The sequence below is a fragment of the Candidatus Methylomirabilota bacterium genome (genome assembly GCA_035764725.1).
In the GTDB taxonomy this organism is placed as follows: domain Bacteria; phylum Methylomirabilota; class Methylomirabilia; order Rokubacteriales; family CSP1-6; genus DASRWT01.
On record DASTYT010000098.1, the window covers coordinates 1 to 92,364 of the forward strand.

General features: G+C 70.8%; 85 protein-coding genes. 51 read left to right on the top strand and 34 right to left on the bottom strand.

The features are described from left to right. The first annotated feature begins 227 nt into the window (after positions 1-227). The 7 genes from VFX14_15430 (at position 228) to VFX14_15460 (ending at position 7,374) form a co-directional block, all read left to right on the top strand. Positions 228-1,364: a type IV pilus twitching motility protein PilT gene (locus VFX14_15430; GenBank protein HEU5191075.1), complete on the top strand. Its 1,137-nt coding sequence runs from the start codon at positions 228-230 to the stop codon at positions 1,362-1,364. 27 nt (positions 1,365-1,391) lie between these two features. Further along, positions 1,392-2,591, top strand: a complete 1,200-nt coding sequence (locus VFX14_15435; GenBank protein ID HEU5191076.1) for a type II secretion system F family protein — start codon at positions 1,392-1,394, stop codon at positions 2,589-2,591. A 6-nt stretch (positions 2,592-2,597) separates the two neighbouring features. After that, entirely contained in the window at positions 2,598-4,235 is a 1,638-nt protein-coding gene (locus VFX14_15440; protein HEU5191077.1) for an ATP-binding protein, read from the top strand. Positions 4,236-4,289: 54 nt separating this feature from the next. After that, positions 4,290-5,684 carry a sigma-54 dependent transcriptional regulator gene (locus VFX14_15445; GenBank protein ID HEU5191078.1) on the top strand — a complete coding sequence of 465 codons (1,395 nt, stop codon included), beginning with the start codon at positions 4,290-4,292 and terminating at the stop codon, positions 5,682-5,684. Positions 5,685-5,960: 276 nt separating this feature from the next. Further along, positions 5,961-6,365: a prepilin-type N-terminal cleavage/methylation domain-containing protein gene (locus VFX14_15450; GenBank protein HEU5191079.1), complete on the top strand. Its 405-nt coding sequence runs from the start codon at positions 5,961-5,963 to the stop codon at positions 6,363-6,365. Between the two features lie 69 nt (positions 6,366-6,434). Continuing rightward, entirely contained in the window at positions 6,435-6,839 is a 405-nt protein-coding gene (locus tag VFX14_15455; GenBank protein HEU5191080.1) for a prepilin-type N-terminal cleavage/methylation domain-containing protein, read from the top strand. A gap of 130 nt (positions 6,840-6,969) precedes the next feature. Next, on the top strand, positions 6,970-7,374 hold the full coding sequence (locus VFX14_15460) for a prepilin-type N-terminal cleavage/methylation domain-containing protein (protein HEU5191081.1): 405 nt from the start codon (positions 6,970-6,972) through the stop codon (positions 7,372-7,374). 66 nt (positions 7,375-7,440) lie between these two features. Here VFX14_15460 and VFX14_15465 read toward each other — a convergent pair whose 3' ends face one another. The 5 genes from VFX14_15465 to VFX14_15485 are packed head-to-tail and all read right to left on the bottom strand — an operon-like array spanning position 7,441 to position 12,962. Continuing rightward, positions 7,441-8,553, bottom strand: coding sequence for a zinc-binding dehydrogenase (locus VFX14_15465; protein HEU5191082.1), 1,113 nt, complete (start codon positions 8,551-8,553; stop codon positions 7,441-7,443). 13 nt (positions 8,554-8,566) lie between these two features. After that, positions 8,567-9,649, bottom strand: a complete 1,083-nt coding sequence (locus tag VFX14_15470; GenBank protein ID HEU5191083.1) for an alpha-hydroxy acid oxidase — start codon at positions 9,647-9,649, stop codon at positions 8,567-8,569. After that, the gene (locus tag VFX14_15475) at positions 9,646-11,661 is read right to left on the bottom strand and encodes an alpha/beta hydrolase domain-containing protein (GenBank protein ID HEU5191084.1); all 2,016 of its coding nucleotides are present in this window, start codon (positions 11,659-11,661) and stop codon (positions 9,646-9,648) included. The genes VFX14_15470 and VFX14_15475 overlap by 4 nt, the downstream gene beginning before the upstream one ends. A 9-nt stretch (positions 11,662-11,670) precedes the next feature. Next, positions 11,671-12,435 carry a Sir2 family NAD-dependent protein deacetylase gene (locus tag VFX14_15480; protein ID HEU5191085.1) on the bottom strand — a complete coding sequence of 255 codons (765 nt, stop codon included), beginning with the start codon at positions 12,433-12,435 and terminating at the stop codon, positions 11,671-11,673. Continuing rightward, complete coding sequence (locus tag VFX14_15485) at positions 12,435-12,962, bottom strand: CinA family protein (protein HEU5191086.1); 528 nt, start codon at positions 12,960-12,962, stop codon at positions 12,435-12,437. The genes VFX14_15480 and VFX14_15485 overlap by 1 nt, the downstream gene beginning before the upstream one ends. Before the next feature lie 95 nt (positions 12,963-13,057). On the opposite strand from VFX14_15485, the gene VFX14_15490 reads away from it, so the two are divergent. The 3 genes from VFX14_15490 to VFX14_15500 are packed head-to-tail and all read left to right on the top strand — an operon-like array spanning position 13,058 to position 15,432. After that, entirely contained in the window at positions 13,058-13,885 is an 828-nt protein-coding gene (locus VFX14_15490) for an SDR family NAD(P)-dependent oxidoreductase (protein ID HEU5191087.1), read from the top strand. Then, positions 13,885-14,793 carry an LLM class flavin-dependent oxidoreductase gene (locus VFX14_15495; protein HEU5191088.1) on the top strand — a complete coding sequence of 303 codons (909 nt, stop codon included), beginning with the start codon at positions 13,885-13,887 and terminating at the stop codon, positions 14,791-14,793. The genes VFX14_15490 and VFX14_15495 overlap by 1 nt, the downstream gene beginning before the upstream one ends. Further along, on the top strand, positions 14,794-15,432 hold the full coding sequence (locus tag VFX14_15500) for a nitroreductase family protein (protein HEU5191089.1): 639 nt from the start codon (positions 14,794-14,796) through the stop codon (positions 15,430-15,432). It abuts the gene before it with no gap. Between the two features lie 9 nt (positions 15,433-15,441). Here VFX14_15500 and VFX14_15505 read toward each other — a convergent pair whose 3' ends face one another. The 7 genes from VFX14_15505 to VFX14_15535 form a co-directional block, all read right to left on the bottom strand. Continuing rightward, positions 15,442-16,326 carry a PEP-CTERM sorting domain-containing protein gene (locus VFX14_15505; protein HEU5191090.1) on the bottom strand — a complete coding sequence of 295 codons (885 nt, stop codon included), beginning with the start codon at positions 16,324-16,326 and terminating at the stop codon, positions 15,442-15,444. A 254-nt stretch (positions 16,327-16,580) separates the two neighbouring features. Then, positions 16,581-17,564, bottom strand: a complete 984-nt coding sequence (locus VFX14_15510; GenBank protein HEU5191091.1) for an ABC transporter substrate-binding protein — start codon at positions 17,562-17,564, stop codon at positions 16,581-16,583. A gap of 70 nt (positions 17,565-17,634) precedes the next feature. Beyond that, positions 17,635-18,669, bottom strand: a complete 1,035-nt coding sequence (locus VFX14_15515) for an LLM class F420-dependent oxidoreductase (protein ID HEU5191092.1) — start codon at positions 18,667-18,669, stop codon at positions 17,635-17,637. Between the two features lie 9 nt (positions 18,670-18,678). Next, positions 18,679-19,188: a DinB family protein gene (locus tag VFX14_15520; protein ID HEU5191093.1), complete on the bottom strand. Its 510-nt coding sequence runs from the start codon at positions 19,186-19,188 to the stop codon at positions 18,679-18,681. Between the two features lie 10 nt (positions 19,189-19,198). Continuing rightward, positions 19,199-21,415 carry a molybdopterin-dependent oxidoreductase gene (locus VFX14_15525; protein ID HEU5191094.1) on the bottom strand — a complete coding sequence of 739 codons (2,217 nt, stop codon included), beginning with the start codon at positions 21,413-21,415 and terminating at the stop codon, positions 19,199-19,201. Next, on the bottom strand, positions 21,415-22,509 hold the full coding sequence (locus VFX14_15530; protein HEU5191095.1) for a Zn-dependent alcohol dehydrogenase: 1,095 nt from the start codon (positions 22,507-22,509) through the stop codon (positions 21,415-21,417). The genes VFX14_15525 and VFX14_15530 overlap by 1 nt, the downstream gene beginning before the upstream one ends. A 48-nt stretch (positions 22,510-22,557) precedes the next feature. After that, positions 22,558-23,772 carry an MFS transporter gene (locus VFX14_15535; GenBank protein ID HEU5191096.1) on the bottom strand — a complete coding sequence of 405 codons (1,215 nt, stop codon included), beginning with the start codon at positions 23,770-23,772 and terminating at the stop codon, positions 22,558-22,560. A gap of 82 nt (positions 23,773-23,854) precedes the next feature. On the opposite strand from VFX14_15535, the gene VFX14_15540 reads away from it, so the two are divergent. Genes VFX14_15540 through VFX14_15605 form a run of 14 tightly spaced genes read left to right on the top strand, consistent with a single transcriptional unit; the run spans position 23,855 to position 38,215 of the window. Further along, positions 23,855-24,619, top strand: a complete 765-nt coding sequence (locus VFX14_15540) for a glucose 1-dehydrogenase (GenBank protein ID HEU5191097.1) — start codon at positions 23,855-23,857, stop codon at positions 24,617-24,619. A 19-nt stretch (positions 24,620-24,638) separates the two neighbouring features. Continuing rightward, complete coding sequence (locus VFX14_15545) at positions 24,639-25,421, top strand: hypothetical protein (GenBank protein HEU5191098.1); 783 nt, start codon at positions 24,639-24,641, stop codon at positions 25,419-25,421. Positions 25,422-25,429: 8 nt separating this feature from the next. After that, positions 25,430-26,341, top strand: a complete 912-nt coding sequence (locus tag VFX14_15550; GenBank protein HEU5191099.1) for a lysophospholipid acyltransferase family protein — start codon at positions 25,430-25,432, stop codon at positions 26,339-26,341. Beyond that, on the top strand, positions 26,328-27,509 hold the full coding sequence (locus VFX14_15555; GenBank protein HEU5191100.1) for a beta-ketoacyl-[acyl-carrier-protein] synthase family protein: 1,182 nt from the start codon (positions 26,328-26,330) through the stop codon (positions 27,507-27,509). The genes VFX14_15550 and VFX14_15555 overlap by 14 nt, the downstream gene beginning before the upstream one ends. Further along, a complete protein-coding gene (locus VFX14_15560; GenBank protein ID HEU5191101.1) occupies positions 27,506-28,324 on the top strand; it encodes a beta-ketoacyl synthase N-terminal-like domain-containing protein in 819 nt (272 codons plus the stop codon). Before VFX14_15555 ends, VFX14_15560 begins: the two co-directional genes overlap by 4 nt. Further along, positions 28,321-28,596: an acyl carrier protein gene (locus tag VFX14_15565; GenBank protein HEU5191102.1), complete on the top strand. Its 276-nt coding sequence runs from the start codon at positions 28,321-28,323 to the stop codon at positions 28,594-28,596. The genes VFX14_15560 and VFX14_15565 overlap by 4 nt, the downstream gene beginning before the upstream one ends. 25 nt (positions 28,597-28,621) lie before the next feature. Beyond that, on the top strand, positions 28,622-29,809 hold the full coding sequence (locus tag VFX14_15570) for a beta-ketoacyl-[acyl-carrier-protein] synthase family protein (protein HEU5191103.1): 1,188 nt from the start codon (positions 28,622-28,624) through the stop codon (positions 29,807-29,809). Then, positions 29,806-30,969 carry a beta-ketoacyl synthase N-terminal-like domain-containing protein gene (locus tag VFX14_15575; protein HEU5191104.1) on the top strand — a complete coding sequence of 388 codons (1,164 nt, stop codon included), beginning with the start codon at positions 29,806-29,808 and terminating at the stop codon, positions 30,967-30,969. The genes VFX14_15570 and VFX14_15575 overlap by 4 nt, the downstream gene beginning before the upstream one ends. 4 nt (positions 30,970-30,973) lie before the next feature. Continuing rightward, positions 30,974-32,038 (top strand): glycosyltransferase family 2 protein, encoded by a 1,065-nt coding sequence (locus VFX14_15580; GenBank protein ID HEU5191105.1) that lies wholly within the window; start codon positions 30,974-30,976, stop codon positions 32,036-32,038. Then, positions 32,031-33,305: a tryptophan 7-halogenase gene (locus VFX14_15585; GenBank protein HEU5191106.1), complete on the top strand. Its 1,275-nt coding sequence runs from the start codon at positions 32,031-32,033 to the stop codon at positions 33,303-33,305. Before VFX14_15580 ends, VFX14_15585 begins: the two co-directional genes overlap by 8 nt. Next, entirely contained in the window at positions 33,305-34,579 is a 1,275-nt protein-coding gene (locus VFX14_15590; GenBank protein ID HEU5191107.1) for an NAD(P)/FAD-dependent oxidoreductase, read from the top strand. The genes VFX14_15585 and VFX14_15590 overlap by 1 nt, the downstream gene beginning before the upstream one ends. A gap of 7 nt (positions 34,580-34,586) precedes the next feature. Next, positions 34,587-35,765: an ABC transporter permease gene (locus tag VFX14_15595; protein HEU5191108.1), complete on the top strand. Its 1,179-nt coding sequence runs from the start codon at positions 34,587-34,589 to the stop codon at positions 35,763-35,765. A 3-nt stretch (positions 35,766-35,768) separates the two neighbouring features. Then, the gene (locus VFX14_15600; GenBank protein HEU5191109.1) at positions 35,769-36,446 is read left to right on the top strand and encodes an ABC transporter ATP-binding protein; all 678 of its coding nucleotides are present in this window, start codon (positions 35,769-35,771) and stop codon (positions 36,444-36,446) included. A gap of 11 nt (positions 36,447-36,457) precedes the next feature. Continuing rightward, positions 36,458-38,215 carry a glycosyltransferase family 39 protein gene (locus VFX14_15605; GenBank protein ID HEU5191110.1) on the top strand — a complete coding sequence of 586 codons (1,758 nt, stop codon included), beginning with the start codon at positions 36,458-36,460 and terminating at the stop codon, positions 38,213-38,215. Here VFX14_15605 and VFX14_15610 read toward each other — a convergent pair. Beyond that, positions 38,200-39,786, bottom strand: a complete 1,587-nt coding sequence (locus tag VFX14_15610; protein HEU5191111.1) for a CopD family protein — start codon at positions 39,784-39,786, stop codon at positions 38,200-38,202. The genes VFX14_15605 and VFX14_15610 overlap by 16 nt on opposite strands. Before the next feature lie 69 nt (positions 39,787-39,855). Between VFX14_15610 and hpnJ the strand changes: the two genes are divergently transcribed. Genes hpnJ through VFX14_15625 form a run of 3 tightly spaced genes read left to right on the top strand, consistent with a single transcriptional unit; the run spans position 39,856 to position 43,306 of the window. Further along, on the top strand, positions 39,856-41,277 hold the full coding sequence (hpnJ, locus tag VFX14_15615) for a hopanoid biosynthesis associated radical SAM protein HpnJ (GenBank protein ID HEU5191112.1): 1,422 nt from the start codon (positions 39,856-39,858) through the stop codon (positions 41,275-41,277). A gap of 47 nt (positions 41,278-41,324) precedes the next feature. Further along, positions 41,325-42,917: a phosphoglycerate dehydrogenase gene (gene serA, locus VFX14_15620; GenBank protein HEU5191113.1), complete on the top strand. Its 1,593-nt coding sequence runs from the start codon at positions 41,325-41,327 to the stop codon at positions 42,915-42,917. Next, a complete protein-coding gene (locus tag VFX14_15625; GenBank protein ID HEU5191114.1) occupies positions 42,914-43,306 on the top strand; it encodes a phosphomannose isomerase type II C-terminal cupin domain in 393 nt (130 codons plus the stop codon). Before serA ends, VFX14_15625 begins: the two co-directional genes overlap by 4 nt. Here the strand turns inward: VFX14_15625 and VFX14_15630 are convergent. From VFX14_15630 to VFX14_15655, 6 genes are all read right to left on the bottom strand, one after another. Continuing rightward, complete coding sequence (locus tag VFX14_15630) at positions 43,303-44,463, bottom strand: DUF1207 domain-containing protein (GenBank protein HEU5191115.1); 1,161 nt, start codon at positions 44,461-44,463, stop codon at positions 43,303-43,305. The genes VFX14_15625 and VFX14_15630 overlap by 4 nt on opposite strands. Positions 44,464-44,597: 134 nt before the next feature. Then, on the bottom strand, positions 44,598-45,152 hold the full coding sequence (locus VFX14_15635) for a YMGG-like glycine zipper-containing protein (GenBank protein HEU5191116.1): 555 nt from the start codon (positions 45,150-45,152) through the stop codon (positions 44,598-44,600). Then, the gene (locus tag VFX14_15640; GenBank protein ID HEU5191117.1) at positions 45,149-45,643 is read right to left on the bottom strand and encodes a periplasmic heavy metal sensor; all 495 of its coding nucleotides are present in this window, start codon (positions 45,641-45,643) and stop codon (positions 45,149-45,151) included. Before VFX14_15640 ends, VFX14_15635 begins: the two co-directional genes overlap by 4 nt. A gap of 14 nt (positions 45,644-45,657) precedes the next feature. Next, positions 45,658-46,146 carry a hypothetical protein gene (locus VFX14_15645; protein ID HEU5191118.1) on the bottom strand — a complete coding sequence of 163 codons (489 nt, stop codon included), beginning with the start codon at positions 46,144-46,146 and terminating at the stop codon, positions 45,658-45,660. Beyond that, positions 46,143-46,655, bottom strand: coding sequence for a sigma-70 family RNA polymerase sigma factor (locus VFX14_15650; GenBank protein ID HEU5191119.1), 513 nt, complete (start codon positions 46,653-46,655; stop codon positions 46,143-46,145). The genes VFX14_15645 and VFX14_15650 overlap by 4 nt, the downstream gene beginning before the upstream one ends. 95 nt (positions 46,656-46,750) lie before the next feature. Next, positions 46,751-47,422, bottom strand: a complete 672-nt coding sequence (locus tag VFX14_15655; GenBank protein ID HEU5191120.1) for a YdcF family protein — start codon at positions 47,420-47,422, stop codon at positions 46,751-46,753. A gap of 42 nt (positions 47,423-47,464) precedes the next feature. Between VFX14_15655 and VFX14_15660 the strand changes: the two genes are divergently transcribed. Then, the gene (locus VFX14_15660; protein HEU5191121.1) at positions 47,465-47,914 is read left to right on the top strand and encodes a hypothetical protein; all 450 of its coding nucleotides are present in this window, start codon (positions 47,465-47,467) and stop codon (positions 47,912-47,914) included. Positions 47,915-48,047: 133 nt separating this feature from the next. On the opposite strand, the gene zwf is transcribed toward VFX14_15660, so the two are convergent. The 3 genes from zwf to VFX14_15675 are packed head-to-tail and all read right to left on the bottom strand — an operon-like array spanning position 48,048 to position 53,783. Further along, entirely contained in the window at positions 48,048-49,547 is a 1,500-nt protein-coding gene (gene zwf / locus VFX14_15665) for a glucose-6-phosphate dehydrogenase (GenBank protein ID HEU5191122.1), read from the bottom strand. Next, positions 49,547-52,297, bottom strand: a complete 2,751-nt coding sequence (gene rpiB, locus VFX14_15670) for a ribose 5-phosphate isomerase B (protein HEU5191123.1) — start codon at positions 52,295-52,297, stop codon at positions 49,547-49,549. Before rpiB ends, zwf begins: the two co-directional genes overlap by 1 nt. Positions 52,298-52,328: 31 nt before the next feature. Beyond that, positions 52,329-53,783: a gluconokinase gene (locus VFX14_15675; GenBank protein HEU5191124.1), complete on the bottom strand. Its 1,455-nt coding sequence runs from the start codon at positions 53,781-53,783 to the stop codon at positions 52,329-52,331. A gap of 46 nt (positions 53,784-53,829) precedes the next feature. On the opposite strand from VFX14_15675, the gene VFX14_15680 reads away from it, so the two are divergent. The 4 genes from VFX14_15680 (at position 53,830) to VFX14_15695 (ending at position 57,849) form a co-directional block, all read left to right on the top strand. Beyond that, the gene (locus tag VFX14_15680; protein HEU5191125.1) at positions 53,830-54,117 is read left to right on the top strand and encodes a hypothetical protein; all 288 of its coding nucleotides are present in this window, start codon (positions 53,830-53,832) and stop codon (positions 54,115-54,117) included. A 39-nt stretch (positions 54,118-54,156) separates the two neighbouring features. Beyond that, on the top strand, positions 54,157-54,360 hold the full coding sequence (locus tag VFX14_15685) for a hypothetical protein (protein HEU5191126.1): 204 nt from the start codon (positions 54,157-54,159) through the stop codon (positions 54,358-54,360). After that, the gene (locus VFX14_15690; protein ID HEU5191127.1) at positions 54,357-55,418 is read left to right on the top strand and encodes a hypothetical protein; all 1,062 of its coding nucleotides are present in this window, start codon (positions 54,357-54,359) and stop codon (positions 55,416-55,418) included. The genes VFX14_15685 and VFX14_15690 overlap by 4 nt, the downstream gene beginning before the upstream one ends. A 133-nt stretch (positions 55,419-55,551) precedes the next feature. Next, entirely contained in the window at positions 55,552-57,849 is a 2,298-nt protein-coding gene (locus VFX14_15695) for an adenylate/guanylate cyclase domain-containing protein (protein HEU5191128.1), read from the top strand. Here VFX14_15695 and VFX14_15700 read toward each other — a convergent pair. After that, the gene (locus tag VFX14_15700) at positions 57,846-58,730 is read right to left on the bottom strand and encodes an EamA family transporter (GenBank protein ID HEU5191129.1); all 885 of its coding nucleotides are present in this window, start codon (positions 58,728-58,730) and stop codon (positions 57,846-57,848) included. The genes VFX14_15695 and VFX14_15700 overlap by 4 nt on opposite strands. Between VFX14_15700 and VFX14_15705 the strand changes: the two genes are divergently transcribed. The 17 genes from VFX14_15705 (at position 58,723) to VFX14_15785 (ending at position 77,231) form a co-directional block, all read left to right on the top strand. Beyond that, complete coding sequence (locus VFX14_15705) at positions 58,723-59,664, top strand: NAD(P)-dependent oxidoreductase (GenBank protein ID HEU5191130.1); 942 nt, start codon at positions 58,723-58,725, stop codon at positions 59,662-59,664. The two genes, VFX14_15700 and VFX14_15705, sit on opposite strands and share 8 nt — an antisense overlap. Next, a complete protein-coding gene (gene mmsB, locus VFX14_15710) occupies positions 59,664-60,569 on the top strand; it encodes a 3-hydroxyisobutyrate dehydrogenase (protein ID HEU5191131.1) in 906 nt (301 codons plus the stop codon). Before VFX14_15705 ends, mmsB begins: the two co-directional genes overlap by 1 nt. A gap of 27 nt (positions 60,570-60,596) precedes the next feature. Continuing rightward, positions 60,597-64,325 carry a DUF748 domain-containing protein gene (locus VFX14_15715; GenBank protein ID HEU5191132.1) on the top strand — a complete coding sequence of 1,243 codons (3,729 nt, stop codon included), beginning with the start codon at positions 60,597-60,599 and terminating at the stop codon, positions 64,323-64,325. Positions 64,326-64,355: 30 nt separating this feature from the next. Further along, complete coding sequence (locus VFX14_15720) at positions 64,356-64,709, top strand: GYD domain-containing protein (GenBank protein ID HEU5191133.1); 354 nt, start codon at positions 64,356-64,358, stop codon at positions 64,707-64,709. After that, positions 64,706-65,179, top strand: a complete 474-nt coding sequence (locus VFX14_15725) for a 4Fe-4S dicluster domain-containing protein (protein HEU5191134.1) — start codon at positions 64,706-64,708, stop codon at positions 65,177-65,179. The genes VFX14_15720 and VFX14_15725 overlap by 4 nt, the downstream gene beginning before the upstream one ends. Then, entirely contained in the window at positions 65,179-66,522 is a 1,344-nt protein-coding gene (locus VFX14_15730; GenBank protein ID HEU5191135.1) for an FAD-dependent oxidoreductase, read from the top strand. Before VFX14_15725 ends, VFX14_15730 begins: the two co-directional genes overlap by 1 nt. Then, positions 66,519-68,426: an aldehyde ferredoxin oxidoreductase C-terminal domain-containing protein gene (locus VFX14_15735; GenBank protein ID HEU5191136.1), complete on the top strand. Its 1,908-nt coding sequence runs from the start codon at positions 66,519-66,521 to the stop codon at positions 68,424-68,426. The genes VFX14_15730 and VFX14_15735 overlap by 4 nt, the downstream gene beginning before the upstream one ends. Positions 68,427-68,460: 34 nt before the next feature. Further along, entirely contained in the window at positions 68,461-68,823 is a 363-nt protein-coding gene (locus tag VFX14_15740) for a hypothetical protein (GenBank protein ID HEU5191137.1), read from the top strand. After that, complete coding sequence (locus tag VFX14_15745) at positions 68,823-69,638, top strand: hypothetical protein (protein ID HEU5191138.1); 816 nt, start codon at positions 68,823-68,825, stop codon at positions 69,636-69,638. Before VFX14_15740 ends, VFX14_15745 begins: the two co-directional genes overlap by 1 nt. 102 nt (positions 69,639-69,740) lie before the next feature. Continuing rightward, positions 69,741-70,631 carry a 2-hydroxy-3-oxopropionate reductase gene (locus VFX14_15750; protein ID HEU5191139.1) on the top strand — a complete coding sequence of 297 codons (891 nt, stop codon included), beginning with the start codon at positions 69,741-69,743 and terminating at the stop codon, positions 70,629-70,631. After that, positions 70,628-71,656, top strand: a complete 1,029-nt coding sequence (locus VFX14_15755) for a GNAT family N-acetyltransferase (protein HEU5191140.1) — start codon at positions 70,628-70,630, stop codon at positions 71,654-71,656. Before VFX14_15750 ends, VFX14_15755 begins: the two co-directional genes overlap by 4 nt. A 4-nt stretch (positions 71,657-71,660) precedes the next feature. After that, positions 71,661-72,047, top strand: a complete 387-nt coding sequence (locus tag VFX14_15760) for a copper resistance CopC family protein (GenBank protein ID HEU5191141.1) — start codon at positions 71,661-71,663, stop codon at positions 72,045-72,047. Between the two features lie 4 nt (positions 72,048-72,051). Further along, complete coding sequence (locus VFX14_15765; GenBank protein ID HEU5191142.1) at positions 72,052-73,647, top strand: CopD family protein; 1,596 nt, start codon at positions 72,052-72,054, stop codon at positions 73,645-73,647. 2 nt (positions 73,648-73,649) lie between these two features. After that, complete coding sequence (locus tag VFX14_15770; GenBank protein ID HEU5191143.1) at positions 73,650-74,762, top strand: aldo/keto reductase; 1,113 nt, start codon at positions 73,650-73,652, stop codon at positions 74,760-74,762. A gap of 35 nt (positions 74,763-74,797) precedes the next feature. Further along, positions 74,798-75,559 carry a methylmalonyl-CoA epimerase gene (gene mce, locus VFX14_15775; protein HEU5191144.1) on the top strand — a complete coding sequence of 254 codons (762 nt, stop codon included), beginning with the start codon at positions 74,798-74,800 and terminating at the stop codon, positions 75,557-75,559. An 83-nt stretch (positions 75,560-75,642) separates the two neighbouring features. After that, the gene (locus VFX14_15780) at positions 75,643-76,812 is read left to right on the top strand and encodes an MFS transporter (protein ID HEU5191145.1); all 1,170 of its coding nucleotides are present in this window, start codon (positions 75,643-75,645) and stop codon (positions 76,810-76,812) included. Between the two features lie 17 nt (positions 76,813-76,829). Then, a complete protein-coding gene (locus VFX14_15785; protein ID HEU5191146.1) occupies positions 76,830-77,231 on the top strand; it encodes a luciferase family protein in 402 nt (133 codons plus the stop codon). On the opposite strand, the gene VFX14_15790 is transcribed toward VFX14_15785, so the two are convergent. Then, a complete protein-coding gene (locus VFX14_15790) occupies positions 77,191-78,471 on the bottom strand; it encodes an MFS transporter (protein ID HEU5191147.1) in 1,281 nt (426 codons plus the stop codon). The genes VFX14_15785 and VFX14_15790 overlap by 41 nt on opposite strands. 40 nt (positions 78,472-78,511) lie before the next feature. Here VFX14_15790 and VFX14_15795 point away from each other — a divergent pair, with 40 nt between their 5' ends. Together VFX14_15795 and VFX14_15800 are read left to right on the top strand one after the other, a co-directional pair. After that, complete coding sequence (locus tag VFX14_15795) at positions 78,512-79,288, top strand: 2OG-Fe(II) oxygenase (GenBank protein ID HEU5191148.1); 777 nt, start codon at positions 78,512-78,514, stop codon at positions 79,286-79,288. Positions 79,289-79,314: 26 nt separating this feature from the next. After that, positions 79,315-81,039: a hypothetical protein gene (locus VFX14_15800; protein HEU5191149.1), complete on the top strand. Its 1,725-nt coding sequence runs from the start codon at positions 79,315-79,317 to the stop codon at positions 81,037-81,039. Positions 81,040-81,044: 5 nt separating this feature from the next. Here the strand turns inward: VFX14_15800 and VFX14_15805 are convergent, their stop codons facing one another. The 10 genes from VFX14_15805 to VFX14_15850 form a co-directional block, all read right to left on the bottom strand. Continuing rightward, the gene (locus tag VFX14_15805; GenBank protein ID HEU5191150.1) at positions 81,045-83,786 is read right to left on the bottom strand and encodes an MMPL family transporter; all 2,742 of its coding nucleotides are present in this window, start codon (positions 83,784-83,786) and stop codon (positions 81,045-81,047) included. Between the two features lie 76 nt (positions 83,787-83,862). Further along, complete coding sequence (locus VFX14_15810) at positions 83,863-84,936, bottom strand: inositol-3-phosphate synthase (GenBank protein ID HEU5191151.1); 1,074 nt, start codon at positions 84,934-84,936, stop codon at positions 83,863-83,865. A 44-nt stretch (positions 84,937-84,980) separates the two neighbouring features. Continuing rightward, positions 84,981-85,958: a lysylphosphatidylglycerol synthase transmembrane domain-containing protein gene (locus VFX14_15815; protein HEU5191152.1), complete on the bottom strand. Its 978-nt coding sequence runs from the start codon at positions 85,956-85,958 to the stop codon at positions 84,981-84,983. A gap of 62 nt (positions 85,959-86,020) precedes the next feature. Then, on the bottom strand, positions 86,021-87,199 hold the full coding sequence (locus VFX14_15820; protein ID HEU5191153.1) for a CDP-alcohol phosphatidyltransferase family protein: 1,179 nt from the start codon (positions 87,197-87,199) through the stop codon (positions 86,021-86,023). Position 87,200: 1 nt separating this feature from the next. Then, positions 87,201-87,941 (bottom strand): phosphocholine cytidylyltransferase family protein, encoded by a 741-nt coding sequence (locus tag VFX14_15825; protein HEU5191154.1) that lies wholly within the window; start codon positions 87,939-87,941, stop codon positions 87,201-87,203. Continuing rightward, positions 87,938-89,188: a thiamine pyrophosphate-dependent enzyme gene (locus tag VFX14_15830; GenBank protein ID HEU5191155.1), complete on the bottom strand. Its 1,251-nt coding sequence runs from the start codon at positions 89,186-89,188 to the stop codon at positions 87,938-87,940. The genes VFX14_15825 and VFX14_15830 overlap by 4 nt, the downstream gene beginning before the upstream one ends. A gap of 5 nt (positions 89,189-89,193) precedes the next feature. Further along, positions 89,194-90,858 carry an isocitrate lyase/phosphoenolpyruvate mutase family protein gene (locus VFX14_15835; GenBank protein ID HEU5191156.1) on the bottom strand — a complete coding sequence of 555 codons (1,665 nt, stop codon included), beginning with the start codon at positions 90,856-90,858 and terminating at the stop codon, positions 89,194-89,196. A 28-nt stretch (positions 90,859-90,886) separates the two neighbouring features. Further along, the gene (locus tag VFX14_15840) at positions 90,887-91,525 is read right to left on the bottom strand and encodes an ABC transporter substrate-binding protein (protein ID HEU5191157.1); all 639 of its coding nucleotides are present in this window, start codon (positions 91,523-91,525) and stop codon (positions 90,887-90,889) included. A 17-nt stretch (positions 91,526-91,542) separates the two neighbouring features. Continuing rightward, complete coding sequence (gene mlaD, locus VFX14_15845; GenBank protein HEU5191158.1) at positions 91,543-91,983, bottom strand: outer membrane lipid asymmetry maintenance protein MlaD; 441 nt, start codon at positions 91,981-91,983, stop codon at positions 91,543-91,545. 57 nt (positions 91,984-92,040) lie between these two features. Continuing rightward, a partial coding sequence (locus tag VFX14_15850; protein HEU5191159.1) for an ATP-binding cassette domain-containing protein occupies positions 92,041-92,364 on the bottom strand: 324 nt, incomplete at its 5' end.

A 92,364-nucleotide genomic window follows, 5' to 3' on the forward strand; every position in this document is an offset into this window, starting at 1 on the left:
CACCGAAGAGCTGCGTGAGATGATCCTGCGCAACGCCCCCACCGCGGAGATCCGCGAGATGGCGCTGTCGCAGGGCATGAAGACCCTCCGGCAGAACGCGCTCCAGAAGGTCCTCGACGGCGTCACCACCATCGAGGAAGTGCTGCGGGTGACGGTGAGCTAACGCTCGCACGCTCGGGCCGTCGTGGGCGACCGCGCGCCGAGCAGACAGAGGACACGAGGACACCATGGCCGCGACGATGCACGACCTCTTGACGATCATGATCGACCGTGGGGCGTCCGATCTGCACATCACCACCGGGACCTACCCGCAGATCCGCCAGAACGGCAAGCTCCAGCCGCTCACCGAGTTCGAGCAGCTGACGCCCCAGGACAGCCAGCGCCTCGCCTACAGCGTGCTCAACGAGGGCCAGAAGCAGAAGTTCGAGGAGGAGAACGAGCTCGATCTCTCCTTCGGCATCCAGGGCCTCGCGCGCTTCCGGTGCAACGTCTACCGTCAGCGCGGCGCGGTGGCCGCGGCCATCCGCGTCATCCCCATCAAGATCCGGACGTTCGGCGAGCTGAACCTCCCGTCGATCGTCGAGCAGATGGCCGAGCGCCCGAAGGGCTTGGTGCTCGTGACCGGCCCCACCGGCTCGGGTAAGTCCACGACGCTCGCCGCGATGATCGACAAGATCAACTCGGAGCGCAGCGAGCACATCATGACCATCGAGGACCCGATCGAGTTCGTCCACCAGCACAAGCGGTGTCTCGTCAACCAGCGCGAGGTCTTCTCGGACACGCAGTCGTTCAAGAACGCGCTGAAGTCCATCCTCCGCCAGGACCCGGACGTCGTGCTCGTCGGTGAGATGCGCGACCTCGAGACGATCGCGGCCGCCCTGACCATCGCGGAGACCGGTCACCTCACCCTGGGCACCCTCCACACGAACTCCTGCGCGCAGACCATGAACCGGATCATCGACGTGTTCCCCACGAGCCAGCAGGCGCAGGTACGCGCCCAGCTCTCGCTGGTGCTGGAGGGCGTCCTCTCGCAGCAACTCATCCCCACCGCCGACGGCCGCGGCCGCGCGATGGCGCTCGAGATCATGGTCACCACCCCCGCCATCCGGAACCTCATCCGCGAGGAGAAGATCCACCAGATCTATTCCTCGATGCAGGCGGGTCAGAAGTTCGGCATGCAGACGATGAATCAGGCGCTCGTCGATCTGATACTGAAGCGCCGCATCTCCAGAGAGGAAGCGTTGAACCGCAGCACGCTACCCGAGGAGCTCGAGCAGCTGCTGAAGTCAGCGGGCGCGGGAGCGCCCGCCCCGGCGCCCGCGGTGGGCGCGGCCAGCGGCGGCTCGCCGTTCGGGCGGCGGTAGGGCCCGCACCGAGGAGGGAGATTCGGAATGCCAACGTTCACCTACACCGGACGAGGCACCCGGGGCATCATCAACGGGGAGATCGACGCGGCCGACCGCACCACGGCCGTCGGCGAGCTTCGCAACCGCGCGATCCTCGTGACCAAAATCAGCGAGAAGGCGGGCGGCAAGACCGTCGTGAAGTTCGGCGGTAAGGTCAGCGACAAGGAGCTGGCCATCTTCACTCGCCAGTTCTCGACCATGGTCGACGCGGGCCTGCCCCTCGTGCAGTGTCTGAACATCCTCGCCGAGCAGAGCGAGTCGAAGACGCTGCGGGGCGTCACCGCGAACGTGGCGCGCCAGGTTGAGGCCGGCTCCACCCTCGCCGACGCTCTCCGGCGCCACCCGCGTACCTTCGACGACCTCTTCACGAACCTCGTCCAGGTCGGTGAGACGGGCGGTATCCTCGATACCGTCCTCCAGCGCCTGTCGCAGTACATCGAAAAAGCGGCCGCGTTGAAGAGAAAAGTCAAGGCGGCCATGATCTATCCGGCCACAATCATCGGCGTGGCCTTCCTCGTCGTCATCTTCATGCTGACCTTCGTCATCCCGACCTTCGCGGCGATGTTCAAGGGTCTAGGCGCGGAGCTCCCGCTGCCGACGCAGATCGTCCTCTGGTGCTCCGACTTCGTCCGCGGCTACATCCTGCTCATCATCGCCGCCATCGCCGGCGCGGTGTACATGCTGCGGCGCTACTACAAGACCGAGAATGGCAAGTCCGCCATCGACGCCCTCCTGCTCAAGCTCCCGATCTTCGGTACCCTGATCCGGAAGGTGGCGGTGGCCCGGTTCACCCGGACCTTCGGGACCCTGGTCTCGTCAGGCGTGCCTATCCTCGAGGGCCTGCGCATCACCGCGAGGACCGCGGGCAACAAGGTCGTGGAGAAGGCGGTCATGCAGTGCCGCGCCGCGGTCACCGCGGGTAAGACCCTCGCCGAGCCCCTCAAGGCCTCGGGCGTGTTCCCGCCCATGGTGACGCAGATGATCTCGGTCGGTGAGCAGACGGGTGCGCTCGACGCCATGCTCGGGAAGATCGCCGACTTCTACGACGACGAGGTGGATACCGCGGTGGGCGCCCTCACCGCCCTCCTCGAGCCTCTGATGATCGTCATCCTCGGCGTGATCATCGGTGGTCTCGTGGTGGCGATGTATCTGCCGATCTTCCGGCTGGTCACGCTCATCAAGTAGCCGACCGTGCCGCTGTCAGGGCCGAGATCAGGCCTCCGCGGGCTGGGCTGGGCTCGGCTCCTGATGGCGGCGCTCGTGCTCGGAGCCGCGCTGTGGCTCCGCTACGCGGGCGCCTTCCCGTTCCCGCTCCCGCTCTTCCTCCTCGCCACGCTGGGGACCGCCCTGTCCTCGGTGCCGCTCATCACCGGCTGGGCCGACGCCTGGGGCGGCCGCCACTTCGCGTGGCTCCTCGTGGCCCTGGATTCGGTGCTCGTCACCGCCATCGTCACCACGAGCGGCGGCCCGCGGTCGCTGTTCACCTTCCTCTACGTCCTCGGCGTGATGGAGGGCTGCTTCCTGCTCTCGCGGCTGGGCGGCCTGGTGGTGGCCGGCCTCTCGAGCCTGCTCTACGTGGGCCTCGTGGTCGGGCGCACCATCCTGCCCCTCTCCTCCCTCCTCGAGCCGGGCGAGTCCACCGCCCTCGAGGTGCTCTCGGTGTTCCTCAACGCGGGCGTGCTGCTCGTGAGCGCGATCGTGGCCGGCTCCATGGCCGAGCGCTACCAGCTCGCCCAGGCGAGCCTGGAGGCCCAACAGCGGCACCTCTCGGACGTTCAGGCGTTCCGCGACCTCATCTTCCAGTCGGTCGGCACCGGGCTCATCGCGGTGGGGCCGGACGGCCGCATCACCGCCTTCAACCGCGCGGCCGAGGCCATCACCGGCCTGCCCGCCGATGCCGCGCTAGGTGAGCCATTTCCGCGCGTCTTCGGCGAAGAAGTCGATCTCGAGCGCGTGCGCTCGGCGGTGAGCGCGCGCGAGGGCCAGTCCCAGCGCTACGAGATCCACCTCCGCCGCCGCGATGGCCGTTCGGTGCCCGTGGGCATCTCGTTCTGGCTGCTGCGCTCGGGGGAAGGCGACGCGATCGGGCTCATCGGCGTGTGCCAGGATCTCTCGTCGATCAAGCAGATGGAAGAGCGCATGCGCCAGGCCGACCGGCTCGCCGCGCTCGGCCGGATGTCCGCCAACATCGCCCACGAGATCCGCAATCCGCTGGCGTCGGTGTCAGGCGCCATCGAGGTGCTCGCGCGCGATATTCCGTCCGATCCCACGCGCGATCGGCTCGTCGAGATCGTGCTGAGCGAGTCGGCGCGGCTCAACCACCTCATCTCGGACTTCCTCGAGTACGCGCGGCCGGCGCCCCTTGTCCCCACCGAGATCAACGCGACCAAGGTGCTCGACGACGTCGTGGTGCTGCTCGAGCACCGCCACCTACCCGACAATCTCAAGGTCATCCGCGAGTACGGCGAAACCCTGATGGTCCGCGCCGACCCCCAGCAGCTGCGCCAGGCCATCTGGAACCTCTGCCTCAACGCGGTACAGTCGATGCCGTCGGGGGGTGAGCTCCGCGTGGGCGGCCGCGTGGTCGGAGGGGAGGGACGCGCCGGCCGCGTGCAGATCTGGATCGGGGACACCGGCTCCGGCATCGCCGAAACGGACCTCCCGCACATCTTCGAACCCTTCTACTCGACCAAGCCGGAAGGGAGCGGCCTGGGCCTCGCCATGGTCTATCGGGTGGTCCAGGAGCACGGCGGAGACATCGACGTGCGCAGCGCCCCGCGTGGGGGGACGACCTTCACGCTCGGCTTGCCGGGCGTCGCGGCGGCGTAGCGTGATGCGAGGGCTCTCGGGGCCCTGCATGCTAGGCTAGGAGCGGCGAACCCCATGAGCGACGCGCGAGTGCTGGTGGTGGACGACGAGAAGAGCATGCGGGATCTCCTGGCGATCTCGCTCGAGAAGCAGCACTTCGAGGTGACGGTGGCGGACGGCGGCGAGGCCGCCATCGAGACCCTGCGGCGCGAGACGTTCGACGTGGTGATCACCGACCTCCGCATGCCCAATGCGGACGGTCTCCAGGTCCTCCGCGCCGCCAAGGAAGCGTCGTTGGAGTCGGTGGTCATCGTGATCACCGCCGTCGGGTCGACGGAGACCGCGGTCGAGGCGATGAAGCTCGGCGCCTACGACTACATCACCAAGCCGTTCAAGCTCGACGAGATCAATCTGATCATCCGGCGCGCCCTCGAGCGCAAGCGCCTCCGCGACGAGAACCTCTACCTCCGTAAGCAGCTCGAAACCCAGCACCGCTTCGACAACATCGTCGGCAAGAGCGCGCGCATGGGCGAGGTCTTCGAGACGATCCGGAAGATCGCGGACAGCCCGTCGACCGCGATGATCACGGGCGAGAGCGGCACCGGCAAGGAGCTGGTCGCGCGGGCCATCCACTTCAACGGCGGCCGCTCCAGCAAGCCCTTCATCTCCGTCAATTGCGGGGCCATTCCCGAGGCGCTGATGGAGTCGGAGCTCTTCGGGCACGTGAAGGGCGCGTTCACGGGCGCGGTGGCCAACAAGATCGGTCTCTTCTCCGCGGCCGACGGCGGCACCCTCTTCCTCGACGAGATCACCGAGATCCCGCCCCTTCTCCAGGTGAAGCTCCTGCGGGCTATCCAGGAGCGCGAGATCCGGCGGGTGGGCGAGACTCGTGACCTCAAGGTCGACGTACGCCTGATCGCGGCGTCGAATCGCGACCTCGAGCAGGCGGTCGCGGAGGGCGTGCTGCGCGAGGACCTCTTCTACCGGCTGAACGTCATCCCGATCCAGCTTCCTCCGCTGCGCGAGCGGCGAGAAGACATCCCGCTGCTGGTCACCCACTTCATCCAGAAGTTCGGCAAGCAGCTCGGCAAGGAGGTCCGCGGGATCACGCCGGAAGGGCTGGCCGTCCTCGAGCGCCATCACTGGCCAGGGAACATCCGCGAGCTCGAGAACGTGCTCGAGCGCGCCATTGTCCTCGGAGCGAGCGACACTCTCGGCGTCGAGTCCCTGCCGGAATCCGTGCGGCGCGAGCGGCCCGTCAAGGGCATGGACGTGGATCTCCCCGAGGAGGGCATGGACCTCGAAGCGGCGCTGGACGCTCTCGAGCGGCGCTACCTTCAGCGTGCACTGGAGCGGAGCCGCGGAGTCCAGACCAAGGCGGCCGAGCTCCTTCGGATGACCTTCCGCCAGTTCCGCTACAAGCTCCAGAAGCACAACATGGCGCGCCGGGGATCGCCTCAGGAGGAGTGACAATTCACGTATTTCGGCTGACAGGATCCGTCAGATCTTTCCTCGAACCCATGGTGCTCACACGTAGCGAAAAATCTTTCGCAGCGAACAAAATCAACGAGATACGCCTCGGAGTCCTGCGGTATCCCGTGGATTCTCACGCGTCGAAGTGGGTTCCTTCTCGATTTCGGACCGCAATGGACGGTGGCACCCCCCGTGCATTCTCACAAGCTCGGCCGGCGCTGATCGCCGGCTGCACCTCAACCACGAGCGACACATAACGGGGGAAACAAAAAAATGTTTAGCTTCTGGCACAGGAAGCGGACGGTGCTGGGCAACCAGCGCGGCTTCACGCTCATCGAGCTGATGATCGTGGTGGCCATCATCGGAATCCTCGCGGCCATCGCGATTCCGCTGTACGCGAACATCCAGGCCCGTGCCCGTATCGCCAAGGCGCAGGCCGACTCCCGGACTCTCGCCTCCGCGGTGAGCATGTACTCCGCGCACATGGGCACGCTGCCGAACGCGCTCTCGGACCTGAACTCGGTGGCCACGAACAGCCTGGGGCAGACTGCTGGTCCGTTCATGGCCTCCACGCCCGCGGCGCCTGCTGGCTGGACGGCGTACGGGTATAGCTCGACCGCGGCGGGGGTGTTCACGATCTCGGCGTCCGGCGACTCGACCACCGTCAGCCTGCCGTAACGACATTCACGCACAGCAGGGGGAGGGGCGAAAGCCCCTCCCCCATATCGATATAGAGGAGAGAAGAGAATGTTGGCCTTCTGGCAGCGAAAGCGGAAGATGCTGGGCACCCAGCGCGGCTTCACGCTTATCGAGCTGATGATCGTGGTGGCCATCATCGGCATTCTCGCGGCCATCGCGATTCCGCTGTATGCGAACATCCAGGCCCGCGCACGGATCGCCAAGGCGCAGGCCGACGCCCGTACGCTCGCTTCGGCGGTGAGCATGTACTTCGCCCATATGGGCACGCTACCGCCCGATCTCACGGCCCTGAACTCGGCGCTCACCAACAGCCTGGGGCAGACCGCCGGCCCCTTCATGCCTTCCACGCCGCCGGCCCCCGCCGGCTGGACGGCGTATGCCTACAGTTCGACCGCGTCCGGGACATTCAACGTTTCGACCGCGGGTGACTCGACCACCGTCAGCCTGCCGTAATGACGTTCACGCAGACCTGGGGGAGGGGCGAGAGCCCCTCCCCCGTAAAACTTCGCGCCTGGGCGAGCGCGTCGTACGATCGCTCCAGGCCGATCGAGACCTCCACCCACTCATCCAGGGGAGATTAAGCATGCTGGCCTTCTGGAACAAGAAGCGGACGATGCTGGGCACCCAGCGCGGCTTCACGCTCATCGAGCTGATGATCGTGGTGGCCATCATCGGTATCCTCGCGGCCATCGCGATCCCGCTGTACGCGAACATCCAGGCCCGTGCCCGTATCGCCAAGGCGCAGGCCGACGCCCGCACGCTCGCCTCCGCGGTGAGCATGTACTCCGCGCACATGGGCACGCTGCCGAATGCGCTCTCGGACCTGAACTCGGTGGCCACGAACAGCCTGGGGCAGACCGCCGGTCCGTTCATGGCCTCGACGCCGCCCTCGCCGGCTGGCTGGACGGCGTATGGCTATAGCTCGGCTGCGGCCGGGACGTTCACGATCTCGGCGTCCGGCGACTCGACGACCGTCAGCCTGCCGTAGTTACCTTCAGGCACACCAAGGGGGAGGAGCGAGCGCTCCTCCCCCCTTTTTTTGGTCCTCCGCGCCTCAGTTCGGGACGATGGCCGCGCGCGTCACGTGCCCCTTGTCCTGCTGGGTGAAGGCCTCGTTGATCTCCTCCAGCGGGAACTTGTGAGAGACGACGCGGCCCCATGGGTACTTCGTGAGGGTGCGGCGCATGAGGTCGAGCGCGCCGCGGAGATGCTCCGCCTCGTAGTGGGCGAGACCGATGATGCGGCGGTTGCCGAAGATGATCCACGAGGGATCGAACTCGGCCTTCCATCCCACGTTGATGTTGCCCACCTCGAGGTAGGTGCCCTCGGGCGCGGTCATCCGCAGGCCCTCGTCCACCACGCCGGGATGGCCGACCAGCTCGAGCACGACGTCACCGCCCCAGCCGTCGGTGAGCTTCTTCACGCGTTCGATGCGCTCCGCGGGTGTCGAGTCGCGCCGCATGTCCACCACGTCGGTGGCACCGAACTGCTTGGCCAGCTCGAGGCGCTCGTCGATCCCGTCGATGACGATGACCTGGCTGGCGCCCATCTCGCGCGCCACCGCGCAGGCGTAGACGCCGAGCCCGCCCGCGCCCTGCACGACCACGGTCTGGCCGGCGCGGAGCGCGGCGATGTCGAGCCCCGCGTACACCTGGGTGTACGCGCAGTTGATGCCCGCGGCCATCTCGTCGGTGATCTCAGAGCCGAGCTTGAATACCGCGTGATTGGGCCGGAGGTAGAAGTACTGGCCGAAGCCGCCCTGAAAGTGCGGCCACACCTCGCAGGATACGAGCCAGTTGGCCTGCCGCACCGGGCACGACTTGAACTGGCGGCGCAGGCACGCCTTGCACCGCCCACACGGGAAGAAGTAGCGGTACAGCACGCGATCGCCCACGACGAGAGGCTGGCCCGCGGTGTCGGTGGTGACGCCGGGGCCGAGCTTGGCCACCGTGCCCACGTGCTCGTGGCCGGTGTTGAGCGGCAGCGGGCGGCCCATCTTCTTGTAGTCCTGCTCGCCGCGCCAGTAGTGCATATCCGAGCCGCACACGTTGGCGAGGGCGATCTTGATGAGCATGGCGCCCGGCTCGGGCTCGGGCACGGGGTACTCACGGATCTCGAACGGGGTGCCGGTGCCGTGGAAGACGGCGAGACGCGCGGTGTCGGGCATGGGGTGCTCCTCTCTAGTAGCCTTCGCCGAGCAGCGGGAAGGCGCTGGTCGCGTGGGGGAGACCGACGGGTGTGGCGGGGCGGAGATAGCTGGGGTCGAGCTGCGAGAGCTTCGTGACGCCGAGTAGGCCCATGGCGATGCGTACCTCCTCCTCGAGGAGCTCGAGCGTGCGGACCAGGCCGGGCGCCCCCGCGGCGGCGAGGCCGCAGCAGGGCAGGCGGCCGAGACCGACGACCTGGGCACCGAGGGCGATCGCCTTCACCACGTCGGTCCCGCGGTAGTAGCCGCCATCCACGAAGATGGTGGCGCGCCCGCCCACCGCCGCCACCACCTCGGGCAGCACGTCGGTGCTGCCCGCGCCGTGATCCAGCTGGCGCCCGCCGTGATTGGACACGTACACGCCGTCCACGCCGTGCTCCACGGCGATGGTCGCGTCCTCCGCGGTGGCGATGCCCTTGAGGATGAGCGGGATGGAGTGCCGGTCCTTGAAGCGCTTGACCTGCTCCCACGACAGCGCCGCCTGGAAGTCCACCCCGGTGACGTTCTGGCGCCACGGCTTCACGAAGCGACGGGCGAGGTCGCGCTCCCGCCGGCTGTACATGGCGGTGTCCACCGTCATGCAGAACGCGGCGTAGCCGTGGTTGATCGCGCGCTTGACGTGATCGTCCACGAACTGGTCGTCGCCGCGCACGTAGAGCTGGAAGATGCGAAAGTTGTCCGCGGCGGCCGCGGTGGCCTCGAGACCAGGGTTGCACGCGGAGGAGAGCATCTGGGGCACGCCGAACTCGCCCGAGCCGATGGCGGCGGTGGCGCCGCCGCCCGGCGCGAACGACTCGATGGAGCCGATGGGCGCCAGCATCACCGGCAGACGCACCCGGCGGCCGAAGAGGGTGGAGGACGGATCCACCCCGCGCACGTCCCGGAGCACGCGCGGACGGAAGGCGAGAGAGTCCAGCGCCTGCCGGTTGCGGCGCAGCGTAGTCTCGGTCTCGGTGCCGCCCATGAGGTAATCCCACGGACCCGGCGCCAGGTTGTGCCGCGCCGCCTTGACGATCTCGTGCAGGGTCTGGAACCGCTCGGCCAGATTCGACGTCATGACTCTCCTCGATGCAGGCGGTCTGGATCGGAGAAAGGGTGATCCCAGAAGCGCGCGGCCGTCGCCACGGAGAGCTCGATGTCCTCCTCGAGGAGGTAGCCGGCCCGGGCGAGGAGGACGGCGGCCTCCCGCACGCGTGAGAGGTAGTCCGCGCGGGATGCATAGCGTTCCTCGAGAGAAGGCCGGGGATCGCCGGAGGCCTCGCGCTCCGCGCGGGTGCGCGGGAAGGGCAGCGTCGCGCCGCCGAACACGAGGAGCTGCTCGGCTCCGCCGATATCGGGATGCCGGAGCGTCCAGCCCGTGTGGGTCGCCACCGGCACCGTCAGCTCGGGCAGCACGATTCCCGCGACCTCGTTGCCGTCGGCGTCCACCGCGGAGACGAGCGAGCCGAAGGCGCGGCCCGGCTTCGGCGGCAGCGTCGCCCAGTCGAGGCGGCGCGGCTTGGCGTGGTGCGGGAGGTAGTGCGCGTGAGGAATGGCGGCGAACACGTGGGCCAGCCGCTCCGGCGGCACCGCGGTGCCATCGGCGAGGCGCGGGTGCTGGCTCGGCGGCGGCTCCACGTCCTCGGTGACCCAGCGGTCGAGATTCACGAGGCCGGCGCGGAGCAGCGGGGAGTAGTCCACGATCCCGCGGAGATTCTGGGATTTGTCGACCGCGCCGGTGGGGTCGGCGGGCGCGATCTGGATGTCACTGGGCGGCCAGATCCCGAGGCCATGCTCGGTGCCGGCGTAGTGGTACACGCGCACGTTGGGGCCGTGGGCCATGTCGCGCTCGCCGTCGGGGTCCGTGTGCACCAGCGAGGCGTCGCCGCGGTGATACTCGGCCGACGTGTTGGTATAGAAGGCGCGCAGGCGGCTGCCGCGCGCGTCCAGCCGCGCGTGAAGGGCATCCTTCATGCCGGTGTCCCGGTCCGTTGCCGGCTGATCGGAGAACGGGAAGAGATGCATCATCATGTGGTTGCGGTCCTTTGAGTTCTGGCCGAAGCGCTGGTTGAACTCGCCTCGCATCCCGCCCGCCACGTTGGCGAAGATCCCGTCGAAGGCTTCGCGCCCCGCCTCGTCGAGGTTCAGATCCTCGTAGGCGAACGTGCGCAGGAGCCGGCCCGTTTGCGACCGCCCATACGCGTAAGCCCAACGTATGATGCCGGGCGCCGGGTTGCCCTCGGCGGCGCTGCCGTGCTTGAGCCACGACACCGCCTCGCGCAGCGCCGCCATCGAGAGGCCCAGCACCGGCGCGCCCTCGGCGGTGTAGGCGATCTGGTAGAGTCGCCCCTTGGCGAAGCCGCCGTCGAGGTGGATGTGGCGCGGATCGGGAATCACGCGCCCACTCTCCATTCGGGCAAAGCGCCATTGTTCGCGCGGGATGACCTCCGCCGGCCCGTCGGGCTGGTCGCGCACGGTCAGGAGCGCGTCGCGCTCGTCGAGATCCGCGGCGCGATAGGCGAGGTGGCCGCGGTCGGACAGCAGGAAATCGGACACGTCGCGCGCTGACTGGAGCTGCGTGTAGACGCGGCCGCGGAGCGGACGGCCCTCGACGTCGCGCGCCTCCGGGGCCTGCATGCGGTGGAGGCCGGCGATCTCGGGCACGTCGCACTGCCAGCCGCACGAGATCACCACCCAGCCGCGCTTCATGAGAAAGCCGTCGCCCACGTCGATGGGCGGGTTCGGGTCGGCGCCGGGGACGAAGGCCGGCCGGGTAGCGCGGTTGAAGTTCGGCACCGCGACGGTGTTGCCGCGATTGACGACGTCGAGCAGGACGCGTCCGCTGCACCGCGCCCGATTCACGGGCAGCAGGATCGACACGTCGCTCCACCATTCGACGCGGCCGGCCGCGCTGCGCGGGGCCAGCTCCACGTCGGTGATGCGCCGGTTGGCGGCGTGGAGGGGATCGACGGCGAAGTGCAGCCGCCCCTTGAGCTCCTCGTAGGGCCCGACGTCACCGCCCGCGCCGCGGAACGGCGCGCCGCCGGCGAGAGGCCGCCGCATCATCACCTCGAAGCGGGTCACCGCCATGGAAGGTCCTCAGTCGGCGCCGACGAGACGGGGCAGGACCTGGCCGATCGAGCCACGCAGGACGACGTCGGCGAGATCGTCCATGGCGGTGGGCTCGGCATTGAGGATGATGAGGCGCGCGCCCGCCTCCCTGGCCACCGGCACCACGCCGGCGATGGGGAACACGGCGAGCGTAGTGCCCACGGCGAGGAGGAGATCGCAGCGCTCGGCCGCGCGCTGGGCGCGCTCGAGGTCGTCGCGGACCAGCGCCTGGCCGAACGAGATCGTCGCGGACTTCAAGATGCCGCCGCAGGAGCGGCACGCGGGATCGGCCTCGCCCGCGCGCACGCGCGCCAGCGCCCGCTCCATCGGCGCGCGCTCGTTGCAGGAGAGACACACGACTTCTCGCATGGTCCCGTGGATCTCCACGATGCGGGCGGGATCGGAGCCCGCCTTCGCGTGGAGGCCGTCCACGTTCTGCGTGATCAGGATGTCGAGCTTGCCGCGGCGCTCGAGGAACACCAGCGCGCGGTGGCCGGCGTTTGGCTCGGCGGTCCAGGCGGGCGACTCGAGGCGGCTCTGCCAGGCGCGCTTACGCACCTCGGGATCCGCCACGTAGTGCTGGATCGTCGCCATCTTCTCGGCCTTGGGATCGCGCGTCCACACGCCTTGCGGCCCGCGGAAGTCGGGAATTCCGGACTCGGTGGAGATGCCTGCGCCGGTGAGGACGACAATTCGGTGAGCCGCGTCGATGATGTCGCGTGCAGCGCCCTCCTCGCTCCGCTCGGAACCCATCATGTATCCGCTCGGCTCGCCTTCGGCTGCGCCTCGCCAGGCGCCTCGCCGAGGCACTCGGCAAGGAGCTCGAGGGCGGCGCGGGTGAAGGCCCACATGTTGGCCTCGCGGTCGCTGCGGCGCGTCTCGATCGTCCGCGCGCGCTCCACCGGGCCCACCACCGCTATGCAGGTGTGGCCGGCGGCGTCGCCATAACGGTTGCCGGTGGGGCCGGCGGCGCCGGTCTCCCCAACCGCCCACGTGGTGCCCAGGCGCTCGCGAATCGTCCGCGCGTTGATGAGCGCCGAGGCTTCGGTGCTGGAGCGGACGCCCTTCACCGCCTCGTCGGGCAAGGTCAGCAGCGCGCGGCGAGCCCCCTGGGTGTAGATGACGCCGCCGCCCATGAAGTACTTCGAGGCGCCGGGGATGGACAGAAGCGCGGCCGCGATGAGCCCCCCGGTGGAGGACTCGGACACCGCCACCGTGTCCCCGCGCGCGACGAGGCGCGCGGCGACGGGCGCGGCGAGGCTGGAGAGGAGCTCGGGCACGGCGCCGAGGATAGCACGGGCGCGGCCCCCTTGCCGGGCCCGGGGCGCGCGCCTATCATGGCTCCCTCGCATCCATCGACCACTCTGTGGAGGCCATCATGGGTCAGCTGGACGGCAAGGTCGCCATCGTCACAGGCTCGGGACGAGGGATCGGCAGGGAAGTGGCGCTGCGCCTCGCGCGCGACGGCGCCAATATCGTGGTGAACGATCTCGACGACGAGCCGGCGCGGGAGACCATCGCCCTCGTGGAGAAGCTGGGACGCAAGGCGGTGGCCTGCGTGGGCAACGTCACCGCGACGGACTTCGGCGATCGCATCGTCGAGACCGCGGTGAAGCAGCTCGGCGGCGTCCACGTGATCGTGAACAACGCCGGGTACACGTGGGACAACGTGATCCAGAAGATGACCGACGAGCAGTGGTACGCGATCATCGACGTGCACGTCACTGCGCCCTTCCGCATCCTCCGCGCCTTCGCCAACTACCTCCGGCCCGTGGTCGAGGCCGAAGCAAAGAGCGGTCAGAGAATAGTCCGGAAGATCGTCAACGTGTCGTCCACCTCCGGGACCAACGGGAACGCGGGCCAGGTCAACTACTCCGCGGGCAAGGCGGCGATGGTCGGCGTCACCAAGACGCTGGCGAAGGAGTGGGGCCGCTACAACGTGACGGTGAACTGCGTGGCCTTCGGGTACATCCAGACCCGCCTCACCCAGCCCCTCGCCGAGGGCGAGGCCGGGACCATCGAGGTGGACGGGCGCAAAGTGCGGGTGGGGGTGCAGGGCACGCGCATCGCGGCCATGAACCAGACCATTCCGCTCGGGCGTGGGGGCACGCCCGCGGAGGCGGCCGGCGCGATCTATCTCTTTTGCAGCCCGGATTCGGACTACGTCAGCGGGCAGACCCTGGTCGTCACCGGAGGCCTCTGATGGCGCGCAAGCCTGCGCTCAGCCTGGCCGCGGTGCCCGGCCGTCGCCGCGCCACGCTGGAGCTGGCCCAGCGGATCGAGCAGGAAGGTTACGCCGGGATCTATTGCCCGAGCATGAACGATGGGCTGGCGTTGTGTGAGGCCATCGCGCAGGTGACCCGGACCATCCCATTCGGGACCAGCATCGCGAACATCTACACCCGGCACGCGTATGACTTCGCGGGCACCGCCGCCTTCGTCCACGAGCTGTCAGGCGGACGGTTCCGCTTCGGCATCGGGGTAAGCCACGGGCCGGCGCACCAGCGCCTGGGGGTGAGGCCGGGCAAGCCGCTCGAGGACATCCGGAAGTTCGTGGCCGACCTTCGGGACGGCGGCAAGACCGCCGGAGAGCTCCCGCCCGTCGTGCTGGCGACGCTACGCCAGAAGATGGTGGCGCTTTCCGCCGAGATCGCCGAGGGCGCGGTGTGGGCCAATGCCGCGCGCTCGCACATGGCGACGTCGCTGAAGCACCTGCCGGAAGCGAGGCGGAAGGATCCCAAGTTCTTCATCGGCAACATGGTGCCCACCGTGGTGGCGGAGGACCGCGCCGCCGCGGCCGCAGTGAACCGGAAGACCCTGGTGAACTACGTCAAGCTGCCGAACTACCAGAACTACTGGATCGAGGCGGGCTTCGAGGAGGAGATGACGGCGATCCGCAAGGCCATCGCGGCCCGCGAGGACGACCGCATCCCGTCGCTCATGTCCGACCGCTGGCTCCGCGAGGTCACGCTCTACGGCACCGCCGCGGACGTGCGGGAGGGGATCGAGGCCTGGTACGCCACCGGCATCAACACCTTGATCGTGGTGCCCTCGTCCACCCGCGGCGGCCAGATGGTCGCCTTCCAGGAAGTCATGGAGGCTCTGCGATAGATGAGCGCCCCCGGCGTCGACGTCTCCCGACTCAGCATGCCGCTCAACGAGGCCATCTTCACCCAGCGGGCGATCCGCCGCTTCAAGCCCGATCCCATCCCGATGGCGGACCTCCGCCTGATCATCGAGGCGGCGGTGCGCGCGCCCAACGGCGGCAATCAGCAGGTCGGCCGCCTTCTCGTCCTCACCGATCGGGCCATCATCCGCGAGTTCGGCGCGCTCTACCGGGAGGCGTGGTGGGCCAAGCGCTGGGACGACCACAAGTGGACGAAGCCCGAGGACATCCCTCCCGACAACAAGAACTATCGCTCGGCCATGGGCCTCGCCGACTCCATGAAGGACGCGCCCTGCGTCGTGCTGGCCTTCTCCACCGGCTCGGGCGGCGCCAACTCGGTGATCCCCGCAGTGCAGAATCTCATGCTCGCCGCGCGCGCGCTCGGCATCGGCTCGGTGCCGACGACGCTCCACGCCAAGGTGATGGAGCGCGTGAACGCCCTCCTCGGCATTCCCAAGGACGCCACGTTCCAGTTTTGCGTGCCGCTCGGCTATCCGCAGGGCTCGTTCGGCCCCAATAACCGCAAGCCGACGTCGGAGACCACGTTCCTCAACCGCTGGAACGGCGCGGTGCCCTGGAAGTAGCGACGGGCGCTAGCGAGGCGTTGCTCCGGTCGCCGACCGTCGGGCCCGCCGGCGCAGCGCGCCGAGTATCCCCAGGGCGAGGAGACCGGTCGCCTCGAGCTCGACGGTCGCGGGCTCGGGCACCTTCTCGCCCTCCAGGGAGAAGACCGCGTTGAAGGCCGGAGGCGTCGTCCCGCCGACGATATCCATGCCCACGCGCAGCCAGTCCGGGTCCAGGAAGGCGTCTCGCGTCCAGCTCTGGAGATCCGGGTTGTTGGGGGTGCCCGGCGGCACGATCGGCCTCTGCGCGGACAGCCAGAGGAAGTCGCCCGAGTCGAGCTGCACCTGAGGCACGAAGAAGTAATGATCCCCGGGCAGCAGGAACGGGGTCGTGAAGGTCACGTCGAATTCCACTTCCTGTCCGGTCTGCTGCCCATTGCCTCCGGTCGTCTGGCCGGGAGACGGGTGAATGCCGCCGGGGGTCACACTATTGGAGGCCGTGAAGCTCTGAGCCAGCACCTGCGTGCTGAACGTGAGCGTGTTGCTCGCGAAGTCGCGGGTGTCGAAGGCGACATCGGAGGGCGAGTTGTTCCGCGTCGGCACGTGGCCGGACGGCGGCACCGTCGAGTCTAGCGGGAAGACGCGATAGATTTCGACCCCCACGTTTTGCACCGAGGCGCCCAACGGGACGAGCCCGGTGAAGGTCGCGCTATTGATCCGCACGGCCGTGTGCGCGATGAAGTCGTCGGCCGACTCGATCTCGAACTGGGAGCCATTCTCGGGACGGCTCGCCGTCGCCATCTGGCCGTCGGGGCCGTTGGTGCTGAAGCTGAAGGGTGTGGCGTTCGCCGTGCCCGCGATGAGGAATGCTGCCGCGATCGCCGAGCCTATCCCATACCGAAGATTCCTACCCATCCTCCGCCTCCCGCGGTGACTGCGTTGTCGAATCCGGGAGTCGGTGTCCGGGGCACCGGCCGACGATAGGAGGGCAGCAAGCGCGATGCCCGTTGCGCGAAGCGCGTGATGTCGGAAAGTTGCAGTACGGCCGAAACCGCAGGCGTGCGCGATTGTAAAGGCCGCCGACAGCGGTCAGCGTGAGAACGAAAGCTTTGAGACCCTCGTGGGAGGCCACGAAGCTCGCCGAAACGTGAGCTCGCTCGGCCGACGCGTCACGGGATGACGTGGTCCGCGCGGCGGAGTAGGCCCGGCGGGATGGTGAGCCCGAGCGTGCGCGCGGTCTTCAGGTTGATCACGAGCTCGAACTTCATCGCCGGCTCAACCGGAAGATCGCCGGGGCTCGCGCCGCTGAAGATGCGGTGAATGTAGCCGGCGGCACGGTGATAGAGATCTCGGCGGTCGGTGCCGTAGGACATGAGGCCGCCCTCTTCCACGAACTCCCGGAGCCCATGCATGGAGGGCAGCCGGCTGGTGGCGGCGAACTCGAGGATGCGCGCCCGGTACGCGACGGTGAAGGCATCCTCCACCGTGATGAGCGCGTCGATCTTTCGGTACAGCGCGGACTCGAACACCGTCTCGAGTGGGTCGGCGCGCTGGAGGTCGAGATGCTCGATGCGCACGCCCAGGTCCCTGGCGACCCGCTCGGTATCCTTGGCGACGAGGGGGGCGCGGAGATCACCCGGATTCCAGAGCACGCCGATCCGCGAAGCCGCCGGCAGGGCCTCCTTGAGGAGGCGCAGCCGCTCGCCCCCCAGCTCGATCGGCGCCGTCGCGTAGAGCCCCGTGATGTTCCCGCCCGGGCGGGACAGGTTCGGCACGAGCCCCTCGAACACGGGATGGCTGCTGGATGCCATGACGATGGGGATGCTCTGCGTCGCCCGCCCCGCCGCGAACGTCGCCGGCGCGCCCCGGGTCACGATCACGTCCACATTGAGCTGCACCAGCTCGACAGCGAGATCGCTGAATCGCTCGGGCCGGCCGTCGGCCGAGCGGTATTCGAACACGAAGCTCTGCCCCTCGACATAGCCGAGCATGGCGAGTCCGTGACGAAGCGCGCCGAGATTGTCCGCGTTGGCGGCGGCATCCACGCTATCGAGCACGCCGATCCGGTAGAGCTTGCCGGCCGGCTGAGCGTCGGCGGTGAGAGGCGCGGTGAGGAGACCGGCGAAGAGGGCGGCGAGGAGCCGACCCCTCACTCGATGACCTGGTCGGCGCGGAGCAGGACCGGGCGCGGGACCGTGACGCCGAGCGCCTCGGCGGTCATCGTCATCCCTTCTCCCGCGCTAGCGCGATCACGCGGGCCAGGGTGGCCAGCCGCTCGTCGAGCGAGCGGCCGGCGGGCTCGACCCGAAGCGTCGTGACGCCGGCGTCGCGGTAGGCGGCGATGCGCGCGCGGACCATGGCCTCGGTCCCGAGCAGGTTGGTCTTGAGCGCCATCTCGTCGGGCACGCGCGCGGCGGCATCCTCACGCTTGCCCGCGAGCCAGAGGCGCTGCACCTCGGCCGCCACGTCCTCGTAGCCGGCGCGGCGGAAGGCGTCGTTGTAGAAGTTGTGGCGGGCCGAGCCCATGGCGCCGAGCGTGAAGGCCAGACCCGGCTTGCGCTCCGAGACGAGGCGCTCCACGTCGTCGCTGAACGCGGCGACGCCGCCCGCCTGGAGGTCCAGATCCGTGAGCTTGCGGCCCGCGCGCGCCGCCCCCGCCGCGAGGGAGTCGAAGAACACGCGCGCGTGCTCGGGCATGAAGGAGGTGCCCAGCCAGCCGTCCGCGATCTCGCCGGTGAGCTCGAGGCTCTTCGGCGCGAGCGTGGCGAGATAGATCGGAATCGGTGGCACCGGCGGCGCGCCCGAGCGGAGCGCCTTGCCCTCGCCGCCGGGGAGCGGCACCGCGTAGATCGTGCCGCGATAGGCGACGCGCTCGCCGCGCGCGGCCATGCGCACGATGTCGATGATCTCGCGCATGCGCTGCACGGGCCGGTCGAAGCGGATGCCATGCCAACCCTCGATGACCTGGGGGCCGCTGACGCCGAGCCCCAGGACGAACCGATGGTTGGACATCGCGGAGAGGCTCATGGCCGTCATCGCCACCAGCGCCGGCGTGCGTGTGCCGGCCTGCATGATGCCGGTACCGAGGCGGAGCCGCGTGGTACGCGCGGCCAGGAAGGCGAGCGGCGTGACGGCGTCGTGGCCCCATGCCTCCGCCGACCAGACATCGTCGACGCCGAGACGCTCGGCCTCGACCACGTAGTCCGCCGCCTCGGACCAGTTCTCGGTGGCGAGCCGCTTGGAGATGGCGATGCGCATACGCGCGGCTCAGCTCACCACGGCCGCGATCTGCTTGAGCTGGCCGGCATGGTCGAGATCGTGGACGCGCATGAAGAGGAGCGTCTCGCGCCAGTTCAGCGGCCCGAAGAACGGGTGTTCCACGGTGCCGTCGAGATGGCCCTGAGGATCGGCGGTGAGCGCGCGGGCGAAGAGCTCGGCGCGGTCTCGCTCGAGGATGTCCAGCCATTCCTCGGCAGGGAGGAGCGGCGCGTCCTGGTTGCCGCGGCCGGCGGGCCGCGCGGGCAGCGGCCGGCCCGCGGAGAGCGCCATGATCGCGCCGCCGAAGTAGCGGCCGGCCGCGACCACGTGGGCCATCACCTCGTTGCCGCTCCAGTCGTCGGGCCCGGGCCGCTGCGTGAAGCGGCCGGGCGGCACCAGGCCGGCGGCGGCCCGCAGCTCGCGCATCGCGGCCTGCACCTTCTCCACGATCTCCGCGGGCGTGAGCTTGGCCCCTTGCGCCTGGAGGTAGCCGCGGATGCGCTGCTGCTCGGCGTTCACGGCCGCGAGCTCACGGCGCAGGCGCGACGTCGACGAGACAGGAATTGTAGGTGGAGGCGCCGCAGGGCGCCGCGCGGTCCTCGGTGAGGAGATTGGCGCAGCCCCGTGTGTCGACCCCGTCGGCGCCCAGCGCGAACCACGCGCCCTCCTTGATCGACACGACGCCGGGGGCGATGCGCTCCGTCACCGTGGCGGGCAGGAGCGTCGCGCCGCGGTCGTTGAACACGCGGACGCGCTGGTCGTTCACGATGCCGCGCGCGGCCGCGTCGGCGGGGTGGATCCACACGTCCTGCCGGTCCGCGCGGGCGAGGATCTCCTGATTGTCGTGGATCGAGTGCGTGCGCGCCCGCGACTTGGGCGACACGCAGTGCAGGGGATAACGCCCGGCGGCGGGCGGCGCGATCCACGTGGGGATCGGCGGGATGGAGCCGAGGCCGTAGGGATCTCCATTCGCGGCGAGGGCGGTCGAGTAGATCTCGATCTTCCCCGACGGCGTGGAGAAGGGATGCGCGGCGGGATCGCGGATCTGGGCCGCGAAGGCTACCGGCTCCTCAGGCGGCGCGAGCCGCGCCAGGCCGGCGGCGCGAAAGGCCTCCCAGTCGTCGATCTCGCTGCCGGCGGTCAGCTCGCGCAGCCACTCGTCCTCGGTCTTGTCGTCGTCGGTGGGGAGCCCGAGCCGGCGCGAGAGGTCGGCGCAGATGTCGCGGTCGTTCCGGCACTCGTACATGGGCGCGATGGCCTGGCGCATGTAGATGACGTAGTGACCGCTCCCGCTCCACGGCGTGTGCACGTCGTTCCGCTCCCAGAACGTGGTGGCGGGCAGCACGATGTTGGCCTGACGCGCGGTCGGCGTGAGGAAGTGGTCGTGCACGACCATGAACTCCAGCCGCTGGAGCGCGGCCAGCGTCTTGGCCACGTTGGGAAGCTGGTTCACGAGGTCGCCGCATGCGGAGTAGATCATCTTGATGTCGGCGGGATAGCCGCCCGCCTTCCCGCGCTCGAGCAGATCGGCGAGGAGGGGTGAGGCCACGCGCGCCCGCGCGGGATTGGGCGGGGCGCCGAGACGCTTCACGCCGTGCGGGCGCGCGCCGCCGCTGCAGCCCGAGTTGCCGCCGGAGATGCCCACGTTGCCGGTGATGGTGGCCAGCGCGTACGCCGCGCGGTGGAACTGCTCGCCGTAGGCAGTGCGGCCGGGCGCGTAGCCGGTATGGAGGGCCGCGGGCTTGGCCGTCGCAAATTCTCGGGCGAGCCGGCGAATGGTGGCGGCGGGCACGCCGCAGAGCGGCTCCGCCCATTCCGGGGTCTTCCGCATGCCGTCGGCGAGGCCGGAGAGATACGCGCGGTAGGAGGCGCCGGCGGGCGCGCCCGCGGGCAAGGTTGCCTCGTCGAAGCCCTGCACGTAGCGGTCGAGGAAGGCCTGATCCTGCAACACCTCGCTCACGATCACCTCCGCCATCGCGATCAGCATGGCGGCGTCTCCACCCGGGCGGATGAACACGTGCTCGTCGGCGAGGCGCGCGCTGGTGCGGGTGACGCGCGGATCCACGCAGACCATGCGGACGCCGCGCTCCTTCGCCCAGCGGAGATACTCCATCGAGCCCGTTCCGAAGTGGCCGTCACCCGGGCTCCAGCCCCAGAGGAGCATGAGCCGCGAGTTGACGTAGTCCACGGGCTCGCGCCCCGCAAACTTGCAGTCGATGTCGGCGCCGTACGTGTAGCGGAGGGCGAAGATCTCCGCCTCGTTCGAGATGTTGGACCACAGCTCCGTGCAGCCGCCAAAGCGGTGGAGCATGCGCTGCACCGCGGAGCGGTTGTGGAGGCTGGCGGTGCTGCCGGTGCGCGAGCAGTCGAGGATGGCGGCGGGGCCGTGCGCGTCGCGAATGGCGCGCATGCGGGCGGCGATCTCGTCGAGCGCCTCGTCCCACTCGATACGCTCGAATCGGCCCGAGCCGCGCGGCCCCACCCGGCGGAGGGGATGGCGAAGCCGGTCCGGATGATTCACGCGCTCGGCGGCGCCGAAGCCGCGCACGCAGGCGTGGAGCGGCGGCATCTCCGGGGTCCAGCGCCGCGGATCGGTGCTGATGCGGGCGATGCGGCCGTCCACGACATGCGCGTTGACCGCGCAGCGCCCGCCGCAGTTGTGCGCGCAGGTCGAGGTCACCACCGTCTCGCCCGGCCGGGCGGCCGGGCGCGGCGACTCGTAGACCGTGCGCGAGCGGCTCGGCACTAGTCGAAGACGACCACGCCGCGGGCCACCTGGCCGCTGCGCAGCGCGGTGAAGCCCTCGTTGATCTGGTCGAGGCGATAGGTGCGGCTCACCAGCTCGTCGATCTTGAGCCGCCCTTCGAGGTAGAGATCGACCAGCTTGGGGAAGTCGATGTTCGGCCGCACCGAGCCGTACATCGTGCCCTTGATGCACTTTTCCTGCAGCGCCATCATGTACGGCGTGATGGGGGCGCGGACGTTGAGCGCGGCCATGCCCACGATCACCGCGGTGCCGCCCGGCCGGATCGCATCGACGATCTGTAGCGTGGTCGCCTCGCCGCCGATGGCGTCGAAGGCATAGTCCACGCCGCGCCCCGCCGTCAGCTCGCGCACTTTGTCCACCACGTTGTCGCGCGAGGCGTTGAACGTGTGGGTGGCCCCGAACTCCTTGGCGTAGGTCAGCTTGCTGTCCAGGAGGTCGGCGGCCACGATGATTCCGGCTCCGGCCAGCTTCGCGCCCTGCACGACGTTGAGCCCCACGCCGCCGCAGCCGACCACCAGCACCGAGGCGCCGGCCTCCACTTCGGCGCAGCGGGTCACGGCGCCCACGCCGGTGGGCACGCAGCAGCCCATGAGGGCGGCCTGCGGCCAGGGCATCTCGTGGCGCACCGGCACCAGCATCTCCGCCGGGCACACCACGCGCTCCGAGAACGTGCCGATGCGCGCCATCTGATTGATCGGAGCCCCGTCCTTGAAGAGGCGGTTGGTGCCGTCGAGCATCGCCCACCGGGCCGACTGGTGTCCGTCGCACAGGATGGTGCGGCCGATGGAGCAGTAGAGGCAGCGCCCGCAGTGGGGACGGAACGAGAAGATCACGTGATCGCCCGGCTTGACGTTGGTGACGCCCGGGCCCACCTCCTCGACCTGCCCCGCCGCCTCGTGACCCAACACCATGGGGAGCGGCGGCGTCCAGTCCCCGTTCATGATGTGCCAGTCGCTGTGGCAGATGCCCGCCGCCTTCACCTTCACACGGGCCTCACCGCCCTTCGGGCCTTCCTGCTTGAGGTCGACGATCTGGAGCGGCTCGTTGGCCTTGAAGAGGACGGCGGCTTTCATGACGGTCACCTCGTCGTGGGATGGGGTTCGTGCCGAAGAATAGCCGAGTTACTCGCGCTTGACCAGCGGCGGGATGGCGGCGAGCGCGATGGCGGCGCCGAAGGCGAGAAGGGCCAGCACGAGCCACGGCACGCCATAGGAGCCCGTGGCCTGGAGCAGGGCGCCGAACAGGGGCGGGCCGAGCAGGACACCGGACCAGGCGAAGGCGACGGCCACGCCGGTCAGCAGGCCCGCGTACCGGTGCCCGCCGACCTCGGCGGCCAGCGCGAGGAAGAGGCCCACCCAGCCGAAGGCGCCCGCGCCGGCCACGATGGCGACCGCGCCGATCACGGGGAGAGGCAGCGCCACCGCCGACGCGAACACGAGATAGGTGGCGCCGCCGATCACCGAGTTGATGATCACGCACGGGCGCCGGCGGCCTCCGAAGAAGCGATCGCTGATGATGCCCCACGCGAGCCGGCTCCCGGTGCCGCCGGCCTGCACCAGCGCGAGCAGCCCGCCCGCCGCCACCACGGAGAAGCCGAGCCGCTCGCGCGCGAACAGGGCGAGGTAGGCGAGCACGGAGGCCTGGGCCATGCCGAGGGCCAGGCCTGACGCCAGCAGCACCAGCAGCGAGCGATTGCCGAGGAAGCGCGCCAGCTCCGCGAAGCGCGCGGGCTCGATCCCGCCCGCGGCGGCGTGCGTGCGATCGCGCGGCATCAGCGCCAGTCCGGCCGCGGCGGCGACCAGCGAGGCCACGGCGGCCATCGTCATGGCGGCGCGCCAGCCCCGTGCCAAGGCGATTGCCGGCAGGGTGAGCGATCCCAGGATGCCGCCCAGGGTGAGACCGGTCTGCTTGATCCCCATCGCGAAGCCGCGCTCGCGCGCCGGAAAGCGCTGGAGGATGGCCCGGCCGGTGGCCGGGTTCACCACCGCCCAGCCGAGCCCGCCGACGAAGAGACACGCGAGGATGAGCGGCAGGTCGCGGGCCTCGGCGGCGACGGCGACGAGCGCGCCGGTCAGGCACTGGCCCGCCGCCAGGGTCAGGCGGGCGCCGAACCGATCCGTGAGCCAGCCAGCCGGCAGCGACATGACCACGCCGCCCAGGTAAATGGCGGGGAGGAAGAGGCCGACCTGCGCTCGCGTGAGATGCAGGTCCTCCAGCAGCAGCGGGGCCAGAGGCGCCACCGCGAGGACCGAGACCGCGCCGAGGGTGTGCGCGCCCGTGACCAAGGCGAGCAGGCCCCAGCGCCCGCGATCGGACGGCGGCCCGGGCGGCGCCATCCCCTACCCTTAGCACGCGGCGCCTCCTCCGCGACGTAGTGATAGGATTCCCCAACACACAGCTCCGAGGGAGGACGACTCCGTGCAACTGTTCGATCTGTCCGGCAAGGTGGCGGTGGTGACGGGGGGCAACGGTGGCATCGGCTTCGGCATGGCGCGCGGCCTCGCCGAGGCGGGCTCGGCGGTGGTCGTGGCCGGGCGCAACGCCGACAAGAGCGCCCGGGCGGTGAAGGAGCTCCAGGCGCTCGGCGCGAAGGCGGTGGCGATGGAGGTCGACGTGGCCGACGAGACCTCGGTGACCGCGCTGGTGAAGCGGGTGGCCGACGAGCTCGGGCGCGTCGACATCCTGGTGAACAATGCGGGCACCAACATCCGCAAGGCGCCTCAGGACCTCTCGCTCGACGAGTGGCATCACGTCATGGACACGAACCTCACGAGCGCATTCCTGCTCTCCAAGGCCGCCTATCCGCACATGAAGCGCGTCGGCGGCGGCAAGATCATCAACATCGGCTCGATGATGTCCATCTTCGGCGTGCGCTTCTCCCCCGCCTACGCGCCGTCCAAGGGGGGCATCGTCCAGCTCACCAAGGTGCTCGCGACCGCGTGGGCGGTGGACAACATCCAGGTCAACGCCGTGCTCCCAGGATGGATCGACACCGAGCTGACCCGGGGGGCCCGGCAGCAGGTCGAGGGCCTGCATGACTCGGTGCTCCGCCGCACGCCGGCCGGGCGCTGGGGCGTGATCGAGGACATGGCGGGCGTCGCGGTCTTTCTCGCCGGGCCGGGCTCTGACTTCGTGACCGGGACCGCGATCCCGGTCGATGGGGGCTATTCGATTCAGGGATAATTGCGATAACATCAAGACCTTGGCGACCAACGTGGCGGCGCGGCTTCTAGCCCTTTGTCTGCTTCTCGCGACCGCCGGGTGCGCCACGGTGGTGCGGCCGGACGCCGCGAGCGCGCCCGACTCGACGCCCGCCCTGGCCTTCGGCGCGGACACCTTCGCCTTCCCCAACGAAAGCCTCAGCAAGAACCGGGACAAGCCCGACCTCTACGCGAACTACTGCTTCGTGATGGCGCGCGCGGTCACGCAGTTCCAGCGCTTCGCGCGCTTCGAGCCCGGGCTGCCCCGTCTGGACGAGGCGGGTTACGCCGAGCGCGTGCGCGAGATCGCGTCGCATGCGCCCTGGCGCGATCCGCTGCCGGCCGCCGAGCGTGTGGTGATCCCCGGCTACGCGTCGCTCCACGACCTCTCGCGCGACCAGGAAGCCGCAGTGAAGGAGGGGCTGGGCACCAAGTTTTGGACGCTCATGAACTGGACGAACTGGCGCGTCGTGCTGCCCCCCTGGGGCTGGCATCAGGAGCGACTGGCCGACCAGACGGTGCAGGAGATCCGCGCCCAGCGCCCCGTGCAGTGGCTCGTGACCAACTTCCCCACATGGGAGCTGAACCACACCGTGCTCGCCTATGCATTCCACCTGGCGCCCGCCGGTGACGTCGAGTTCCTCGTCTACGACCCCAACGATCCCTACGTGCCCGGCATCATCACGTTCGATCGGGCCGCGCAGCGCTTCGTGGCGACGCGCCTCTTCGACACCGAGGTGGGGAAGATCCGGGCGTACCGGATGTACTACGGGCCCCTCCTCTGAGCGTGGGTATGTCGGCCGATACCATTGCTCGCCCGTCCTGGTACTCCCACGGCCTGAATCGCCTCGCGTACTATCGCCTGGCCGGCGGCGTCGCCGGGCTCTTGCCCCGGCGGCTGCGGCTCGGCGTCGCGCGCGTGGTCGGCCGCGCGGCCAGCCGGCGTCTCGCCGAGGAGCGGGCCCGGGTCCGGGGCAACCTGGCGCGCATCCTTCCACAGGCGGAGGCTCGTTCGCTCGATCGCGCCGTCAGGGAAACGTTCGCCAACTTCGCTGCGTGCTTCAGCGATTTCCTCACCGTCAATCGAGGGTCGCCGGCGCGCCTGCGTGACTACGTCTCCCGGCGGATCGGCGAGGAGCACCTCGACCTCGCCTGCGAGTCGGGGCGGGGCGTCATCCTTCTCACCGCGCACCTGGCCAACTGGGAGTTCGGCGGGCGGCTCCTCGTGCCTCGTCTCGATCGGATCACCCACATCGTCCTGGCAGGGGAACAGGACGCGGACCTCGAGCGTTACCTCCGGCGAGAGGGCGAGGGGCTGCGCTTCGTGACGCGGCGCCATGCCACCTCCACGCTGGGCCTGCTCGCGGCGCTCCGGCGCAACGAGGCGGTGGCGATGCAGGGCGACCGGCCGACCGGCGAGCGCGGCGACGTCCTCGTCGAGTTCTTCGGCGCGCCCGCGGCGTTCGCCATCGGGCCCTTCGTGCTCGCGCGTGCCGCCGGCGTGCCGGTGGTCCCCGCGTACTGCGCCATGGATGCCGATCATCACTATCGCATCACCATCGAGCCGCCGATCTGGGTGAAGCCGGGTGAGGAAGTGTCGGCGCTCACCACCATGGTGGCGACGCTGGAGCGCGCGATCCGCGCCCATCCCACGCAGTGGTTCAACTTCTTCGACGTGTGGAGCCCCCCGCGTGTCGCGGCCTGAGCGTGTCGCAGTGGTGGCGGCCGGTGTCACGACGCCGATCGGTCAGGATCTCGACGCGTTCTGGTCTTCCCTCCTCACCGGCGCGAGTGGCATCTCTACGATCGAGCGCTTCCCCGTCGCCGACCTCCGGGTGGGGCGGGGCGGGGAGATCAAGAAGCTCACCCGCATCAAGCGCTGGGATCGCGTGCCCGACTGCCGCGCCACGCGTCTGCTCATCTCCGCTGCCGACGAGCTGATCGCGCAGGCGCCGCTCGGGCCAGCCACGGTCGACCCGTCGCGCCTGGCGGTGGTGGTCGGCACCGCGCTGGGCGGCGTCGAGGAGGGCGAGCGGGCCCTGGCGGGCGAAGGCCCACGGCGCCGGCTGCGCGGAGCGCTCTACGATTCGCCCGGCGACAATCTCGCGCGGTGGCTGGGGGCGCGCGGGCCGGCGCTCACGGTGTCCACCGCGTGCGCCTCGGGCGCCACCGCGCTCGGCATCGGCGCCGAGATGCTCCGCCAGGGCCAGGCGGACCTGGTCGTCGCCGGGGGCTACGATATTCTCTGCCGCTTCGTGATGCGGGGCTTCGACGCGCTGCGCTCGCTCACGCGCGACGAGGTGCGCCCGTTCGACAAGCGCCGCAGCGGGCTCCTCCTCGGCGAAGCGGCCGCCCTCGTGCTGCTCGCCCGAGAGCCCGACGCCGACCGCGCCCCGCTGGGCTATCTGCTCGGCCACGCGAGCACTGGTGACGGCTCGCACATCTCGGCCCCCGATCCCGAGGGGCGGGGCCTCGAGCGCGCCGCGCGGCTGGCGCTGGCCGAAGCCGGGGTAGGGCCCGAGGACGTGGACTTCGTCAGCGCGCATGGCACCGCCACCCCGCTGAACGACCGCATCGAGACCGCGGTGCTCAAGCGCCTTCTCGGTCGGCGCGCGCCGTCGGTGCCGGTGAACTCGATCAAGGCCACCATGGGCCACACCATGGGGGCGGCGGCGACGCTGGAGGCGATCATGTGCCTCCTGGCCGGGCGGCACGGACAGATTCCCCCGACACGGCATCTGGAAGTGCCGGATCCTGAATGCGATCTGGACTATGTCCCGGGGACGGCGCGCGCGCTCAGGCCGCGGGTGTCGCTCAGCACCTCGCTGGGCTTCGGCGGCTGCAACGGCGCCCTCGTGCTGGAGTCGGCGTGAGCGGGGCGGCGGGCATTCCGGCGCCGGCGGTCCGGGCGGCGGGGCTCTGCTCGGGCTGGGGTACCGGCGCCGCCGCCCTCCCCGCGGACGCCCGGACCGCGGCCGGCGGTCGCTCGCTGATCGGGCTGGGCCGGCCCCAGGTGCAGGGCGAGCGCTTCCGCCGCGCCACGCGGGAGTGCCTCTGGGCCCTTGCAGCAGTCGAAGCCATGCTGGAAGATGGGCGAGCGGAGCGCGCGACGATCGCCGGGGAGCGTACGGCGCTGCTCTTCGTGAGCGCGGCGGTGTATGGCGCCTCGAATCGCGCCTTCATCGAGGGGACGGGCGGCGGCACGCACTTCGCGTACACGGCGCCCGCCGTGGTCCCGGCGGAGGCCGCCATCGAGTACCAGCTGCGCGGGCCCTCGGTGCTGTTCATCGGCGGGCCGCCGGCGGCGCTGCGCGCGATGTGGTACGGGGCCACGCTGCTCGCCGCGCGCGCCTGCGACCGGGCGTTGGTGCTGGGCGTGGAGACGTTCGAGGAGTGCGCGGACCTCTACGCGCGCGGGCGACGGCGGACGGCTCCGCCGCTGGTCGAGGCGGCGGCATGTCTCTGGCTCGAGCCCGGCGACGGCCGGCTCGTGCTGCGCTCGGCCCGCGGACGGTCTCGGGGGGACGGCGCGCGGCGTCTGGGCGAGATGCTCGCGGTGGGTCCGCTCGCCGAGGTGGCGTTGCGGCGGCACGAGGGAGATTCGTCCCCGCTGGCGGACCCGCTCGGGCTGACGGGGGCATGGCGAGGCGAGGTGGCCGATCTCATCATCACGAAAGGCGGCGGATGACGCAGAAGGAAGTGCTCGACGAGCTGAAAGCCATCGTCGTGGAGCGGCTGCGCTTCGATCCTCGACGGGCCGCGGACATGACGCTGGAGACGACACTCCCCAAGGGTGTCGAGGGCTCGCTGGGGCTGGACTCGCTCGACTTCATCGAGCTGTCGGTGGCGATGGAGGACCGGTTCGGCATCACCATCGAGGAAGGCCAGGATCTCGCCGAGGAGTTCAACTCGTTCGACAGCCTCTCGCGCTTCGTTCTCGCCAAGATGGGGCAGGCGTGAGGGAGCCCATGCCGCGGCGTCCCGCATGAGCCGGGTCGTCGTCAGCGGGCTCGGGGTGGTGAGTCCGTACGGGTCGGGCACCAAGACGTTCTGGGCAGGACTCGCCGCCGGCGCCTGCGCCATCCGTCCCATCACACTGATCGACACCGAGGGCTTCCGCTCGCGCGTGGCCGCTGAGGTCCCCGCCGACGCGATGGCGGGCCTGGGAGTCTCGCCGCGCCGCGCGCGCGCCGATCGCCTCGGGCTCGCGGCCGCGCGCGAGGCGCTCGCCGACGCCGGTCTCGGCCCGGCCGACCGGGCGGAGGCCGCGCTCGTGATCGGAGCGGTGGGCGGCGGCATGCTGGAGGGCGAGGCCTGGTACTGGGAAGAGACGCGGACCGGCCGGCCTTCGCCGCGCATCAAGGCCCTGCGCTCGATCCTGCCCTACACCCACGCCGAGACCATCGGCTGGCGCCTCGGCATCGGAGGCCCCAAGGAGACGGTGGTGATGGCCTGCGCGTCCGGCGCGGCCTCGATCGCCCTGGCCGCCGATCTCGTGCGCGAAGGCGTGGTGCCGCTGGCCCTCGCCGGTGGGGTGGACGCCCTCACGCGCATCTGCTTCATGGGCTTCAATGCCCTCAAGCTCCTCGATCCCGAGCCCTGCCGCCCGTTCGACCGCGAGCGGAAGGGCATGTCCATCGGCGAAGCGGCCGCATTTGTCGTGCTGGAGGACGCGGAGCGCTGCCGGGCGCGCGGGGCGCGCGAGATCGCGAAGCTCCTGGGAGCGGGGATCTCCACCGACGCGCATCACGTGACCTCGCCCCACCCCGAGGGCGAGGGAATGGCGCGCGCGATGACGCTGGCGCTCGCCGCCGCACACGTCGACCCGCGCGCCGTCGACTACGTCAACGCCCACGGCACCGGCACCCTCCAGAACGATCGCACCGAGGGGCTCGCGATCGCCCGCGTGCTGGGGGCGGGGCGCGTGCCGATCAGCTCGACCAAGTCGCTGGTGGGGCACACGATGGCCGCCGCGGGCAGCCTCGAGGCGGTCGCGAGCATCCTGGCCCTGCACCACGGCCTGATCCCGCCCACCGCCAACCTCCGCGAAGTCGATCCCGAGATCCCGTTCGACTGCGTGCCCAACATCGCCCGCCCCGCGCCGATCGAGGTCGCCCTCTCCAACTCGTTCGGCTTCGGCGGCCAGAACGTCAGCCTGGTCTTCGGACGATGAGCGCGCCGCGTCGCGTGGTGGTGACGGGGATGGGCACGGTGAGTGCCGCCGGCATCGGCGGGCGCGACGTCGTGCGGGCCCTCCTCGCGCGACGCGACTCCGCGCTGCGTCCCCTGCGCTCCTTCGACACCGCGACGCTGCCGAGCCATCTCGCCGGGGAGATCGACGACGAGGCCCTCGACGCACTGTTCGACCGGGACGCGGCGCGGCGACTCTCCCGCATCTGCCGCCTCACCGTAGCGGCCTGCCGGCTCGCTGTCGAGGACGCGCGCGTGAACGCCGGCCCGACCCTGGGCCTGGTGGTCGGCACCGAGTTCGGTGACTTTCGCTCGAGCGGCGAGTTCGCCACCGGCTTCCTCAAGCGCGGTCCGTCGGGGCTCTCGCCCATGCTGTTCCCCGGTACCGTGATGAACTCGATGAGCGCCGCCGCGTCGATCGCCATCGGGGTGAAGGGCCCCACGGTGACGGTGAACCAGGTCACGGTGGCGGGTGAGGTCGCGCTGGCGCGCGGCGCCGCCCTGGTTGCCCGCGGCCACGCGGAGGCGGTCCTGGCCGGCGGCGTGGACGAGCTGTGCGGTCCGGTGTATCAACGCCTCGCGCACGAGCTGGGCGTGCTGTCGCCCATGCGCCGGCCCGACGGGCGGCGCGACGGCGTCGAGGGCTGCCGCCCCTACGCGCCCGACCACAACGGTCCCGTGCTGGGCGAGGGCGCGACGTTCGTGGTGCTGGAGGATCGCGAGGTCGCCGGTGCGCGCGGAGCGACCATCCTCGCCGAGCTCCGCGCGACGCGCTGGGGCAACATTCCGGTGGCGCCGTACGCCGCGCCCGCCGGCCGTCACGATCCCCGCTCGGTGCTCCGCGCGAGCCTGGCCGAGGCGCACCTGCCCGCGGCCGCGCTCGGGAGCTGCTGGGGCTCCGGCAACGGCGATCCGGCGCTCGATGACTGGGAGCTGGCGCTGCTCCGCGCCGATCTGGCGGAGCGCCCCGATCTCCTCCCGCCCCGCTCGGCGGCGGCGCTCGTCGGTCAGCATGGCGGGGTCGGCGCGCTGAGCGCGGCGGCGGCGAGCCTCGACCTTGGCGCCGGCCCGGCGCTCGTCCATGGCCTCGCCCGGGGCGGCTGCCGCGCCGCGCTCGTCCTCGCGACCCCGAGCGGCCGGTGACGCCGTGGGCGACCATCTGATCGTCATTCCGGTCTTCAACGAGGCGTCGACCATCGGTCCGCTCGTGGCCCGGGCGCGCCGCCACGGCGCCGTCGTGGTGGTGGACGACGGCTCGACCGACGACAGCGGCGCGGCGGCGGCGGGGGCGGGGGCCGACGTGATACGGCTCCCGCGCCAGCGGGGGAAGGGGGAGGCGCTGCGGCGGGGCTTCGACCTGGCCCTCGCGCGGGGCGCCGAGCGGGTCGTGACGCTCGATGGCGACGGGCAGCACGATCCCGACGAGATCCCGCGCCTGCTCGAGGCCGCCGCCGAGCATCCCACAGCCTTCGTCATCGGGGGCCGGCTCGGCGTCGGCGCGACCGAGGATCCTGCCGAGCCGGGCTACCGGGTGATCCCGACGGCGCGGCTCAACGCGATGCGGGTGGCCGGCTTCTTCATCGACTGGCTCAGCGGGCACGCCCTCCGGGACACGCAGTCCGGCTACCGCGTCTACCCGCAGGCGCTGCTCGTGGCCGCGCGGCCGCGCCGCGGCGGCTTCGTGCTCGAGACCGAGATGCTGCTGCGGGCGGCCGCGCTCGGGCTGCCGCTGGTGGAGACGCCGATCACCGCCGTCTATCACCGCGCGCGCCGAAGTCGCTTCCGGCCCCTTCGGGACGGCGTCGCGGTGGGCTGCTACCTCGCCGGCCACGGCCTCCGACGCTGGGCGCACGATGTCGGCCTCGTGATCAAGCGGCTCGTCGGCGTGATGGGGGCCGAGCGGCGCGTGCCGCGACATCGCGAGCTCGCCACCGCCACCGCCGGGCATCGCGACAACCCGGGCGCCTTCGGGCTGGCTGTCGCGGCCTTCGTGATCGCGCGCACCTCGGACACCTGGCAGCGCTGGTGGGTCGACGCGCGCGTCATCCAGATGCGCGAGGTGGGCCTCGCCACCGTCGCCCTGCCCGCGCTGGCCGCGCTCGCGGTGGCCCAGCCCGTCCTCGGCCGCGCCGGGCTCGATCCGCTCACCAAGTTCATCCGGCGCGTGTACGCGCAGGATCGCCTTGCCCGCGCGCTCCACCGCCATGCCTGACCGCGCCGCGGCCGACGTCATCGTCATCGGGGGCGGGCCCGGCGGCTCGACTGCCGCGACGTGTCTGGCCCAGGGAGGCCTCCGCGTGACGCTGGTCGAGCGCGAGGCCTTTCCGCGCTTCCACATCGGGGAATCGCTGCTGCCCGCGAATATCCCGCTGCTCCAGCGCATCGGCGTCCTCGATCGCGTGAAGTCGGCCGGCTTCATCACGAAGTACGGCGCGTACATCCACGATCAGGAGTCGGAACTCGACTACACGTTCACGTTTCGCGAAGGCAAGCCGTGGCCGCCGTGGGCCTTCGAGGTGCCGCGCGCGGAGTTCGATCGCGTGCTGCTCGATCACGCCGCCGCGCAGCCCGGCGTGACGCTGCTGCAGCCGGCGAGCGTCGAGAAGGCGGGCTTCGACGCCGACGGCGTCACCGTGGACGTGGTGGACGGCGGAGGGACGCGCACGCTGCGCGCGGGGTTCCTGGTGGACGCGAGCGGGCGCGACGGCTTCCTCGCGTCCCGCCTGGGACGCCGCGAGCGCATTCCCGGGCTCGGCAAGGTCTCCCTCTTCGCCCACTTCCGCGGGGCGCGGCGCTGGCCCGGGCGCGAGGAAGGCAACATCCGCCTCTACGTCTTCGAGGACGGCTGGTTCTGGTACATCCCCTTCGCCGGGGACGTGACCAGCGTGGGCTGCGTGCTCCACGGGCGCGCGGTCTCCGCCCGCGAGGGCATCGAGGCCATCTACGCGCAGATGATCGCGCGCTGCCGGGGCGTCGCCGAGAACCTCCGCGACGCCGAGCGCATCACCCCCGTGCAGAGCGCGGCGAACTTCTCCTACCGGACGGAGCCCGTGGTGGGCGACCGCTTCGTCTGCGTGGGCGATTCGGTGGTCTTCATCGACCCCATCTTCTCCACCGGCGTGTTCGTCGCGATGCAGTCCGCGGAGCTGGCGGCGGCCGAAATCCTCCGCGCGTTCCGCGACAACCGCTTCGAGGTTCGACGCTTCGGCGGCTACGTCCGGCGGGTGCAGCGCGGGCTCCGGCCGTTCACTCGCTTCATCAACCGTTACTACGAGCCCGCGTTCCTGGAGGTGCTGCTCCGGCCGCGGGAGAACTACGGCATCCTCGACAGCGTCACCGGCCTCCTCGCCGGCGGCGCCTTCATCCGCATGCCCTTCCGCATGCGCGTGTCGCTGATGGTCTTCTCTCTCGCCGTTCGGATCAATACCTGGCGGCGACGTTGGCTCGGGTTGCCGGTCGAGTCCCGGCTCACGTGGTGATGCCCACCCCCGGATTCGACACGGACGTCCTGATCGTCGGCGGAGGGCCTGGGGGCTCGACCACCGCGACGTTCCTCGCCCGCTCCGGGCTCGACGTCACGGTGGTGGAGCGCGAGCCCTTTCCCCGGTTCAAGGTGGGCGAGTCGCTGGTGCCGAACTGCATGCCGATCCTCGAGCGGCTCGGCGTGCTCGGCGACGTCAAGACCCACGGTTTCCTCGACAAGTTCGGCGTCACCTTCCACGATCAGGAGCTCGAGCGCGAGGCCACGTTCACGTTCCGCGAGGGGCGTCCGTGGCCGCACTTCACCTACGACGTGCACCGCGCGGAGTTCGATCAGGTGCTGCTCGACCACGCGGTGCGGACGGGCGCGCGCCGGCTCCAGCCCGTCACGGTGGAGAAGGTCGCGTTCGATGCCGACGGCGTCACCGCGCGCCTGAGCGACGCGGACGGCGAGCGGACGCTGCGCGCCCGCTTCCTCGTGGACGCGAGCGGGCGCGACGGCTTCCTCGCCTCGCGCCAGGGACGGCGCGAGCCCATGCCCGGCCTCGGCAAGGTGGCGATCTTCGCCTACTTCCAGGGCGCCAAACGCTGGCCCGGCCGCGAGGAGGGCAATGTCCGCATCTACATCTTCCCCGAGGGCTGGTTCTGGTACATCCCCCTCGCGCGGGACGAGACCAGTGTCGGCTGCGTGCTCCACTCACGGGTGGTGAAGGCGCGCGAGGGCACGCCCGAGGACCTCTTCCGCGCCATGGTGGAGCGCTGCGAGCTCGTGCGCGACAACCTCGAGGGCGCTCGGCAGGTGACTCCCATGTACACCGCCGCCAACTTCGCCTACGCGGTGGACCCCATCGTGGGCGACCGCTTTCTCTGCGTGGGCGACGCGGTGGCCTTCGTGGACCCGATCTTCTCGGCCGGGGTGTTCCTCGCCATGGCGGAAGGGGAGATGGCGGCGAAGGAGATCGTGGAAGCCTTCCACTCCGGGCGCTTCGAGGCGCGACGCTTCGGGGGTTACGCGCGGCAGGTGCGCCGCGGCATGCGGCCCTTCACGCGCTTCATCACACAGTTCTACGACCGCCAGTTTCTCGAGATCTTCATGAACCCGCGGGACACCCTCGGGCTGATCGACGCGGTGACCTTCGTCCTCGCGGGCGGCGCCTTCCATCGTATCCCCCCGACGATGCGGTTCCGCATCGGGCTCTTCTGGGCCATCGTGCGTATCAATCGCCGCATCCGGCGGCGGCAGGGGCGAGCCGAGTCGCGCCTCGAGTACTAGACGGCCGATGCGCCGCCTGTTCCCGCGCGGCTACGGCTTCACCGTGCTCGGCATCGCGGTGGGCATGGCCGGGCTGGTCGCCCTCGGCGCCATGGCCGAGCGCATCAGCCGCTTCATCGAGGGCGGCGACCGCTTCGTGCTCGGCCAGATCTCGGTCGCCGGCGAGGGGATGGGCATGGGCGCGGGCTTCACCGCGGGCGGCCTCCTCCCCGCCGCGCGCTTGGCCGAGATCGCGAAGGTGCCGGGCGTCGCGCTCGTGCAGCCGCAGGTGATGCTCCCCATCAACCCGAGCACGTCGAGCTTCATGACCCTCACGCAGGAATTGCTGATGGGCATGGACCCGAGCGCGCCACAGGCCAACCGCAACTACCAGACGCTGCCGATCCGGAAGGGGCGGAGCCTCGCCCCCGGCGACCGCGGCGTCGCGGTGCTGGGCCTCGACTTCGCGGCCTCCCACAAGCTGGACGTGGGCGGCGTGCTGCCGATGGGCGCCCTCGAGTTCAAGGTGGTCGGCATTCTCGACAAGACCCTGACCGCGCCGGATCGCTTCGCTATGGTCTCACTCGAGGATGCCCGCGACGTGTGGCTGCGCCGCGATCCGTTGCTCTTCCGGGTGTTCGGCGGCGGCGGGCTCACCCGCGCCGATCTCAACTCGGGCGCCGCGGTGGCCTGGCAGGACGGCGTGGATCCCAACGACCTCGCGCGGCGTATCCAGGCCAGCGTGAAGGGCGTGAACGTGACGATCCCGAGCGAGCTGTCCGAGATGCTGCGCACCTCCACCGCCTTCTTCTCGGCGCTCCTGGTCGGCATCGGCACCCTGGCCCTCGTGATCGGCGGGCTCTCACTCGCGAACACCGTCACCGCGGCGGTCTTCGAGCGCATCCGTGACTTCGGGGTGAAGCGCGCGCTCGGCGCGACCGACGTCCAGCTCCTCCGGGAAGTGCTGGGCGAGGCGCTCGGCGTGAGCCTCTGGGGCGTCGGGCTCGGCGTCGCGCTCGCGCTCGGCATCGGCTTCGTGGTGGACTCGCGCACGGTGCGCGAGGGCCAGCAGCTCTTCTTCTTCTCGCCGCGCCTGCTCGGCTTCACCTTCGTGTTCGCGCTGCTCCTCGGGTCGCTCGCCGCCGCCTACGCCACGCTCCGCATCACGCGGCTGTCGCCGGCCGAGGCGATCCGCCGGGGGACCTGAGCGGTGCGGGTGCGGGCGAGCGGGCTGGGCAAGGTCTACCCGGGCATCGACGGCGCGCCACCCGTGCGCGTCCTGGACGACGTGAGCCTCGATGCCGAACCGGGCCAGGTGCTCGCGGTGATCGGCCAGTCCGGCTCGGGCAAGTCCACGCTCCTGCACCTGCTCGGGCTGCTCGAGCCGGCCGACGCGGGGGAGATCCGCTTCGACGACACGCGGGTAAGCCATCTGGGCCGCCACGCGCAGTGCCGGGTGCGCGGCACGCAGATCGGCTACGTGTTCCAGTCCTTCCTCCTGCTGGGAAGCCTTACCGCGCTCGACAACGTGCTGCTCGCCGCGCGCTACGTGGGGCGCGACCGCCGCGACGCGGAGCGCGATGCCCTCGCCCTGATGGAGCGGCTGGGCGTGCTCCACCGGCGCGGCCACTATCCCGCCCAGCTCTCCGGCGGGGAGCAGCAGCGCGTGGCCTACTGCCGGGCCGTGCTCAATCGCCCGCCGCTGCTCCTCGCCGACGAGCCCACGGGCAACCTCGACGACACGCACGCGCGCGTGATCCTGGACGAGCTGCGCGCGCAGGCGCGCGAGCGCGGCGCCACCGTCATCCTCGTCACCCACCGCCCCGACGCCGCCGCGACCGCGGACGCCTGCCTGCGTCTGGCCGCCGGCCGGCTCGCGAGGGGCTGAGGCCCGCGGGCGTGCGCGCCGCCGTCCTCGTGGCGCTCGCCACGGCGGCGCTGGCCCTCCTGCTGCTCCTGCCCGGGCTGGGCGCCGTGCCCTTCGACGACCCGGGCGAAGGGCAGCACGCGGAGATCGCCCGCGAAGCGTGGCGATCGGGCGACTGGCTGACGCTTCACCTCAACGGCGTGCGCTACTTCGACAAGCCGCCGCTGCTCTACGCGCTCCAGGCCGCGGCCTTCAGCGCCGGCGGCGTCTCGGAATGGTCGGCCCGCCTCGCGCCCCTGAGCGGCGCGGTGCTGGCCGTTGCGGGGACGGCGCTGCTGGGCGCGCGGCTGCTCGGGCCTGGCCCGGGCCTGCTCGCTGGCGTCGCCCTCCTGTCGTGCGCACTGTTCGCCGCCTTCGCGCGCTACGTGCGGCCGGAGACGCTGTTCCTCGCCGCGATACAGTGGGGGTTCACCGGCCTCATCGTCGGCTGGCGCGAATCGCGGCGCGCGTGGTCGCTCGCCGGCTGCGTGGCGCTGGGGCTGGCCGCGCTCGCGAAGGATCCGATCGGACTCGTCGGCCCGCTCCTCGCCGTGGCGGGCGCGGCCGCGCTGGCCGGCCGTTTCCGTCCCGTCAGGGCCTGGCTTCCGCCGCTCGGCATCGTCCTCATGGCGGTAATCGGCGGCGGCTGGTACGCGCTCGCCGCCGCGCGGAACCCCGGCTTTCTCTGGTACGTCATGGTGGACAATCACGCGCGCAACGCGGCCCTCGTGCGGCTCTTCCCCGACGAGGACGTGCCGATCTCGGCGCTCGAGTTCCTGGCGACCACCGCGCTGGGCGCCTTCCCCTGGGTCGTGCCCGCCGTGCTCGCCGTGGTCGCCCTCGCGCGCCGGCGGGCGTGGCGGCATCCCGTAGAGGCTCCGTGGGTGGCGCTGGCCCTCTGGGCCGCGGGCAGCGTGGCGCTTTTCGCGCTCGTGCCGTTCCGCCTCCCCCACTATGGCTTGCCCGTGTATCCGGCGATCGCGCTGCTCGCCGCGCGGTGGTGGGCCGAGCGCGTGCCGCGGCAGGTGCGTGCGGCGGGGTGGCTGCACCTCGGGCTCTTCGCGCTGGTCGCGGCGGGCTGCGCGCTCGGCACGGCGAGCGACGGCCGGCTCTTCACCGCGGAGGTGCTCGGCGTCTCCGACGTGACGGCGCGCAAGGCGACCACCGCGGCAGCGGGCACCTCGCTCACGGCGCTCTGGCCCCAGTTCGCGCGGCTGCTGGAGCGCGCCACCGTCGTCTTCACGCTCGGCGCCGCCGCCCTCCTGGTCGTGCTCGTGCTCTCGCGGCGCCGGCCGCGAGGTGAAGGCTTGGTGGCGCCGCTCGTCGCGCTCACCATGCTCGCGATGGTGCCGCTGGTGGGCGCCGGGTTGGGCGTCCTCTCGGCGTCGCGCGCGGTGCCCCGGCTCGCCGCCGAGGTGGCGGCGCGGACGCGGCCCGGCGATCTCCTCGTGCACGAAGGCCCCATCGAGGTCTCGGGGGCGCTCGAGCTCTACTCCGGCCGCCGGCCCGCGCTGCTCGACGGCACGCGAAGCGTGCTGGGCTTCGGCGCCACCTATCCCGAGGCGCGCGACACGTTCTGGACGCGCGAGCGCTTCCAGCGTGAGTGGAGCTCGGACCGGCCGGTGTACCTGGTCACGCCACGCGCGCCCGCCGCGAGCGTCATCGCCACGGTGCCGCCCGATCGACGGCATCTTCTCCTGGAGGACAACGGCCGCCGACTCTACGTGAACGCGCCTCAGCCCTCGCGGTAGAGCACGAGCAGGAGGCCGACCAGCGCCAGCGCCGGCGGCCAGATGCGCGCGGGGATGCGGCGGTCCGCCCCGGGGAGGCGGAGCTCGAGCCAGCGCGTCCAGCCGATGAGCACACCGAGCAGGCCCAGCGGCAGGTGCGTGACCTCCATGAGATAGGACTCCTTCACGCCCACCAGCGGATGGGCGTGGGCGAGCAGCAGCCCGCCGCCCACCGCCATGAGGAGCGGCGCCACGCGCGCCCATCCGGGCGCGGCAAGCCGCCGCTCGAGGACCAGCCACTCGAAGAGCCCCAGGACGGCGGGCAGGAGTGCCAGCGCGCGATGCTGGAGCACCTCCGGATCCACGAGGCTTCCCCAGAAGGTCTGCGTCGGGCTCAGCGGCCACGCGTTTGGATCGGTGCGCAGCAGAAGGAAGGCGGACAGCGCCAGGAACACGAGTGGCCAGTGCCGCGCCCAGGCCATGCCGGCCAGTCGGTGGAGGGCGGCGAGAATCCCGATGAAGAGCACGAAGGCGCCGGCGACATTATGGTTGTACTCGGACCACGCGATATCGGCGGCGGTGCGAGGCGCGAGGGGATCGTCGATCGCGGCAGCCGAGGCGAGCTCGGTGAAGCTCGGGGTCGAGAAGGCGGGCCAGCGCGGTGCGAAGCGGGCCGCGATCTCCGCCGCGGTGGCGCGGTCGCGGACGATGTCGACGCCGGGCGGCGCCGAGCCGAGTGACGCGGCCACGAACACCAGTGTGACGGCGAGCCCCGCCTCGACTTCGACGAAGCGGCCCAGCCGGACGGGCAGCATCGTCCGCGTCGGGGGGAGGCGGCGGACCGCGCGGAAGTTGGCCGCTCCCAGGGCGAGGAGCCCGATCACGAGCGCGGTCTTCGCGAGCAGCATGCCCCCGTACGCGGTGCCGATCAGCGCGCCCGGATCTCCCACGTACACCAGCGCCAGCAGGAGCCCGCTCGCGCCGAGCACCGCCACCGCGACCTGCGCCACGCGCGAGAAGGCCCGGAGCGCGCCGGCGGGCCACGCGACGTCGCCGCGCGCCAGCACGAGGACGATGAGGTGGACGAGCCCGCCGCCCCACACCGCGCTGGCGAGCTGATGGAGCACGTCCACGGCGAGCAGTGTCTCGCGCCCGTGGAGCCGGGCGGTGGCGTGGCTGGTCCAGGCGGCCGTGCCCGCGGCGGCGAGTCCCGCGCCGAGCAGCGCCAGCCACGGGCCGTCCGTGCGGGGCCGGCGCGCGATCCAGGTCGCCGCGCCGAGCGCGGCCAGTCCCGCCGCCATCCGGAGCGCGCTCGCCCGGGCGAGGGGCGTGGCCAGGAAGTCGGCGAGAGGCCAGGCCGGCTCGTCCGCCACGCTGCTGAGAATCAGGAGGAGCGCGGTCGCCTGTGCCGCGAGCAGGAGCAGTCCCCCGGCGCGGACCAGGCGCACGACGTGGCGGCGGAGAACCGAGGCGTCGGCGGCGCCTGTCAGCCAGGGGCGGAGCACCGCGAGACCGAACACCGCGCCCCCCAGCACGAGCGCCTGGCCGAGGAGGCCCAGTGCGCGCAGGAGGACGAGGGCGAGCGGGACCACGGGACCTGAGTATCCCACACGGGGCGGCCGTCCCGGTCGGCCGGCGGCGTGTATCATAGAGCCGCGTCCATGGCGCCCGATTACCTGCGTACACTGTTCCTCCATCCCCCTTCCGCCGACGGCTTCGACGGCGGCGCCGGCTCCCGATACCAGGCCAAGCGCGAGATCCGCTCGTTCTGGTATCCCACGTGGCTCGCCCAGCCTGCCGCGCTGGTGCCCGGCTCGCGCCTGATCGATGCCCCGCCGGACGGCCTCACGCTGGACGATGTGCGCCCGCTCGCGCGGCAGTACGACCTCTGCGTGATGCACACGAGCACGCCGTCCTTCGCCGCGGACGTCCGGGTGGCGGAGGCGCTGAAGGCCGAGCACGCCGGGCTCACCATCGGCATGGTCGGCGCTGCGGTCGCGGTGGCGCCGAACGCTTCGCTGGAGGCGAGCCCGGCGCTCGACTTCGTGGCCGGCAACGAGTTCGACTTCACGATCGAAGAGGTCGCGCGCGGCGTGCCGCTCGCACAGATCGCTGGCCTGTGCTATCGGCAGAACGGCCACGTCGCGCACACGCGTCCGCGCCCGATCCTGGAGGACATGGACCGCCTGCCCTTCGTGACGCCGGTCTACCGGCGCGACCTGACGATCCCGAACTACGCGATCGGCTATCTCCAGCATCCCTACGTGTCGCTGTACACCGGGCGCGGCTGCCGCTCGAAGTGCACGTTCTGCCTCTGGCCGCAGACGGTGGGCGGGCAGCGTTACCGGACGCGGAGTGTCGAGCATGTGGCGGAGGAGATGGCGCTGGCCCAGCGCCTCTTCCCCGAGGTGCGCGAGTTCTTCTTCGACGACGACACCTTCACCGATGATCTGCCGCGCGCCGAAGCCATCGCGAAGCGGCTGGGGCGGCTCGGCGTCACCTGGTCGGTGAACGCCAAGGCCAATGTGCCCGCGTCCACCCTCAAGGTGCTGCGCGACAACGGGCTGCGCCTGCTCCTCGTGGGCTACGAGTCTGGCGTGCAGCAGATCCTCAACAACGTGAAGAAGGGCGTGCGGCTCGACGCGGCGCGGACGTTCACGCGCGAGGCCAAGCGGCTCGGCATCGCCATCCACGGCACCTTCATCCTCGGGCTACCGGGGGAGACCCGCGAGACCATCCAGGAAACGATTCGCTTCGCGCGGGAGATCGACCCCCACACCATCCAGGTGTCTCTCGCTGCGCCGTATCCGGGCACGGCGCTCCACGCCGAGGCGCTGCGCAATGGCTGGCTCGAGTCGGAGGACCTCGTGGACGCGCGCGGCGAGCAGCGGAGCGCCATCGGCTACCCGCACCTTCCACGCACGGAGATCTTCCAGTCGCTCGACCTCTTCTACCGCCGCTTCTACTTCCGTCCGCGCAAGATGATCTCGCTGGCCGGCGAGATGGTGCGCGACCGCCGGGTGCTCAAGCGGCGCCTCGCCGAGGGCCGCGAGTTCCTCACCTTCCTGCGCCGCCACCGCTAGCCGGCGCCGAGCGCGGGGCGGCCTCGCCCCCGTGCTAGCATGACGGCATGAAGGTGCTGGTGATCGACGCGATCGCGCCTGAGGGGCTTGCCTTCCTCCGCGAGCGCGGCTTCCAGGTCGACGAGGTCTCGAGCAAACTGCCGCGCGAGGAGCTGCTGGCGCGGCTCGGCGACTACGAGGCCATCATCACCCGGTCTTCCACCACCGTCACTCCGGAGTTCCTCGCCCACACGCGGCGCCTGCGCATCCTCGGACGTGCGGGCGTGGGCGTGGACAACATCGACGTCGATGCCTGCTCGCGCCAGGGCGTGGTGGTCGTCAACGCCCCCTACGGCAACGTGGTGTCGGCCGCCGAGCACACCGTGGGCATGCTCCTGGCGCTGGTGCGGAAGATCCCGTTCGCCAACGAGACCCTCAAGGGCGGTACGTGGGATCGCGCGGTGTATGGGACCGAGCTGTTCCGCAAGACGGCCGGGGTGATCGGCCTCGGCAAGGTGGGCTCGCGGGTGGCCGCGCGGCTGCGCGCCTTCGACATGACGGTGCTCGTCTACGATCCGTACATCCCCGAGAGCCGCGCCCGCGAGCTCGGCGTCCGGCTCACCGATCTCGGGACGGTGCTGGCCCAGTCCGACGTGATCACCGTGCACGTGCCATTGACGGAGGAGACCGAGAACCTCCTCTCCGCCCGCGAGATCGCGCTCATGAAGCCCGGGGTGCGACTGGTCAACTGCGCGCGGGGCGGGATCGTCCACGAGGGCGATCTCCTCGCCGCGCTCGACTCGGGCCGGGTGGCGGGGGCGGCGGTGGACGTCTGGTCCGAAGAGCCGCCGGTTTCCGATCTCGTCAAGCGATTGATCGCGCACCCGCGGCTGGTGGGCACGCCGCATCTCGGCGCCAACACCTCCGAGGCCCAGGTGAACGTGGCGGTGGACGTGGCGCGGGAGATCGCCGCGTTCCGCGACGGCGAGCTCGTCGAGCACGCGGTGAACATCCCGGTGGGTGATCGGGAGAGCATGGCCGAGCAGCGGCCGTTTCTCGCGCTGGCGGAGACCCTGGGCCGCTTCTGCGTGCAGCTCGAGCGCGACAACGTCGAGCGCGTCGACGTGGAGGTGGCGGGTCACGTGGGCCGCCGCGACCCCGAGCTGATCGCGCGCGCGGTGCTGAAGGGGCTCCTCGGCAAGGTCACCGCGCAGGCGGTCAACCTGGTGAACGCGCACCTGGTGGCCCGCGAGCGCGGGGTGGCGGTGGCGGTGCGCGCCGACGAGGCCGCGGGGTCGGGCTACACCAACCTCGTGACCGTCACCACCCACGCCGGCGCCGGCCGCAAGATCATCGCGGGCACCGTCTTCGACGGGACGCCTCGCATCGTGCGGCTCCGCGACCTGCACATCGAGTTCATCCCCGAGGGCCACATCCTGGTGCTCTCCTACGAGGACCGGCCGGGCATGGTCGGCAAGATCGGCTCCATCCTCGGCCGGCACAACGTCAACATCGCCTCGATGCACGTGGGTCGGCGGACGCGGCGCGGCGGCGCCATCGTGGTGCTGCTGCTCGACGAGGCGGTCACGCCCGAGGTGATGGAGGAAGTGTCCAAGGCGGTGGAGGCCGACTTCACTCGCCTCATCCGGCTCGACCCGTGAGCCGCCGCCACGCCGCCCGCGCCGCGATGCCGCAGGGCGCGGCCCCCTTCGAGCCGCGGCCGTGGGGCGGCTACCAGACGCTCGAGAAGGGCCCCGGCTATCAGGTCAAACGCTTGGTAGTCCAGCCCGGCCATCGCTTCAGCTTGCAGAAGCACCGCCGGCGCGCCGAGCACTGGACCATCGTCGCGGGCTCGGCCAAGGTGACCCTCGACGGCCGGAGCCGGCGTCTGGGCCCGCGTCAATCGGTCACGGTGCCGCGCGGAGCCTGGCACCGCGCGGAGAACGTAGGCCGCGTGCCCGTCATCATCGTCGAGGTGCAGTTCGGCACCTATCTCGGCGAGGACGACATCATCCGCAAGCAGGACGACTACGGGCGCGCCGGTCGCTAGTCGCTCCCGCCGGGGTAGAAGTGGGCGCCCAGCCCGATGTAGTCGATCTTGTTCTTGTAGAACTGCCCGTTCGGTGAGTTGCCGCTGAAGTATTCCAGCATGACCAGGAGCCGCCGCCCCAGGATGCGCGCCCGGTCGAACTGCAGCCCCGCTCGCACCGAGTAGTTCGGGCTCCAGCTGTTCTCCTCGTGGAGTTGCACGTCGGTCGCAACCACCGTCGTGACGTGCGGCATGAAGCCCAACCGGTGCTTCCACTCGAGACCGGCCTGAGCCGACCAGGGCTTGAGATTCGAGGGATCCTGGTCGAAGAGATAGCCGCCGCCTGCATAGAGGCGGACCTGCCGCTCGAACAGGTGATACGAGAGCTTGAGGTCCACGGCCTCGTAGCTCAAGTTGATGCGATTGGTCTTCGTGCGCAGCAGGAACTCGTCGCCCAGGTGCGAGCTCTGGTGGTAGAGCCGCGTGAGCAGCTCGAACGGGCCCTGCGCGTAGGCGCCCGTGAAGGCGGCGAAGTAGTCGGCGTTCACGAGATCGTGGGACTTGGAGTCCATGTCGAAGATCGCGAAGACGCCGGCCTGGATCCCGACCTCCCAGTAGCCGCCGAACGACGTGATGGCCTGCCGGTAGAGCGGGATGGTCTCGCCGAAGCTCACCGAGGCGATGTGCGTGAAGTCGGGATCGTCCAGATAGCGCTGGATCGATGCGCCGAAGTGGGGCCAGCGCGGATCGGCGAGCAGGGGATCGAAGATGAGCCCGTTCGGCAGGAAGCCGGTCTCGATGGCCTCCGGCGCCCAGTCCGGCGCGGGCGGCGGCAGCGTGGCGCCGGTCGCCGGCGCGCCCGCGGGCGCCGCCGCGATCGTGGGCGGGGCGGTGGGCGCGACCCCCGGAGTCGGCGCCGGACCCAGGAACTCGACGCGCACGGCGCCGGGCACGCGGGCCAGCGCCGCCGCGATGCGCCCGCGATCGGCCTCGCGGGCGGCCGTCACCTGGATGACCCCATCGGTGACGCGAATCGTCGGGGCGCTGGGGCCCAGCGTCTCGCGGAGCAGGGCCGTGGCGTAGCCACGGAGAAAGTCGTCGTCGGCGCCCGCGAAGGCGAGATCGGGTCGGAAGAGAACGGCCAAGGCCAGGGCCAGAACGCCAAGGGTCGCACGCATGGGCGGTCTCCTCGGGATGCCGCCCCAGGCGTTCGCTGCCCGCCGCGGGGCGCGGTCGTGTGCGCGTCTGCCCCTACTCTCTCACGCGTGTCGACGGTCGACGATGCGCGAGGAGGACCTCGTGACCGCAGGCCCTAGCGCGTAACCGGCGGCGGCGGAGGCGGTGGCGGGGGTGGGGGTGGGGGCGGGGGCGGGGGCGGAGGGGGCGGGTTCGCCACGCGCCGGTAGGTCCGCGCGCCAGGAATCTGGTGGCCCTTCGCGTACATGCACTGCTGGTACGCAATGTCATAGCGCTGCTGCACGCTCGCCCCCGCGTAATAGCCGGCATTCGCGCCGGACGCGGTCCCGCCCAGCAGGCCGGCGCCCGCGCCGATGGCGGCGCCCGCGGCCGGGTTGCCGACCGCGGCGCCGATGGCGGCCCCGAGCCCCGCGCCGATCAGCGTGCCCCATACCGAGCCGGCGGCGGTGTTCTGGTTGAACGCGGTCGAGGGATCGCCTGACTGCGTCTGCGCCCACTGCCGGCAGCTCGCGTCATCGGCCTGGAACTCCTCGAATGACCTGCTGGGGCCCGGCATGACGGCCACGCTGGGACCGGCCGGCGCGGTGGCGCAGCCGGCCGCGAGCGCGGCCACCACGACGGCGGCGGTCCCGCGGCGCACGAGCGATGTCCGCGAGGTCACGATGCTCACCGGTCGTAGATCTGCTGCAGCTCCGACTGCAGCTGCTGCATGCGCGCCTTGACCTGACCCGCCCGCGCGAGCTGCTCCGGCGTCAGCACCGAGCGCACCTCGAGGGCGATCTGCGCGCTGTCCTGGAGGAGCTGCTCGCGAAGCGCCGCGATCTGCTTGAGCAGGGGCTGGAGATCCGTAGCCTGCACCGGGGCCGGCCCCAGGAGCTTGTCGGCCAGCTCGTCCTGGGCGCGCCGGAGCTGCTCGACGGTGTTGCGAGTGACCGTGCGGTGATTGGTGAGGATCACGCGCACCTTGCCGTCCTGCTCGGGGGTGAGCTTGGCGGCCCGGATCAGCAGGGGCAGGGCCATGCCGCCTTCGCGCCCCCAGCCGCCCCGTTCGGGCCGCATCTGCGCGGAGGCGGGAAGGACCGAGCCCAGCAGCGCCGCCGCCAGCATCAAGGCCATGGCCAGGGGGAGCCGGGCCGTCCGGCTGGAGATCGTCGAGGTCATCACGTCACGCCTCCTCACGATGCGCCCGCACCACATCCCGATCCTATCAGCCACTCGGGCCCCGTGCACTCGCTCGGCTGCTCCTCGTCGTCGGAGACCACGGACTCCACCGCTTCGGTGTTCGCCTCCGCGGTGGCGGTGGCGTCCCCCCGCAACGAGAAGAGGGCCGCCGACACCTGGGTCAGCATGGCACGGGCCTCCTCGGGGCGCATGGTCGGCGGCACGTAGGTCACGGCCCGCCACACCGTCACCTCGACCCAGAGTAGCGCCGCCAGCGCCGTCGCCGTCGCCAGGGCCGCGGCGGGAATCCAGCGGCGGAACGCGGGCGCGGGCCGCCGGTGCGGCGCGGGACCATCCAGCGTGCGCGTGATCACGGTGAGGTCGCGCGTGAGGCCCTGCGCCCGCCGCGTGCAGGTCAGGCACGAGTCCAGGTGCCGTCGGTCCGCCGGCTCGGCGAGGCCGGCCTGCGCATGGATGAGCGCGCGCTCGGATAGATGCCTCATGCCGGTTCCCGGAGGGTCCGCCGCATCCGGTGCACCGCGCGGAAGAGGTGGCGCTTCACGCTTCCGGCCTTCAGCCCGAGCGCGTCGGCGATTTCCGGGCCCGAGAGGCCTTCCATGTGGCGGAGGACGAACACCTCGCGCTGCCGGTCGGGGAGCGACCGGAAGCTCTGCCAGATCTGTTGCCGCGTCTCGGCGCCGATGGCCAGCTCCTCCGGTGACGGGTCCGCGTGGCGAAGCGGAACCGTCTCGATCGGCTCACTCCATCGCCGGAAGCGCCGCCACCAGCCGGCCCGCCGCCGGTCGCGGCAGGTGTTGACCGCGATGCGGGTGAGCCAGGGTCCCCAGTCGTCCGGAGGCCCTTGCCGCTGCAGCGCCTCAAGCGCCTTCACGAGCACGTCTTGCACTACTTCCTCGGCCTCCTGCCCGTCGGCGAGCAAGAGGCCACAGAGGCGCCGGAGCCGCCCGGAGTGACGCTCGAGCAGAGGCCCGAGCTCATCCTGGCGACTCATGGGAGCATCCACGGCCCGTTGGACGTGGCGGCGCCCTTCCTAGTTTACTGACGAGTGAGGGGGCGGGAAGGTTGACGGGAAGCGGGGGCGCCGGCTCAGCGCATCCACGGGGAAATGCCGAGATAAATCGCGGCCAGGCCCAGGTACTCGTGAAGGACGGCCTCCGCCTGCCGGCGGCTTCGCCACCACGGACCTTCCGGTCGACCGTAGGGAGTCCCGCGGACGATGGCCTCGACGTCGCCGTTCCCGCCCCGGTACCAGATAGTTTTGACCCGGCGAGTGTGCTCCGGGGTGCTCACCAGGATCACGCGACGCCAGCCCCGCGCCTGGGCCTCACGCTTGACCAGGGCCAGCTCATCCTCGGTGATGCGGACCGGCTCGGTCATTACCACGAGGGCACCGGCCGGGACGCCGAACCGGAGCAGGGCCTGTCGGGACTCGGCCTGTAGATCGAGCGGGCGCACCTCCAGCGCCACCAGCGCCTCCACGGTCTCGGGATTGGTGGGGCGCGAGATCAGCACCCGCGGCGCCCAGCCCTGACGATAGAGATCCGCGGCGCCCCGCTCGCGGAACGGGGTGCCGCCCGCGACCACCACGATGGCGTCCGCCTCGGCGAGCGCGTCCTCGATGGACAGGTTCGAGGCGAGCCAGCGGAGCACGGGGGCGTGCACCGCCCAGACGAGGAGCGCGAGGGTGAGGAGGCAGAGCGCCGCGATGGCGGCGCGGCGCGCGTTCACCACCTGCGGCGTCCCAAAAACTTGGAGCACGAGAGGACGCGCTTGTACGATTGCCGCGAGGAGGAATTGCCCATGCGCCGTTTGTTCATATTGTCGGTGGCCGTCCTGGCTCTCTCCGCATGCGCGTCGTCACCGCGCGTCCAGCGGAGCGAGTTCGAAGACATTCCGGTTCCCAAGGGCCTCAGCGTGGACATGGAGAAGTCCACCATCATCGAGTCGCCCTCGGTGAAGGCCGCCCGCATCTTCTACAAGGGGCGCCTCGAGCCGGAGAGCCTCGCCACCGCCTTCCGGACCACACTGGAGGCCAATGGGTGGCGGCATCTGTCCTCGACCATGGCCTCGGGGAAGGGTACCACGCAGGTCTACGACAAGCCGGGGAACTCTCTGCAGATCGTGATTTATGAAGGGATTTATTACACCTGGGTGGAGCTATCGGCTACCAAGGTGGTGACGGGCGCGCTCGCCGCTCCCGCCGCGACGCCGATTCCGACGGCCACTCCCGTCCCACCCGTCCGACAGTAGCGCGCTCGCCGCAACTTGGCCCCGCTCCTCGTTCCGGGAGCGGGGCGTGACGGCGAGCGCGAGGCTCTTTCCTGATTTGATCTACGGTCGCCCCAAGGGGCGACCTCTGTAGGGAGGCCCTTCGGCCTTCGCCCTACGGGCGTCGCCAGGCGCGGCCGTCGCGCTCGATGAGCGTATCGGCCTCGGCGGGCCCCCAGCCGCCCGCCTCGTAGTTGGGGAACTTGCGCGGATCGCCGCTGCCCCAGACGTGGAGCACCGGCCCGAGCAGTTCCCACGCGAGATCGACCCAGTCGCCGCGCGCATAGAGCGTGGCGTCCCCCTTCATCGCATCCAGCAGCAACCGTTCGTAGGCCTCGGGGGGCTCGCCGCCGAAGGACTGGTGGTAGTCGAAGTCCATCTCCACCGCCTTGATGCGGGGCTCGGGCCCCGGCAGCTTCGCGCCGAACTGGAGCGAGATGCCTTCGTCCGGCTGGATGCGGAGGATCAGGCGGTTGGCGGCTTCCGCGATCGCCTCGGGATTGCGGCGGAACACCAGGTGCGGCGTCCGGCGGAACTGCACGGCAATCTCGCTCGCGCGCTTGGCGAGGCGCTTGCCCGTCCGGAGATAGAACGGCACGCCCGCCCAGCGCCAGTTGTCGACGCCGAGCTTGAGCGCCGCGTAGGTCTCCGTGATGGATTCCGCGGACACTCCCTTCTCCTCGCGATAGCCGGGCACCCGCTGGCCTTCCACGAAGCCCTGGCCGTATTGCCCACGCACGGCCACCGTGTCCACGTCGGCCGGCGCGATCGGGCGGAGCGCGCGCATGACCTTGGTCTTCTCGTCGCGCACGGGATCGGAGTCGAAGGTGACGGGCGGCTCCATGGCGACCAGGCAGAGGAGCTGGAGGATGTGGTTCTGGATCATGTCACGCAGCGCGCCGGACTCCTCGTAGTAGGCGCCGCGGGATTCCACGCCCAGCGTCTCGCTCACCGTGATCTGCACGTGGTCCACGTGGTTGCGGTTCCACAGGGGCTCGAAGATCCCGTTGGCGAAGCGGAACACGAGGATGTTCTGCACGGTCTCCTTCCCGAGGTAGTGGTCGATCCGGTACACCTGATCCTCGGAAAAGACGCCGTTGACGACATGATTCAGGGCCCGCGACGACTCCAGGTCGCGGCCGAATGGTTTCTCGATGACCACCCGCACCCAGGCGTCCGTCGCGTCCGCGTTGCGCTGGAAGCCGGCTTCGCCGAGCCGCGTCACGATGTGCGGGTAGAGGGACGGAGGCGTGGACAGGTAGAAGAGGCGGTTGCCGCCGCTCCCGCGCTCCTGTTCAACCCTTTTGATAAAGGCCCCGAGGCCGGGGTAGAGGCCGGGGTCAGCCGGATCGCCGGTGTAGTAGAAGAGGGCCTGCGCGAAACGGTCCCACACCCGCGCCGACGGCGGCTGGACGCGCGCGAAGTCGGTCACGGCCTCGCGCATCGCCGCCCGGAACACTTCGTTGCTCATCTCGGTGCGCGAGACGCCGATGACCGCGAAGGGCTCGGGCAGCACGCGGCTCTGGAACATCGACCACAGGGCGGGGACGAGCTTCCGCTTGGTGAGGTCACCCGAGGCGCCGAAGATCACCATCACGCAAGATTCGTCGGCCATCAGCTTTTCCGTGCGAGCCCGCGCACCGTCTGCACCAGCTTGTCGAGAGCGGGCACGGGCTTGCCTTTGAGGTGAATCCGAGCCACGCGGCGGTCCCTCTCCGACAACGCCTGGAGGTCCCCCAGAGCCTGGGCCGCCTTCAGCGTGCCGAAGTTGTATCCCGCGCCGGGAATCGCGAGGTCGTCGGCGTCGTCGCCGGTGAGCTGGAGGTACACCCCGGTGGCCGGGCCACCCTTGTGGAGCTGACCGGTGGAGTGGAGATACCGCGGTCCGTAGTTGACCGTCGTGGCCACCTTGAGCCGGTCACGCAGGATCATGCGGAGCGCCTCCAGACGCTCCGCCACGTCCTTGTTAGGCGGGAGGTACGCCAGGATGGCGAGGTACTGGCCGGCCTCGGCCTGCGCGAGATGCGCCCACAGCCCCTCGCCGAGTGTCTCGGGCCGGTCCTCGCGGCCGGTCATGAGCGCCAGGCCGTCGGCTTCCGCCACCGCCTTCCACTCGGGCAGCCGGTGGACCTTGCGCCACTGACCGAGGAGGTCATTCGTCTTCTCCTTGGCCGCGGCCACGTTGGGCTCGTCGAAGGGATTGACCTCGAGGGCCGCACCCGCCGCGGCGGCAGCGATCTCCCAGCGGAAGAATTCCGCGCCGAGATCGACGAGGTCGCCGAGCTCGAGGCGGATCACGGGGTGCCCCTCCGCCGCGAGCTTACCGAGGGCGGTGTCGTGCGTGGTGTCGCCCTTCATCAACACGGACACGAACAGGCGATCCTCGCCGTACACCTCCGGGGCGCCCAGCGGCTCGCCGTCCACCGGCACCAGGCCCTTGCCGTCCTTGCCGAGCGACTCCGCGAGGAGCTGCTCGATCCACGCGCCGAGGGCGCGGAGCTTGTCCGAAAGGATCAGCGTGACCTTGTTCCGGCCCGCGCGCGCGAACCCGGCCAACGCCGCGCCCAGCCGCAGGCCGGGATTGTCCGCCGGGCTCGACTCGCGCCCGCACGACTCCAGCATCGCGGCCGCCCTCTCGACTACGCCGTTCACGTCCACCCCGAGCAGCGCGGCGGGCACCAGGCCGAAGTAAGACAGCGCGGAATAGCGCCCTCCGATGGAGGCGGGATTGAGGAAGGTGCGACGGAAGGCCGCCTCCGTCGCCAGCGTCTCCAGCGGTGTGCCCGCATCGGTGATCGCCACGAACTGCATGCCCGGCTTGGGCGGCTTGCCCGCTTCCACCTGCGCGCGGAAGTAGGCGTACAGCGACATGGTCTCGATGGTGCTGCCTGACTTCGTGGCCACCACGAACAGCGCACGCCCGAGGTTGATGCGCTCGAGGGTGCGCTTCACCGCGAGGGGATCCGTGGAGTCGAGCACGAGCAGATCGGGGAAGCCCATCTTCGACCCGAACGTGACGTTGAAGACCTCGGGCGCCAGCGAGGAGCCGCCCATGCCGAGGAGCACCACGTGCGTGTACTGCAGCCGCCGGATCTCGTTTGCGAAGCCGCGGAGCTCCTCGACGGCCTCGCGCATGATCGTGGGCGTCGTGAGCCAGCCGAGGCGATTGCGGATCTCCTCGGCCTCGCCGGGCCAGAGACTGACGTCCTTCGTCCACAGGCGGCCGATGAAGTCCTGCTCCTCCATCGCCTCGATCGCGGCGCTCACCGTCGGATGGCGGAGGGCGTTGGGCGGCGCGGCCACGGCCGGTGCAGCCGGCTCGGGCGGCTCGCTCTTCGACTTCGCCGCCGCGGCCGCGGGCTCGGGCTCGGGCGGCGGCGCACTCTGCCGCACCCCCGATGCCTTCGCCGCCCCGGACTTGCCCGTGGACTTGCCGGCCCACCGCGCCGGAGGCTCGGCCGGCTTCGCGCGTCCCTTCGGCGGGATGACCTCGAGCGTGTCCTCGTCGATCGAGATCACGCCTTCGCGGCGCGCAGGCCCGTCGCTCTCGGACTCGTCCTCGTCGACGACGCCGCCGGTAGCCTGTCGGATCAGCTCGGCCGCCGCGGCGGCGAGCGGGTCCGTGGGCCGCGGGCCTCGGTCCTCGACCCGTGGACGCGGCGGTATCGGGGGCGGTGCGGGGCGACCGGGCCGCAACGGAGGCGGCGGGACCGAGCCGCGCGGCGGCGCCGGGGTCGCGGTGGCAACCGGAGCCGCCGCGGCGGCGGGTGCGGTCGCGGCGGGTGCCACAGACGCGGGTGACGCGCCCGCCGGCGGAGCGGGCTTGCTCGCCGGCGGGCGTGGCGGCGCCGGCGGCGCCGCGGCCGGCGCCACCGCGGTGGGTCGCGGCGGCGCCGGGGCTCCGTCCTTGTCGGGGACGGGCAGCGCGCCCTCGATCTGCGTGATCTTCGCCACGCGGCGGGTGTGGCGCTCCTCGCCGGAGAAGCGCGCCTCGAGCCACGCGCGCGTCACCTCGATGGCCGTCGGCTCGTCGAGCACACGCGCGCCCAGGCAGAGGACGTTCGCGTCGTCGTCCTCCCGGCTCTGGCGCGCGGTGAACACGTCGTGGCAGAGCGCGGCCCGAATGCCGCGGATCTTGTTCGCGGCGATGGAGGCCCCGACGCCGCTGCCGCAGACCAGCAGCCCGGCCTCCACGAAGCCTCGGAGCACCGCCTGCCCGACGGCGCGGGCGAAGTCCGGATAGTCCACCGGCTCCGCGGAGAATGTCCCGAGGTCGAGGATGTCGTGCCCGTCGGCCTCGAGGGCCGCGGCGAGCGGGCCCTTGAGGGCGAAGCCGGCATGATCACAGCCGAGCGCTAAGCGCATGGTCAGCGGTCTCCGTCGAGATCCTATTCTCTCAGGAGAGGGGAGAGCCGACAACGTTGTCGTAGAGGTGCTGCTGCCGGTCCCGGGCCGTCCGGAGGATGGCATGGCGTGTCGGATCCGGGGCCACCGTCGCGCCGAGCGGCGCCGGCGGCGGCGCGGGCGCCCCGAGCGCCTCGAGCACGCGCAGGGCGGCGCCCCGGCTGGACGCCTCTGCCTCCAGCGACAGCGTGATCGGATGCCCGAACGCGTCGGCGATCATCCGTGCCCATGCGCGCGAGTGCAGCAGCGCGCCGCCCGAGGCGATCACGCGGTGGTCCACCCCGGCCAGCGGGGCCAGGCGCTCATGGACGATGGCCAGGCGCAGCGCCACCGCCTCGAGCAGCGCGGCGGCGATGTCGAGGCCGCCGGTGGCGAGGGAAAGGCCCGCGATGGTGGCGCGCGCATCCGCTCGCCAGCCCGGGCTCCGCTCACCGGCGAGGAAGGGCAGGACAGTGAGTCTGTGAGCGTCCGGTGCGCGGGCGGCCAGGGCGGCCTCGAGCGCGTCGCCCTCGGGCAGGACGAGCAGATCCCGGCACCAGGCGAGCACGTTGCCGCCTTCCGAGGTCGCGCCACCCACGAGGGCGCGCCTGGCATCGATCCGATACCGCCACAGGCCCGTCGGAACCTTTGGGACGGCGGACAGTACCAGCCGCAGCGCCGCGGAGGTGCCCACGTTGAGCGCGATGCGCCCCGGCCCCGCGGCGTCGGACCCCAGATTCGAGCAGGCCCCGTCGCCCCAGCCCGGGAACCACGGCACGCGCGCAAGCGCGGGCCAGCGGGCCGCCCACTCCGGCGTGAGACCGGGCGCGGGCGTGTCGTCCACGGCGGGCAGGCGCGCGGCGTCGACCGCGCTCTCGGCAAGGAGCGGAGCATCCCACGCCACGCGGTCCTGATCGAAGATGCCGGTGCCCGACGCCATGGACACGCTCGCGCGGAGCACGCCGGTGAGTCGCCACAGGAGATACTCGGCGAAGCCGCACCACACGGCCGCGCGCGCGAACAGGCCGGCGTGCCGCTCGCGCAGCCACCGGAAGCGGGCCGGGTAGTAGGAGGCATGCAGGAGGGCGCCGGTGCGCGCGTGCACCGCCGCCCCGTCGAGGCGTGCGCGCAGCGCCGCCGCCGCCTCGGCGCTGCGCGTGTCCGCCCAGGTGAGCACAGGCAGCAGCGGGCGCCGCGCGTCGTCGAGGGCGAGCAGACTGTGCCAGAACACCGACGCGCCCACGCCGGCGATCTCGCGGGCGCGCGCGCCCGCGCCGGCGAGCGCCTGATCCACCGCGGAGGCCACCGCGTCCATCAGCGCCTCCGCCTCGAGCACGACCCCGCCGTCTGGCGCCACGCGCGCGGCGTAGGTCACGCGGCCCTCCGCCTCGGGCAGGGGCCGGCCCTCCGCATCGAAGCACGCCGCGCGCGTCGAGCTGGTGCCGACGTCCAGCGCCATCACGAGCATGTTGGGGTATATTCAACTACACAAACCCGAACGCCGGGGGATAACCATGACCATGATCCGGGTGCTGAGCCCGCAGGGCGAGATGCGAAGGGCCGGCCAGAGCCTGCCCGCGCTGCCCGCGAGCTTCCGCGGGCTCACCGTGGGCTTTCTCGACAACAAGAAGCACAACTTCGATCGGCTCGCCGCCGAGATGGGCGAGCTGATGAAGGAGCGCTGGGGCGTCGCCCGCGTCGTGCACCGTCAGAAGGCCAATGCGGCCACGCCCGCCGCGCCGGAGATCGTGGAGACGCTGGCGAAGGAGTGCGACGTCGTCTTCGCCGGATCCGCGGACTGAGGGTCCTGCACGTCGTGGAGTCTCCACGACTCGCTGGAAGTGGCCAAGCAGGGGACGCCGGCCGGGCTCATCTCGACCACGGTGTTCCAGAAGCTCGCACTCTCGGAGATGACGGCGCTTGGCGCCACCACGCTGCCGCTGCTCGTCGTGCAGCATCCCCTCGGCGGCGAGAAGCCGGAGGGGGTGAGCCGGCGCGCCGCCCAGGCGATGGAGCAGCTGGGTAGTCTCCTGAGCGCCCCGTGAGTCAGACCGACACCCTGCCGCGCGAGCTGGAGGTCGACGAAGACGCGGTCTACGACGAGTTCGTCCGTCGCGGCTGGTGCGACGGGCTGCCCTTCGTGCCGCCCACGCCGGAGCGGGTGCGCGCGATGGTGGCGGCGGGCACGGTGGATCCCGCGCGCTCGTTCGGTCTCATGCCGCCGCTCTGGCGCGACTGTACGGTGGAGAAGATCGCCGTCAACGCGGTGATGGCGGGCTGTCTCCCCGAGTACTTCCCGGTGGTGCTCGCCGCGGTGCAGGCGATCCTGGATCCCGCGTTCAACCTCTACGGGGTGCAGGCGACCACGCATCCCGTGGCCCCGCTCCTCATCCTGAACGGGCCCGTCGCCGCGACCATCGGCATGCACGCGGGCTCGGGCTGCTTCGGCCCGGGTTTTCGCCCCAACGCGACCATCGGCCGCGCCATCCGGCTCGTCTTGATGAACGTGGGCGGCGGCTGGCCGGGCCGTCACGACATGGCCACCCAGGGCAGCCCGGCCAAGTTCTCGTTCGCGATCGCGGAGGCGGAGGCGGCGAGCCCGTGGGCGCCGCTCCACGTCAGCCGCGGCTTCGCCGCGGAGCAGAGCGTGGTCACGATGTTCGGCGGCGAGGCGCCGCACAACGTCAACGACCACGTGGGCACCACCGCCGCGGGGATCCTCAACAACGTGGCCGACACCGCGGCCACGCTGGGCTCGAACGTCGGTTGGTACTTCTCGCAGAGCCAGCTCCTCGTCGTGCTCGGGCCCGAGCATGCCGCGACGATCGCGAGCGATGGATTCACAAGAGAAGACGTCCAGCGCTTCGTGTTCGAGCACGCGCGGATGCCCCTCGGGCGGCTCAAGCTCGGCGGCATGTACGGGATCCACGACTGGCCGCTCTGGATGCAGAAGGTGAGCGACGACACCACCATGCTGCCGCTGGTCCCCGCGGTGGAGGACGTCTACGTGATGGTGGCGGGCGGGCCGGGGAAGCACTCCGCGGTCGTGCCCAACTGCACCTTCAGCCGCGCGGTATCGCGCGTGGTGGAGCCGGCGCCCTAGCCGGAGCGGAGCGGCCGCGCTGCGCGCGCGCATCATCGGCTGGACGCTGATCGGCCTGGCGCTGGCCGTCAGCGCGGTCGCGACGGTCGACGCGCGGCGCTCGATCGGCCTGACGTATCCCGGGTTCGGCGTGATGGAGCTGCTCTACGTGGCCCCGGGCGGGGTCACCAAGGGCGACCTCGCGCCGTTCGATCACATCCACGCCGTCAACGACCGGCCGGTGGCCACCGGCCACGAGCTGCAGGCCGAGGTGCGCCGCCATTCCCCGGGCACGCCCATCCGCTATCTCGTGAGCCGCCGCGGCCAGATGCTCGAGGTGACCTCGCCGAGCCGCGCCATCACCACCCGCGACTTCCGTCGCTACCTCTTCGATGCGCTTCTGCCCTCGCTGCTCTACCTCGGGCTGGGCGCGGTGGTCCTCGCCCTGCGGCCGGACGCGCGCGAGACGCGGGTCTTCCTCTTCTTCTGCCTCACGTGGTTCTGCACCGCGGGGCTCTTCATCGACTCGTGGATCACGTACCGCTTCAGCCTCCTCTTCCTCACCGCCTGGGCCTTCGCGCCCGCCGCCTATCTGCACATCGCCCTTCGCTTCCCGCGGACCCGGCCCATCGTCCACCGGTGGAAGCACCTGATCGGCGCGTGCTATCTCGTGTCGGCGATCTTCGCCGTCGCCATCCACGTCCCCGTGGGGTGGGTGGGTCTGCTCGTCCCCACGCTCGCGGCGGCGTACTGGGCGGTGGCCCTGCTGCTCCTCACCCTCGCGCTCCTCGATTCCGCGCGCCGGGGCGGGACCGCGCTCGTCCGCCAGCGCGCCCGCGTGCTCGCGGTGGGGTTCCTGTGCGGTCCGCTCGTCCCGGTGATCGCGACCGCGTTCGAGGTGGTCGCGGGTCGGACGGTGCCGTACCTCGAGCATCTCTGGCGGCTGAACTTCCTGTTCCCGGTGGCCGTCGCCTACGCGATGATCCGCTACGACCTCTTCGATCTCCGCTCGGTCATCCGCACCAGCACGGTGTACGCCGCGGTCACCGGCGTGGTGGTGGCGCTCTACGCCGGCTCCATCGCCTCGGTGGATCTCGTGCTCGCCAGCCTCGGCATGGGCGAATCCAAGCTCGTGCCCGCGCTCGTGATCGCGCTGGCGGTGGTGCTGCTGCTCAACCCCGTGTACCGGCGGACGCAGGCTCTCGTCGACCGCCTCTTCTTCCCGGAGCGGCTGGACGTGCAGCGCACGATCGAGCGGGTGGCGGACTCCATGACCACCCAGCTCGATCTCAGCCGCATCGTGCTCGTGATCAACGAGACCATCGATGCGCTGCTGCGGCCTCAGGGCCACGCCCTCTTGATCTTCGACGAGGCGGCGGGGGCCTACCGGCCCATGGGCGCGGACCGTGGCGCCTTCCTGGCGCTGCCCGCGGAAGCCCCGCTCGTGCGCCTCCTCGCGCGGCGGCCCCTGCCGATCACCCGGGAGCGGCTCGCCGAGGATCCCTCGCTGCAGGACACGCGCGAGGAATGTCTCGCCGCCCTCGAGGACCTGGGCGCCGCCCTGGTGGTGCCGGTGACCTTTCGCGAGCGCGTCACCGGGCTCCTCTGCCTGGGGCCGCGCCGCGGAGGGAACGCCTACACCAGCGAGGACCTCCGGCTCACCCGCTTCCTCGCCAACCAGAGCGCGGTGGCGCTGGAGAACGCCAAGGCCTATACCGCCCTCGAGGTCGCCAACACCGAGCTGCAGTCGGCGCTGCGGCGGGTGCAGATCCTCGAGTCGATCCGAGCCAACCTCGCCAAGTTCGTCCCGCGCACCGTCCAGGACCTGATCGAGCAGGCCCCGGACGCGCCCCTGCTCGACAAGCGCGAGATCGACGTGAGCGTGCTCTTCGTGGACATCGCGGGCTACACGCGCTTGAGCGAGCGCTTCGATCTCGCGCGCGTGAACGAGCTGGTCGAGCGCTATTTCGGCGCGTTCCTCGACGAGATCCTGCGCCACGGCGGCGACGTCAACGAGACGGCGGGCGACGGCCTCATGGTGATCTTCCGTGGGGAGGATCCCCTCACCCATGCGCGCGCCGCGGTGCTCGCCGCGGAGGGTGTGCTGCGGCGGGCGCACGCGATCAACGGCGAGATCGCGGAGCTGACCGAACCCATCCGCCTCCACGTGGGGGTCAACTCGGGCACGGCGGCGGTGGGCGCCACCAAGATCGAGGGCACCGCGGGCACCCGGTGGACCTACACCGCGTCCGGTCCCGTGACCAATCTGGCCGCGCGGCTCGCCGCCCTCGGCGAGGGCGACACGGTGATGGTGGGCAGCGAGACCGCCCGTCGGCTCGCGGGCCGCCTCGTCATGCAGGACTGGGGCGAGCGCCGTCTCAAGAATGTCGAGGGGCCCGTGCGCGTCTACGCCCTGGCCGTCGCGGCCACCGCGGCGAGCGCCGCGCCCTAGCCCGGCGCGGCAGCGGCGAGCAGGCCCAGGGCGCCCAGGAGGAGCGCGGCGCCCAGCACCCCGAGCGCGCCCAGGCTCTCGCCGAACACCGCCACGCCCAGCGTGGTCGCGGTCAGGGGCTCGAGGAGCGAGACGATGCCCGCGGCGGTGGCGGGCACGCGGCGAAGGCCCACGGTGAAGAGCACGTAGGCCAGCGCGGTGGGGACCACGCCGAGGTAGACGAGCAAGGGCCAGGTCTCCGCGAGCGGCGCGCGGATCGGCCCTGCCGCGACGAGCGCGGGCGAGATCAGCACGGCGGCGAGGCCGAAGGTGGCGGCGGCGAGCGGCAGCGGCGACACGCGCGCCAGCAGCCGCTTGGTGCCCACCGCGTAAACGGCGTAAGATAGCCCGGCGCCGAGGGCGAGCAGCGCGCCGGCGCCGAAGCGGCCGGCGATCTCGCCGAGGCCGCGCGGGCCCACGACGAGCAGCGCGGTGCCGGCCACGGCGAGGGCGAGCGAGACCCGCACCACCGCGGTCAGGCGTTCGCCGAGCACGAGCGCCGCGAGCAGGGCGATCAGCATCGGGGCCGAGCAGATCGCGAGCAGCGCGGCGACGGCGACGCCGGTGAGCGTCACCGCCCAGAAGTAGAAGAGCTGATAGGCGGCCATGGCGCCGCCCACCACGGCGAGCGCGAGCCAGTCCGCGCGCGCGAAGGTGGGGCGCGGGGCCGGACGTGGGCTCGCGAGGCAGGCGGCCGCGAGCAGGCAGGGCGCGGCCACGGCGAGGCGCATCCAGCCCACGAGGAGGGGCCCGGCGGCGTCGCGCGCGGCGAGGGTCATGGTGGCGCCCGTCGTGCCCCACGAGATCGCAGCGAAGCCGACGAGGAGAAGACCAATGAGCATCGAGGCGACAGTATACGGGAGCGGGGACGGCGGGCCCCTGGGCTTCATCGGGCTCGGCAAGATGGGCGCGCCGATGGCCGGGCGGCTGCTCGCGAAGGGCTACGCCCTGATGGTCCACGATGTCGCGCCGGCGGCGGCCGAGCCGCTGCTCGCGCGCGGCGCCAAGTGGGCGCGGTCGCCGGCGGCGGTGGCGCGCGAGACGCGCACGATCATCACCATCGTGCCGTCGTCACGCGAGGTCCGGACGCTGGCCGACGGCCCCGAGGGCCTGCTCGCCGGGCTCCAGGGCGGGGCGCTCGTCGTCGAGATGACCTCGGCCGATCCCTCCGCCACGCGCGCGCTCGCCGCCGAGGTGGCCGCCCGCGGCGCCGCGCTCATCGACGCGCCGGTGTCCGGCGGCGTCATCGGCGCCACCGCCGGCACGCTCGCGATCATGGTCGGCGGCGAGGCCGCGCTGCTCGCGCGCGTTCGCCCCATCCTCGAGGTGATGGGGGACAAGATCTTCCACGCGGGGCCGGTGGGCGCGGGCCACGCCATCAAGCTCGTGAACAATGCCTGCTCGGCGGCCGCACTGGCCATGACCATCGAGGCAGTGGCGGTGGCGACCCGGGCGGGGCTCGATCCCGCGCGCGCGGTCGAGATCATCCAGGCTTCCAGCGGGCGCTCCAACGCCACCGAGACGAAGTTCCCGCGCTTCATCCTCAACGGGCGCTTCGACGCCGGCTTCGCCATCCGGCTCATGGCCAAGGATCTCGCGGGCTACGAGCGGCTCGCGGAGGAGACGGGAGTGGGCTCGCGCTTCGGCGCGGCGGCGGCCGCGCTCTATCGTGAGGCACTCGAGCGCGGGCTGGCGGAATTGGACCACACGGCGATCGCGAAGCTCATCGAGGAACGGACGGGGACCCGGCTGCGCGCCGGGTCGGGAGGGGCGTGATGGCGCGGATCGGCTTCATCGGGGTCGGCACCATGGGGCTGCCCATGGCCACCAATCTGGTCAAGAAGGGCTTCACGGTGACCGCGTTCGATCTCAACGCGGACGCGGTGAAGGCGGCGGCCGCGGCGGGCATGACGGCGGCGGCCTCGGCGGCGGAGGCGGTGGCGGGCGCGGAGGTGGTCATCACGATGCTGCCGTCGTCCTCGCACGTCGAGAAGGCGTACACCGGGGACGGCGGCGTGCTCGCCGCCGCGAAGAAGGGCACGCTGTGCGTGGACATGTCCACCGTCGATCCCGCGGTGTCGCGGCGCATCGCGGCGTCGGCCGCGGAGCGCGGCCTCCGCTTCATCGACGCGCCGGTGTCGGGCGGGGTGACGGGAGCGACCGACGCGACGCTGGCGATCATGGTGGGCGGCGCCGCCGCCGACGTGGAGGCGGCACGACCCGCGCTCTCCGCCATGGGCACCAACGTCATCCACGTGGGTGCGGTCGGGAGCGGCGAGGTCGTCAAGCTCTGCAACAACCTCATCGCCGGGGTGTCGGCGGTGGCGGTGAGCGAGGCCTTCCGGATCGCGCAGGGCTTCGGCGTCGACCCCAAGGTGGTCACCGAGGTGATCTCGAAGTCATCGGGCAACACATGGGTCATGGAGAAGGCCCACCCGGTGCCCGGTCTCGTCGCCCGCGCCGCGTCCACGAACGAGTACCGCCCCGGCTTCATGACCGATCTCATGTGCAAGGACGTGGGCCTGGCGGTGGAGGCAGCCCGGGCGCTGCGGATCCCCGTGTTCGTCGCGCCCGCCGCGCAGCAGGTGTATCGGCTCGCGTCCTCGCACGGCCTGGGACGGAAGGATTTCACGAGCGTATACTCGTTCCTCAAGCCGTCGTCGGACCAGGCTCCGGTGTAGAATCCGCGATCCGTCGGAGGACACCCCATGCGCAGGTGGCGCATCCTGCTCCTGGTCGCCGCCACGCTGTTCGTGGTGGCGGCAGCGGTGTTCCTCTGGCAGCTGCCGGAGATCGTGCGCCGCGTCGCCGTCGCCCGCATTCCCGAGCTTACCGGGCGGGCGGTATCTATTGACGACATCGATCTCAATCTCTTCACCGGCCGCGTCGCCCTCAAGGGATTTCGCATGGCCGAGCGCGAGGGCTCCGACGCCTTCATCAAGTTCGATCGCCTGGACGCGCGGCTGTTCCTGCCGTCCATCGTCCTCCTGGACATCCGCCTGAGCAGCGTGAGCCTCACGGGCCTCGAGGCGCGGCTCATCCGCACCGCCCCCGACACCTTCAACTTCTCCGACATCATCGACCGGCTGCCCAAGCCGGATCCCAACGCCAAGCCGGGCCGCCTGTCCGTCACCCTGGATCACGTGGCCCTCGCGCGGTCGAAGGTCACGATCGTGGATCACGCGGTGACGCCCGCGGCGGACTGGTCGCTGCAAAGCCTCGACGCCGAAGCCTCCAGTTTCTCGACGGACACACGCCATGCCCCCGCCGAGGCCTCGGTGCGGCTCAAGTCCGGCGAGGCCAGCGTCGAGTTCCAGAAGATCCGCTTCAAGCTCCAGCCCTTCGCGACTTCCGCGTCGATCAAGCTCGCCGGCTTCGACGCCACGCGACTCAAGCCCTACATTGTCGATCCCGAGGTGACGCTGGGCGCGGCCGTGGTGAGCGCGGCCCTCGACGTGTCGGTGAAGCGCGACGGGCCGAAGCTCCAGGAGGCGTGGGCGGCGGGCGACATCACCGTCCAGGGCATCGCGCTGAGCCACATCGAGGGGCCGGGCCGCTTCCTCGCGCTGAAGCGCTTCCACGCGAGGATCGACAAGGCCGACGCGGTGGCCCGCGCCGTCACGCTGGCGCAGGTCGAGGTCGAGTCGCCCAATCTGGGCATGGTCCGGCGGCCCGACGGACAGATGGACATCCTCATCGCGCTCGACCGCCTGATCCAGCGCCGCGCCGCCGAGGAGCGCGCGCGCCTCGAGGGGGCGAAGCGGCCGGGCCAGCCGGCGCCGGAGGGCGCGCCGGCCGCGCCCCCCGCGCCGCCCGAGACGCCCTGGCTCGTGCGCATCACGGAGCTCCTCCTCACCAATGGCAAGGTCACGGTGACCGACGAGACGGTCACGCCGCCCGCCCAGTGGCACGTGGACGATCTTGCGGTGAAGGTCGCGAAGTACTCCATCGCGGGCACGGATCCCCCTGCCACCGGCGAGGTGACGGCCCACGTGACGGGGCCGGGCCGCGGCAACAACGTCGCCACTCTCGATCTCGCTGTCTCCTCGCTCCGCACCGCGGCGCCCTTCGCCGGCATCGCGCAGGTGAAGCTGACCGACTTCGATCTCCGCGCCATCCGGCCGTACGTCGCGCAGCAGATCGGCATCGCCGCAGTCCGCACCCGCGGCAAGCTGTCGGTCGATCTTCAGGCCGACCTCGCGCGACAAGAGGGCGCCGCCGAGCTCGCGCGGGGACTCGTGAGCGGGACGGTGCGCCTGCAGAACGTCGCGGTGGTCCCCCGTGGTGAGCGCACGCCGCTCCTGCGGCTCCCCAAGCTCGTGCTCGGCATCAAGCAGGCGGACCTGGTCGGCCGCTCGGTGGCGCTGGGAGCGCTCGAGATCGAGGGGCTCGAGGGGCGCATCACCCGGGAGGCCAGCGGAGAGGTGGACATCGTCACGATCGCCGAGCGCGTGAAGGGCGAGGCCATTGCGGGCCCGAAGGCCGGCGCCAAGGCGGGGACGGTGGCCGCGCCCGAGACGAAGCCGAATGCCGCGCCCGCCGCGCCCCGGGGCCCGCCGCCCCCTCCGTGGCGGCTCTCCCTCGATCGGCTGACCGCCAAGAACGGCATCGGGATCTTCGAGGACGAGAGGGTCTCGCCCGTCACCACGCTCACCGTCAACGACATCATGGTGACCGCGCAGAAGCTCCTCTGGCCCACCGTGCGCGGCGCGGCGCCGGGCACGCTCGAGATCACGGCGGGGCTGCCGGGTGGCGGCCTGTTCCTGCTCCAGGGGACCGCATCGCTCGAGCCCCTGGACATCACGTTCCAGGTCTCGTCGCTCGACGTGTCCATCGAGCCGTACCAGGCGTACTTCCCGTTCCCCGCCCGCTTCAAGGGACTCTTCAGCGGGGACAGCCTCAACACCATCAAGATCGAGAACGGCAAGTTCCTCGCCGCCTCCCAGGGGAACGCCTTCGCCAAGCAGATCGAAGTCTGGGAGCCGGGCGCCGAGTCGCCGGCCATGACCCTCGAGAAGATGGAGATCCGCGGCATCGACTTCTCCTGGCCGAACTACGCGTTCATCAACCTCGTCTATCTCTTGCGCCCGGAGGTGCGGATCGAGCGCGCGACCGACGGGACCCTCAACCTGCGCCGCATGTTCACCGTCCCCAAGAAGGGGCCGGACACCGAGCCCGACAAGGGCAAGGACGACAGGAGGGACGACAAGAAGAAGGAGGACAAGGACCAGTCGCCCGAGGCCGTCGTCGCGGGCGCCACCGCCGAGCCGAAGGAGCCCAATCTCCTCGAGGAGATGGTGCTGGACTTCGATCGCATCACGATCGAGGAGGGCTACAACCGCTTCCTGGACCAGACGACCAAGCCGCCGTTCTCCCAGGACATCGGGCGGCTGGCCGTGACCATCCGCAACCTGTCGAACGCGCCCGGGCGGCGCTCCACCCTCACGCTCCAGGGCGTCGTGGGCGGCGACGCGGCGCTCGACCTGCGCGGCGAGATGTCGCGACTCGGCGACGATTTCTCGGCCGACCTCGTCGGCGAGCTGCGCGACTTCACGGTGGCGAGCGCGAATCCGTACGCGAACAGCTTCCTCGCCTGGATCGTCAAGCAGGGCAAGCTCGGGGTGAAGGTGCACTACCGGATCGAGCAGGATCGGCTCATGGGCGAGAACCAGATCGTGGTGAAGAACCTCCAGGTCGCGAAGGGGGCGGAGTCGGACGAGGTACAGAAGCGCCTGGGGCTGCCCCTGGGCCTCATCGTGGCCCTCATGAAAGACTCCCACGGCGACATCAACTTCGACGTCCCCATCTCGGGCTCGGTGACGGACAAGAGCGTGGACTGGGGGGAGACCATCTGGGCGGCCGTGAAGCAGGTCCTCGTGAAGGTCCTGGCCTCGCCCTTCCGGTCCATCGGGCGGATGTTCACGGGCAGCGACGACAAGGTGGAGGAGGTCAAGGTCGATCCCGTGGTCTTCGCGGCGGGCTCGAGCGTAATCGGCCCCGCCATGGAGGGGCACCTCAACCGCGTGGCCCAGTTCCTGCGGGACACCCCCGCGGTGTCGCTCTCGCTCTCGCCGGTGGCCACCGCGAAGGACTTTGATCGCCTCCGCGGCCAGGAAGTGACCGCGAGGATACAGAAGATGCAAAGGGAGCGGGGGATCGCCGACTACCCGACGGCGGTGGGCATCTACTACCTGGCCCAGAATATTCCCGGCGAGGTGCCCAAGAGCGCCGACGAGCAGCTCAAGGTCCTCCAGGAGCACGAGCAACTGCCGGAGGAGCGGATCAAGGAGCTGCTGGACCGGCGGGTCGCGGCGACCAAGGACCGCCTCGTCAAGACCGAAAACGTCGTGTCCGACCGGCTGCTTCCCGGCGAGCCCCACGTCGCCCCGGCGGACACCGGAGACGGGCGAATCGACTTCGCCATCACCGCCGAGTAGACTCACTGCTATAATCGCCCGCGTTCCCGCATGAACTCGTCGGAGGAGAGCGCGGTGCCCCACTATGTGATGTTGAGCACGCTGAGTGAGTCCGGCCGCAAGGTGCTGCGTGACCGGCCGGGCTGGGTACGAAAAGTCAATCGCGAGCTCGAGGCCAAAGGGGCGCGAGTGCGGGCGCAGTTCGCCGTGCTCGGGCCCTACGACTTCGTGACGATCCTCGAGGCGCCCGACAACGAGACGGTCTCCGCCCTCTCCATCGAGATGGGGGCGCGCGGGTCCGTGCAGATGACGACGATGCCCGCGATTCCCCTCGACACGTTCATCAGCAGGCTGGCGGGACGGAAGAAGTCCGGCGCCGGCCGGAGGACCCGCCGATCACGATGAAGATCCTGGCGCTTCACCCCGAAAAGTGCACGGGCTGTCTCCGCTGCGAGCTGGCCTGCTCCTACATGCAGACCGGCACCTACCAGCCCGCGAAGTCGGTGATCCGCGTCTCGCCGTTCGAAGGCTACACGTCCTACGCGCCCTACACGTGCACCCAGTGCGCGGAAGGGTGGTGCATGACCGCCTGCCCGGTGGGCGCCATCCAGATCAGCGCGGTCGGGGCCAAGGACGTGCTCGACGACAAGTGCGTGGGCTGCAAGCTCTGCACGATCGCGTGCCCCTACGGGACCATGTTCTTCGACGCCGAGCGCTACAAGGCCTACAAGTGCAACCTCTGCGGTGGCGCGCCCGCGTGCGCGGACGCATGCCCGACCCAGGCCATCACCTTCGAGGACGTGCCCAGCCGCGACTGGATCGGCGACTACGCCGCCGAGCGCAGCGTGCACGTGCTCGCCCGCGAGGTGGCGTGATGCCCCCGCGCCATCTCGTCATCGGCGGCGGCACCGCGGGGCTCAACGCGATCCGGACCATCAGAGAAGAGGATGGTGGATCGTCGGAGATCACCCTGGTCTCGGCCGAGCGTCCGTACTCCCGGATGGTCCTGCCGTACTACCTCGGGGACAGCATCGCGGAGTCCCACGTCTTCACCGCCACCCCCGCCTCGCTGGCGGCGTGGAAGGTGAAGACGCTCATCGGCAGGAAAGCGGCCAAGCTCGATCCTGCCGCCCGCGCCCTGGCGCTGGACGACGGCAGCACCGTCGAGTACGACGATTGCTTGATCGCCACCGGCTCGCGGGCGGCCCGCGCGCCGGTGCCGGGGGCCGACGGCCCCGGCGTGCACTCGTTCTGGACGCTCGACGAGGCGCGCCGGGTGATCGCGGACGTTTCCCGCGGGAGCCGCGTGGTCATGGTGGGCGCCGGCTTCATCTCGTTCACCATCCTCAACGCCATCCTGGCGCGAGGCGCGCGCCTCACCATCGTGGAGGTGGCCCCGCGCATCCTGCCCCGCATGGTCGACGACGCCTGCGCGGGGATCGTGGACGCCTGGCTCCGCCGGCACGGGGTCGCGATTCGCGCCGGCGCCACCCTGACGAAGATCGAGGAGCAGAAGGGGACGCGGAAGCTCCACTTCAAGAAGGGCGAGCCCCTCGTGGCCGATGCCGTGATCATGGCGACCGGCATCCGGACCAACCTCGAGTGGCTCCAAGGCTCCGGGATCGAGATGGCGCAGGACGGGCAGGGGGGCGTCATGGTGGACGATCACCTGCGCACGAGCGTGCCCAACGTCTATGCCGCGGGCGATGTCGCGCGCGGGCGCAACCTCGTCACCGGCGCCCCCGAGGTGCACGCCATCGAGCCCACCGCGCAGGAGCACGGCCGCGTGGTAGGCGCGAACATGGCGGGGCGCGACGTGGCCTATCGCGGCAGCCTCCTCATCAACATCGTGGAGGTGTGTCATCTCGACGTGGCCTCGTTCGGCCAGTGGGACGATGCGGGCGCCGAGGCCTTCACGGGCATCCGGCCCGCGCGCTCCCAGTACCGGAAGCTCCTCTTTCGCGGGGGCCGGCTCACCGGCGCCATGATCTGCGGTCCCTCCGGCGACATCTGGACCACGAACGACGTGGGCATTCTCAAGGGCCTCGTCCAGACCGGGGTCGATCTCTCGACCTGGAAGCGGCATCTGGCCGCCGACCCCTTCGACGTCAAGCCGGCCTTCATGGCCACCCGCACGACGGCGGCGCTCCTGCCGATCACCGTGCTGGGACGGCCGTCCCAATCACCCTCACTTCCCCAATCGGTGGCCACACGATGAGCCCGACCGCGACCGCCCAGCGCGCCAAGACCAAGCAGACTGCTGCCCCACCGCCCGGCGGCTACACCGGCAAGCTCCTCCGCGTGAATCTCTCGAGGGGGAAGGTGTGGACGGAGGCGTGGAGCCCCGAGGCGATGCGCGACCAGCTCGGCGGCGTCGGGCTCGGCGCCCACATCCTGTGGAAGGAAGTGCCCGCCAAGGCGCACTGGGATCACCCCGAGAACCGCCTCGTCCTCGCCACGGGTCCCCTCGCCGGCCTGCCGGTGTGGGGCACGGGCGGGCTCACGGTGGTGACGCGGGGGGCGATGACGGACGGCGCCACATCGACCAACGCCAACGGCTTTTTCGGCGCCGCGCTCAAGTACTCGGGCTACGACAGCATCATCATCCAGGGCCAGGCCAAGGCGTGGTCGTACCTCTACATCAACGACGACGTGGTCGAGGTGCGTGACGCCGCGCACCTTCTCGGCAAGGACACCTGGGAGACCCAGCAGGCGCTCGAGCGTGAGCACGGCCTCACCGGTCACCGGATGAGCGTGTACTGCGTGGGCGTGGCCGGCGAGAAGTGCGTGCGCTTCGCCGCCATTCACGGCGACTACGGCCACGTCGCCTCCAAGAACGGCTGCGGCGCGGTGATGGGGAAGAAGCGGCTCAAGGCGGTGTGCATCGTGCGCGGCACCGGCGCTCTCAGCGCCCACGATCCCCGCGGGCTCGTCCAGGCCGCCGACGACATCGCCCACGATCTCAAGACCGATCCCGCGACCTCGACCCTCTACAACTTCGGCACGCTGCCCGGCGTCACCAACCTCTACAAGCTGGGCGTGCTGCCGATCAAGAACTACACCACCAACCTCAGCACCGTGGACATGGCCGAGTGGGAGCCGGCCAAGCTCCGCGCGGGCTTCGACCACCGCGGGCATCAGTGTAATGCCTGCGGCATGCACCACTGCCACATCCAGGTCATCGGGCGCGGCCAGTTCCAGGGCGAGCGCGTGGACGAGCCGGAGTACGAGGGCTGGTCGGGCGCGGGGTGGACGATCGGGCTCACGGACAAGGAGGCGGTCAGCTGGCTCAACACGCGCGTCGACCGCGCGTGCGTGGACATCAACGAGTTCGGCTGGGTGTGCGGCTGGGTGATGGAGTGCATGGAGAAGGGCTACCTGACCGAGAAGCAGGTAGGCTTCCGGCTGGGCTTCGGCGACGTCAACGGCGCCTACCGCCTGCTCCAGATGATCACGAACCGCGAAGGCTTCGGCGATCTGCTCGCCGAGGGCGTCAAGCGCGCCTCGGAGAAGGTGGGCGGTGAGGCGGCGAAGTGCGCGGTCTACACCAAGAAGGGCGCCTCCCCGCGCGGCCACGACCACCGCGGGCGCTGGGACGAGATGCTGGACACCTGTACCTCCTCCAACGGCACCATGGAGAGCGCCAACCCCACGTTCCAGACGGAGATCGGGCTGCCCGGGCGCATCACGCCCTTCGATGGCGAGCAGGTGGCCAAGCTGACCGGTGGGATTCTCGGCCGGCGTCACTTCGAGGACTCGCTGGGCGGCTGCTCGTTCACCTTCCGCACCCGCATCGAGAATCTCGCGCGGGCGCTCTCGGCGGCCACCGGCTGGAACTACACGCTCCAGGACGCGCTGCGCTTCGGCCGGCGCACCGCCGCCATCCTGCGGGCGTTCAACCTCCGCTGCGGCATCGGCACGGATGTCGAGTACCCCTCGGTGCGCTACGGCTCCCAGCCGGTCGACGGCCCGGCGAAGGAGCACAATGTGATGGACCAGTGGGAGCACATGCTGGACGTCTGGTACGAGACCGTTGGCTACGATCGGAAGACCGGCAAGCCGAAGAAGGAGACGCTGCGGGCCCTCGGTCTCGATTGGCTGGCGAAGGAGCTATGGCGTTGATTGGCGAGCCGCAGGCGAGGCGAGCGGATACGTAATGGGTTCCCGAGCGGAGCGAGGGCAGTCCAAGGCCGTGAAGGCGTTGCCGGTCACCGTCGAAGTCACCACGTGGGTCACGAAGCACGTGGGAGGCGACGGGGGTGGCTCGCGCGTCTTCGAGGAGCCGTACGCGGACGGCGACACCGTGCGGACGGCCCTCCGCCGCTTCTCGCGCCGCTTTCCCGAGCTGGACGACGCCCTCTGGAATCCCACGCGCACGGAGCTGGGCGAGTCCATCGAGGTCGTCGTCAACGACGCGGTGCTGGGCGTTCACCATCAGCTCGATTCGCCGCTGGAAGGCGGTGAGCGCATCACCCTCCTCGGTCAGTTCATGGGCGGCTGCGGCGGCGGCGCGCGCTGATGGCACCCTCCGCCCTCCCCGAGTACCGGATCAAGGCCCGCAACACGTCCACACAGAGCGAGAACGCGATTCACCACGATGACGTCGCGCGAAGCTATGGTTTCGCGGGCGGGCTCGTGCCCGGCGTGACCGTCTATGCGTATGTGACGCATCCCCTCGTCGCGGCCTGGGGGCCCGACTGGCTCGAGCGCGGCACCGCGTCGGTGCGCTTCACCAAGCCCCTGTTCGAGGGCGACGAGGCCGTGGTGGGGGGGCCGACCGGTGTGGCGGCCGAGGGCGCCACCGCGACCGTGTCGGTGCGCACCGGCTCGGGCGGCGAATGCTCGACGGCGACGGCCACGCTGCCGAGGGGGCGGGGGAGCGCGCCCGATCCCGCCGGGTATGTCGCGGCTCCACTGCCCGCGGAGCGGCCGCCCGCGGTCGCCGCGAATCTCTCCAAGGGTCGCGTGATGGGCTCGCCGGTGAATCGTTACGATGCCGACGCGGCCGCCGCGTGGCTCGACAAGGTCGACGATGATCTGGCCCTGTATCGCGGGCCGGGCGCCTACATCCACCCGGCCTTCTACCTCGACCAGGCCAACAAGGCCCTGTCGCAAAACGTCCGGCTGGGGCCATGGATCCACGTGGGCAGCGTGATCGAGCATCTCTCGGCCGCCCGGGTGGGGGAGACCCTGGCAACGCGGGGGCGGGTACGGAGCCTGTTCGAGAAGAAGGAGCGGGAGTTCGTCGAGCTGGACCTTCTCATCTCCGCCGGCGACCGCCCGGTTGCCCACGTTTTGCACACCGCTATCTACCGTCTCCCCCCTCCGCAATAGGGAGATACCCGCCCTTCCGCTTGACTCGCCGAGTCACCCTCTGCTAATTTGCCCCTTCGGGGTCGAGCGGTTCCTTCCCGTCGTGTTGCCCGAGAGGTCGTGATGGCGCAAACCGTTGGATTCATTGGGCTGGGCATCATGGGTCGCCCCATGGCCAAGAACCTGCTCAAGGCGGGTTACCCACTGGTTGTCCACAGCCGGAGTCAGGGGCCGGTCCAGGAGCTGGTCGGTGCCGGGGCCAAGGCCGCCGGCTCTCCCAGGGAAGTCGCCGGGCAGGCGGACGTCATCATCACCATGCTCCCCAACTCCCCGGACGTGGAGTTGGTGGCGCTGGGCAGGGATGGGATCATCGAGGGCGCTCGCAAGGGGCTCCTCCTCCTGGACATGTCGACGATCTCCCCGCTGGTGTCCCAGAAGGTCGGAAAGGCGCTGGCCGCCAAGGGCGTGCGCACCGTGGACGCGCCGGTCTCCGGCGGCGAGAAGGGGGCCATCGACGCCGCGCTGAGCATCATGGTGGGTGGCGAGAAGGCGGATTTCGACGCCGCGCTCCCCATCTTCCAGGCCATGGGCAAGACCATCACGCACCTGGGGCCGCTCGGCGCGGGCGGGTTCACCAAGCTCGCCAACCAGATCATCGTCGCGGTGAACCTCACCGCGCTCGGCGAAGCGCTCACACTCGCCCGCAAGGCGGGGCTCGATCGCGAGCTCACCCTCAAGGCGCTGGGCGGCGGGCTCGCCGGCTCAAAGTGCCTCGAGCAGAAGACGCCGAACTACGTCGCGGGGACCTACAAGCCCGGCTTCAAGATCGACCTGCACTTCAAGGATCTGGGGCTGATCATGGAGTCCTCGCGCGCGCTCGGCGTGCCGCTGCCCGCCACCGCGGTCGTGCAGGAGCTCTTCAACGCGATGCGCGTGAAGGGCAAGGGTGGTCTCGATCATTCGGGCGTCATCACGCTCCTCGAGGAGCTCGCGGGGTTCACCGACACCACATGAGAGCGACCGTCGACCGGCCGGGGCTCGACTCGCAGGGACGCTCGCCCCTCATCAAGATCCGTCGGGTCCGCAAGGGTGACCTGTCCAAGGTGCGGGACGTCATCGAGCAGTCCTTCGCCGACTTCTTCGAGCGCCAGATGGGCACGCGACCGCGGCAGGTGTTCGGCGGCGCCCAGTACGTGCACCACCGCTGGCTCATGGAGCCCTGGGGCTGCTTCGTCGCCGAGGAAGGCGACGGCAAGATCGTGGGCGCGGCGGTGGCGGTGATGTGGGGCACCCTCGGGCTCGTGGGCCCGGTGGCGGTGCTGCCCAACTACCAGAACCAGGACATCGGCCAGCAGCTGGTCGCCGCCTGCCAGGGGTTCTTCGACGAGAACAAGGCGGCCCTGCAGGGGCTCGTGACCTATCCCCACAGCCCCAAGCACCTGAGCTTCTACGGGCGCTTCGGCTACCGGCCGCGTGGGCTGGTGATGATCACCGCGAAGCCGCTCGACCGTCGAGAGATCGTGCAGGCGGTGAAGCTGGCCAAGCCCGTCCTCGCGGTGCGGCGCTACTCCTCGCTCGAGGAAGCCAAGAAGAAGGCGGCGATCCTCAAGCTGCGGCGGATCACCAACGCCGTCTCGCGCGGGCTCGACGTGGGCAAGGAGGTCGAGATCGTGGACGGCCTCGCCCTCGGCGACACCGTCCTGCTCGAGAAGGGGCGCGAGGTCATCGGCTTCGCCATCATCCACACGCCCGGCGTGAGCGAGGCGCCGCAGGGCTGTCTTTATGTGAAGTACCTCGCCATCGATCCCCGGCATCGCAAGCCCGAGAACCTGCACTTCTTTCTGAGCGCGCTCGAGGATCTCGCGCACGAGCTGCAGCTCTCGCGGGTGCTGGCGCCGGTCTACACCTACTACTGGAACGCGCACCAGGTCCTGGTGGAGCGCGGCTATCACATCGACTTCACCATGGTCCGCATGAAGCGGGGGAAGCAGATCGAGGACGAAGACCCCAACGACCTGGTGCTCGACGACTGGCGCTGATCCCGTGATCCGCGCCGCCCTCCGCGCGGCCCTTGCCCTCGTTTTCGCTCTCGCGTGCGGCTTCGCCGCTGCCCCGCGAGTCCTCGCCCACGCCATCGTCCTCGAATCGTCGCCCACGCACGACGCCGTCCTCACCGAATCGCCCGGGCGCATCATCCTGCGCTTCAACAGCCGGATCGAGGCCGCGCTGAGCCGCGTCACCATCAAGGCGGTGAACGGCAAGGCGGTGGCGCTTCCCGCCGCGCGCGACGCCGGCCCGGAGGCCAACCGCCTCGTGGTGCCGGTGGGCCCGCTCGCACCCGGCATCTACGTCGTTCGTTATCGCGTGCTCGCCGCCGACGGGCACGTCACCGAGGGCGCGCTCCGCTTCAGCGTCAAGGCCGCACCCTGAAGGCATGACTCTCCTCGCGGGCTTCCTCGACGTGCTCTTGCGCGGCGTCGGCCTTCTGGCCCTCTGTGCGGCGGTGGGCGGCGTCGCCTATGCCGTTGTCGTCCTCCGTGCCCTCGGACGCGGCGCGAGCGCGGCCGCCGAGCCGCTGCGCCGGGTGCTCGGCCTCGCGACGCTCGGCGCGCTCGTGCTGGCCGCCTCACGCGCGGTGGTCCTGTTCGTCCTGCACCCCTGGGTGCTGGCGGACGCCGCCGGGCGCTGGCCCGTCGCCGAGTTCGCCGCCACCGACTTCGGGTACGCGAGCTTGATCGGCATCGCGCTCGCCGTCGCCCTCGGCGCAACGGCGGCGCGCCCGCGCGTGCGGCCGGCCGCCCACGCTGGCTGGATCGCCTTGCTGATCCTCGGCGCCGCCGTCCTCGCCAACTCGGGCTGGCTGGCCCACGCGGTGAGCCGCCTCGACGGACGCGGCGGGCTGATGCTCGTGACCGTGCTGCATCAGACGGGCGCGGTGCTGTGGATCGGCGGGCTCATGCATCTCGCGCGCTCCTGGCGCGCGCCGCTGCCGCCGGAGGCGCTGGCCCGCTTCTCCGTCCTCGCGATGGCCGGCGTGGCCCTGGTGATCGCGCCCGGCGTGGGCCTGACTCTCGGGTACGTGGGCGACTGGCGCGCCCTCATCGGCACCGGCTACGGCGTGATGGTGCTGACCAAGATCGCCCTGATGGCCAGCGCGCTCGTCCTGGGCGCGCTCAACTACCGGCTCGTGCGGCGCTGGACGACGGGCGCGGCGGCGCGGCTGGCGTCCGACCGGGTGCGGCCGTTCGTGGAAGCGGAAGTCGGCATCGGCCTCACCATCCTCTTCGCCGCCGCCTCGCTCACGTCGCTGCCGCCCGCGGTGGACGTGCTCGCCGACCGCGCCACCCCCGCGGAGGTCCTTGTCCGCTTCGAACCGAAGCTGCCGCGGCTGATCTCGCCGCCGGTCGAGCAGCTCCTCGCCGCCGCCGCCCCCATCGAGGACACGCTGTCGAAGCGTCAGCCCGAGGAGTACGCCTGGTCGGAGTACAACCACCACATGGCGGGCGTGTTCGTGTTCGCCATGGGTATGCTCGCCGTGCTGGATCGGACGGGCCGTGTGCACTGGGCCCGCCACTGGCCCCTGATCCTGCTGGGCCTGGCGGCGTTCATGTTCGTGCGCAACGACCCGCGCGCCTGGCCGCTCGGCCCCGCGGGGTTCTGGGAGACCATGACGCTGCCCGACGTGCTCCAGCACCGCCTGGTCGTGCTGCTCGTGCTAGGCTTGGGCCTCTTCGAGTGGCTAGTTCGGATCGGCGTGCTCGCCCGCCCCGGCTGGCGGCTCGTCTTTCCCGTCCTTTGCGCGGTCGGCGGCGGTATGCTCCTCACGCATTCCCACGCCATGTTCAATCTCAAGAGCGAGTTCCTCGCGGAGGTCTCGCACGCGCCCATGGGCATTCTCGGTGTGTTCATGGGCTGGGGGCGCTGGCTGGAGCTGCGCCTGCCGTCGAGCGACCGCGCCGTGCCGGGCTGGATCTGGTCGGTGTCGCTGCTCCTCATCGGCAGCATCCTGCTCGTGTACCGGGAGGCCTGACCGTGCTGGCCGGCCACGCGACGGCGGAGGGGACGGCGGCCTATCGCGCGCGGGTGGGCGCGGCGGCGGCGGCCGCGCACTTCCGCGAGTGGAGGGGCTTGGCCCTCTCGTCGGTGGGGCTCGGCACCTATCTGGGCGAGGACGACGAGGCCACCGACCGCGCGTACGAGCAGGCGGTGGCGCGCGCCCTCGCGCTGGGGCTGAACGTGCTGGACTCCGCCGTCAACTATCGCGGGCAGCGTAGCGAGCGGGCGATCGGGTCGGCGCTCCGAGGCCTCACCGCGAGCGGGCGCGTGGCGCGTCCCGAGGTGTTCCTCGCCACCAAGGGCGGCTTCATCCCCGGCGACAGCGGCGCCGCCGGCCGCGGCCAGCCCGCCCAGGCCTATGTGCGCGCCGGCCTCGCGACCGCCAGCGACATCGTGGCGGGATGCCACTGCATGGCTCCGCGCTATCTCGCGGATCAGCTCGAGCGGAGCCGCGCGAATCTCGGCGTGGAGACCATCGACGTCTACTATCTCCACAACCCGGAGACGCAGCTCCAGGAGGTCGACCGCCGCACGTTTCTCGCCCGCATCCGCGCCGCCTTCGAGCTGCTGGAGAGCGCGGTGGCGGCCAAGCGCGTGCGCTGGTACGGCGCGGCCACGTGGACGGGATTCCGCGGCGAGCCGAGCGCGGCGGATTATCTCTCGCTCGCCGAGCTCACGGAGGCGGCGACCGCGGTGGGCGGCAAGGATCATCACTTCCGGGTGATCCAGCTCCCCTACAATCTCGGGATGACGGAGGCCTTCACCACCCGCAATCAGCGCGCGGGGCGCGAGCAGGTAAGCCTGCTGGAGGCGGCGCGGCGAATGGACGTCTACGTGATGACCTCCGCGTCGATCTACCAAGGCCGGCTCGCGCGCGGATTGCCTCCGGTGATCGCGGAGTTCCTCCCCGGCCTCGACACCGACGCCCAGCGGGCGCTCCAGTTCGTGCGCTCGACGCCCGGCGTGGGCACGGCGCTGGTCGGCATGGCGCGCGCCGGCCACGTCGAGGAGAACGCGCGGGTGCGCGCGGTCGCGCCGCTACCCTGGCCGGAGTTCCAGCGGCTGTTCCAGGGTGAGGAATCGGCTTGAATTCGTCGGGCCGATCGAGCTACGGTGTGGAAGGTATGGTGCGGAAGATCCATCACGTCGGCATCGTGGTCGACTCGATCGCGCGTGCCTACGGATTCTGGCGCGACACGCTCGGCCTGCCGCTGCTGCGCGAGGCGGCGATCGCCGATCAGGGCGTGCGGGCGGCGCTGCTCGCCGCGGGCGATAGCGAGATCGAGCTGCTGGAGCCGATGCGCGCCGACACCGGCGTCGCGCGGTTCCTCGCCAAGCGGGGCGAAGGTCTTCACCATCTCTGCTTCGAGACCCCAGACGTCGCCGACGCGCTCGGCTCGCTCAAGCGACGTGGCGTGCCCCTCCTCGACGAGGCGCCGCGGAACGGACTCGCCGGCCGCATCGGCTTCCTCCATCCGTCCGCGTGTCAGGGGGTGCTCGTGGAGCTGGCCACGCCCGTCGATCACGGCCCCACGCCGGAGTCGCCCGTGCGGCTCAAGCGCCTGGTCATCGGCTGCGAGGATCCGCAGGCGGCCGCACGCACCTACCAGTCGCTGTTCGATCTTCCCGAGGTCGAGATCAATGGGGGGCCGCGCGGCATGCTGGGCTGGACCGGCGGCGGGACGCTCCTCATGGTGTCGGTCGCCGAGGTCGGTGGCATGCAGGGCATGGTCGCGCTCTCCATGGTCGCGCCGGACCTCGCCGCGCTCGCGAGCCGGCTCGAGGCGGCGAACGCCCAGATGCTGGTGGGAGCCGCGGAGCTCACCGTGGAGCCGAAGACCTCCCACGGCGTCCACCTCCACATCAGTCGCTACCACTTCCCCTGAGCGGCGCCGCCGCGTCCCGTCGCGGTGAGACGGCCTGGCTCATCGGGATCTGCATCGCCCGCGGCGCCGGCTCGGTGATGTCGATGGCCTTTCCCACCGTGCTCGCCGCCGTCCAGTCGGAGTGGGGCCTGAGCAATCAGGCCGCCGGCTCCATCAGCTCCGCCTCGCAGGCGGGCACCGCGCTGTCCCTCGTCGTGCTCTCCGCCGTGGCCGACTACTGGGGAGCGCGCGCCGTCTTCCTCGCGTCCTCCGTCGTCGCGGCGGCGGTCGCCCTGCTCTTGCCCGTGCTCGCGCACGGGCACCTCTCGGCCTTCATCTTGTTCTTCGTCATGGCGGTGGCGGTGGCAGGGAGCTACACGCCGGGCGTGATGCTGATCGCCGCGCGGTTCGAGCCGGCGCGGCGCGGCGGCGCGGTGGGCTGGTTCCTCGCCTCCTCCTCGGTGGGGTACGTGTTCGCGCTCGCGATGGGCGGCTGGGTGGTCGCGCACGCGGGCTGGCGGGCGGCCCTCTGGACGCTCGCGCTGGGCCCCATCCTCTGCCTCGCGCTGTCGCTCGCGCTCTTCGCCCGGGGCCGCGCTGCCCCCGCCGTCGCGCCGCCGCGATTCAGCCTCGAGACCGGGCTCGGCAAGAACCGCCCGGCGCAATACATGGTGGCCGGCTACGTCTTCCACTCGTGGGAGCTGCTGGGGATGTGGGCGTGGACACCGGCCTTCATGGCGGCGGTGCTCGTCGCGCACGGTGCGCCCGCAGAGCGGTCGGCCGGCCTGGGCGCGGGGCTGTCCGCTCTGTTCCACGTCATGGGCATCGTCGCCGGCAGCACCGGCGGCTGGCTCTCCGACCGCTGGGGGCGCACCGCGGTGATCGCGCTGATGATGGCGGTGAGCACCGCCTGCTCCTTCAGCTTCGGTTGGATGCTGGATGCCCCTCTGCTGCTGATCGCGGCAGTGGGCTGCGTGTACGGCTTCTCCGCGCTGGGCGACTCGCCCGTCTACTCGACGGGGCTCACCGAGGCGGTGGCCCCGGCGCGGCTCGGCTCGGCGCTCGCCATCCGCTCGCTGCTGGGCTTCGGCGCGGGCGCGATCTCGCCCTGGGTGTTCGGCGCGCTGCTCGATCACTTCGGCGGCCACTCGGCGCCGCCCGCCTGGGGCTGGGCGTTCTCCATGCTCGGCCTCGGCGGCCTGGCCGGCCTCGTCACCGTGCTGTGGCTGCGGCGTCTCCCCGAAGCGCGTCAGCTCGCGGGCGGGCGGCGTTAGCCATGCGGGGGCGGCGCATGCGGATCCGCGGCACCGGCGCTGGGCGCAAGACGCGGCGGAGTCTCTCCCGGGGCGGCAGCGGCGCCGCCGGCGAGCTCAACACGCAGCTCGGCACCTGGCCGCGGGTGCGCATCACACCGATGTTCGGCCGCTGGGGCTACTTCGTGGGCGCGGAGCTGTTCGCCTGCTTTCCCCTCCGGGAGAAGGACACCGATCTCTGGATCCGTCTGAGCCCGGAAGATCAGCGGCGGGCGCTGCTCGTGCCCGGCATCACGCCGCATCGCCGCTTCGCTGGCCGCGGGTGGGTGGAGTGCGAGGTGGTGACCTCGCGCGACGTGGGGAAGGCGATCCGCTGGCTGCGGCGCAGCTACGACACCGTCAAGCAGCAGGTGGAGCGGGCGGAGCGGCGGACGCAGTAGCGCGCGCGTCAAGGTGCGCCTGCGCCTCGATCCGATCGACATCGAGCAGCGGGACGAGCAGCCACGCCGCCGCCGTCATGGCGGTGGAGATCAGCACGAGCGGGGTGAACCCGACCGTCTCGTAGAGCCGCGCCCCCACGTTCTGGGAGAGCTGCTGGCCCGCGTTGTACACCGACATCAGCAGCGCGAAGAACGTCGCTTCGACGCGGCGCGGGCATGCCTTGGCGGCAAGGTCGAGGAAGGCGAGCTGCATGATCATGCCCACGCCGCCGAAGAACGTGTCGATGAGGACCGCGGAGGTGCGGCCCTGATAGGCGAGGTAGGAGAGGGTGCCCGCCACGCCCACGCCGATGGACCAGTTGAGCAGGGAGCGGAGAGGTACGCGCCGGGCCAGGGGCGCGTAGGCGATCGCGCCCAGCACCGACGCCGCGGAGTTCAGCGCGCTGAGGTAGCCGATGAACTGCTGGTTGAACCCCAGCTCGTCCGTCTGGTAGTAGAGGAACGCTGGGCCGAACGATGGACTGAACATGAAGAAGAAGATGAACCCCGCCACCGTCCAGACGTCCCGGTGCGAGAGGGCGGCGCGGATGGCGGCGGCGGTCTCCGCGAACGCCGCGCGGTCGAAGGGGCGGCGCGGCTCGCGGATGAAGCCGAACACCATGATGAGGGAGACCACGGGGAAGCACGCGGCGATCGCGAAGGCGAGCCGCAGCTCGCGGCCTTCCGCGAGATAGCCGCCCAGCGCGCCCACCAGGATGGACGAGGCGGTGATGGAGGCCCACTGCACGGCCTGGAAGGCGCCGGTCAGCCCGTGCGGCCGCCCCTCCTCGACCATGAGGGCGTCGGTGAGCACGTCGGAGAAGGCGAGGCCCAAGCCCATTGCGGTGAAGAAGATCGCCAGTCCCCAGAACTTGTGCTCGGAGAAGATGGCCAGCCAGGCGCCGCCCGCGGCGGACACGACGGTGGTCAGCACGAAGTAGCTCTTCCGGCGCCGGCCGAAGATCGGCACCAAGTCCGAGACGAGGCCGTAGACCGGCTTGATCATCCAGGGAATCGTGGTGATGAGGAAGAAGTTCGCGACGGCGCTCGGGCTCAGGCCTCGGTCCTTGAACACGATGATGAGGGTCTGGTTGGGCAGGTACCACATGCCCTGCGCGAAGTAGACGATCGCGAAGAGCGCGGCGAGCCGCCGGGTGTCCGGCGAGTAGAAGGGGAACAGATGGCTGCGCCGCTCCTGCATTGGGGGCACTATACACAACGTGTGCTAAATTGAAACGCCGATGGCCTCCCCGGACACCGCCCCCGCCGCGCCCCCGTCGCTGCCGCCGGTCGCCCTCGAGATCGAGCGTGCGGTGCGCGCCCTCGACGAGGCGCGCCTGCAGCGCGAGTACTGGGAGCAGGACGAGTTTCTCTTCCTTCCCCAGTTCCTGCCCTCCGCGGTGGTGGAGCGGCTGCTGGAGGACGTGGAGCGGCTCGAGCCCGGTCTCAACCGGAACTACATCCCCCGTCACAAGAAGGGGGGCAGCGTCAGCCACTTCGCCATCGCGGAGGGTGGGCCGAATCTCCTCGCCTTCTACCAGTCTGAGGCCTTCCGCGCGTTCCTGAGCCGGCTCGTGCGGGCCGATCTCAAGGTCTGCCCGGACGAGGACCCGCACGCCTGCGCGCTGTACTTCTACACCGAAGCGGGCGATCACATGGGCCACCACTACGACACGTCCTACTACAAGGGCGCGCGCTACACCGTGCTCGTGGGGCTCGTCCAGAACTCCACGAGCCGCCTCCGGTGCCGGCTGCACACGCGGCAGCCCGGACGCACCCCGCGCGATCTCGAGGTGGCGACCACGCCGGGCGCCATGGTGATCTTCAACGGCGACAAGGTGTATCACGGCGTGAGCGCCGCCTCTGCGGGCGACCGCCGGGTCGTTTTGACCCTCGAGTACGTGACGAGCCAGGAGATGGGCCGCTTCAAGCGCGCCTTCTCGAACCTCAAGGACGCCTTCGCCTACTTCGGCATCAAGAGCCTCTTCCAGGGCGCGCGGCGCCGCCACCGAGCCTGACCCTCGCTCGCGAGAAAGGAACCACGATGAGCAGCGCCGCCGCCGCGCGTCCGGCCGCCGAGCGTGTCCGCTACACGCCGGTGGAGGGCGCCGCCCGCCTCTTCACGCCCGACTTCCTGGCCTATGTCGTCGCGCTCCACGACGAGTTCACCCCGCGGGTGCGGACGCTGATGGCCAAGCGGGCGGTGGTGCTGCGCCGCGCCCTCGAGGACGGCGTGGCGCCCGCCCATCCGCCGCGGAGCGAGGCGAACACTGGCGGCTGGAAGGTGCCGCCGGTGCCGGCGGAGCTGCGGCGCCCGGGCATCGAGATCTCGGGACCGTGCTCGATCACCAGCATGTTCATCAACGCCCTGAATCCGGGGCCGGAGGGCGAGCGCGCCGAGGGCGATCTGGACGACGACGAGGATTCCGGCGGTCATCGGCTCGTCGACACCGTACGCGCGGCGGAGAACCGGCTCGCCGCGGTCAACGGCGAGCTCGCGTACCGCGACGAGGAGCGCGGACGCGACTACCGGATCGCCCCCGGCGCGCTGCCGTTCTTCATGCACCGCGAGCGCGGGCTGCACCTCGACGAGCCGGAGTTCACGGTGGATGGCGCGCCCATCCCCGCCGCCATCCTCGGCACTGCGCTCACGCTCTTCTACGCGGGCCGGGCCCAGGCCGGCCGCGGGCAGGGCATCTTTTTCTACCTGCCCAAGCTCGAAGCGGCCGAGGAGTGCGTGTGGTATCGCGACCTCTTCGACCGGAGCCGCGAGCGGCTGCCCTTCCTCCGCAACGCGGTGATCAGCGCGATACCCCTCGTGGAGTCGCTGCCCGCCGTCTATCAGATGGAGGAGATGCTCTTCGCCCTCGGCCCGTACGCTGGCGGTCTCAACGCCGCACGGTGGGACCTCAAGGCGAGCATCTTCGAGTTCGTCATGGCGGATCCCACGCAGGTGTGGCCGGACCGCTTCGGCGTGGACATCAAGACCACGCCCTTCCTCGCCGACATCTTCCGGCGCCTCGTGGCCATCTGCCTCAAGCGCGGCGCCGTGCCCATTGGCGGCATGGCCACCGCGCTGCCGAGCCAGGACCCCGAGGTGAACGCGGCCGCCGCCGCCGCCATCCGCGGCGACAAGGAGTGGGAGGCCAAGCAGGGTTTCATCCGCGCGTGGGTCGCCCACATCTTCCACATGAAGACGGCGGGTGATCCCTTCAAGCAGCTCCTCGCCTCGGGCTGGAAGCCGACCCCCGAGATGGCGGACCCCGAGCGCTATCCCGTGCGCATCGAGGTGCCGGCGGGACCGATCACCGTCGAGGGCACCCGGAGGAATGCCCGAATGGTGGTGGAGTACGTCGAGGGCTGGCTGAATGGACGCGGGGCCAAGGGCATCGACAGCCTCGCGGGGAAGCCCGGCATCCACCCCGCGCTCATGGAAGACCTCGCGACCGGGCGCATGTCGGTGGCGCAGATCGCCCAGCGCATCCGGCACAAGGCGCGCGCCAGCGACGACCCGTCGATCTCGCACGACTTCGCCCTCGTGAAGCGGCTGCTTCGCGAGGAGACCGAGGACGTCCTCGCGCGGCTGCGCGCCACCGTGAACGACGAGCGGGGCCGCGCCGCCTTCGCGGAGGCGGAGGCGCGCTACCGGAAGGCGGAGAAAATCGCGATGCGGTGGATCAAGAACTACACCGAGCTGGACTTCCGAAGCCTCGCCGCCTACACCCGCGCGGACCTGGAGGCGATCGCCGCCGCGCCCGCGGCGTTCTAGCCGCCCTAGGCGGCAGTCGAGCGGGAGACCATCTCGGCGGGCTCGGCGACCGGGCGCGGCAGCAGCCGCAGCACCACCGGGAGCACCACCAGCGACGCGATGAGGGCGCAGGTCGCGCCCACGGTGAGGAGTAGCCCCAGCCCGTAGATGCCCTGGTGGCGCGAGACCATCAGGCTGCCGAAGCCGACGATGGTGGTGAGGCCGTTCAGGATCACCGCCATCACCGTGCTGCGCGCGACGAGCGGGCCGCCGTGCTCGCGGCCCTCCATGTAGTTCATCACCACGTTGAGGCCGAACTCCGCCGAGGTGCCGATGATGAGGGGCAAGCCCCACACGTTGGCGAGATTGAACTTGAGGTCGAAGAGCCACATGAGGCCGACCGTCCACAGGAGCCCCAGCGCCAGGGGCAGGAGCGAGATCAGGCTTTCGCGCACGCGGCGCAGCATCGCGTAGGTGAGAGCTCCCACCAGCACGAACGCGTAGAGCGTGCCCTGCAGGTACGCGCGCTCCATGAGCCGGATCGCCTCGTAGGTGATGATGGGCGACCCCGTCACGTCGCGGTCCACCGTGCGGAGCTCGCGCACGAACTGATCGGCGCCCTCGCGCTCCCAGATGTCCACCTTCGGGTGGATCTGGATGAGGAACTTGCCGCTCGCCCCGATGAACTTCCGCCGCATCTCGTCGGGCACGTCGGCGAGGGTAATGGGCTGCGGGCGCAGGTTGCGCTGGAGGCTGTAGAACTTGTCCACGAAGTCCCGGTAGAGCTGGGCCTGGAGGTGCGTCAGCGCCGGCTCGATCATGTCGCGATCGGCGACGGCGAGGCGGGCGAGGAGCCGGCCGCTCAGCTCGCGGAGGTGACGGATGTCCTCGGGCAGCTTGTCCCCGGTCTCGACGGCGGCGAAGTCGAAGCGGCGCTTGAGGTCGCGCACGGTCTGGGTGAGGCGGTCGAGATCCACCGGGCTCGAGCGGTTGATCCGCACCGGCGAGACGAGGGGCGCGAAGCTCCGGATGATCTTGACCTTCTCGTCCTGGTTGTCGGGAATGAGACGGAGCACCGAATCCACCTCGGACACCGACGGCAGCCGCTCGAAGGCCTGCTGCTTGGTGCGCAGCTCCTCCAGCGAGGCGGCGGAGGCGAGCCCGTTGAAGCCCGAGCGCCCGGTGGTGGCGAGGATGCGCTTCTCCCACGCCACCGACTCCGTGCCCTTGGCCTGGAGGTTCAGAAGGTTGTAGTCGAAGCCGACCCACGGCAGCGTGAGCGCGCTCGCCACCGTGACCACGGCGCCGGCGGCGAGCACGGTGCCGGGGTACTGCGCCATGCGGTCGAGGAGCGGCACCCGCAGGCGCTCGAGCTGATGCGCGCGCGGCTTCTGGTTCCGTGGGCGCTCGGCGTGGTGGCGGTCCATGATCACCAGCACCGCGGGGAAGAACGTCATCATGCTGAGCCAGGACAGCATGATCGCGGAGCCCGCGATGAAGCCCAGCTCCTGGATGCCCCGGAAGTCGGTGAGCATCAGGACGTAGAACGTGGCCGCCGCGGTGAGGGCGCCGAGCAGGATGGCCGGGCCTGCCCGTCCCGCGGTGTGCTCGAGGGCCTCGCGCAGGTTGCGGCCCAGGAAGATCTCCTCCTCGTAACGGAAGAGGAAATAGATCCCGTAGTCGATGCCCACGCCCACCACGATCGAAATGAACATCACCGAGAAGATCGTGAGGTGGCCCACGAAGAGCGTCACCACCCCCATCGACCACGCGATGCTGACCGCGAGGACCACCAACATGAGGGTGGGCTTCGTGACCCGGAGGAAGCAGAGCCAGATGAGTCCGAGGGTCAGGACGAACGAGAGCACGGTGGCGACCTGGCTGTCCTCGAACGCCGCCGTCATCTCGTCGTTGGAGAGCACGGGGGCACCGGTCACGCCGGCCTGCACGTTGGGGAAGTCCTCCCGGAGCCGCTCCACCGCGTCCCGCACCGCCTGGATGGCCGCCCGGTCGCCCATGAAGCTGCCCTTGTCGCCCTTGGGCGTCTCCACCAGCACGAAGAGAAGGCTCTTGTCGTCGGAGAGGAAGTAGCCGGCGTCGGCCTCGGCGTCCTTGCCGAAGGTGAAGAGGGTGCCCCACGGCGAGCGATAGGCCGTCGGCCGGTCGAGGCGCTGGTCGATCTGCTCCAGGAGCATCTGGAGGAAGCGGGTGTCCGCCGGGTTCTTGTCCTCGAGGCCCAGGTCGAAGACGTTGTTCACGAACGCCTGGGCGAACTGGGTATTCACGCCCTCGAGCAGCTGAGCGAGGCTCGGCTCCGCCGCGAAGTGCTCCATAAACTCCTGGTGGTCGAAGATCTTGTCCTGGATCTCGCGGAGCGTGTCCGTGGAGAGATACAGGAGCTGGCGGCCCTCGAAGCGCTTGGGATCGATGCGGTAGGAGGCGCGCGGGAACTTCACCGGTGACGCGCGGAGCTCGCCGACGAGGCGGCTCGCGTACGCCTTGGCCGCCTCGAAGCTGCGGGCTTCGACCACCACCACGATGTCCTCGAGCTCGCCGAAGTCCTTGGCGTACTCGACGTAGCGCTGCACGTAGCCCGCGTTCTGCGGGAGCACGTCGCGGCCGGACGTCTTGAAGGTGAGTCCATGCACGGTGAGGGCGACGCTCACCGCCGCGAGGATCAGGGAGAGCCCGACCGTCACCCACGGGCGTCGGCAGGACACCCGCACGAGGCGGCGAAGCAAGCGGCCGGTCCGGGAAATCGCGATCATGGGACACGAGGCAGACCCACGCAGTGTAGCACCGCGGTCCCGGGGGGACCTACGTCTGCCGACGCGGAGGCGGGGGCTATTCGGCGGCGGCGATGAAGCGCTCGAGGCGCGTGCGCGCCTCGTCGTCCGACCACTGCTCGGGGGGCGACTTCATCAGGTAGGCGGAGGGGGCGAGGAGGGCGCCCTTGAGCCCCCGGTCCATCGCGATCTTGCAGCAGCGGATGGCGTCGATGACCACACCGGCGGAGTTGGGCGAGTCCCACACTTCGAGCTTGAGCTCGAGGTTGATGGGTTGTTCGCCGAACCCGCGGCCCTCCAGGCGGATGTGGGCCCACTTCCGGTCGGCGAGCCACGGCACGTAGTCACTGGGGCCGATGTGGATCGAGTCGTCGGGCATCTCGTGGGCGAGCTGCGACCGCACCGCGTCCGTCTTGGAGATCTTCTTGGATTCGAGCCGGGAGCGCTCGAGCATGTTGTAGAAGTCGGTGTTCCCGCCCACGTTGAGCTGGCTGGTCCGGTCGAGCCGGACTCCCCGGTCCATGAAGAGGCGCGTGAGCATGCGGTGCACGATGGTCGCGCCCACCTGCGACTTCACGTCGTCGCCCACGATGGGCAGTCCGCGCTCCTCGAAGCGCCGGCGCCAGTATTCCTCGCGCGCGATGAAGACGGGGATGCAGTTGACGAAGCCACACCCGGCGTCCAGCACCTGCTCCACGTACCACTTCGTCGCCATCTCGCTGCCGACGGGCAGGAAGTTGACCACCACGTCGGTGCGCGTCTCCCGCAGGATGCCGGCGATGTCGGCGGTGGAGCCGGGGGCCTTCGTGATGACCTGGGAAAGATAGTGCCCGAGACCGTCGTGCGTCATCCCCCGGTGCACCGGCACGTCGAGGCGGGGTACCTCGGCGAAGCGAACGGTGTTATTGGGCTCCCGGGCGATGGCCTCCGACAGATCGACGCCCACCTTGCGGGCGTCGATGTCGAAGGCGGCCGAGAACTCGATGTCCCCGACGTGGTAGGGGCCTACCCGGGGCCGCATCAAGCCCGGGATGAAGCCGTCGTCCGAAGCGGAGCGGTAGAAGTGGACGCCCTGCACGAGGGCGGACGCGCAGTTGCCGACACCGACAATCGCGACGCGAACCGGGGCCAAGGGTCCCTCCGTGGAATCGCTGGGGTGGCGACGCGCCGTCGAGTCTAGCACATCGCCGCGGGCCGGGGGGGCGGGCCGTCCGCCTCGTCGAGCTCGACGGGAGCGGGCCGCCCGCTGAGGGCGGCGAGCGCGATCATGCCCGCGGAGGCCCACGTGAGCTCGCGCAGCCGGCGCACCAGCGTGTAGGTGAGGCCGATCGCCCCACCGTAGCCGAAGGCGGCGAAGATGGCCACGTTGCTGCCCTCGAGGGCGCCGATTGAGCCCGGGATCATGAAGCTCGCGAACTTCACCGCGGCGGCGCACGCCTCCAGCACCATCGCGGTGAGGAGCGGCACAGGCAGCCCCAGGAAGTTGAGGACGAGGAAGATCTCGAGGCTGCCGAGCGTCCACGCCAGGAAGTGCACGAACACGCCGGCCGCCAGCCGGCGCCGCTGCTCCCGGTAGTACATCGCGAGGGTCCGGTCGAGCCCCTCGAGGCGCTCCTGCCGGCTCCGACTCGGCCCCATGCCGAAGCGGGCGAGGAGCCGTCCGCCGCGCCCCGCCGCGCCCATGAGCTGCACCGCGACGAAGCCCGTCATCGCCAGGGCCTGGACGATCAGCAGCACGGTCATCGCGGTGATGATCGGTCCGTAGACGGGGACGACCGTGCACGCGAGCGCGAGCCCGAGCAGGCCGAACAGCCCCTGGCCCAGCACGATCGCCGTCTTGTCCACGATCACCGAGGTGAGCCCCTCGACCGGGGACACCCAGTAGCGCAGGAGGTACGCTTTCACGGGCTCGCCGCCCACCGAGGCGGTTGGCGTGGTGTAGTTGACCGCCTCGCCGGCGAGGCGCGCCGTCCACAGCTTCGGAAACGGGGGCACGCGATCGGGAAAGGCGAAGCGCCACGCCGCGGTGTCGAGCGTGCTCGTCAGCGCGTAGGGGAAGCACAGCACGATGAGAATCCGCCACGACAGCGTGGTGATCGCGTCGAGGATGGTGGATGGCCCCACCCGGTAGACGAGGTACGCGACCACGCCCAAGCCCACCACCATCACGAGCGGGCGGACGGCGCGCCGGAGGGAAATCGGGCGACTCCGTCCCGCTAGCGCGCGGAGGGGCGGCCGCGGCGAATGCGGCCCACGCACGCCAGCCAGTACGACTGCGAACCCATCGCGACCACGAGGGCGAGGATCGGCAGAGCGGCCGGCAGCGCCGCGCGCAGGAGCACGAACACGATCAGCAGCGCGTAGAAGAGGTCACGGTTGCCCATGTTCTTGAGGGCGCCGCCGACCGTCTCGCCCACCGCGATCTCGCGGGGGAGGTAGCGGGCGAAGAGCGCGCTGAGCGCCACCCCCGAGGCCCCCACCGCGCCGATCGCCGCGTCCACCCATCCGGGGCCGGCCGCGACGGCCATCGCGAGCACGAGGCCGGAGTGGATCACGGTGTCGATGGCCCAGTCCAGATGCGCGCCGAAGCGCGACTCCTGGAAGGTGAGCCGGGCCAGCTCGCCGTCGGAGTGATCCACGATGCATGCCACGGCGTAGGCGAGCACACCCACCGCGGCGGAAGCCGCGGTGCCGTGCCAGAAGCACCACACCGCGCCCAGCCCGATGACGAGGCTCAGGCCGCTGACCTGATTCGGCGTGGCGGGCGTGCGCACGAGCATGCGCGTGATCCGGCGCGAGCTGCGGCGATGGAGGTACTGGTCCACCCCGGTGTCGTTGTCCGTGCCCAGCCCCGCGTAGAGGCGTTGCTCGGCCTCCGCGAGGTCGCCCGTGTCGCCGACGGCGAAGCAGAGGCCGGCCGCCGACAGGGGTTTCGGACGCGTGGCCGCGACGTGGCGCCCGAGCTCGGCGCCGAGGGGGGCGCCCGCGGCCACTGCGCCGGCAAAGCGACGGGCGGCCTCCGCGGTCAGGAGAAGGACGGGCGCGCCTGCCTCGGTGAGCACCGCGCCCGCTGCCTCCGGAGGGTCGGCGAGGAGCGGGCCCAGGGTGCGCGCGTCGAGCAGGGTGGAGGCGGGTAGGAAGAGGGCGCCGCGCTCCGCGATCTCCAGCGCGGCGCCCGCGCCCTCGAGCCAGCGCACGCGGCCGCGCAGGTCGCGGGTGCGCCCGATCAGGCGCTCGAGATTCTCGGTGCGGAGGCCGGCGGGAATTCCCACGACGGTGGCGCCGGCGCGGACCGCGGCGACGGCGGCGCGGAGGGCGAGCGGACGGCCCGCCACCACCGTGCCCGCCAGCGCGGCGCTCTCCGCATCGGGGACGTACAGGAGGGCGCCCGCCACCTCAGGATCCGAACCGCGCGATGCGGGGCAGGACATCGACCTCGGCCCGCCGCAGATCCTCGGCGAAGTCCACCTCGGTCCAGGGCATACCGGTCACGTCGACCCAGCCGACGGGCACGCGGGCGAGCAGCCGGTGGAGCGCGTCCTCGTACTCGTTGGTGCCGCCCGTCTCCTCGATCGACTCGCCGAGGAGCCGGATGTACTCGGGGGCGTGCGCGACGCCGCACTTGAAGAAGCCGATGCCTTCGCCGACCACTTCCCAGCGCTCGGGCACGAACTTCTTGCCGAGCGCGATCACGCGATCGCCGATCCCGTAGAGCTTCACCTCCTCGCCGGTGTCCGTGAAGCCGCGGTCCAGGAGCAGCGCGCTCGCGCTGGGCGAGGCGATGAGCCGGCCGAGGAACTCGGGCGGGAAGAGCACGTCGGCGTCCATGACCAGCGTGGTGTCCTGGAGCAGGGTCTCGCGGGCGCGCCAGAGCGAGAGGATCGAGCCCTTCTGGTAGTCGGGGTTCTCGACATAGCGGATGCGCATGCCGCCGCGCCGGCCGCCCGCCGCCGCGCGCACCTGGTCCTGGCAGTGGCCCACCACGAGCACGGTCTCCTCCACGCCGTGCGCGGCAAGCGCGTCCAGCATGCGATCGAGGAGATGGCGCCCGCCGATGGGGAGCAGGCACTTGTGCGTGTGGTCGGTGATGGGCGCCAAGCGCCGGGCGACCCCCGCCGCGAGCACGATCGCCTTCATCGGTGCCCCGCTGTCGCGCCCGCGAGCGCGCCGCGGAACCGATCGCGGATCTCCTCGGGCGGATAGGGGATGCGCGGCGCCGGCTGCTCCTCCGCGGTGACCTTGACGAGGACGAAGGCGGGCCCGCCCTCGCGCAGCGCCGCCGCCACCGCCTCGCGCACCTCGGGGCCCCCGGCGACCGCGACGGCGCTCCGGTACCCCGACGCCGCCGCGATGGCGTCGAGCCGCGCGTGGCGCGACGGCGAAGCCTGATTGCCCGTGGAGCCGTAGACGGCGTTGTCGAAGACCACGTGCACGAAGTTCGCGGGCCGGCCAGCGCCCATCAGGGGACCGCCGCCGATCATCGGGAGGATGCCAAGGTTCATCAGCAGGTTGCCGTCCCCGTCGAACACCACCGCCGGCCGCTCCGGCCGGGCCAGCGCCACCCCGAGGCCGATGGCCGAGGCCAGGCCCATCGAGCCGATCATGTAGAAGTTCTGCGGCCGGTCACCCAGCGAGAACGACTCGCGGCAGATGAAGCCGTTGGCGTGCACCACCGGCGCATCGCCCACCGCCCCCATCGCCGCCCGCAGCGCCTCCAGCCGCGAGATCTTCGGCGTCAGGTCTCCCGTTGGAACCACGCTCTGCGCTGGATTTCTGTCTACCATCAGCGGGGGCCCAGAAATGGCCCCCGCTCTCCCCCCGCCGGCATTCGACCCGCCGGTGCGCGAGGTGTTCTGCGGACCACCGTGGCCCGTCTCCGCGTGCGAACGCGTGGCCATGACGCCCGGCGGGAGCAGGAGCGCGACCGGCTGCGAGAGGCGCGTGGACTCGGCGCGGGCCCAGGCGATGTCGGTGGGCGCGGTGTCGGCGGACAGCACCCGATGCGGCACGCCCATGAGGTCGAGGAGGCGCGGGGAGATGTCGCCCATCACGAGATGCTCGGGCGCGTCCTTGCCGCCGTGGCCCCGCCAGGTCACGAGGAGCACGGCGGGAAGCCGGTACATCAGGGAGAGGGAGACCACCGCGTTGAGGCTGGTGCCGAGGCCGGAGTTCTGCATGATCACGAAGGGCGCGCGGCCGGCCAGCCAGGCGCCCGCCGCCATCCCCACCGCCACGTCCTCGCGCACGGCGGGGACATAGGGCAGGCGCGGGTGCGTTTCGAGCGCGGCGATGGCGTCGCCCACCAGCGAGCAGGGCACGCCCGTGAAGAAATCGTGCCCCTCGCTCTCCGCCGCCTCGATGAACTCCTTGCCGGAGATTGGCATCACGACTAGGATTTGATCTCCGCCCACGCGCGCTGGTAGTCCTCGAAGGTATCCACCTCGAGCCAGCCCTTGTAGACGTCCACGCAGTGGACGCGCTCGCCGCGCGCCACCAGCTCCTGCAGGAGATCGGTGAAGGCGGCGTGCTCCACGCCGTCCGCCTCGTGGAAGCGGCCCCGGCCCGCCGCGCGGGCGGCCTCCCACGCGCCGCGCATCGCCTGCGTCCCGCGCTCGGAGAAGAGCGCCATCCCGATGAACTCGCCGTTGGCGCGCTCGGGCGACACCCGGGCCCCCACCGTCACGAGCGTGTCGTCGCCGCCATCGCCCAGCGCGCGGAGCCCGGCGGCGGGGGCATGCTCGGTGACCACGAGGTCGAGCGGCTTGGCGAGCGGGAGCAGACGGTCGCGCTGATCCACCCAGGCGCGGTCCACCACCACCGCGCAGTCGGACTCGGCGCGGAGCAGGCGCTCCAGCACCGAGCGCTCGAAGAGGATGTCGGAGTAGAGGAAGAGGACGCGGCCACTCAGCGCCGGCGCGGCGGCGAAGAGGGAGGCGAGCTCGCCCGTCTCCTCGTACCGGTCGTTGTCGAAGTAGCGCACGCCCGGCACCGTCACCTGATCCTTGCGGTAGCCGCGCACCACCACGATGTCATGCACGCCGCACGCGCGCAGAGTATCGATCTGCCGCTCGAGGATGGTCCGGCCCTTGATGTCGAGCATGCACTTGGGACGGTCCTCGGTGAGCGGGAGGAGCGACTTGCCGGAGCCGGCCGCGATGATGACGGCGCGGACCTGGCTCTCGCGAGGCAGGTACTCGGCCTCGATGGCCTCGAACTCCGCCACGCCCACGTGCCGGTAGATCTCCTCGAGCGGCACGATGTGCGGGTCGAGGGCGTCCAGCCGGCGCTCGCGCGCGAGGGTGGCCAGGGCGGTCTGCATTCCCCGGACGGCGCCGCGCAGCGCCTGATTGGCCCAGATCACCATCTTGACGCCCGCCCCCTCCAGCTCCTCGAAGGTCACCGAGGGATACAGGGTGGGCACCACCACCACCGGGGTGGGGCGCTCCCACTGCCGCATGAACTCCAGGATCTCGGCGGCGGTCTTCGACTTCGAGTGCATGAGGATCATGTCCGCGCCCGCCTCCGCATAGGCGTGGGCCCGGCGCAGCGCCTCCTTCATGCCCCAGCCCGCGATGAGGGCCTCGACGCGCGCGATGATCACGAAGTCGGGATCGCGCCGCGACTTCACCGCGGCACGGATCTTGCCCGCGAACTCCTCGATGGAGAGGAGCTCGCGACGCATGCCGGGGTAGAGGCTGCACTTCTTGGGGAAGATGTTGTCCTCCATGCAGATCCCGGCGACGCCCGCCCGCTCGTACTCCTCCACCGTCCGGACCACGTTGACGGCGTTGCCGTAGCCGTTGTCGGCGTCGGCGATGACGGGGACCGAGACGGCGTCGTTGATGTAGCGGGCGGTCTCGAGATTCTCCGTCATCGTGAGGAGGTTCACGTCGGGCATCGCGCGCTGGGCGGCGGACACCGCGAAGGACGACGACCACACCAGCGGGAAGCCCGCCGCCTCGATGAGGCGGGCGGACAGGGCGTCGTGAGCGCCGACCATCGGGACGAGCCCGGGTCGACGGAGAAGCGAGCGCAGCATCGCAGCTTTGGTCATGGCGAGGGCTCCCTGGCCGGTTGCGCCCCTACTGGGTCTTGGGCTTGGCCGCCGGCTTCTCGGTTTCTGAGATGAGCTCCCCCTGCTTGGTCTTCATCTTCTTGATCAGCTCGGGATAGGAGGAGGTCTGGATGATCTTGTTGAACTGGGTCCGGTAGTTCGAGACGAGGCTCACGCCCTCGATGCTCACGTCGTAGACGAGCCACCGGTCGCCTTTCTTCAGCATCCGGTAGTCGATGGGCACCTCGGTGCCGCTCTTGCTGATGATCTTGGTGCCCACCACCGCGATGTCGCCCTCGCTCCGCTCGCTGGTGTAGGTGATCTTCTCGCCCCCGTACGTGTCGATCTTGGAGATGTAGGAGCGCTCCAGGAGGTCGGCGAAGAGGCCCACGAATTCCTCGTGCTCGGCATCGGTCTTGCCGGCCCAGTGGCGGCCCAGCGACCGCCGGGCGATCTCGTTGAAGTCGAAGATGTCGTTGGCGATCTTGCGGACGGCAGCGCGGCGCTCCGTCACCTTGTTGTCGCCCTTCAGGGCGGGGTTGTCGAGCGTCTTGACCACGCGGTCGATTGCCCCCTTGAGCTGCTCGGTGGGCTGACCTGCCCACGCGGCAAGGGGGAGAGCGAGCAGGGACGCGGCGAGCGCGCCCAGGAAGAGACGACGAAGCATCGAATAACCTCCACGCATTAGACTTTCCCGAACACGTACTTCGAGATGAGCTCCTCGATGTCGACCGGCGGCTCCACCTCGGTGATCTTGCCGTTCGGCTTGATTAGCTTCTCGGATCCGCCGGGATTGATCTTGATGAACTTCTCGCCGATGAGGCCCCGCGTCTTGATGGACGCGATGGTGTCCTCTTGAAGCTTCACGTCGCCCCTGATGACCATCTCGACGCGCGCCTGGTAGTCGGACAGCGTGATCCGGTCCACGCGGCCGATCTCGACCCCCGCGATCTCCACCGAGGAGCCGGCCTTGAGCCCGCCCACCGAGGGGAAGTCGGCGAAGACGACATAGCCCGGGCTGCTGAAGAGGTCGACGCGGCCCAGCCGGACGGACAGCCAGCCGAGCGCGAGAATGCCGATCAGCAGGAACACTCCGACCGCCACGTCGAGCGCCGAACGCCTCATGTGTCGTCGTCTCCCCTCAGAATCTTGCCTGACCTCGCGGCCCGCGTCCACCACGCATCAGCGATCCGCCAGGCTCTCGACCTCGCCACGGATGAACTGCTGGACAATGGGGTTCGGCGAGGCCTGAATCGCCTCCGGGGTCCCGCTGTCGACGATCACCCCGTCGTGCAGCATGGCCACGCGATCGGCGATCTGGAAGATTTCCGGGATCTCGTGGCTCACCACGATCGCGGTGAACCGAAACTTCCGATGCAGCTCGACGATGAGATGGTGGATGGTGTTCACGAGGATCGGGTCCAGGCCGGTGGTGGGCTCGTCGAAGAACACCACCTCCGGCTCGGTGACGAGGGCGCGGGCGATGGCCACTCGCTTCCGCATGCC

Excerpts from the sequence above, each read along its gene's own strand:
- VFX14_15430 (HEU5191075.1), top strand. The coding sequence starts at position 228 with ATGGCCGCGACGATGCACGACCTCTTGACGATCATGATCGACCGTGGG.
- VFX14_15435 (HEU5191076.1), top strand. The coding sequence starts at position 1,392 with ATGCCAACGTTCACCTACACCGGACGAGGCACCCGGGGCATCATCAAC.
- VFX14_15445 (HEU5191078.1), top strand. The coding sequence starts at position 4,290 with ATGAGCGACGCGCGAGTGCTGGTGGTGGACGACGAGAAGAGCATGCGG.
- VFX14_15450 (HEU5191079.1), top strand. The coding sequence starts at position 5,961 with ATGTTTAGCTTCTGGCACAGGAAGCGGACGGTGCTGGGCAACCAGCGC.
- VFX14_15455 (HEU5191080.1), top strand. The coding sequence starts at position 6,435 with ATGTTGGCCTTCTGGCAGCGAAAGCGGAAGATGCTGGGCACCCAGCGC.
- VFX14_15460 (HEU5191081.1), top strand. The coding sequence starts at position 6,970 with ATGCTGGCCTTCTGGAACAAGAAGCGGACGATGCTGGGCACCCAGCGC.
- VFX14_15465 (HEU5191082.1), bottom strand. The coding sequence starts at position 8,553 with ATGCCCGACACCGCGCGTCTCGCCGTCTTCCACGGCACCGGCACCCCG.
- VFX14_15470 (HEU5191083.1), bottom strand. The coding sequence starts at position 9,649 with ATGACGTCGAATCTGGCCGAGCGGTTCCAGACCCTGCACGAGATCGTC.
- VFX14_15475 (HEU5191084.1), bottom strand. The coding sequence starts at position 11,661 with ATGGCGGTGACCCGCTTCGAGGTGATGATGCGGCGGCCTCTCGCCGGC.
- VFX14_15480 (HEU5191085.1), bottom strand. The coding sequence starts at position 12,435 with ATGGGTTCCGAGCGGAGCGAGGAGGGCGCTGCACGCGACATCATCGAC.
- VFX14_15495 (HEU5191088.1), top strand. The coding sequence starts at position 13,885 with ATGGCGCGCAAGCCTGCGCTCAGCCTGGCCGCGGTGCCCGGCCGTCGC.
- VFX14_15500 (HEU5191089.1), top strand. The coding sequence starts at position 14,794 with ATGAGCGCCCCCGGCGTCGACGTCTCCCGACTCAGCATGCCGCTCAAC.
- VFX14_15505 (HEU5191090.1), bottom strand. The coding sequence starts at position 16,326 with ATGGGTAGGAATCTTCGGTATGGGATAGGCTCGGCGATCGCGGCAGCA.
- VFX14_15515 (HEU5191092.1), bottom strand. The coding sequence starts at position 18,669 with ATGCGCATCGCCATCTCCAAGCGGCTCGCCACCGAGAACTGGTCCGAG.
- VFX14_15530 (HEU5191095.1), bottom strand. The coding sequence starts at position 22,509 with ATGAAAGCCGCCGTCCTCTTCAAGGCCAACGAGCCGCTCCAGATCGTC.
- VFX14_15535 (HEU5191096.1), bottom strand. The coding sequence starts at position 23,772 with ATGGCGCCGCCCGGGCCGCCGTCCGATCGCGGGCGCTGGGGCCTGCTC.
- VFX14_15550 (HEU5191099.1), top strand. The coding sequence starts at position 25,430 with ATGTCGGCCGATACCATTGCTCGCCCGTCCTGGTACTCCCACGGCCTG.
- VFX14_15565 (HEU5191102.1), top strand. The coding sequence starts at position 28,321 with ATGACGCAGAAGGAAGTGCTCGACGAGCTGAAAGCCATCGTCGTGGAG.
- VFX14_15570 (HEU5191103.1), top strand. The coding sequence starts at position 28,622 with ATGAGCCGGGTCGTCGTCAGCGGGCTCGGGGTGGTGAGTCCGTACGGG.
- VFX14_15575 (HEU5191104.1), top strand. The coding sequence starts at position 29,806 with ATGAGCGCGCCGCGTCGCGTGGTGGTGACGGGGATGGGCACGGTGAGT.
- VFX14_15585 (HEU5191106.1), top strand. The coding sequence starts at position 32,031 with ATGCCTGACCGCGCCGCGGCCGACGTCATCGTCATCGGGGGCGGGCCC.
- VFX14_15590 (HEU5191107.1), top strand. The coding sequence starts at position 33,305 with ATGCCCACCCCCGGATTCGACACGGACGTCCTGATCGTCGGCGGAGGG.
- VFX14_15595 (HEU5191108.1), top strand. The coding sequence starts at position 34,587 with ATGCGCCGCCTGTTCCCGCGCGGCTACGGCTTCACCGTGCTCGGCATC.
- hpnJ (HEU5191112.1), top strand. The coding sequence starts at position 39,856 with ATGGCGCCCGATTACCTGCGTACACTGTTCCTCCATCCCCCTTCCGCC.
- serA (HEU5191113.1), top strand. The coding sequence starts at position 41,325 with ATGAAGGTGCTGGTGATCGACGCGATCGCGCCTGAGGGGCTTGCCTTC.
- VFX14_15630 (HEU5191115.1), bottom strand. The coding sequence starts at position 44,463 with ATGCGTGCGACCCTTGGCGTTCTGGCCCTGGCCTTGGCCGTTCTCTTC.
- VFX14_15640 (HEU5191117.1), bottom strand. The coding sequence starts at position 45,643 with ATGACCTCGACGATCTCCAGCCGGACGGCCCGGCTCCCCCTGGCCATG.
- VFX14_15645 (HEU5191118.1), bottom strand. The coding sequence starts at position 46,146 with ATGAGGCATCTATCCGAGCGCGCGCTCATCCATGCGCAGGCCGGCCTC.
- VFX14_15650 (HEU5191119.1), bottom strand. The coding sequence starts at position 46,655 with ATGAGTCGCCAGGATGAGCTCGGGCCTCTGCTCGAGCGTCACTCCGGG.
- VFX14_15660 (HEU5191121.1), top strand. The coding sequence starts at position 47,465 with ATGCGCCGTTTGTTCATATTGTCGGTGGCCGTCCTGGCTCTCTCCGCA.
- zwf (HEU5191122.1), bottom strand. The coding sequence starts at position 49,547 with ATGGCCGACGAATCTTGCGTGATGGTGATCTTCGGCGCCTCGGGTGAC.
- rpiB (HEU5191123.1), bottom strand. The coding sequence starts at position 52,297 with ATGCGCTTAGCGCTCGGCTGTGATCATGCCGGCTTCGCCCTCAAGGGC.
- VFX14_15675 (HEU5191124.1), bottom strand. The coding sequence starts at position 53,783 with ATGCTCGTGATGGCGCTGGACGTCGGCACCAGCTCGACGCGCGCGGCG.
- VFX14_15680 (HEU5191125.1), top strand. The coding sequence starts at position 53,830 with ATGACCATGATCCGGGTGCTGAGCCCGCAGGGCGAGATGCGAAGGGCC.
- VFX14_15695 (HEU5191128.1), top strand. The coding sequence starts at position 55,552 with ATGGAGCTGCTCTACGTGGCCCCGGGCGGGGTCACCAAGGGCGACCTC.
- VFX14_15705 (HEU5191130.1), top strand. The coding sequence starts at position 58,723 with ATGAGCATCGAGGCGACAGTATACGGGAGCGGGGACGGCGGGCCCCTG.
- VFX14_15700 (HEU5191129.1), bottom strand. The coding sequence starts at position 58,730 with ATGCTCATTGGTCTTCTCCTCGTCGGCTTCGCTGCGATCTCGTGGGGC.
- mmsB (HEU5191131.1), top strand. The coding sequence starts at position 59,664 with ATGGCGCGGATCGGCTTCATCGGGGTCGGCACCATGGGGCTGCCCATG.
- VFX14_15715 (HEU5191132.1), top strand. The coding sequence starts at position 60,597 with ATGCGCAGGTGGCGCATCCTGCTCCTGGTCGCCGCCACGCTGTTCGTG.
- VFX14_15720 (HEU5191133.1), top strand. The coding sequence starts at position 64,356 with ATGAACTCGTCGGAGGAGAGCGCGGTGCCCCACTATGTGATGTTGAGC.
- VFX14_15725 (HEU5191134.1), top strand. The coding sequence starts at position 64,706 with ATGAAGATCCTGGCGCTTCACCCCGAAAAGTGCACGGGCTGTCTCCGC.
- VFX14_15730 (HEU5191135.1), top strand. The coding sequence starts at position 65,179 with ATGCCCCCGCGCCATCTCGTCATCGGCGGCGGCACCGCGGGGCTCAAC.
- VFX14_15735 (HEU5191136.1), top strand. The coding sequence starts at position 66,519 with ATGAGCCCGACCGCGACCGCCCAGCGCGCCAAGACCAAGCAGACTGCT.
- VFX14_15740 (HEU5191137.1), top strand. The coding sequence starts at position 68,461 with ATGGGTTCCCGAGCGGAGCGAGGGCAGTCCAAGGCCGTGAAGGCGTTG.
- VFX14_15745 (HEU5191138.1), top strand. The coding sequence starts at position 68,823 with ATGGCACCCTCCGCCCTCCCCGAGTACCGGATCAAGGCCCGCAACACG.
- VFX14_15750 (HEU5191139.1), top strand. The coding sequence starts at position 69,741 with ATGGCGCAAACCGTTGGATTCATTGGGCTGGGCATCATGGGTCGCCCC.
- VFX14_15755 (HEU5191140.1), top strand. The coding sequence starts at position 70,628 with ATGAGAGCGACCGTCGACCGGCCGGGGCTCGACTCGCAGGGACGCTCG.
- VFX14_15765 (HEU5191142.1), top strand. The coding sequence starts at position 72,052 with ATGACTCTCCTCGCGGGCTTCCTCGACGTGCTCTTGCGCGGCGTCGGC.
- mce (HEU5191144.1), top strand. The coding sequence starts at position 74,798 with ATGGTGCGGAAGATCCATCACGTCGGCATCGTGGTCGACTCGATCGCG.
- VFX14_15780 (HEU5191145.1), top strand. The coding sequence starts at position 75,643 with ATGGCCTTTCCCACCGTGCTCGCCGCCGTCCAGTCGGAGTGGGGCCTG.
- VFX14_15785 (HEU5191146.1), top strand. The coding sequence starts at position 76,830 with ATGCGGATCCGCGGCACCGGCGCTGGGCGCAAGACGCGGCGGAGTCTC.
- VFX14_15790 (HEU5191147.1), bottom strand. The coding sequence starts at position 78,471 with ATGCAGGAGCGGCGCAGCCATCTGTTCCCCTTCTACTCGCCGGACACC.
- VFX14_15795 (HEU5191148.1), top strand. The coding sequence starts at position 78,512 with ATGGCCTCCCCGGACACCGCCCCCGCCGCGCCCCCGTCGCTGCCGCCG.
- VFX14_15800 (HEU5191149.1), top strand. The coding sequence starts at position 79,315 with ATGAGCAGCGCCGCCGCCGCGCGTCCGGCCGCCGAGCGTGTCCGCTAC.
- VFX14_15805 (HEU5191150.1), bottom strand. The coding sequence starts at position 83,786 with ATGATCGCGATTTCCCGGACCGGCCGCTTGCTTCGCCGCCTCGTGCGG.
- VFX14_15825 (HEU5191154.1), bottom strand. The coding sequence starts at position 87,941 with ATGAAGGCGATCGTGCTCGCGGCGGGGGTCGCCCGGCGCTTGGCGCCC.
- VFX14_15830 (HEU5191155.1), bottom strand. The coding sequence starts at position 89,188 with ATGCCAATCTCCGGCAAGGAGTTCATCGAGGCGGCGGAGAGCGAGGGG.
- VFX14_15835 (HEU5191156.1), bottom strand. The coding sequence starts at position 90,858 with ATGACCAAAGCTGCGATGCTGCGCTCGCTTCTCCGTCGACCCGGGCTC.
- VFX14_15840 (HEU5191157.1), bottom strand. The coding sequence starts at position 91,525 with ATGCTTCGTCGTCTCTTCCTGGGCGCGCTCGCCGCGTCCCTGCTCGCT.
- mlaD (HEU5191158.1), bottom strand. The coding sequence starts at position 91,983 with ATGAGGCGTTCGGCGCTCGACGTGGCGGTCGGAGTGTTCCTGCTGATC.